This window comes from Sciscionella sediminilitoris (assembly GCF_000737195.2).
GTDB lineage: Bacteria > Actinomycetota > Actinomycetes > Mycobacteriales > Pseudonocardiaceae > Sciscionella > Sciscionella sediminilitoris.
Genome location: NZ_JALM01000015.1, coordinates 1 through 84074, shown reverse-complemented (window position 1 = coordinate 84074; position 84074 = coordinate 1). Strand labels below are relative to the sequence as shown.

Genomic DNA, 84074 nt, shown 5'->3' with positions numbered 1-84074 from the left:
AGGTCGTGCGGGCCCTTCTTGGACAGGATGCGGCCCGCGGTGCCGATGCCCGCGCAGTTGACCACGATCCGCAGCGGGGCACCCGAGCCGGCGGCCGTGGTCACCGCGGACTCGACCGAGGCCGGATCGGTGACATCGGCGGCCACGTAGGTCACGCCCTCGACCGCCTCGGCCTTGTCGATGCTCGCCTGCAGGTCGAGCGCGTACACCGTGGCACCGGCTTCGGCGAGCCGCGCCGCCGTGGCCGCGCCGAGCCCGGAAGCGCCGCCGGTGATCAGTGCCGCTGTCCCGTTGATCCGCACCTTCGTTCCTCCTCGTTCACACGAACAATCCGGGTGGAAGGTTACCGCCAGATCCCCTTGTGAGCGGTTGTGTTGGTTCTAACCAACACAACCACGCACGAGAGCTAGGCTGGGCTGGGTGAACGTGATGGAGAAGCTCACCGCGAATCTGCCCGGTATCGAACGCATCGAGCGCGGGGATGTGGTCTCCGTCGTCCGCTTGCACGGGGTGATCAGTTCCACCCCCTCCCCGCTGTCCCGGGGCGTGATCAACCTGAACGCCGCGGACTCGGCGATCAAGAAGGCCTTCGAGCACGACCGGCTCAAGGCGGTCGCGCTGGCGATCAACTCCCCCGGCGGGATGCCCACCCAGTCGGCGCTGGTCGCCGAACGCATCCGCGGGCTCGCGGACGAGAAGAACATCCCGGTGCTCGCCTTCTGTGAGGATCTCACCGCCTCGGGTGGGTACTGGATCGCCTGCGCGGCGGACGAGATCTACGCGCACCGCACCTCCATGGTCGGTTCGATCGGCGTGGTCAGCGCGAGCTTCGGGGTGCGCGCGCTCGCCGAGAAGCTCGGGGTCGAGCGGCGGGTGCACACCGCGGGCGCGAGCAAGCACCGGCTGGACCCGTTCGACGAGGAGAAGCCGGAAGACCTCGAGTGGCTGCGCGGGATCCAGTCGGCCCTGCACGAGCAGTTCGCCGACTGGGTCCGGGAGCGCAGGGGCGATCGGCTCAGCACCGACCGGGACCTGTTCGACGGGGATGTGTGGGACGGGAAGCGCGCGGCCGAACTGGGCATCACCGATGGAGTCGGCAGCCTGCGCGAGGTGATCGAGCGGCGCTATCCGGACGCGAAGCTGGTGGTCGCCGAGCCGAGGAAACCGCTGCTGGCCAGGCTCGGAGTCGGTGCTCCCGCGGCCTCCCTGCTGCAGGCGGCCGAGCATCGGCTGGCCTGGACCAGGTTCGGTTTGTGATCAAGTTGGGGGTCACCGGTAGACAGCCGCCGCAAGACTCGGCAAGATTCCCGCTGAAGTGAGTACACGTGATGACAACCAGGGCATGCTCGTGCTTGCCGTGGACGATGAGCAACATGGCCTCGACGAACTACGGTTCCTCCTGAGCCAGCACCCGCGCGTGCGCAGGGTGCTGCTCGCCGGGGAGGCCGCCGAGGCGCTGCGGCTCATCTCCGGCGGGGACGAGGAGGTCGCCGCGCGCCGGGACGCCAAGCAGACCGCGGTGGACGCGGTGTTCGTCGATATCGACATGCCCGGGCTCTCCGGAACGGAGCTGGCGCGAGTGCTCGCCGCGCTCAAACCCGGCCCGCCCGCGATCGTGTTCGTCACCGGGTTCGGCCAGGAGGCGGTGACCGCCTTCGAACTCGGCGCGGTCGACTACGTGCTCAAACCGCTCAAGGCGGAACGGCTGGCCAAGGCCGTGGACCGGGTGTGGGCCGACCGAATGCACGTCGCAGGGCCCCAGCCGGGGGTTCCGGGCGCGCCGCAGGTCGAGGCCGAGGACTCGAACGACGAGGTCATCCCGGTCGAGCTCGCCGGAACCACCAAGCTGATCTCACGTTCCTCGGTGCGCTGGGTGGAGGCGCAGGGCGACTATGCGCGGCTGCACACCACCGAGGGCTCGCACCTGGTGCGCATCCCGCTCGCCCAGCTCGAGGAACGCTGGGCCGAGGCGGGCTTCGTGCGTATCCACCGCTCCTATCTGGTCGCGCAGGGGCTGATCACCGAGCTGCGCATGGGCACATCGGGCTACACGGTCGTGCTCGGCGACGGTGAGCAGGAGCTCCCGGTCTCCCGCAGACACACCCGCGACCTCAAGGACCGGATCGTGCGCTCCCCGAAGAACGGCTGGGGTTCATGACCACTGTGCTGTCCCGATGCGGTCTTTCCTGCGCGCCTCGCTCGCTGGGGCTCGCCGCGATGCCCGGAAAGGCCGCCTCTCATGACTGAGCACGGCCAGGGCCCGGCCGCCCCGCAGCGCATCCGCCGCAAACGTGTGGTGCTCGCCGGCGGGAACAGCCCGGTGACCGTGCTCCGCGCCCGCGGTGAGGTCGAACAACAGACCAGCATGGGTGAGCTGCTCGTGCGCAATCTGATCCGCGCCCAGCTGCGGGTCGCGCTCGGCCTTGCCGCGATCGTGACCGTGCTGTTCGGCGCGATCCCGCTCCTTTCGGTTTTCCTGCCCGCCTTCAATGACGCCACCCTGCTCGGGGTCCCGCTCCCCTGGTTGCTGCTCGGGGTACTGGCCTTTCCCGTGCTTTTCGCCGCCGGTTACGTGTACAACCGGATGGCCGAGCGCAATGAGCGCGATTTCGTGGACATGGTGGAGAACTGATCGGACCCGGCGGTGGAACTGAATCCATGGGCGATCGCTGGGATGGCCGCGGTCGGATTGTTCACCTTCTGGCTCGGTCACGCCTCCTCGCGCTCCGCGGTGAGCACCCCCGACTTCCTCGTCGCGCGGCGCGCGGTGCGGGCACGGCGCAATGCGGCCGCGCTCGCCGGTGAGTACCTCTCCGCCGCCTCGTTCCTCGGTATCGCCGGGCTCGTGCTCTCCGATGGGGCCGGTGCGCTGTGGTACCCGGTCGGGTTCACCGCCGGTTTCCTCGCCGTGCTGCTGTTCGTCGCGGCCCCGCTGCGCCGTTCGGGTGCCTACACGCTGCCGGACTTCGCCGAGGCCCGGTTCGGTTCGCGGCGGCTGCGCGGGCTGTGCGCGGTGTTCGTGCTGCTGGTCTGCTACCTGTACCTGATCCCGCAGCTGCAGGGCGCCGGGATGGTGCTCTCCTATGTGCTCCCGGTTCCGACCTGGGTCGGCGCGATCGTGGTGATCGCGGTCGTCGTGGTGAACGTGCTCGGCGGCGGGATGCGCACCGCGACCCTGGTGCAGGCCGCGCAGTACTGGATCAAGCTGTTCGCGATCGCCGCGCCGACCTTCGTGCTGTGCCTGGTGTTCTTCATCGCCCGCCCGGATCACGCCGAACGCCTGGATGCCGCGCGCACTCCGGCGTTCACCGCGGACACCACCGTGCACGTGCAGACCACGGTGCGAATGACGGTCCAGGAGAGCACCCCGGTCGCCGCGGAGGGCCGGATCGACAATGTCGGCGCGCACAGCGGGATGGTGCTCACCAAGGGGCCGCACACCGTCGACAAGGGCACCACACTGCGCTTCCCCGAGGGAACCTCGGTGCCCGCGGTCGGCAGCGCCAAATCGGCGAACAGCGACTGGTTGCGGTTCGGCGGCGGGCAGGACGCGGTCGAGGCGTACTCGCTGATGTTCGCGCTGTTCCTCGGCGCTGTCGGGCTGCCGCACGTGCTCGCCCGGTTCTACACGAGCCCGGACGGGCGGGCCGCGCGGCGCACCGTGCTGCACGTGCTGGCCCTGCTCGGCGCGTTCTACGTGTTCCCCACCGTGCTCGGTGCCCTTTCCCGGCTCTACGTTCCCGAGCTGATGGTCACCGGCCGCGCGGATGTCGCGGTGCTCGATCTGCCCGGGGCGATGCTGTCCACGACGACCGGCCAGATCCTGACCGGGGTGCTCGCCGCCGGTGCCTTCGCCGCGTTCCTGGCCACCTCGAGCGGGCTGCTGGTCAGTCTTTCCGGGGTGATCTCCACCGAGGTGCTCACCGGGCGGGTGCGGGATTTCCGCTGGGCGGCCGTGCTCTGCGGGATCATCCCGCTCGCCGCGGCCATCGCGCTGCGCCCGAGCGAGATCACCGTGGGCGTGGGGATGGCCTTCGCGCTCGCCGCGTCCACCTTCGCCCCGCTGCTGCTGCTCGGTATCTGGTGGCGCAAGCTCACCGTGGCCGGCGCGGCGACCGGGATCGTGCTCGGCGGCATCCTCGTGCTCGGCGCGTTCACCCTGTCCATCGTGTCCGGCTACACCGGAGGCTGGGCACCCGCGCTCGTCCGCCAGCCCGCACTGCTCTCGGTGCCCGTGGTGTTCCTCGTGGTGCTGCTGGTCTCCCGGGCCACCAAGCAACAGCCGCAGGCCGAGGTGAACGCGATCTTCCTGCGATTGCACGCCCCCGATCCGCTGGGGCTCACCAAGGACCGGGACACCGAACGATTCGGCCCGCCGCGGGATCAGGGGCGCAAACCATTGCGTGGCGGCAGGCACCGGCGCCAGTAGCCGACTCTGACTGCGTCCTCACCGGGTGCCATGGCACGATCGGGGGGTGGTAGCCGAGGTAGCAGTCTCCGAGATTCCCGCCGAACTCCCCGAAGGCGAGGTGCTGCTCGACGTCCGCGAGGACGACGAGTTCGCCGCAGGGCATGCGCCGCAGGCCGTGCATCTGCCGATGTCCGCGCTCCCGGAGCGGGTCGCGGATGTGCCCGAGGCCGACCGCGTCTACGTGATCTGCCGTTCGGGCGGCCGGTCCGCGCAGGTCACCGCGTATCTCAACGCGCAGGGACACTCCTGCGTGAACGTGGCGGGCGGGATGCAGCACTGGGCGGCCGCCGGACGGGACATGACCAGCGACTCCGGCGAAGACCCCGCGGTGATCTGATGACCGCGGGAGCGAATCGGGTGCGCTGGGTCGCTAGCCCGCCGCCGGGTGCCGGTCCCCGGCGTCCCGCGGTGCGGCGGCGGCCCTACACCGGTCCGCCCTCCTATCCGGCGACCCCGCGCTGGGGTTTCCCGCAGCTGGCCTGGCGCTGGCCGACCAGTGTTCCGGGCACCGCGCACGAACCGGCGACCGCGGAATCGGTGCGCGTCGCCGGGCGGCTCGCCACCCTGATGCTGCTGATCACCACGGTCACCGCGGCCCTGGCCACGATCGCCGAGTTGGTGCGCTACATCCTGCTCGTGGTCAGCCTTTCCGCCCCGGTGCCCGAGGGATTGGCCGCGTTCTCGGACACCTTCGTCATCTCCGCGGGCATCGTCACCGTGGTGTTCGCCATCGCCTCCCTCTACCTCGTGCTCCGCTGGCTGCTGCCCGCACGCGAGTTCGGGGAACGCGGACGCGTCTCGGCGCGCGGCGACGGCTGGGCGCTGGCCTGCGTGCTCATCCCCGGATGGAACCTGATCGGCGCCTTCTACGTGCTCGCCGAACTGGAGCACGTCGCCTGCGAACGCCCGCCGGGGAGCCGCCCGCGGCCGAGCACCGCGGCCTGGATCTGGTGGGCCGCCTGGCTGGCCAGTGGCGTGTTGTTCGTGCTCACCCTCGTCTGGGGGTTGCGCGATTCCGTGCAGGCCATGGCCGACGGGGTGCTGCTGCACGCGGTGGCCGACGCCGTCGCCCTGGTGCTCGCCTACCTCACCGCGCGCACCGTCACCCGGCTGACCGGGTTGCTCGCCCCGCTCACCGACGGCTCCAGCCCGTACCGTCGAATACTCGCCGTGCACGGCGCACCCACCTCACTGGAGCGTGCGCCCCGCCCCGCGAACGCCCCACGCTGAACTGCGCAAACACGTGCTCGTGAGTGGTTGTGTTGGTTCTAACCAACACAACCACGCACGAGGTTCTGGGTAGGCTCGAAGCTGTGCAGCCCTTCCTCGTCGCGCACCGTGGTGCCTCCGCCGACCGCCCGGAGCACACTCTCGCGGCCTATGAGCTCGCCGTGGAACAGGGCGCCGACGGGGTGGAATGCGATGTGCGGCTCACCAGGGACGGTCACCTGGTGTGTGTGCACGACCGGACGGTGAGCCGCACCTCGGACGGGCGCGGTTCGGTCGGCGATCTCACTCTGGCCGAGCTGGCCGAGTTCGACTACGGCAGCTGGCATTCCCGGCCCGCCCCGCTGCTGACCCTGCGTGCGCTGCTCGAACTGGTCGCCGATACCGGGGTGCGGTTGTTCGCGGAGACCAAGCATCCCGCGCGGCACGGTTCCCGGGTCGAGGCGCGACTGCTGGCCGAGCTCGCGGAGTTCGGGCTCGCCGATGGTAAGGCCACGGTGCTCTCGTTCTCCGGTACCGCGCTGCGCCGGATCGCGGCGCAGTCGGCGCACGTGCCGACGGTGCTGCTCACCGATCAGGTCACGGCACGGCGGCCCCTGCCGAGGACCGCCACGATCGCCGGGCCCTCGATCAGCACCCTGCGTGCGGATCCCGACTACGTACGCCGCGCGGGCCGGGAGATCTACGCCTGGACCGTGGACGAACCCGCGGACATCGCCCTGTGTGCGCGGCTCGGGGTGCGCTACCTGGCCACGAACGTCCCCGGCAAGGCGCGCGCGGCCCTCGGTTAGCCGGACCGGCGCGCTCGGTGCCTGCGTACCGCGTCCCGGTTCGCGCAGCCCGGCGAGCAGTACCGCTGCCGCCCGCCCCTGGTGAAGTCGGCGAATACCGCGCGGCACTCCTCGAGGGCACAGCGGCCCAGCCGGTGCATGCCGCGGCCGGTCAGGTGCACCGCGGTGCCCACGCTGATCAGCGCCTTCACCACCCCCGCAGCGCTGAGCCGGTCGTCCCGGTAGTGGATGTGCCAGCCATCGCCGAGGTGATCGGTCAGCCGCGGATACGAGGAGGACTCGGCGAGCAGGGCGTTCAGCAGCCGGGCGCGCTCGGTGTCCTCCCCGGTGTCCACGACCTGCTGCCACCGCTCGAGAAACCGGCGCACCTCGGTCAGATCCGCCTGCCCGCAGGGACCGCTCAGGGCCACCCCGGCGTGCGCGCAGCGCTCGGTCAGCTCGGCCGGATCACGCGGCGGGTTCCCGAGCAGGTCGACGGCCAGCCGCACCGGATCCTCGCCGTAAGGGTTCAACCGCACAGGACTATTACAGCACGATGGCGTCATGACCGCTGTACACCGATGGATCACGATCTCGAGCCATATCACCAGCCAGGGATGGGTCCGCTATCAGCGATGTTGTTGCGGCCGCACCCGTGTGCTGCTCGGCGGTGAACCCGTCGCGCGGCGCTAACGATCCGCGACGGCGATGATCGTTTTCCCGGGGCCGCGGCGCCCGGACGTGAAGGCGGCCGGCGCTTCCTCCAGCGGATGGACGGAGCCGAGGCGCACGTGCAGGCGGCCCTCGCGGACCTGCCGCACCAGCTCGGCCAGCCGGGCCCGGTCCGGTTCGACGACGAAGAAGACCGTTCGGCCGTCGCCGGGCCGGATCTCCGTCGGCCCGGCGATGGTGACCAGGGTGCCCCCCGCGCGGACCAGCCGGGCCGAGCGTTCGAGGATCTCCCCGCCGAAGATGTCCAGGACCACGTCGACCTCCCCGGCCTCGTCCAGGCGATCGGCCTGCAGGTCGATGAAGGAGTCGGCGCCGAGGCCGAGCACGTCGTCCCGGTCGCGGGCCCGGCCGGTGCCGATGACGCTCGCCCCCGCCTGCTGCGCGAGCTGCACCGCCAGCGAACCCACGCCGCCTGCCGCACCGTGGACCAGCACGGTCTGCCCTGCCTGGAGCCGGCCGTGCTCGAACAGCGCCTGCCACGCGGTCAGTCCGGAGATCGGCAGGGCCGCCGCGACCGGGTGATCGATATCGGCCGGAAGCGGGGTGAGGTTGCGAGCCTCCACGGCCGTGAACTCGGCGAGCGAGCCGTCCCGCGCCCAATCGGTGAGCCCGGCGACGCGTTGCCCGAGGGTGAGGCCGGTGGTGCCGTACCCGAGCCCGGTCACGACCCCCGACAACTCGTGTCCGGGCACACTCGGCGTCCGATCACGACCGGCCCGATCGGTCCACGTGGCCGGCCAGTCGAGCTCGCCCGGGGTGAACCCGGCCGCGTGCACCCGCACGATGACGTCGTTCTCCGCGGCATGCGGATACGGGCGATCGGCCAGGGTCATACCGTCGAGACCGGCAGCCTGGTCGGTGACCGTTATGGCTTTCATATCGGGTCCTTGTCCGGGGATCAGAGGCGTGCGACGAACTTGATTTCCACGAGCTGCTCCGGGAAGACCAGCCGGGTGGTGCCGAGGATCGTGCTGGCGACCGGGGGAACATCCCGGCCGTACGCCTGTTTGCGCACCGGCCCGGCGACCTCGAAGGCCGCGGCCATGTCGAGCACGTAGATCACCTCTTCCACGACATTGTCCAGGGTGGCACCGAAACGGCCCAGCAACTCCGTCGCGTTGTGGTAACTCTGCCGCAGCTGCGCGCCCATGTTCGAGAAGTCCGTGATCACTCCGGAGGAATCCACCGGAGCCGGGGCGACGAGTTCCGCGCCGTCGTGCGAGAGCTGGCCGGACAGGTAGACCGTGTCGCCGATCCGGACGGCCTGGGCGTAGCCGTAAGCGCTTTCCCATGGCACCCCGAAGTTTTCCATCCTGCGCTCGATCGCGTCGGTCATATCGGCCGCCCTTTCCGTGCTGAATCATCCGCTATCGTGCAAGTTAGGTGGCCCCGACTGTGGTCACCAGCAGCGCCGATGCCAGAAATGGCAAGGATCGTGCCTGCCATGGGTGAAGGGAGCCGCAGTGCCCGAACTCCGCGTGGCGATCCTGGCGGTGCCCCGGACCATCCCGCTCGACTTCAGCATCCCCGCGCACATTCTGGGCGGCTGTCCCGGCTACGAGGTCATCGTGTGCGCCGACGGCGGGTCCGCTCCCGAACCGGGTGTCGTGCCCACACATCCGCTCTCCGAGGCCGCGCGGGCGGACATCGTCGTGGTGCCGGGATACGAGGATCCGGAGAAGCCCCTCCCCGAGGAGTACCTCGAGGTGCTCCGCACCGGTGCCCGCCGGGACGCGCGCGTGGTCGCGATCTGCACCGGCGCGTTCGCCCTGGCCGCCAGCGGTGTGCTCGACGGGAGGAAGGCGACGGCGCACTGGCGGTACCTGGACCGGCTCCGCGAGCTGTACCCGATGGTCGAAGTGCTGGAGAACCGTCTGTTCGTGGTGGACGGGAACGTCCTCACCTCCGCGGGCGCGGGTGCGGGCATCGACGTGTGCCTGCACCTGATCGCCTCGGATTTCGGTGCGGCGGCCGCGCACGAGGCCGGGCGGGAGGTCATCGCCTCGCCGGTGCGTGACGGCACCGGTCCGCAGTACGTGGATGTGCTCACCCCGCCCCGCTCGGACCTCTCCGCGACCAGGGCCTGGGCGATGGCGCACCTCGGCGAACCGATCAGCGTCGAGAGCCTGGCCCGGCAGGCCAATCTGCCGCGCCGGACGTTCATCCGGCACTTCGAGCGCGAGACCGGGTTCTCGCCCATGCGCTGGGTCGGTATGCAGCGGATCCTGAGCGCGCGGCGGCTGCTGGCGACATCCGACTGGACGGTCGAGCGGATCGCCTCGGCCACCGGATTCGGTACGGCGGCGAACTTCCGGACGACCTTCCGCCGCGAGGTCGGCAGTACACCCAGCGCGTACCGCAGAGCACACCTGACGCGCTGAAGCCGTCGTGAGTGGTTGTGTTGGTTAGAACCAACACAACCACTCACAAGCACGCCCGGGAACACCGCGAGCTGGTCGTTCGTTGGACCTAGCAGAAAGATTGAGCCGTCCAGACTCAAGGTTGCTTGACGAACGATTCGCAACAAGGCAGACTTGAGTTAGGTCCACTCACGTGGCGTAGGAGCCGCGCGTGCAGCAGCGGCCGACACCAGAGCAGAACAAGCTAGGAGGTAGTCCCATGGCGCGAGCGGTCGGTATCGACCTCGGCACGACCAACTCGGTCGTCTCCGTCCTCGAGGGCGGTGAGCCGACGGTCATCGCCAACTCCGAGGGTGCCCGTACCACCCCGTCGATCGTCGCCTTCGCCAAGAACGGCGAGGTGCTCACCGGGCAGTCCGCGAAGAACCAGGCGGTCACCAACGTGGACCGGACCATCCGTTCGGTCAAGCGGCACATGGGCACCGACTGGCACACCGACGAGTTCGACGGCAAGAAGTACACCTCGCAGGAGATCTCGGCGCGCGTGCTGATGAAGCTCAAGCGGGACGCGGAGTCCTACCTCGGCGAGGATGTCGCGGACGCGGTGATCACCGTCCCCGCCTACTTCGAGGACGCGCAGCGTCAGGCCACCAAGGAAGCCGGGCAGATCGCCGGGCTGAACGTGCTGCGGATCGTGAACGAGCCGACCGCCGCAGCGCTGGCCTACGGCCTGGAGAAGGGCGAGAAGGAACAGACCATCCTGGTCTTCGACCTCGGTGGCGGCACCTTCGACGTCTCCCTGCTCGAAGTGGGCGACGGCGTCGTCGAGGTCCGCGCGACCTCCGGGGACAACCACCTCGGCGGGGACGACTGGGACCAGCGCATCGTCGACTGGCTGGTGGACCGGTTCAAGAGCGCCAACGGCATGGACCTCACCAAGGACAAGATGGCGCTGCAGCGCATCCGGGAGGCCGCGGAGAAGGCGAAGATTGAACTCTCCAGCTCCTCCAGCGCCAGCATCAACCTGCCCTACATCACCGTGGACGGCGACAAGAACCCGCTGTTCCTGGACGAGACGCTGTCCCGCGCGGAGTTCCAGCGGATCACCTCGGACCTGCTGGACCGCACCAAGACCCCGTTCAACAACGTGGTCCGGGACGCGGGCATCAAGATCGGCGACATCGACCACATCGTGCTCGTCGGTGGTTCCACCCGGATGCCCGCGGTCGCGGACCTGGTCAAGGAGCTCGCCGGCAAGGAGCCGAACAAGGGCGTCAACCCGGACGAGGTCGTCGCGGTCGGTGCCGCGCTGCAGGCCGGTGTGCTCAAGGGTGAGGTCAAGGACGTCCTGCTGCTGGACGTGACCCCGCTTTCCCTCGGCATCGAGACCAAGGGTGGCGTGATGACCAAGCTCATCGAGCGCAACACCACGATCCCGACCAAGAAGTCCGAGATCTTCTCCACCGCGGACGACAACCAGACCACGGTCGGTATCCAGGTCTTCCAGGGTGAGCGCGAGATCGCCGCCTACAACAAGAAGCTGGGCACCTTCGACCTGACCGGGATCCCGCCCGCACCGCGTGGCGTGCCGCAGATCGAGGTCAGCTTCGACATCGACGCCAACGGCATCGTGCACGTGAACGCCAAGGACATGGCCACGGGCAAGGAACAGGGCATGCAGATCACCGGTGGCTCCGCCCTCGGGCAGGAGGACATCGACCGCATGGTCAAGGACGCCGAGGCGCACGCGGAGGAGGACAAGCAGCGCCGCGAGGAGGCCGAGGTCCGCAACCAGGCCGAGACGCTGGTCTACCAGACCGAGAAGTTCGTCAAGGACAACGACGAGAAGGTCCCGGACGAGGTCAAGACCAAGGTCAACGCCGCGATCGACGAAGCCAAGGAAGCCCTCAAGGGCGAGGACATCGAGCGCATCAAGGCCAGCGTGGAGAAGCTCGCCCAGGAGTCCCAGGCCATCGGCCAGTCGATGTACGCGGACTCGGGTGCCGAGGCCGCCGGTGGTGCCGAGGGCGCCGCATCCGGAGCCGAGGCCAAGGACGCCGGTGCCGAGGATGTCGTCGACGCCGAGATCGTCGATGAGGACGAGAAGAAGAAGTAACGATGGCGTCCGAGAACCAGCAGAACGAGGACGGCACGGGACCGGAGGAGCCGCGCGTGGTGGTCCGGGATCGGCGCAAGGTCGATCCCGAGACCGGCGAGGCGCGGGCCGCCGAGGAAGCGACCGAAGCGGCCGAGACGGACGAAGCAGCCATCGAGGTGGAGATGCCGGAAGCCGCTGAGGCCGGTGCCGCGCCGCAGTCGGACACCGCCAAGCAGCTCGAGGAGCGCACCGCGGACCTGCAGCGCCTGCAGGCCGAGTACGCCAACTACCGGCGAAGGGTGGAACGTGACCGCGAGGTCTCGGCGGTGAACGCCAAGGCCGGACTGGTCGCCGAACTGCTCACCGTGGTGGACGACATCGAGCGGGCCGCCCAGCACGGCGACCTCACCGGTGCCTTCAAGTCCGTCGCGGACAAGCTCACCGGAGTGCTGCAGCAGGCGGGCCTGGAATCGTTCGGTACCGAGAACGAGCCGTTCGACCCGAACGTGCACGAGGCCGTGCAGCACAACACCTCCGCCGAGGTGGAGGGGCCGACCGTGACCGCGGTGCTGCGCCGCGGGTACAGGATCGGCGAGAAGGTGGTGCGCAACGCCATGGTCGCGGTGACCGACTACGAGGCGCCCGCGGGCGAGGAACCCGCCGGTTCCGAGGAGTTCGCGGCACCCGAACAGCAGCAATGAACGCGGTAGCGGAAGGAGGGACACCACGATGACCGCACGGGACTGGATCGACAAGGATTTCTACGCCGAGCTCGGTGTTTCCTCCTCCGCCTCCGCGGACGAGATCAAGAAGTCGTACCGCAAACTCGCGCGGGAGAACCATCCCGACGCGAATCCCGGCAACGCCAAGGCCGAGCAGAAGTTCAAGGCCGTCTCCGAGGCGTACGGGGTGCTCTCCGATCCGGAGAAGCGCAAGCAGTACGACGAGGCGCGTTCGATGTTCGGTTCCGGCGGCCGGTTCTCCGGCGGCGGTTTCCCGAACATGGGCGGCCAGCAGGGGCCGGGCGGGTTCGACATCAGCGACCTGTTCGGCAACATGCAGACCGGGACCGGCCAGGCAGGCGGCGGACTCGGGGACATCCTCGGCGGGCTGTTCGGCCGCGGGCGCTCGGGCGCGAGCGCGAGTGCCGCCCGGCCGCGGCGCGGCGAGGATGTGGAGACCGAGATCCGTATCGACTTCACCGAGTCGATCAAGGGCGCGACCGTACCGCTGCGGCTCTCCGCCCCGGCCACCTGCGACACCTGTCACGGCAACGGCGCGAAACCGGGCACGAACGCGCACCAGTGCGCCACCTGCCACGGTTCCGGGCTGGTTTCCTCCAGTCAGGGCGCGTTCGCGTTCTCCGAACCCTGCCGCGACTGCCGGGGAACGGGGCGGATCATCGAGACCCCGTGCCCGGAATGCGGCGGCAGCGGGGTGTCCACGAAGACGCGCACCCTGACCGTGCGGATCCCGCCCGGTGTCGAGGACCTGCAGCGGATCCGGCTCGCCGGGCAGGGCGAGCCGGGCGCCAACAAGGGACCGAGCGGTGACCTGTTCGTCGTCGTGCACGTCTCCCCGCACAAGGTGTTCGGGCGCTCCGGCAACGATCTGACGATCACCGTCCCGGTCACCTATCCGGAGCTGGTGTTCGGCACCACGCTGACCGTGCCCACCCTGGACGGCAAGGTCAGCATGAAGGTGCCGTCGGGCACCGCCTCCGGGCGCACCCTGCGTGCCAGGGGCAAGGGCGTGGCCAAACGGGACGGTCAGACCGGTGACCTGCTCGTCACCCTGAAGGTGGCGGTCCCGGCTACCATCGATGCGAAGGCGCGCAAGGCTCTCGAGTCCTACGCCGAAGCCATCGGTGAGGACAACCCGCGCGCCGAACTGGACGCGATGCTGGACGGGGCTGACTGATGAACGCCGAGTTCGACCCGAGAATGGCACCCCCGGACGCCGATGCGCCGGTGTACGTCATCTCGGTCGCGGCGCAGCTTTCCGGACTGCATGCGCAGACCCTGCGCTCCTACGACCGGCTGGGCCTTGTTTCGCCCGGCCGGTCGAGCGGGGGCGGGCGGCGCTATTCCGTGCGGGACATCGCCCTGCTGCGCGAGGTGCAGCGGCTCTCCCAGGAACAGGGCGTCAATCTCGCGGGCATCAAGCGGATCATCGAGCTGGAGAACCAGGTCGATGCGCTGCGTGCCAAGATCACCGAGCTCACCGAGGAACTCGCCGCGACCCAGGCGGCGGCTTCCCAGGCGGCCGCGGCGATCCACCGTTCCTACCGCAACGAGATCGTGCCGGTGCGCGAGCAGAACACCTCGCTCGTGGTGTGGAATCCGCGCCGTCGTCCGCCGCGGCGCTGAGACCTGCCGCGGACGCTGGACCTCACCGGACCTGGTTGAGGAACGCCTTGGTGCGTTCCGCGCGCGGATTGTCCAGTACCTCGGCGGGCGGTCCCTGTTCGACGATCACCCCGCCGTCCATGAACACCACCCGGTCGGCGACCTCCCGCGCGAACCCGATCTCGTGCGTCACCACGACCATGGTCAGCCCGTCCTCGGCGAGTTTCTTCATGGTCTGCAACACTTCCCCGACCAGTTCCGGGTCGAGCGCGCTCGTCGGCTCGTCGAACAGCATCAGTTTCGGCCGCATGGCAAGGGCCCGCGCGATCGCGACCCGCTGCTGCTGACCGCCGGAGAGCTGCTTCGGGTAGGCGTCCGCCTTCTCCGCGAGCCCGACCCGGTCGAGCAGTTCCCTGGCGTGCCGCAGCGCATCGGACTTGGCCGCACCGGCGACCCCGACCGGTGCCTCGATGATGTTGCCGAGCACGGTCAGATGCGGGAACAGGTTGAACTGCTGGAAAACCATGCCGATGTGGCGGCGTTGCGCGGTGATCCGGGACGGGCGCAGATGATGCACCGTCCTGCCGTGCACCCGGTGGCCGATGAGCTCACCGGCCACGTGGATCGAGCCGCCGTCGATGCTCTCCAGATGGTTGACACAGCGCAGAAACGTGGACTTGCCCGAACCCGAGGGGCCGAGAACGACGACCACCTCACCGGGAGCCACGTCGAGATCGATACCGCGCAGCACCTCGAGCGGGCCGAAGGATTTGCGCACCTGGTTCGCGTGCACCATGGGCGTGGTCATGGTCATTCGCTCCTCACCGGCTTGCGGCGGCGCAGCAGGGCGAACGCCAGGAATCCCTGCGGTGCCGCACGTGTGCTGCCCTTGGCGTAGTGCCGTTCGATGAACGACTGCCCGACATACAGCACCGAGGTGATGACCAGGTACCAGATGCAGGCCACCAGCAGCAGCGGAATGGTCTGGAAGGTGCGGTTGTACACCGACTGCACGGTGTAGAGCAGATCCGCGAGCGCGATCACGCTCACCAGCGAGGTCGCCTTGGCCATGTTGATCACCTGGCTGCCGGTCGGTGGCACGATGAACCGCATCGCCTGGGGCAGCACGATCCGGCGCAGGGTGCGTCCCCGCCCCATGCCGAGCGCGGCGGCCGCTTCCTGCTGCCCGCCGTCCACCGCGATCAGCCCGCCGCGCACGATCTCGGCCATGTAGGCGATCTCGTTCAGCCCGAGCCCGAGGATCGCCGCGGTCATCGGGGTGATCACGGAGTTCGTCTCGAAGTTCGCGAAGGCGGGGCCGAACGGGATACCGATCGAGAGCCGCGGCATCAGGGCGGACATGTTGTACCAGAACACCAGCTGCACCAGCAGCGGTGTACCGCGGAAGAACCAGACATAGCCCGAGCACACCGCGCGCAGCAAGGGATTCTCGGAGAGCCGGCCGATCGCCACGAGCACCCCGCCGAGGATGCCGATGAGCATCGCGATCACGGTGAGCTCGAGGGTCATCAGCAGACCCTGCCCGATGATCTCCGCGTTCAGGTAGCTCGCGACCACACCCCATTCGAAATTCTCGTTGGTCACCAGCATGTGCACGAGCTGGGCGAGCAGCACGAGCAGCACGAGGCTGGCCACCCAGCGCCAGGGATGGCGGACCTTGCGCGCGCCCGCGACGTCGACTTCGGTGCTCTCGATCGGTGGCGAATCGTGCAGCATCGTCATGATTCCCTCGCCAGATTGATCCCGGCCCGTTCGAGGCCGTTGTGCGAAACCTTCCACGCGGAAAGGATTTTTCCGTAGGTACCGTTGCGGACGAGCTCGTTGATCGCCGCGGTCAGCACATCGCGCAGCGGGCCGTTTTTCGGTACCACCGCGCCCTGGTACAGGGTGTCGAAGCCGTTCGGTTTCCCGACTCCGGCCAGTTGCAGGTCTTTGCCCGCCATGTTCACGAAGTAGGTCAGCGGGGCCTGGGAGGAGAAGAACCCGTCCGCGCGATCGGCCTGCACGGCGAGCACCGCGCTCGGCTGATCCTTGTAGGACTGGATGTTCGGGGCCGGTTTCCCCGTGGCCGCGCACTTGTGCACCTGCTCGCGCAGCACATCCTCGGCCGAGCCGCCGGACATCACGGCGATGCGCAGCCCGCAGGTGTCCGCGATCGAGCCGATGTGCTTCGGATTTCCCTTGCGTACCGCGAAAACCACGTACTCCTTGACCCAGTCCACGAAGTCGTTCTGCTTCTGCCGCTTGGGGAAATCCCCGGTCGGGCCGAGTGTGAGGTCGTAGCGGCCCGCCTTGATCCCGGTCAGCTGGCTGGGCAGGCCGTCAACGGTGACGTTCTCGATCCGGATCCCCAGCAGCTGCCCGAGCGCGGTCGCCAGATCGGCCGAGACCCCGCGCAGGGCCCGGCCGTCCGAACCGGCGATCGTGTAGGGCGGGAAGGATCCGTTGTTCACCGCGATGAGCGAGCCGCGCGCCTTGATCTTCGCGGGCAACCGGTCGTGCAGCCGCTGATCGGTCTGCTGGCGCAGCACCGAGGCCGCGGTTCCGGTGGAACCGTGCAGGAAACCCTCCACCTCGGGCGGATTGGCCCCGCAGGCGCTGACCGCGGTCAGCGCGGCGACCAGGACGAGCAGCAGACCCCGTTTCATGGCGCCGCGAGTTCCCGCACCGTCGGGTCGACCCGGAACCGCCGGTTCGCCAGCACCGGCAGGTTTTCCCGTGCCGTGGCAAGCAGTTCCGGATCCAGTTCGGCGAGCAGCAGCCCCGGCCGGGAGCCGAGCCTGGCCACCGCGGTGCCGAGCGGATCCACCACGAGGCTCGACCCGATGTTGCGCCGCCCGCATTCCCCGGCGCCGACCAGATAACAGGTGTTGTCCAGTGCCCGCGCGGTCACCATGACCTCCCAGTGCCATTCCTTGAGCGGGCCGCGCACCCATGCGGTCGGGCAGGCGATCGCCTGGGCGCCCGCGTCCACGAGCAGCCGGGCCAGTTCCGGGAACCGCACGTCGTAACAGGTCATCAGGCCGATCTTCCAGCCCGCGCAGTCGATGACCACCGGTGCACCGGAACCCGGTGCCACCCGGTCGGATTCCCGCGCCCCGAACGCGTCGTAGAGGTGCAGCTTGCGATAGGTGGCCAGCACCTCGCCGCCGCGGATCGCGACCAGCGTGTTGTACACCTTGCCGTCGATGCCGGGCTCGTGCATGCCGAAGACCGTTGTCATATCCGGGGATTCCGCGGATTCCGCGCGCAGCGCGGTGACGTACGGTCCGTCCACCGGCTGGGCCGCGTCCCGGATCCTGCCCGGTTCCTCGATGAACAGCGCCATCGAATCCTCGGGCAGCACGAGCAGATCGGCCCCGGCCGCGCTCGCCTCGCGCAGATAACCCCGCGCCTTCCCGGCATTGGCTCGCCAGTCCTCCTCGACCGCGAACTGTCCGATCGCGACTCTCATGATGCTCCGTTCGTCAGCTGTACGAAATCGGTGAACAGGGCCTCGGCATCGACCGGATCGGGCGCGATGCCCTGCCCGTTCAGTTCGGCGCAGAAGGCCTCGATCATCGCCTTGTTCTCGGTGAGCCCATAGGGCATCCAGTCCTCGCCGAACAGCAGCGCATCGTGGCGCAGCTGGTCGAGCAACCAGGGTGTGGTGTCGGCGAGCAGTCGCCGCCTGCTCCACCAGTGATGCTTCGCCGCGTCGAAGGCCGCCGCAACCGCGTCGAGTACATCGGGAAACCCTTGCACCGCAGCACGTTTGACCGTCAGCAGGTGGATACCGGGAACGAAACCGTTGCGCAGGAAGTATTCCTCCTCGGCGCCCGGATAGCCGCGGTACAGGTGCCGGAACCGGGAGTCCGGGCCGAACATCTCCTCCGGCATGAACGGGGTGAAGATGGCGTCGAACCGGCCATCGGCCAGGCCCGCGGTCAGCGAGTCGCCCTCGCCGAGTACATCCACGTTGTGCGGCAAGGAAAACGGGCCGACCCGGTCCTTTCCGGTCTCGCCCGCGGACAGCGGCCCGATCGTCCAGCGGATCGAATCGAGCGGCACCCCGGCCTCGCGCAACAGGGCGCGGGTCCAGGTGTTGCCGGAATCGACCCAGCCGGTCAGCCCGATGCGGGTACCGGCGAGCTGCGCGGCCGAGGTGAGTCCGGAATCCGCGCGCACCAGCACGCAACGCTGCCGGAATCCGCGCATCACGAAGACCGGGAGCCCGATCAGCCGGTCGTCCCCGCCCGCATGGGCGAGCGCATAACGGCTGAACGAGGTCTCTCCGCCGTCGATGTCCGGCTCATCGAGCACATTCGGGGTGACCGCACGCAAATCGAGATCGAGCTCGATTCCCTTTGCCCGCACCGCACCGGTGACCAGTGGCATCACGTGATCCCAGTCCCGGAGCGCGAGACGCAGACGGGTTTTCGCCAAGACCGGACTCCTCAATTCCACAGCAGTGAATGGTCAGGGAGCTTATGTACGGGTCATAATCCGCGCAATAGATCTTTTGTTACCGTACAAAACAATTCCGTCCGGAGAGGGAAAAAGAATGCCCACGGTGACCGCGGCATGGCTCGCCGCACACATCAGCAATGCCAGCGCGCGCGGAATCGCGGCCGCGGTCGCCGATCTGGTGCGCCAGGGCGATATCGAGCCCGGCGCGAAACTGGCCCCGGTGCGCGCCGTCGCCACCGAGCTCGACGTCAGCCCGACCACGGTCGCCGAGGCCTGGGCGATCCTGCGCCGCCATCAGGTGCTGCGTACCCAGGGGCGCAACGGCACCGTGGTCACCGGTCCACCCTCGGTGCCGCATCCGGTCCGCTATGAACGCATCGGGCACTTCGCCGGGCAGTTGCGCACCGATCTCTCCCTGGCCGCTCCCGATCCCGCGCTGCTGCCCGAACTCGGTGCCGCGCTGGAGGGCGCGCTCGGTGATCCCCGGTTCAACGCCTATCAGCGCGAACTGGTCACCCCCGCGCTCGACCGGGCCGCCCGCGCGCACTGGCCGTTCGAACCGCAGGCGCTGATGGCGGTCGGCGGTGGCTATGAGGGAATCCTGCTCGCCTGCCAGACCCAGGTGATCGCGGGCGATCGCGTCGTAGTGGAGGAACCGACCGCGGCCCGGCTGCTGGATGTGCTCGATCTGGTCGGCGCCGAGGTACTGCCGGTCGGCTGCGATGAATCGGGCCCGCTCCCGGACGAGCTCGCCGAGGCCATGCGCCGCAAACCGGCGGCTTTCCTCTATCAGCCACGCTCGCTCTCGGCGTGCGGGCACGTGGTCACCGCGGCGCGGCGGGCCGAACTGGCCGAGATCCTCGAACCGGGCGGCACCGCGATCATCGAGGACGACGGCCTCGGCCCGCTCGCCGCCGCACCCCCGCACAGCCTCGGCGCGCTGCTGCCCGAGCGGACCGTGCTCATCAGTTCCTACTCCAAATCCCACGGCCCCGATCTGCGCATGGGCCTCGCCGGTGGGTCGAGCGAGCTCATCGACAAGATGCGGGTACTGCGCAGTTTCGGCACCGGCTGGACCAGCCGCATCCTGCAGGGTGCGCTCGCCGCGCTGCTCGAGGACCCCGCCGACGCGCGGCGGCTGACCGAAGCACGGGAGCGCTACGCCGAACGCAGCGCCGCGCTCCTGCGCGCCCTCGCCGAGCGGAACGTGCCCGCACAGGGCGCCGAGGGGTTCGTCGTCTGGATGCGGGTGCACGAGGAAACCGACGCACTCGTCACCCTTGCCGCGCATGGGATCGCCGCCAGTCCCGGTTCGCGCTACTACAGCGGATCCCCGCAGCAGCCCTGTATCCGGATCGGGTGCGCGCGCCTCGATCCGGAAAGCGCGGAGTTCACCGAACTGGCCGACCTGCTCGCCCTCGCCGCGCGCGGGGCGGGCTCCGGCTAGCGCAGGTGCGCGTAATTGTCCGGATTGCGCTCCAGATAGGTGGCCAGATCCTGGGGCGCGCGGCCGGTCAGTTTCGCCACCGCCTCGCTGACCACGTGCATCTCCCCGGTCGCGATCGCCTCATAGGAGCTCACCCAGCCGTCGAGTTCCCAGTCGGCCGCACCGTAGGAAGCGCGCGAGGCATAGGCCTCCTCGCGGGTTTCCGGCACGTACTCGATGGTGCGCCCGGTGAACCGGCTCAGGATCGCCGCGGCCTCGGGGAAATCGATCGCGGCCGGGCCGGTCAGGTCATAGGTGTGGCCATCGTGCACCTCCCCGTCGAGCAGCACCCGCGCCGCCGACTCGGCGATGTCCTCGTGCGCGATCGCGGCGACCTTCCCGTCCCCGCCGGGGCCCCGGATCACCCCGTCCTCCCCGGTCATCCCCGCAAACATGGCCAGGTAGAAACTGTCCCGCAGGAAGGTGAAGCGCAGCCCGCTCGCGCGGATGTACTGCTCGGTGTGCCAGTGATCGCGCGCGAAGGTGAACGTGGCATCCGGTGCCGCGGCGAGGAAGGACAGGTACACCAACCGTTCCACGCCCGCCTCGGCGGCGGCGTCCACCGCGGCCTTGTGCTCCTCGACGCGGTTCGCGCTCTCGTGCGCCGAGACCAGGAACGCCGTGCGCGCCCCCGTGAACGCCGCCCGCATCGCCGCCTTGTCCGCGAAGCTCGCCGGTTCCGTCCGCACCGCGCCCGCCAGCTCCGGTAACCGATCCGGCGACCGGCCGATCAGCCGCTGCCGCGCGCCCGCATCGGAGAGCCGCGCGGAAAGCAACCGCCCCACCGTTCCGCTCGCCCCGGTCACCGCGATGGTCTGCTCCGAACTGCTCATGCGCCCCACAGTAACCGGGAGCGGGCCGCCGCGCCCGGTACCCGGAAACGGTGCGTGCACAGCCCATTCACACGCGCTCAGGGACAAGGCGTTTCCGGGCCCTCGCGGCGAGAATCGGGACCAGTCCACCGAGGGAGCGAACAGATGTCGAGCTACGAAGGCTTGCTGGCCGCGGTCGTCGCGAAGCAGGGCGGCCGTCCGAGTACCGATCCGGCCACCGGGGAGATCGTGGGTCACGCACCCGAGCACACACCCGAGGACCTGGACCGGGCCGTGCGCAGCGCCCGTGCCGCCCAGCCGGGCTGGGCCGCGCTCGGGCACCGGGAACGCGCTCGGCTGCTCGAAGCGGCGGCCGATGCGGTGGACGCCTCCGCCGAGGCGCTCGCCGAACTCATCACCCTGGAGCAGGGCAAACCGCTCAGCGGACCGGGCAGCCGGTTCGAGGCGGGCGCGGTCTCCGGCTGGTTGCGCGCCACCGCGGCCATCCCGCTCGGCACCGAGCCGATCGAGGCGAGCGGGGCCACCATCGACTACCAGCCGGTCGGCCTCGTCGGGGCGATCGGGCCGTGGAACTGGCCGGCGATGATCGCGACCTGGCAGTTCGCGCCCGCGCTGCGGATGGGCAACGCGGTGGTCATGAAACCCTCGGAGCACACCCCGCTCTCGGTGCTCGCGGTGGCCGAGCTCGTGAACCGGGTGCTGCCCGAGGGGGTGTTCACCGTGCTGTCCGGGGGCCGTGAGCTCGGTGCCGCGCTGACCGGGAACCCGGCCTTCGGCAAGCTCATGTTCACCGGCTCCACCCGCACCGGAAAAGCCATCGTGGCGGCGAGCGCGGGCCATCTGCCCCGGCTCACCCTGGAACTGGGCGGCAATGATCCCGGCATCGTGTTGCCCGATGTGGATCCGGAGGCGATCGCGGAGGACCTGTTCTGGGGCGCGTTCCTCAACACCGGCCAGACCTGCGCCTGCCTGAAACGGCTGTACGTGCACGAGGATGTGTACGAGGCCGTTGTCGGCGCGCTGGCGAACGTCGCGGATAAGGCGTCGATGGGGCCGGGCATCGAGGAACACAACACCCTCGGCCCGCTGACCACCCGGGAACAGTTCCGCATCGTGGATCGGCTGGTCGAGCAGGCCAAGGCCTCCGGGGCCCGCGTGGTGACCGGTGCCGAGCCGGACCGGGACGCCCCCGGCAACTTCTACCCGGCCACGCTGATCGCCGATATCGACCCAGAGCAGCCGCTGGTGCTCGAGGAACAGTTCGGCCCGGCCCTGCCGATCGTGCGCTACACCGATCTGGACGAGGCGATCGGCATGGCGAACGCGCTGGACACCGGGCTCGGCGCCTCGGTGTGGTCCGCGGATCCCGGCCGGGCCAGGGAGATCGCCACCCGCATCCAGGCCGGAACGGTGTGGGTGAACCAGCACGGCACGGTCGACCCGATGATCCCGTTCGGCGGGGTGAAAGGCTCCGGCTACGGGCTGGAGTTCGGCGTCGAGGGGCTCAAGGCGGTCGCGGTGCCGAGGGTGATCAATGGCTGATTCCCCCGGCGGCCAAGGCTTTGAGGGTGAAACCGGGGCGGTGCACCTGCTCCGGGGACACCGGTGTCCCCGCGGCGAGCAGTTTGCGCGCCGCCAGGTGTTCCGCCGGGGAGCCGAGGCTCTCCACGCTGACCAGCCGGTCCCGCGCGAACCCGAGCAGGCTGCCCTTTCCGGTGCCCGGATCGCCGAGCGGCACGGTCCGCGCCCCGGGCACCGGCAGCCCGGCGATCTGGAGTTTCCAGCCGCACTGCACGGTCCAGAACCACGGCACCGCGGTGTACGGTTGCGCGTTCCCGGTGATCGTCCGCGCCACGCACCTTGCCTGATCGGTGGCGTTCTGCACCGCCTCCAAGCGGATCCGGCCGCCGGTGCGCGGGCACGGGAACGCCGCGCAGTCGCCGATCGCGTACACCCGTTCGTCCGCGGTGCGCAGCAGCTCGTCCACCACGACCCCGTCGGCAACCGGCAGCCCGGCGGCCTGCGCGAGCTCCACCGCGGGGTCGACCCCGATGCCGAGCACCACCAGATCGGCAGGGTGCCGCTGCCCGTTCGTGTCCAGCACGGCGGTGACCCGGCCACCGGTGCCCTCGAAGGCCGCCGGTTCGGTTCCGAAACACAACCGGGCACCGGCCGCCTCGTGCTCCCGGCGGAACCGCTCGGACATCGGCACGCTCAGCACCCGCTGCATCGGGCGCTCGGCACGATCGAGCACGGTGACCGGCAGCCCCCGTTCGGCGGCAGCCGAGGCGAACTCCATGCCGATGAACCCGGCGCCGAGCACGACCACCCGGGATGCGTGCTCCAGCGCGGCCCGCAACCGCCCCGCATCCGCGAGGGTGTGCAGGCGGTGCACCCCGGCCAGCCGCGCACCGGGGAGCCCGATCCGCCGCGCCCGCGCCCCCGTGGCCAGGATCAATGTCCGGTAACCGAGCACCGTCCCGTCCGCGAGGTGGACCGTGCGGTGCTCGGTTTCGATCGCCTCGACCGGCGAGCCGAACCGGGTCTCGATCCCCTGCTCGGCGTAGAAACCGTTCGCCCGCAAGGGAAGCGGTGCGGGATCGGTTCCCGGGCGCACCACATCCTTGGACAGCGGCGGTCGCTGGTACGGCGGGCACGCCGCGCCGTCCACCAGGGTCACCGATCCGGTATGGCCCGCCCGGCGCAGCGCGTCCGCTGCCTCGACCCCGGCATGTCCCGCGCCGATGATCAGCACCACGGCTCAGACCTGCGTTTCCGGTACGTGCACCGTCAGCTCGGTGAAGTGCTCCCCGCCGCGCAGCTGGCAGCCGAGTCGGGACTGCCCGGTCCGCTCGGCCGCGGTGCAGTCCAGCATCTCCTCCTCATCCTCGGAAACCGGTGGCAGACCGGCCTGATCCGGGACGTACACATGGCAGGTGGCGCACATGGCCTGCCCGCCGCATTCGCCGATGATCCCGGCGACCCCGCCCTCCAGCGCCGCCCGCATCACCGAGGTTCCCGCCGTGACTTCGATCTGCTGCCGCGAGCCGTCCGGGTTCCGGTACTCGATCCGTGCCATCACTGCTCACCACCGCACCGGGAGAGCGGTCATCCCGCGGAACACCCAGCCGGCGGCCCGCGCCGGCCGGTCCGGGTCCAGCCGCAGTCCGGGAAGCCGTTCGAACAGCCGGGGCAGCGCGATCTCGGCGACCTGGGTGCGGGCCAGCCACGCCCCGGCGCAGAAGTGCGCCCCGCCGCCGAAGGCCAGGTGCGGGGTTTTCGGCCGGAACACGTCGTACTCGTCCGGGCGCTCGAAGACCTCCTCGTCCCGGTTGGCGCTGAGCGCGAGCACACCGAGCTTCGCTCCCGAGGGCAACCGGGTGCCGCCGAGTTCGACCTCGCGGGTGGTCTGCCTCGGGTACATCCCGATCGGCGCGGCCCAGCGCACGCTCTCCTCGAAGGCCTCCCGCCACAGCCCCTGTTCGCGCACCGCGGCGAGCTGTCCGGGCCGCTCCAGCAGCGCCCATACGGTCGTGCTCAGCGCATCCCGCGGTTCGTTGATGCCGCCGCCGATGGTCATCTTCAGGTTGGCCCGGGTGTCCTCGATGCGCACCTCCGGCGATCCCGCGTTGACGAGGTGCGAGATCAGCGATTCATCGCCGGTACGCCGGAATTCGGTGATCAGCTCATCGAGCGCGGCATCCACCTCCTCGTAGGAACGCCTTGCCAGCGCCCAGATCCGCGCATCATCGGCGTAGTTCCCGGTGCCGTCGATCATGGTCTGGCTCCAGCGCAGCAGATCCGTGTGGTCGGCGTTCCGGAAACCGAGCACGGCCCGCAGATTCTCCGCCGCGTACGGCGCGGCGAAATCCCGTACCAGGCAGGCGCCCGGCCCCTTGGCGGTGAACTCGGCGAAGAACCGCTCGAAGTTCTCGGCGAACCGGTGGCTCCAGATCTGCTTGACCGCCTTGGGTTTCAGCACGTTCCCGTAGGAGCGGCGCTGCACGGCGTGCTCCGGATCGTCCATGCGGAGCATCGAGTGGCCCATCGCCCGTTTCATCAGCGATCCGGTCTCGTTCGCGGAGAACGTGTCCGGATCGTCGTCGACGGTGCGCACATCGCGGTAGCGGGTGACGAAATAGCGTCCCGCGGCGGGAACATAACTCACCGGGTGCTCCCTGCGCAGCCTGGCACAGACCGGAAACGGATCCCTGCTGAGCTCTTCGAGAGTGATCTCGGCCGACGTCGTCGTCATCGCAGCCTCCCTGGTGTCGATGCGAACCAGTCCAGCAGCGCGGAAACCACGTGTAAAACGGGTAATATCGTGCTGAATCCACGATGGAGCCGAGGAATGCCGGACTTCACCCTGCGCCAGCTGGAATGCTTCGTTGCCGTTGCCGAGCACGCCACCATCGCGCACGCCGCCGAGGCGCTGCACGCCTCCGCGTCCGCGGTGAGCGCCGCGCTCGAGGAACTGGAGAAGCACCTCGGGGAGCAGCTGCTGGTGCGGCGCAGGGCACACGGGATCACGCTGACCACCGCGGGCCGGGCGCTGCTGCCCCGGGCCCGCGCCGTACTCTCCGCGGCCCGCGATCTCACCCCGTCCGCGGACGGCAGGCTCACCGGGCGGCTCACCCTCGGCTGCTACCGAACGCTGGCCGCCTCGCTGCTTCCCCGGCTGATCGAGGGGTTCACCAGGGAACACCCGCTGGTCGGGCTGGACTTCATCGAGGGCTCCGGGGAGGAGCTGCTGCGCGCCATCGAGGAGGGCCGCGCCGACGCCGGGATCCTCTACGACCGGGATATCCACGAGGAACTGGAAACCCTGCCATTGCAGAACTTGCGCGCGCACGTGCTGCTCGCCGCGGACCATCGCCTCGCCGGGGCCGAACGGATCTCGCTGCGCGAACTCGCCGGGGAACCGTTCATCCAGTTCGACGTGCAGCCCGCGTGGCAGAACACGCTCGCCCTGATGGCTGAGGCCGGGGTCCGCCCTGCGGTGCGGTACGTGACCGCCAACTACGAACTGGCCCGGTCCCTGGTCAGCCGGGGGCTCGGGTACAGCGTGCTGGTGAACCGCCCGGCGACCGACATCAGCCACGAGGGCCGCAGGGTGGTGGTCAAGGAGATCGATCCGGTACCGGAACCGACGACGGTCGTACTGGCCACCCGCAGGGATCGCGCGCCGACCGCAGTCCTGCGCGCGTTCCTGGACTGGGCCCCGGAGGAACTGCGCGGGGCTTAGCATGCGTAGGAGCCACTGGAAAGCGATACTCGACGGGGAGATCGAAGGAGGACCGATGGCCGCTCCGAATTCCGCGACCGCACTGCCCCCGGTCGCGTTCGCCACCGAATCGGTGCTCGCCTGGCAGCGGGTGGTGTCCTCCTCGTTCGTGCCGCTGGTGGCCGACGATCTCAGCGACGGGCATTTCGCGGGCACCATCCGAGGCAGGGTGATCGACGGGGTGTTCTTCTCCCGGTTGCGTGTGACCCCGCACGAGGTGCACCGCACTCCGGCACTGATCGAGGCGTCCGAGCGGCTGTTCTACAAGATCACGCTGATGGTCGAGGGAACAGGCGAGCTCGTCCAGGATCATCGGAGCGCGCTGATGTTGCCGGGCAGCATCAGCGTGTACGACACCGCGCGGCCCTATGCTCTGCGGTTCGCCGATCCGATGGACGCGGTGGTGATCATGTTCCCGAGGGACCTGATCGACCCGAGCCCGGACCACGTCCGCGCGATCACGGCGATTTCGCTCGGTCCCGAAGAAAGCCTGACCCGCCTTGTCACCCCGCTGCTGACCGAGATCTCCACCGACTTCGCCTCGCTGGAGGGCCCCACGGCCACGCGCGTCGTGCGCACCACCGTGGAGCTGATCTCCGCGCTGCTGAGTACCGCGGCGCTGGCCAGGACAGCGGAAAGTGACCGCGAGCACCTGTCGCTGATGCTGCGGATCCGGGAGTTCATCCTGGCCAATCTCGGGGACAGCGAACTCAACCCGGACGCCGTCGCCGGTGCGGTGTACATCTCGACGAGGCACCTGCACGATCTGTTCCACCAGCAGGGAACCACGGTTTCCGCGTGGATAAGGGAACAGCGGATCGAGGCGATCCGCGGCGAGCTCGGCAATCCGATGTACACCCACCGGGCGATCGCCGAGATCGCCGCTTCCTGGGGCTATCCGGATGCCTCGCACTTCTCTCGCACGTTCCGCCAGCAGGTCGGGATGTCCCCGAGCGCGTTCCGCCGGGCGGCCACGCGGGATCAGCGTTCGGCGACCGGATAGTCCAGCACCACCGCCCCGCCGGATGCGTAGCGCGGGACATCCGCGCGCACGGCCCGGCCCTGCGGGGAATCCATTGCCGCGGCGAAGGTCTCGGCGTCCGGGAAGTCCGCCTCGAAGACGGCGAAGTACGGGCTTTCCGGGGCGCCGCGCACCCGCGTGCTGTAGCGCCAGTCGAGCATCCCGGGCAGCTGCGCGGCCAGCGGCAGATGGGTCCGCTCGTAGTAGGCGGTGAACGCCTCCGGGTCGACCGGATGCGGATAGAGCACGACCAGTTTGTGCATCAGCCCGCCGTTCCGGTGGGATCGCCGCCGATGGCGCGGTGCCTGGCGATCGCCGCATCCACCCGCTCCGGCGTGGCGACCATATCGCCGTTGCGGTGCGGATGGCTGAAGTTCTCGGTGAACTCATCACAGAGCGTGCGCAACCCGGCCATTTCGCCGAGCAACCGCTGAACCTGTGGCGGGGTGGGGGTGGCGATCATCGTGTTCACCCAGGTGCTCAGCCCGTCGACGCGTTCCCTGCGGCGCAGCGCCACCTTCATGGCGAACCGCTCGTCCACCACGCCGTCCTCGATGATGGCGTCCGCGGCGACCTGTGCCTCGAAGGAGGCGGAATTGGCGCCCTGCCCGGTGACCGGATCCACGGTGGCGTGCGCATCGCCGAGCGCGAGCACCACGGTGCCGTCCTCGAGCAGCCGGTAATCCTCGCGTACCACCGGGCGCACCGCTCCCTGCAGCATGTCACCGGGGCGCATCAGGGCGAACCTGGACTGGTCGATCCGCTCGAACACGGTCGGATGGTGCGCCTTGAGTTTGTCCAGCAACAGCCTGCGGTAGGCCTCCGGATCATCGGATTCCTTCTGTGTCATCAGGATTTCCAGATCGCCGCCGGGAACGTTCTCGCACAGCAGCGCGCTGGCCCAGCCGTCGAGGGTGGTGATCGGCAGGTCCAGCAGTTCACCGTGGCCCGGCGAGATGCTCAGCGTCACCGAACGCGGATCGGTCTGCTCGACCCCGTCCCAGAAACCGACGGCCAGATGCCGCTGCGGTTTCGGGTACGGGGACATGTCCGGGCGTTCGCCGAAGTACTCGCCGAAGGAACGCTTCCCCGCGGCCACCACGATCAGATCGTGCCGCTTGGCCAGCCGCTCGAAGTCGGCGGGTTCCACGGCCCGTTGTTCGATGGCACCGCCCCGGTTCTCGTACTCGGCCATCAGCCGCGGCAGGTAGATCCGGTAGTCGAGCACCCGCGAGGGGCGCAGGAAATCCCCGCGATACAGCGGCGGGCCGTCCGGGATGTTGAGGTAGTGGAAGTGCGTCTGGTAGCCGTATTCCGTCGCGGGCCAGAAATCCACCCCCATCGCCTGCTCCCGGGCGATGGTCGGGGCGTGGTGCGAAACGCTGTTCTGCGGCCGCCCCGAAGCCAGCTGCTCCGCGGTCTGGTTGGTGTAGATCCGGGTCGGTATCCCGGCCTGCTGGAGCAGCAGCGCGAGGTGCAGCCCCGCGGTTCCCGCCCCGATGATCCCGATGTCTGGCATCTGCGTCTCCTCGTTGAGCCTGCGATACCGACATCCTGACCCGGACGGCGCGCCACCGGTAGCGGTAACGGCCGCCATGCTCTCTGACGCAGAACCGGTGCGCTGACTGTCAACTCCGGCGGGGGCCGTGCGGTGCGATTGTTCCGCCACCGCATTGCTCTGTGCAGCGGCTGCACGGCGCCGCGGCGCCGTTGTGAGCGGCGGGACCGCGCCCTAACGTCGATTCCGACGCAGCCACGACGACCTGCCGCAGGAGCCGATCCGATGACCGCATCGTCTGCACGACTCTCCCCCACAACCCCGCCGGCGCGGTTTCGCGACAGCCTCGGCCGGTTCGCCACCGGGGTCGCCGTGGTCACCTTCGCGCACGGTGAGGACGGCGCGCGGCACGGGCTCACGGTGAACTCGTTCACCTCGGTCTCGATGGAACCACCGCTGATCCTGGTCTCCATCCAGCGCACGGTCCGGGCACACGCACTGCTTGCCGGGCGCGCGTTCACGGTCAACGTGCTCGGCGCCGAGCAGCGCGACCTCGCCATGCATTTCGCCGGAAAACCGAACCTCGAACCGGAATGGGCGGACGGCGGCCACGCGCCCCGGCTCGCCGAGGCCGCCTCCTGGTTCGAGTGCACGCCGTGGACGCACTACGACGGCGGCGACCACACCCTTTTCCTCGGCAGGGTCGAGCGGTTCGACCACCGGCCCGGTGCCTGCCTCGGTTTCGTGGACGGCCGTTTCGTCACCATCCCCGAACCGGCCGCCCGTTCCGGGCTCGGCTCATGAGCCGGGCGGCATGAGGATGGACTTGGATTCGCAGAACGCGGCGAGCCCTTCCGGCCCGCCCTCCCTGCCGATCCCGGACTGTTTGTAGCCGCCGAACGGTGCGCAGGAATCGAAGGCGTACCAGTTGATGCCGTAGGTTCCGGTGCGTACGGCGCGGGCGATGTCCACCCCGTGCTCGACATCGCTTGTCCACACGGATCCGGCGAGGCCGTAATCGGAATCGTTGGCGATGGCGACCGCCTCGGCTTCGGTTTCGTAGTCGAGCACGGTGAGCACCGGGCCGAAGATCTCCTCCCTGGCGATCCGCATGGCGTTGTCCGCCTCGTCGAACACGGCGGGTTCGAGGTACCAGCCGGGACGTTCGGGCCGGTTCCCGCCGGTGACCAGCCGTGCCCCATCGGCGCGACCGGCGGCGAGGTAGGACTCGACGCGTTCGCGCTGTCGTTCGGAGATCAGCGGGCCGAGCTGGGTCGCCGGATCCTCCGGGTCCCCGATCGCCATGGCGTTCGCGGCCGCGGCGAGTGCCTCGACGAGTTCGGCGCGGCGGGACCGGGGTGCGAGGATCCGGCTCTGCGCGACGCAGGCCTGCCCGGAGTTCATCAGCCCGGAGAACGCGATCATCGGGGCGATCGACGGGATGTCGGCGTCCTCGAGCACGATCGCGGCCGATTTCCCGCCGAGTTCGAGGCTGACCCTGGCCATCCGGTCCGCGCAGCCACGCGCGATTTCCTTGCCGACAGCCGTGGATCCGGTGAAGCTGACCTTGTCCACCCCGGGATGCGCGGCGAGGTACGCGCTGGCCTCGGTGGCGGCGGGCAGTACGGAGAGCACGCCTTCGGGCAGCCCCGCCTCGGTGCACAGTGCGCCGAGGGCGAGCGCGTCGAGCGGGGTTTCCGGGGCGGGCTTCAGGATCACCGGGCAGCCGGCGAGCAGTGCCGGGGCGAGTTTGTTGATCGCGAGGAACAGCGGCACGTTCCATGCGGTGATCGCCGCGACCACGCCGACCGGTTCGCGGCGCACCAGGGTGCGGCCGAACCGTCCGGTGCGTTCGGTCTCCCAGTCGAATTCCCCGGCCACACCGCTGTAGTACTCGAGCACCGAATCCGAGGGCAGGTGCTGCATCGTGTTCACCACACCGTGCGGTGCACCGGTTTCCGCGGAGATCAGCGCGGTGAATTCGGCGGCCCGTTCGGTGAGCAACCTGCGCAGCTCGGCGAGCACCGCGGCGCGCTTTTCGGGCGCGGTTTTCGGCCAGGGCCCGGTTTCCAGGGCTTCCCTGGCGACCGTGACCGCCCGGTCCACATCGGCCTTGCTCGCCGCCGGGCACGAGCCGGACGGTTCCAGGGTCGCCGGTGAGGTGACGTGCAGCCGTTCGCCGTTCGCCGGGGTTTCCCAGCGGCCACCGATGATCAGTTTCTCGTATTCAGTCATTGCGCCGCCATATCGTCGAATCCGTTGAATCCATAGCGTTCGTTTGGGCCGATGATGCCGAGTTCGAACATCCCGGTTCCGGTTTCCTCGGTTCCCGGTCCGCGCAGCTGGAACCGGGCGAGCATGTCGGCAGGGCACAGCGCCCTGGTCACCACGTCGATCTCGCGGACGCTGCGCCGCAAGCCCTGCACCGCGAGCTCGCCCTGCCACATTCCGTGCCGCCAGTCGGGTTCCAGTCCGTAGCCGGTACCGACGCCGATGTAATTGGCGAGCAAGGGAGTGCAGACCACGGTGAGCTCGGGACCCGATGGGCGGTGGAACACCAGCTTCGCCTCGGTGATGTCCCGGCTGCCCGGGGCGAAGGTCAGCTGGTGCTCGGGACGGCCGAGCCAGACCGGTTCGCTGCCGTCGGCGGGAATGCGCGTCGCGTCCTCGACGGTGCGCCGTCCCTCGCTGTCTTCCTGGATGATGGTCACGATCGCGAACTCGGCGAACCGCATCACCGTGTAGATCCAGAAGAACCCGCCGTGCGGGGTGTCCGCGCGCCGCCCGGGCGGTTCGGCCTCGCCGACCGGGCGCACTCCCCAGGAACGGTCCCGGTTTCCGGACCACTGTCCGGGTTCGACGCGGTATTCGGTGCCCTGGACCTGGAGGTCCCCGCGCCAGTTCCCGGTCTGCGCGAACCGCTGGGTGTCGATGACCACGCGCTCGAGTTGCCGCTGGAACTGCCGGGATTCCAGGTGTGCCGGGAGATCCGCCTCGAAGGTGAGGTCGAATGCGAGATCGTGCTCGCCGGGTTCGAGCACGACGCGCAGCGTGCGCAGGCCTTCCCGGACCTCGATCCGGAACGGTCCGACCGAGGTGTCCATGCGGTCGGCGCCGAGCGCTTTCGAGGCCCGGACCACGATGTGCTCGTCCCCGTGCCGCACCACCGCGAAGGCGTCGGTGACCCCGAGGTTCGGGTACTGCCCGTGCCCGAGGATCAGAAAGGGATCCTCGGCGCCGCGATGGCAGTTGAAGTAGTAACGGTCATAGAAATTGCGATCGGATGTACCGACACGTCTTGCCACTTCGGCGATCTGGTGCAGTGGATAATCGTCGAGCGGGGAGAGCATCACACCAGCCTTTCCTCGTTATCCGAGCCAATAACTTCCCTCGAGCATCCTTTCGAGCGCGGGCCGGTTCATCAGCAGATCATCGGGATCGCGTGGAACCTCGGCCTGGCCGAAGTGGATGGCCCGGTGCTGGATCCGCAGCATGATGAGTGCGTTCCGCAGCGCCGCGTAGCACAGGTAGAACTCGAGATCCCGCGGTTCGCGCCCGGTCGTTTCCCGGTACCGTGCGCAGACCCGGTCGATGGTGAACAGGTCGGGAAGGCCGGGCAGCCCCGCTGCCGTGGCGATGTCCTCGAACCAGCGGTGGAAGAAAATCAGCCAGCCCAGATCCAGTTCCGGTGGCGCGAGTGCGGTCATTTCCCAGTCGAGTACCGCCACCGGACGGAAATCGCGGTACATGACGTTCCCGATGCGGGCGTCACCCCAGCACAGCACCGGATCACTCGGCTGTCCGGGCCAGGTCCGGTCGAGGTGGTCGAACAGGCGGCCGATGATCGGCGCGTCCGGGCCGCGTTCGGCGATCCAGCGGTGATAGGCGCGCTGCCCGTCGATGTGCGCGGCGAGCAGTGAATTTCCCGGCGCGTCAAGGGTTTCGCCGCTCTGCCCCGGTCCGCTCAGGCTCGATTCATTCAGGAATCCGAACCGGCCGAGCGGATCCCGGATACCGTGCAGTGCGGCGAGAATGTCCACGGTGTTGGCAGCCAGGTTCGCCTGTTGTTCCGCGCTCGCCGCGGTCACCCAGGACTCGAAGTTGTACGGCATCACATCGGGTGGCACCGCACCGTACGCGCGGCGCATCACGAAGAACGGCGCGCCGAGTACTCCCGGATCCTCCTCGAGCCACAGCACTTCGGGAACCGGCACCTCGGAATGGGCGCGCACCAGCCGCATCGTGTGGAACTGCTCGCCCATCGCGTACCGGGGGAAGACGGGCACGGCATCCTCGACCGGGGCCACCCGCGCGACCAGTTCGGCGGGTTCCCGGTCCACTCCCCAGCGCGCGGTGAACAGCACCGTTTCGCTCGACATACCAGCTGATGTCGGAATGTCGACATCTTCGATGACCGGGTGCGCGTCCGGCGGAAGCTGCGCCGCGAGCCAGGTGGTCAGGGAACCGGTGAGTTCGCCGACGTCCGGCCGGGAAGAGGAAGGTCGGGCGAGCTCCGTATGTTCGGACATCAGGACACCACCACCCGGTCACCGAAGTTTATGAAACAGGTTCGCACCGTGGCCAATGAACCTGCCTGCCGATGTGACTTGTTTTGTAGAACAAGTTCTATCACCAAGGTGGCTGGCGTGGAACCCCTGAACGGTGGTCAGGCCGGTGGGCCGGCCGCGAGCTGGGCGGTGAGCAGCCGGCAGGCGGACTGGACGTGTTCCTCGGCGAAGCGGTTCAGATCCTTGGTGTTCCTGGCGCGCAGCAGGCCGACGAGTTCGCGGTGTTCGCCCGCGATGATGCCCCGGTAGTGCTCATAACCGAGCCGCGCGCGGGTGAGCTGGAAGAGCTGGACCTGCGCGCGGATGCCGTGCCACGCCGTGCTGAGCCTGCTGTTGCCCGCGATGCGGTAGAGGGTGTCGTGGAATTCGATGTCCAGGGCGGAGAGCGTGGCGGCGTCCGCTTCCTCGGCGACCGCGTTCGCCATCCGGTCAACGACGTCGTCGAGCTCGTCGAGATCCTTCGGGCTCGCCTCGGTGGCGACGGTGAGTGCGGCGAGCCGTTCGAGCGCGCCGCGGACCGCGTAGACCTCCTCGACATCGGTGACGGTCACCTCGATGACCGTGGTGCCCCGATGCCAGCCGCTGCGCACCAGGCCCTCGCGGATGAGCAGGCCCAGCCCTTCGCGTACGGCTCCCCTGCTCACCTCGAGCGCCGCGGCCAGCTCCACCTCGCGAAGCGCGGAACCGGGCTCGAATCGTCCTTCGAGGATGGCGCCGCGCACCTGCTCGGCCACCTCATCGGCGAGACCACGGCGTCGCGCCTTGGCTATCTGGCTCATGTCCTAATGTTGACATTCGAACATGCGGACATGCAAGCTGGCCGGGTATCCGATCGCGAAGGAGTCCGCCCATGACCCGCCCTGGTTTCCACCTCGCCATTCCGGTCGACGATCTGGACCGAGCCCGCGAGTTCTACGGTTCGGTGCTCGGGCTCGAGCAGGGGCGATCCGCGGACGCCTGGGTGGACTGGAACTTCTACGAGCACCAGCTGGTGACCCATCGGGTGGCTGGGACCGGTGCCGCCCCCGCGGGACACAACCCGGTCGACGGCCACGAAGTGCCCGTTCCGCATTTCGGGCTGCTGCTCAGCATTCCGGACTTCCACACCCTCGCCGACCGGTTGCGCGCCGCGGGCACCGAGTTCGTGATCGAGCCGTACCTGCGCTTCGCGGGTGAACCGGGCGAACAGTGGACGATGTTCCTGCGCGATCCGGCGGGGAACGCGCTGGAGTTCAAGGCGTTCAAGGACGAATCGCAGGTCTTCGCGGTATGAGTGACACGAACGGCATGAGCGAGGCGAGCGGCACGGACCGCGGGGTGCTCGTCACCGGCGCCTCGCGGGGCATCGGCCGGGCCGTCGCCGAGGCGTTCGCCCGCAACGGTGACCGGGTCGCCGTGCACTACGGCAGCAGGCGAGCGGACGCCGAACAGACCAGGGACGCGCTCGCAGGCAGCGGGCACACCCTTGTCGGCGGGGAACTCGGTGACCCGGAATCGGCCGAGCGGATCGCGCGTGAGGCGGAAAGCGCGCTCGGCGGCATCGATGTGCTGGTGAACAACGCGGGCATCATGCGCGCGCACCCGGTCGCGGACAGCACCTATGCGCAGTGGCGCACGGCATGGGAATCGACGCTCGGGGTGAACCTGTTCGCGGCGGCCAATCTCAGCTACCTGGTCGCGCGCGGACTCATCGAACGGGATGCGCCCGGCTGGATCGTCAACATCGGCTCGCGGGGCGCGTTCCGCGGTGAACCGGACAGCCCCGCGTACGGCGCGAGCAAGGCCGCGCTGCACGCGCTCGGTCAGTCGCTCGCGGTTTCCCTTGCGCCGCACCGGATCTCGGTCACCTCGGTGGCGCCGGGATTCGTGGCGACCGAAATGCTCGCCGACCGCTACGGCGGCGCGGACAGCGCGGGCACCGAACGGATCAAGGCGCAGAGCCCGTTCGGCAGGATCGCCGAACCCGCGGAGATCGCGGCTGCGGTCACCTACCTCGCCTCCCCGGAGGCGCGGTGGTCCTCCGGCGCGGTGCTCGACGTGAACGGCGCCTCGTATCTGCGTACCTAGCGTGCCCGCGCCGACCCCACCGGCACCGTGTCTGGGCAGCGGCGACTACCCTCGAGAGCCAATCCTCGTCGAGCCTGTGAGATGGAGCCTGCCGTGGCCAAACGAACCGCCGCGCCGACCAAGACCACCGACGGCCCAGCCAAGCGCCAGCCCTGCCCGTGTGGTTCGGGCAAGCGCTACAAGGCCTGCCACGGCGCCCAGGGCGGCGCGCCGGTCGATGTGCACGTGCCGCGCCCGTTCGAAGGGCTCACCGGTGAGCCGGAACTGGTGGCACTGCGCGAATTCGTGCCCTCGGCGACCCTGGAACTCCCCGAGATCGGCGGGCGCAAGGTGGTGCTCGGCACGGTGCTCCCCGCCGCGGCGGCCGCGTTCGTGCGCAACGACGATGTCGCGCTCGTCGGCATGCAGACCCAGACCCGTTCCGGAGACCTCTCGCGCGATCTGGCCAAGGCGATCGACTGGGTGAGCAAGGCCAAGCCGGGTGACTCGCTGGCCACGGTCGGGCAGGCGACCGAGGCGGACACCACGCGGCTGCAGGACCTGATCCCGGCCGATTTCCCGGTGCGCCCGCAGGTGCACGAGGACTTCGCGTGGTGGCTGCCCGAGGACACGGACCCGCAGGGCGAGCTCGCGGCCTCCATCGAGCGCGCGAACGAGGCGATCATGCCGACCGAACGGATCGGCGAGCTCACCGGCGCGTACTGGGTCGCCGCCGGCGAGAAGGCGCACCTGCGCTGGGTGCGCAACGAGGGCGAGGACGAACTGCTCGCCGCGATGGCCCGGCTGCACGCGCGCGGAGAACTCACCCTTGGCGAGGATTCCCGGTTCGCGGGATCGTTCCGTGCGCACGGCCTGCTGGTGCCGGTCTGGGACCTGGATCCCGAGCCGCACTCCCGGGAATGGGAGCAACCGGCCACGGAACTGGGCGCCCGGCTGACCGAGGCGCTCGCGGACATCGAGTCCAACCCGCTCACCCCCGCCGAGCGGCGGGCGCTGCAGGGCTTGCGCGGCAGGCAGATCACCTTACGGTGAACCAATGATCGTGCATATCTGCGGCGCCGGGGAATGGGCGGAGGCCAAGCGTGCCGGGGCGGTGCGCGCGGCCTCGCTCGAGGAGGTCGGGTTCACGCACTGTTCCGATCCGGGGACCGTGCATCTGCCGGCCAACCTGCTCTACCGGGGACGCACCGACCTGGTGTTGCTGGAGATCGATCCGGCCGCGCTCGGCGCACCGGTGCGCTGGGAACCCGCCGATCCGCCGATTCCCGGCGGGCCGTGGTTTCCGCACGTCTACGGGCCGATCGAGGCCGCGGCCGTGGTGGCGGTGCACGAGTTCCCGCCCGGCTCCGATGGGGAGTTCAGCCCGCCGCCGACCTTGGCCCGCCGGTAAGGGCAACCTCGTGTGGCCGGAGTGCGTGTCTGTGTCATACGGTGGTCGACCGGCCACTGAGGCAGGAGTCGGACGGTGGTCGCAGCAATCCCCGTCGTGCGCGTCGCGGACGCGAGGCTGGGGTGGTGCACGGTGAGCGACCGGCTCGCGCTCGGCGAACACACCGAGGACTTCGGCGAGTTCGTCCGGGTCAACCTGCCCGGGCTGTTGCGCTATGGGCACGCCCTCGCGGGGAACCCGCACGATGCGGCCGACCTGGTACAGACCGTGCTGGAGAAGGTCGGCTCGCGGTGGGCGCACGTGATGCACAAGACCGGGGATCCGCTGGCCTATGTGCGCCGTTCCATGGCGAATGCGCACATCAGCCACTGGCGGCGGACCCGCAAAGAGAACCTGGTCGCCGAGATCCCGGACCAGACCCGGGTGGAACCGGTCGATTCCTTCGACAACGAACCGTTGTGGCAGGCATTACGCGCCCTGCCGCCGAGGCAACGCGCGGTCATCGTTTTGCGTTATTACGAGGAATTGTCCGAAGCGGAGATCGCGGAATCACTCGGTGTGAGCCGGGGAACCGTGAAGAGCCAGGCGAGCAAGGCGATGGACACCCTGCGCACCCGGCTTGACCAGGCGGCGGGAGGTGACCGGTAGTGGAGATCGACGACGAGCTGCGCAGGCTCTTCACCGACGAGCGGCTCACCCTTCCGGTCAGCGAGGGCGCCGAGCAGGCGATCGTCGCCGGTGCCGCGCGCAGGCGGAAACGGCGCGGGGTCGCCGGGGCGGCCGCGGGCGGAGCCGCGCTGGTCGGCGTCGTGTTCGCGGGGATCGCGCTCGCCGGCTCCGGCGCACCGCACCAGATTCCGCCCGCCGCTCCGATGAGCGTCACGCCCAGCAGCAGCTCGAGTTCCCCGGCGCCGAGCACCACCCACCGGCCCGCCGCGCCGCACCGGCTGCCCAAGAACACCCGGCCCGAGCTGACCAGGACGGTGCAGCCGCCGCCGCGCACCACGCAGCCCTCCACTCCGCCGACCTCGCCCGAGGAGACGACGTGGACCGCCAATCCGATTCCCACGCCGTTGCCCCTCGGCACGCTTCCGGAAGGCGGTTAGGCGACCGGCAGACCGGACGACAGTCCTCCGCGGCTTCGAACACGGTGCGGTCGAATACGGACTACGCCGGGCCGGCTGGTCAGGGGCACCATGAGGCGCGTCCCGGACATGCATCGGCGGCGGGCCCCTCGCGGGGACCCGCCGCCGATCGGTGTTCGCGAGCAGTCGTTCGGGACTCGCTCGTCGGAACCAGCTTATTCGGGGCTGGTTGCTTCGGGACCTAGACGGCCCCACCCGCGGCGCGGGGAGCCGAGGGGTCGGAGCCTTCGTCGCCGACGGCTTCGCGGGCGAGGAAGTTCTCCACGTCGAACAGGTTTCCGTTCGCGCGCTTGATCACGTTCAGCAGGGTGTCCATCGAGGCGACTTCCTCGACCTGCTCGGCGAGGAACCACTGCAGGAACTGCTCGCCCTGGTAGTCGTCCTCCGCGCGGGCTGCGCGCACGAGGGCGTTGATTTCCGCGGTGACTTCCTTTTCCTGCTCGAGTGCGAGGGCGACGAGTTCGTCCGCGGTGGAGAATTCGTTGCGCACCTCGTCGATGCCCTGGATGGTCGGCTTGTCGCCCTTGTCGAGCAGGTACTGGACGATCATCATCGCGTGGTTGCGCTCTTCGAGAGCCTGCCGGTAGAAGTGCTTCGCCAGCTGCGGGAGGTCCTTGTCGTCGAACCACACCGCGACGGCGATGTACTGCTGCGAGGCGGTCATCTCATTGCGCACCTGAGCGTCGAGCAGCTGGTGGAACTTCGAAACATGCGTCACTGATTGGGCCGGTGCTGTCATAGTTCAAACGGTACGCCAGGGCATTGAATTTGTCGTGCCGAAATCGCCCATTAATCACTCGATTGTGTCACGAAAGGAAAGGCTTGAATTAATTCGTTTTGGCTGACCTTATTTTGCCAAGGCTTACCGAATTAAGGATAGCCTAACTTTATTGGCCCGCCCTTGGTTAGCTTATCCTGACCGTATCTCCGAACCGGTTATTCGCGCAATACTATGGATCCCGTGCAGACACGGTTGATGGATCAGAACCCGCTTCCCGAGGCGATCAGCGGACGGCTTCGCGATCAGCTCACCTTCATCATCGAGATCGACAAACTCAAGACGGTGCTGCGGCAGTCCCCGCTCGCGGCGGCGCGGCGGCGGGAGAACGACGCCGAGCATTCCTGGCATCTCGGCCTGATGGTGGTGCTGCTCGCCGAGTACGCGAACGAGCCGATCGATATCGGGCACACCGTGCAATTGGTGATCGTGCACGACCTCATCGAGATCTACGCCGGGGACACCCCGTTGCACATGGCCGACGATGGGCAGGAGGAGCGGGAGCGCGCCGCCGCGGACGAGCTGTTCGCGATCCTGCCCGCGGATCAGGGCGCCGCGATCCGCGCGCTGTGGGACGAGTTCGAGGCGCGGGAGACCCCGGAAGCGCGATTCGCCAAGGCGATGGACCGGTTCCAGCCGATCCTGCTCAACTGGATGGCCAAGGGCGGCACCTGGGAAGCGCACGGGGCGAGTGTGGACAAGGTGCTGCGGCGCACCGCCGCGATCGAGGACGGTGCCGCCGTGCTCGGGCAGGCGCGGGAACAGATCTGCGCGGAGAGCGTGCGTCACGGCTGGCTGGCTCCCGAGCCCGCGGACTCGTGAGCCGGGAGGACTCCGGACCGGGCGGAGCGCGGCACGGGCTCGCCGTGGCGGGCCTCGTACTCGGCGTGCTCGGGGCCGGGTGCGCGTGCCTGCCGTTCCTCGGTGTCGGCGTGCTGCCGCTGATGCTTGCCGCTCCGGTGCTTTCCGCGCTCGGACTCGCCCTCTCGTTCGCGGGGCGGGCGCGCGGGTTGTGGATCGCCGGTCTCGGGTTCTCCGCGCTGGGGCTGGTGGTCAGCCTCGCTTAGGGTGCGGGTTCCGCGACGGACCGGCCGGTGCGCATTACCCTGCACCACACGACCTCCGGCGAAGTACAGCCCGATCCTGCCGGTGGGCGGCTCGGCTTCTGGTCATTCGTGGAGCTGGCGAATCGGCGGCTCGGTGCGGAGTTCGGTCCCGAGCACCGGCAGCTCGTGACCGGGGTGCTGTTGCCCCTGAACCGGGCGTCCAACATCGTGACCTATGACCTGGAGGCCAAGCAGGCCGCGGCGGCCGTCTCGAACCTGGCCAAGCCACGGGTTGCCGAGGGGCTGCTGGACCGTGCCCAGGGGGAGCACGGTGCTGTTCTCGATCACCGAGGTGGAGCAGCGCATCCTGGTGATGTTGCTGAACAAGCTGATCACCAACCGGGGCCAGTTCGACGTGCGCGGCCGCAATTGATCATCGGGTCTACTGTGGAGGTATGCGCAACGAATCCTCGAGTGCCGCCGAGCTGATCGTCCGCTGCCTCGAACGGGAGGGGGTCGAGGTCGTCTTCGGTATTCCCGGTGAGGAGAACATCCGGTTGACGAACGCGCTCGATCGCTCGGCCATCCGTTATGTGCTCACCAGGCACGAGCAGGCGGCCTCGTTCATGGCGGAGATGTACGGCAGGGTCACCGGGCGTGCAGGTGTGGTCTCGGCCACTTTGGGGCCGGGCGCGATCAATCTGCAGCTCGGGGTCGCCGACGCGATGACGAACAGCACTCCGCTCGTGGCGATTTCCGCGCAGGTCGGCAAGGACCGCAACTACAAGGAATCGCACCAGTTCGTGGATCTGGTCAGCATGTTTGCGCCGATCACCAAGTGGTCGGGAAGCGTGCCGGGCGCGGACGCGATCCCGGAGGTGTTCCGCCGCGCGTTCAAGACCGCGGAGACCGAACGCCCCGGTGCGGTATACGTTGCGGTTCCCGAGGATGTGGATGCAGGGCCCGCAGGGGAAGAGCTGAAACCCTTGCCGCGCAACGTGGTGCACGCCGAGGCGCCCGCACCGAACCAGATCGAGCGGGCCGTCGCGGTGCTGCGCGAGGCCAAGAACCCGATCGTGCTCGCCGGGCACGGTGCCGCCCGTAACGGGGCGAGCGCCGAGCTGACGAAGTTCGCCGAAACGCTCGGCCTTCCCGTCGCGACGACCTTTCACGGCAAAGGGGTCATCGCCGACGACCATCCGAACGCCATCGGCACCATCGGGTTCATGCGCCGGGACTACGCCAACTTCGGTTTCGAATCCGCGGACGTGATCATCGCGGTCGGGTACGAACTGCAGGAGTTCGACCCCAAGCGCATCAACCCGGACGGGGACAAGTCCATCATTCACGTGCACCGGTTCCCGGCCGAGGTGGACGCGCACTACTCCGTCGACGTGGGGATCATCGCGGACATCGGTGCCTCTCTCGATGCCCTGGGCTCCGCGCTCGCCGATGGGGCACGCCCGCCCGCGCCGAGCACCACGGCGACCATGCTGCGTGAGGAGCTGGCGCGCGGCGAGCAGGACGACCGGTTTCCCCTTGCACCGCAACGGGTTGTGGCGGACACCCGTGCCGCGCTCGGGCGCGAGGATGTCGTGCTCGTGGACACCGGGGCGCTGAAGATGTGGATGGCGCGGCTCTATCCGACCTACGCGCCGAACACCTGCCTGATCTCCAATGGGCTCTCCACCATGGGATTCGCGCTGCCCGGTGCGCTCGCCGTGCACCTGGCCCAGCCGGAGCGCAAGGTCCTCGCCGCGGTCGGCGACGGATCGTTTCTCATGCATTCCCAGGAGATCGAGACCGCGGTCCGGGAGGACATTCCGCTCACCGTGCTCGTCTGGGAGGACAACGGGTACGGGCTCATCGAGTGGAAGATGGACATGGAGACCGGTGAGCACAGCAATGTCGCGTTCACCAATCCGGATATCGTCACCTATGCGGCGAGTTTCGGCGCCACCGGACATCGCATCGGTAGCGCCGAAGAACTCCTGCCGACCCTGCGGTCCGCGCTCGACGAGCCGGGGGTCTCGATCATCGCCTGCCCGGTGGACTACCGGGAGAACCTGCGGCTCATCGAGCGGCTCGGGCACCTCGACGCGACCTTGTGAGCTTGCGCTGGTCGCGTTCCAGCCACAGTTCCGCGGAGATGATCGAGAACAGTACGGTCAGCACCATCGTGGCCGCCGGGATCGCCTGACCGAGCGCGAACTCGTCACCGTGGAAGGTGGTGTTCAGCTGCGGGGTGAGCACCATCCCGACCACGATGCCGATGACCCGGTTGACGATGATCGACATCGTCATCGCGAAGCTGCGGATCATCCACCGCCGGTGCTGCACGAAGTTCCGGCGCCGGGCGTAGACGAACCCGGCCGTCGTCGTGCCGAGCCACAGCACCGCCTGGGTCACATCGCCGATCGCGGTGATCGGGCCGAACGGGGTCATCGCGCCGACGATCAGGGCCAGCACCCCGGCCGGGAGCGCCGCGGCCACATAGGTGCGGCCCGACCAGCGGTGCACCTTCGGGTAGGCGACGCGCAGCCGCGGCCACACCTGCAGACAGCAGGTCACCATCGCGACCGTGCCGAACAGCACGTGACCGACCAGGAACGGGTAATGCAGCGGGAAAGTCGAGGGCACCCGGGACTGCGCCGGGTCGAAGCTCAGATAGCGCGGCACGAACAGCAGCACGAACGCCGTGACGGCCAGCCCGAGCGGGCCCACCCAGGGCCTGCGCCACCAGCGCTGCTGCCCGGCCGGACTCGGTTGGGTCGGGGTCGTACGCTCCGCGGTAACAGTCATGTCGTCGACCGTATTTTTCCGGTGCGCCGTCAACCATGCGGTGCGCTGGTGAAAGCCCGGTATGGCCAGCCCTACCCCCGGGCCGGTTCGACGGGGCCGGTTGTGGCGGGCTGGTTGTATGCGCGGTTGTCCACAGCCCTCGTGGTTGTCCACAGATTTTCGTGAACGGTCCAGCGAGCCCTGGATGCCGATATACTGGATGCGGGGTCGCCCCCCGGTGAGGGTGGGGGATGCGCGGGGGTGGTTCGAGCTTCGGGTAGTGGGGTAGAGCTCATCGCGGCCGGTAGAGGTGGCCGCCGGAAACCGGTACCTTCATTGTGGTGCGCACGCTGCTGATCGACAATTATGATTCCTTCACCTATAACCTATTTCACTATCTCGCCTCGGTCAGCGAGCAGGAGCCGGTCGTCGTCAAGAATGATGAACCGGGATGGCGTGCGTCGTTGCTCGCGGAATTCGACAATGTGGTGCTCTCCCCCGGCCCCGGCACGCCGGAGCGCGAGGCGGACTTCGGCATCTGCGCGCCGGTCATTCGGCAGTTCACCGGGCCGCTGCTGGGTATCTGCCTCGGGCATCAGGGCATCGCGGCACTGCACGGCGGCCGCGTCGCTCCCGCAGCCGAACCACGGCACGGCCGCTGCTCGACCGTGTTCCACGACGGAAGCGAGCTGTTCACGGACATCCCCTCGGCGTTCACCGTGGTCCGTTATCACTCGCTGGTCGTGGACCGGCTTCCCGCGGAACTCGAACCCACCGCGTGGACGGCGGACGGCACCCTGATGGCGCTACGGCATCGCGAACGCCCGCAATGGGGAGTGCAATTCCACCCGGAATCGTTGTGCACGGAATACGGCGAACGGCTTCTCGGGAATTTCCTGCGACAGTCGGAATCACGAAAAACCGGAACGCGAACCGTGCTCGACATGCGGCAGGAAAAACCGGAACGTGAATTCGAACTGCTCGTGGAAACAATGCGCGAAACCTGCGCTGAGGAATCCGCGTTCGAGCGGTTGTTCGCCGACAGTACGCACGCATTCTGGCTGGACAGCAGCAAAGCCGATACCGAACTCGGCCGGTTCTCGATCATGGGCGACGCGAGCGGTCCACTCGCGCGCGTCGCGAGCGCGGACGTGGCCAGCGCGACCGTGACCGTCCACTCCGCACACGGCACGGAGGTGACCTCCGGGCATTTCCTGGACTGGCTGGACCGCGACCTGCGCGGGATCCGGGTAAACCGCCCGGAACTTCCCTTCGACTTCGCGCTCGGCTGGATCGGCTACCTCGGCTACGAACTGAAAGCGCAGTGCGGCGGCCAGGCCCGGCACCGCGCACCGGACCCGGACGCACACCTGGTGTTCGCCGACCGGGCGGTGGTGTTCGACAACGAGACCGGGACGACCTACCTGCTCGCGCTCGCCGAGCCCGGAAAACCCGGCGGCGCACGGCACTGGCTCGCCGAGACCCGGGCGGAACTGGCGAACACCGGGCCCGGAAAGGCCGCCCGGGCCGCGCGCGTCGGAGAACTACGGCTGCGCCACGACCGGACCGAATACCTCGGGAAGATCGCCGAATGCCAGCGGCTGATCGGAAAGGGCGAAACCTACGAGGTCTGCCTGACCAACATGCTCGAAGCGGACGGCGAGATCGATCCGCTCACCGCCTACCGGGAACTGCGCACCGCCAATCCGGCCCCGTTCGCGGCGCTGCTCGCTTTCGGCGGGCTGACGGTACTGAGCACTTCCCCGGAACGGTTCCTCAAGGTGGGCGCGGACGGTGCGCTCGAAGCCCGGCCGATCAAGGGGACCCGCCCGCGCGGGAGCTCACCGGAACAGGACGCCCAGCTGCGCGCGGACCTCGCGGACAACGAGAAAGATCGCGCGGAGAACCTGATGATCGTCGACCTGGTGCGCAATGATCTCGGCCGCTGCACGGAAATCGGCTCAGTGGACGCGAGCGAGAGTTTCCGGGTGGAAAGCTATGCGACGGTGCACCAGCTGGTGAGTACCGTCCGCGCCCGACTGCGCCCCGGCTGTTCGGCGGTCGACTGCGTGCGCGCCGCGTTCCCCGGCGGCTCGATGACCGGGGCGCCCAAGGTGCGCACCATGCGGATCATCGACGAACTCGAAGACGGACCGCGCGGGGTCTATTCCGGGGCGATCGGCTATTTCTCGCTTTCCGGGGCGGCGGATTTCAGCATCGCGATCCGCACCCTCGTGCACGCACGGGGCCGGATCCGCTACGGGGTCGGCGGGGCGATCGTCGCGCTCTCCGAACCGGAAGCGGAGTTCGAGGAGACCGCGGTCAAGGCCGCACCGCTGCTCGGGCTGCTCGGTGCGGCCTTTCCCGGGCGGGAGAATCAACCCGCCAAGTGATCGGTGAGACCGGTGATCCCGGTCGCGTAGATGGCGCGGGTGAACGTCTTGTCCAGCTGCGCCTCGTCCGCGGCCTCGGCGTCGTAATGGCACCACCACTCGACGAACGCCTCACCCGTCGCGGTGACCGGGGCTACCCGCACCGTGGACCGGTAACTGCGCACCGCGAACGGGCTGTCCAGGATGTCGTAGATCATCCGCCGATCAGCGTCGTCGAGGCTGACCAGCCGTTCGCGCACGGTTCCGCCGTCCGGGAGGGTGAGCAGGCGGACCGCACCCACGGTCGCCGCGCTCGCCCCCGATTCGAGTTCACTGCTCGCGATTCCCGGGTGCCAGGCGGGCATTCCGTTGAAGTCCCGCACGATCTCCCACACGGTGTCCGCGTTCGCCGGGACGATTCCGCTCGCATACGGCCGAGGCATCAGTTGTCCTTCCCTCGCGCGCTCTTCTTGAACGCCCGTGTCTGTTCGGTGAGCGCCCGTTCGACAGGCAGCCGCTCCATGCTGCTCGCTCCGTAGAAGCCGTGGCAATACTCCGTCCGCGCCAACACGTACTCGGCATCGGCCGGTTCGGCGATCGGCCCGCCGTGGCACAGCACCAGCACGTCCTCGCGAATCGAACGGGCGGCCGCGGCCCACTCGTCGATCAGGGCGACGCAGTCATCGAGGGTCTTCGCGGTCTCGGCGCCGATCGAACCACCCGTGGTCAGGCCCATGTGGCAGACGAGGATGTCGGCCCCGGCCTCGGTCATCGCGCGGGCATCCTCGGCGGAGAACACGTACGGCGTGGTGAGCAGATCCTGCCGGTTGGCCTCGGCGATCATCGCGACCTCGTGCGCGTAGCCCATACCAGTCTCCTCCAGGTTCGCCCGGAAGGTGCCGTCGATGAGCCCGACCGTCGGGAAGTTCTGTACCCCGGAGAATCCGAGCCTGCCGAGTTCGGTGAGGAAATTCGCGGTGTTCAGGAACGGATCGGTGCCGTTGACGCCCGCGAGCACCGGGGTCTGCCGCACGACGGGGAGCACCTCGGCTGCCATCTCGACGACGATCTCGTTGGCGTTGCCGTACGCGAGCAGGCCGGCGAGCGATCCGCGCCCGGCCATGCGGTAGCGGCCGGAGTTGTAGATGACGATCAGGTCGATCCCGCCCGCCTCCTCGCATTTCGCGGAGAGCCCGGTTCCCGCTCCGCCGCCGAGGATCGGTTCCCCGGCCGCGGCCATGGCGCGGAATTTCGCGAGCAGTTCGGCGCGATCGGTGCGCGGCATGATCAGATCACCTCATCGAATAGTGCGAGCAGTTCCGTGGCGAATTCGGGGTCGTTGATGTGGTGCGGGGAGCGGACCACCCGGCGATCGGCGGTCTGCCGTACGGCGCGCTCGAGGGTGTCGAACAGTGCCGCATCGGCCTCGGGATCGTGGAAGGGCTGGCCTGGCGCGTCCAGCGCGGAGACCCCGCCGGTCGGGAGCAGGAAACGGACCGGGCCGGAGCAGGCGTTGAGCTTGCCCGCGATGAACTCGGCGATCCGGGTGCACTCCTCGACATCGGTGCGCATCAGGGTGATCTGCGGATTGTGTGGATACAGTGTGCGCTCTGTATACATTGTGGGCACGGTATCCATAGCGCCGAAGTTGACCATGTCGAGCGCGCCGCAGGAGCCGACATAGGGCACCCCGGTCCGCGCGATCGCGTCCATCCGGGTGCCGCCCGCGCTGAGCACGCCGCCCGCGATGTGGTCGCACACCTCGGTGGTGCTGATGTCCAGCACCCCGCCGATGAGCCGGTCGTCGACGAGTTTCTCCATGGCCATGCCGCCGGTCCCGGTCGCGTGGAACACCAGCGGATCGAAGCGGTCGGCCAGCGCCGCGCTCACCGCCTGGACACAGGGAGTGGTCACGCCGAACATGGTCAGCCCGATCGCGGTGCGGTCATCGTGCACCGGGACCGGGTGCAGGCAGGCCCCGGCGAGGGCGTGTGCCGCGTTGCCGAGCACCTGGCGGGAGATCCGGTTCAGCCCGGCCACATCGGTGACCGAGTGCAGCATCGCGATATCGCTTCCCGCCACATAGGCGGAGACATCCCCGGAGGCGACCGTGGAGACCATGATCTTGGGGACGCCGACGGCGAGCGCGCGCATGGCAGGGGTGATCAGCGCGGTGCCGCCCGATCCGCCGAGCCCGAGCACCCCGCCGACCGGCTGGGCGGGCAGCCAGGCGGCGAGCGCCACCGCCATCTCGGCGACCGCGCTGCCGCGATCCCCGGTGAACACGGCATCCGGGCCGCCGGGGTGCGCCGCGGCCACCGTGCCGGGCTCGATGTGTGCACTGGATTCCGTGGATGCGTTGTATACCGTGGATGCCGTGGTGGTGGAGATGTCCACGGTGCAGACCGGTACCCCGGCCGCACGGACCAGGCCGGCGACGTAGTCGAGCTCGGTTCCCTTCGTGTCGAACGTCCCGATGATGTACGCCGTTGTCATATCGCCTCCCTGGGAACGTTTCGGCCGCGGCCGAATCTACTCGTTGTCATACTGCGCCGGTGGATGGGAAAGCGGAGCGGTTCGCCAGGATGCACGAGGAGCGCGCGGCGTTCGTGCTCGCCAACGCGTGGGACGCGGGTAGCGCGATCATGTTGCACGCGGCGGGGTTCACCGCGCTCGGCACCACGAGCGGTGGGCTCGCGCTGCATCGCGGGCACCGGGATGCAGCGAACCTCATCGGGCGCGCGGCCACCCTGGACAACCTGCGCGAGATCGTGGCCGCGGTGCCCATCCCGGTCTCCGCGGATCTGGAGAACGGTTTCGGTGACCGGCCCGAAGAGGTGGCCGAGACCGTGGCGCTCGCCGCGCGGGCCGGGGCGGCCGGTGGCTCGATCGAGGACGCCACCGGGCGCGCCGAGGATCCGCTGTATCCCTTCGGTCTCGCCGTCGAGCGGGTCGCGGCAGCCGCGGAAACCGCCCGGGCGCACGGATTCGTGCTCACCGCGCGTGCAGAGAATTTTCTGCAGAGAAAATTCGGCATCGAGGAGACCATCGAACGCCTGCTCGCCTACCAGGAAGCGGGTGCGCACGTCGTCTATGCGCCCGGCCTGCCGGACACCGAGTCGATCGCGCGGGTGTGCGCGGCGGTCCGGGTCCCGGTGAACGTGCTCGCCGCGGGAGCCGCGGCGCGCTGCACGGTCGCCGAGCTCGGCGCGCTCGGGGCGAGCCGGATCAGTCTCGGCTCGGCCCTTTCCCGCGCGGCCATGACGAGCGCACTTCGTCTGGCCCGCGGAATCCTGGATGCGGGCGAACTGGCATCCGAGGCGCTCCCGATCGAAGACCTGCTCGGCGGTGGAACCGCGGAAACCGGCGGAACCCCGGAAATCGGTCAACCGCCCGCGTAATCCCGTTCGAGGCCGTCGAGCAGCCACTCCAGGGTGCGCGCGAAGTCCTGTGGCGGAGGCGCGAGCCTGCCCGGGTCGTTCGCCCACGCGATGAAATGCGGATGCGCGCCTTCTTCGGTGATCCGGTCGAGGTAGGGGCGGGCGAGATCGGCGAGCTGTTCCTCGCTCTGCACCCCGATCCGGGCACGCATCGCCCGCTCTTCGAGCGCGGCGAGCCCGGTGCTGTACACCTGCCCGAACACGATGCTGATGCAGCCCATCCTGGTCGCCGCGTCGAGCCCGAGCTCGTCCAGCTCGGCGAGGCAGCCGTCGTAGACCGCGAGCGCGTTGGGGCCAAGCGGCGGGCGGCTGAACGCGAGCCGGGCCCACCACGGATGCCGCTCCAGCGCCGCGCTCGCGGAATGCCCGAGCCCGCGCAGGCAGGCCCGCCAGCCCTGGCCGCGCGGTATCTCGAGCTGCCCGAACACCTCGTCGTTCATCAGGTCGGCGAGCCCGTCCTTGCTACGCACATAGCGGTAGAGGGCCATCGGGCTGCGGGTGCCGATCCGGGTGGCGATGGCACGCATGGTGACCTCGCCACGCGGATCCTCGTCGGCGATCGCCATCGCGGCCGCCACGATCCGCTCGCGGGAGAGCTGCTCGCCCGCACGGTCGGCGGGCTCGGTGAGCCAGATCAGCTCGCCGTCCCCTCGTGGTGTCGTCATTGACGGCATCGTAGCTGGCGTGTACAACGTACATTGTGAATGTACAACGTACACAACCCGATGTGCTGGTGGTCGGCGGCGGACTGGTCGGACTCACCGCGGCGCTGGTACTGCGCCATCACGGGCTCGCCGTCACCCTGCTCGAACGGCGCACCGGTTCCTCCCCGCAGCCGAAGGCGCGCCGGGTGAACATGCGCACCATGGAGATCTTCCGCGAACTCGGGCTCGCGGAACTGGTGCGCGCGGCGGCGCGGGAGCTGGCGGGGCACGACCGGATGGCCGCGGGCCGCACCCTTGCCGAGGCCGGGCTGCTTCCGTTGTGGCGCCCGGTGGACGAATCGGGAACCGTGATCGAGCCGAGTCCCGAGCTGCCCTGCCTGATCGCGCAGGACCTGCTCGAACCGGTGCTGCGCGAGGCGGCGGTCCGGGGCGGGGCGCGGGTGCGGTTCGGCACCGAGGTCACCGAGGTCGCGCAGGATGCCGAAACGGTGACAGCCACGACTCATTCCGGCGAACAGGTGCGGGCGCGCTATCTGATCGCCGCCGATGGTGCGCGCAGTCCGATACGCGAGGCGCTCGGCATCACACGCTCCGGGCGGGGCGCGCTCGGCGAGCCGAACGTGAACGTGTACTTCACCGCGGATCTGCGGGAACTGGTGCGGGACAAGCCATTCAACCTGTGCCAGATCGAGCACCCGCAAGCCCGGGGCGGGCTCTGCTCGGTTGACGGGCGGCATCGCTGGGTGTTCATGGCCGAGGGCGGGGACACCGGACGCGACTGGCCGAGGGTGCTGGAAACCGCCGTCGGCGCACCGCTTCCCGATCTCGAGGTGCACAGTGTCCTTACCTGGCAGGCGGAAATGCGCGTGGCCGACCGGTACCGCGCGGGGCGGATCCTGCTCGCCGGGGACGCGGCACACGTGATGCCACCGTTCGCGGCGAGCGGGGCGAACACCGGGATCGCCGATGTGCACGATCTCGGCTGGAAACTCGCCGCTGCCCTGCGCGGCGACACCGGCCCGCTCGACGGTTACCACGCCGAACGGCACGCGGCGGGCTGGTTCACCGCCGAGCAGTCCAGTATCCGCACCGTGAACCTGCGCGACGGGGTGCCGGGCGGCGACGGGCTCGCGCATCCCTATGTACTCGCCTGCGGCGGATTCCAGTACCCGCTCCCCGGGATCACCGAAACCGAACCGATCACCGAATTCGCGCCTGCCGGGCGGGTCGGGACCCGGATTCCGCATCGCTGGCTCGCCGAGGGGCGCTCCACCCTGGACCTCGCCGGGCCGGACTGGGCACTCGTGGTCGCGGGGTCACCGATTCCCTGGCAGGACTGCGGTTTTCCGGTGCATCAGGTGGACGTCGATTTCCTCGAACCCGGTACGGCGGTGCTGCTGCGCCCGGACCAGGTCATCGCCTGGCGAGGTACCGATCCGCGGCAGCTCACCGAACTTGCGGTCGCCGACGGTGTTTGTTTCACTACTGCGCAATGATGCCCCCGCGATGAGGAGGCCACTATGCGCCGGTGGCGGGCAGTCGCGCTCGGAATCTCGTTCGCCTTACTCGGTTCCACGGCGGCCGCCGCGCCGAGAGTGCCGAGCACCCCTGGAGTGGACACCAGCTACACCCACATCACCGGGGCGGACGGGGTGCGGCTCGGCGCGTTCGTGGTCACCCCGGAAAGCCCCGGCCCGCATCCGCTGATCGTCATGCCGGGCAGCTGGAGCGCGCCGAGTGCGGAGTATCTGCTCGGTGCGCAGCGGCTCGCACGGTCCGGCGGATACACGGTGATCAGTTATGCGGCACGCGGATTCGGTGACTCCGGAGGGCGGATCGAGGTCGCCGGGCCCGAGGACGTGGTGGATGCGAGCTCGGTCATCGACTGGGCGCAGGAGCATCGCCGGATCGGCAGCATCGGGATGGCCGGGATCTCCTATGGTGCGGGAATCAGCCTGCTCACCGCGGCCGCGGACAGGCGGGTGCGCGCGGTCGGTGCGCTGAGTGGCTGGGCGGATCTCGGGAAATCCTTGTATGCCAACAAAACCGTGCACGTGCATGCCGCGGAGTCGCTGCTGGCGCTCGGCCGGCTGACCGGGCGGCCCGGAACCGCGCTGAAGTTCATCGAGGACAACTACCGCAAGGGCGATCTGAACACGGCGCTCGAACTCGCTCCGGAACGTTCGGCCTCGACCAAGGTGGACCAGCTGGACAAGGCCGGACCGGCTATCCTGCTCGCGAACTCCTTCCAGGACGGGATTTTCCCGCCCGGGCAGTACGTGGACTTCTTCGACCGGCTGCACACCCCGAAGCGGCTGATGTTGCAACCGGGCGAGCACGGAACCGGTGAAGCCACCGGCGCGCTCGGCCTGCCGAACGAGGTCTGGTCGAACCTGACCCGCTGGTTCGGCCACTACCTGCGCGGGGCAGGCAACGGGATCGACACCGAGAGTCCCGTGCAACTCAAACCGGCCAAGCAGGACACCTACCGCGGTTATGCCTCCTGGGCGGCGGCGCAGGGTGCCCAGCACCGGCAATATCTGAGCGCCCAAGGGATCGGCGCGCGGCCGCGATCCTGGAGCGAGCGCATCGAGGCGGGGGTGCCGACCCCGGCGGACAGCGGCCCCCCGTCCGGCTACCTCGGGACACCGGTCACCACGCCGATCCCCGCGGTGTCCCGGAAAAACGCGGGAGTGTGGTCGGCTGCACCGGTCGCCACCGACACCCCGGTCACCGGAACACCGCGCCTCGCGGTCACCGCGACCCCGAGTGCCAGGGACACGACGCTGTTCGCCTACCTCTACGACACCGACGCGCACGGCAACGGGCAGCTGATCACGCACGAACCCGTCACCATTCGCGGTGCCGAACCCGGTGTGCCGCAACGGATCGAGCTCGCACTCGAGCCGACTTCCTGGACCGTTCCCGCCGGGCATCACCTCAGCCTGGTCGTGGACACCATGGACGGCCGGTACGCGAGCGCGGCCACCAAGGGCAGTACGGTCACGTTCGGTTCGAGCCCGCAGCACCCGGCCACGCTCACCTACTGAGCAGATAGCGGCCGGTCAGCGAGTCCGGGCAGTCGGCGACCGCGCGCGGGGTGCCCGTCGCCACGACCGTTCCGCCCCGCGAACCCGCGCCCGGACCGAGATCGATGATCCAGTCGGCGCGCGCGATCACATCCAGGTTGTGCTCGATGACGATGACACTGGAACCCGCATCGAGCAGCCGGGTGAACAGCGCGAGCAGGCGCGCGATATCGGCGCGGTGCAAACCGGTCGTCGGCTCGTCGAACACGTACCGCCGCGGTTCCCCGTCGAGTTCGTCGGCGATCGCCAGCCGCTGCCCTTCGCCCCCGGAAAAGGTGCTCAACGGCTGGCCGATCGGCAGATAGTCCAGCCCGACGTCGAGCAGCCGCCCGGCGATCGCGCACACCTTGGGATCCGGGAACTGTTCGATGATCTCGGCGGCCGTCAGCTCGTGCAACTCGCCGATGTTCTTGCCGTGCACCCGATAGCCGAGCACCTCCGCGGCGAATCGGCGGCCACCGCACTGTTCGCAGGTGTTCGTGACCGGGTCGAGGAAAGCCAGATCGGTGTAGACCACACCGAGACCGGAACAGTTCGCGCAGGCGCCCTTGGAGTTCGCCGAGAACAGGGCGGCGGGAACCCCGTGTTCGGCGGCGAAGATCGTGCGGATCCGATCCAGCATTCCCGTGTAGCTGGCCATGTTCGAGCGCCGGGAACGGTGCACGCCCAACTGGCCGGCGAAGTTCGCCCCGGGCAGGTACTCGCGCAGCAGCGTCGATTTCCCGGAACCGGCCACCCCGGTGACCGCGGTGAGCACGCCGAGCGGGATGTCCACATCGATCCCGCGCAGATTGTGTTTGTCCGCCCCGCGAATGGCCACCCAGCCGTCCGGTTTCCGTGGTGAATCGTTGATCTCCGGGACGCGCTCCAGATGTTTCCCGGTCGGTCCTGGGGAAGCGGCGAGCCCGGAAACCGGTCCCTGGTACACCACCTGGCCGCCCGCGGATCCGTGCCCCGGCCCGATGTCCACCACATGATCGGCGATCCGGATGATGGCCGGGTCGTGCTCCACGACGATCACGGTGTTCCCCTTGTCCCGCAGTGAACACAGCAGCTCGCCGGCCGCTTGGATATCGTGCGGATGCAGCCCGATGCTGGGTTCGTCGAAGATACAAGTCATATCGGTGAGGCTGCTGCCGAGCTGGCGCACCATCTTCACCCGCTGCGATTCGCCGCCGGACAGTGTCCCGGTCGCCCGGTCCATGCTCAGATAGCCCAGCCCGATGCCGACGAGCCGGTCCACCTGCTCGATGGCCTCCGCGAGGATCGGGGCGGCGACCGGGGATTCGATCCCGCGCAGGAACCGGGCGAGTTCGACCGCCTCGAGCCGGTAGCACTCGGCGAGGTTCATCCCGGCGATCGTGCTGGACAACGCGGCCGGGGAAAGCCGGGCGCCCCGGCACTGTTCGCACACCCCGAGGCGCACGACGGATTCGAAGGCGGCCCTGGTCTTCCCGGAAAGCGATTCGGGATCCTTGGGCAACCAGATGCGTTCGAAGCGCTGCAGCAGGCCCTCGTACTTGGTCGGCACCGGACCGCCCTGGCTGGGCAAGCGCACGGTGGCGTCCGCGCCGTACACGAAAGCCGCCCACTCCTGCTCGGTGTAGCGCTCCAGCGGCTTGTCGTTGTCGAACAGCCCGGAATCGGCGAAGGTGCGCCACATCCACCCGCCAACCCCGAAGGTCGGGAACACGATCGCGCCCTCGTTCAGTGAACGTGTCCGGTCCACGAGCCGGTCCAGGTCCACGGTGCGCACCTCGCCGAGCCCGGAACAGCGCGGGCACATGCCTTCCGGATCGTTGAAGGAGAACAGGTTCGAGGCGCCGAGGTACGGCTCCCCCGCACGGGACCACAACAGCCGCAGCAGCGCGGCGATATCGGTGATCGTGCCGACCGTGGAGCGCGCGTTCCCGGTGATCCGCTTCTGGTCGACCACGATCGCCGTGGACAGATTCGTCAGCCGGTCCACGTCCGGGCGGCCGTATTTCGGCAGCCGGTTGCGCACGAAGGTGCTGAAGGTCTCGCCCAGCTGGCGCTGCGATTCGGCGGCGATCGTGTCGAAGACGAGCGAGGACTTGCCCGAACCGGAAACCCCGGTGACCACGGTGAGTTGCCGTTTCGGGATGTCGACCGAGATATCGCGCAGGTTGTGCACCCGGGCCCCGCGCACCCGCAGGTACTCTGTCGTTGCGACCGCTGTCATGCCGGGCACGCTATGCGGTCAACCGGTCAGTTTCCGGCCGCAATGGCGCGGAAAATCGTACGCCACACCGTGATCCCCTTCGGTTAATCTGCTCGGTGCTCGTTCACCGTCGAACGGAGTTGGGGATGACGACCAGGATCGCGCAGGACGCGGGCGTGACACGGCAACAGTGGAAGTGGTCGGTACTCGCCGGGATGGCCTCCTATCTGGACGCGGGTTCCATCGTGGCACTCAGCGCGGGACTGACGCTGTATCAGGCGGAGCTGGGGCTTTCCTCGACCGCGGTCGGCGCGCTGGCCGCGATCGGGCCGAACGCGATCGGCGCGGCCATCGGCTCCGTGATCGGCGGCCGGCTCGGGGATCGCCTGGGGCGCAAGCGGATCTACAAATACGACCTGCTCGTCTACGCGGCGGGGATCGCCTGCATCGCGCTCGCGGTGAACCCGGCGATGCTGTTCGCGGGCACCTTCGTGGTGGGGCTCGCGGTCGGGGCCGATGTGCCGACCTCGCTGGCCCTTGTCGGAGAGTTCTCCCCAGCGCGGGCGCGGGCACGGCTCATCGGGCTGACCCAGATCGCCTGGTACAGCGGGCCGATCGTGGTGCTCGCGCTGTCCTATGCGCTCTCCGGGCTCGGGCTGCTCGGGGTGCGGATCGTGTTCGGCCAGCTGTTCGTGGCCGCGCTGATCACCTGGGCGCTGCGGCGCGGTATGTCGGAATCCGCGCGCTGGCAGGAAGCCTCGCGCGGCGGGATCGCCCGGATGTGGGCACTGTTTCACGGCAAGACCCTGCGCGCGCTGTCCTGGACGAGCGTGATCTACCTGTTCTGGGGGCTGGCCGCGGGCACCTATGGGATCTTCACCCCGTACATGGTGTCCTCGCTCGGCGCGGGCAGTCAGGCGACCGGGGTGGCCCTGTCCGGGGCCGGATTCCTGATCGGGCTGATCGCGATCGGCGCGCTGTTCATGCCGTTCGCCGACCGGGGCCACGCGATCCGCCGCCGGTTGTGGCTGATCGGCAGCGTGCTGCAGGTGGCCGCGTTCGTGCTGGTGCTCGTGCTGCCGTTCACGATCCCGGTGATCATCGCGAATATCCTGCTGTTCTATGTGGGCAGCGCGCTCGCCGGGGAAGCCTTCTACAAGGTGTTCAGCCAGGAACTGTTCCGCACCGAACTCCGCGGCACCGCGCAGGGGTTCACCTTCGGCATCGCCCGGCTGCTGCTCGGGGTGTGGAGCCTGTTCGTCCCGGTACTCGGCTCCGGCGGATTCACCCCGGTGGCCGCCCTGTTGCTGGTTTTCCTGGTGATCTCCGGGGTGGCGGGGTTCGCGTTCATGCCGGACACAGCGGGGAAATCACTCGAGCGGATCGCCGAGGAACGGGCGGGTTAACCCAGTGTGCATTGACGAATGCGCTCCAGCACTCTAACCTACTCGCCGGTAACCAGCTCAGTGATGAGGTGATCGGCTTGCGGAAGAAGCTGCTCGCGGCCTGTACGGCCGCGATCGCCGCGCTCGGTGTGTGTGCACTGCCCGCCGCGGCACAACAAGGCGATTTCTACACCCCGCCGGATCCGGTGCCCGCGGGCCACAATGGTGATCTCCTCCGCAGCGAGCCGATGAACACCCTGCCACCGAGCGGGGCGAAGACCACGCGGCTGATGTATCACAGCACCGATGCCGCGGGGAAGCCGATCGCGGTCACCGGAACGTATTTCGCACCCAAGGCGCCGTGGAAGGGCAAGGGCGAACGGCCGCTCGTGGACCTCGCCGTCGGCACCATCGGCCAGGGCGATCAGTGCGCCCCCTCGAAGCTGTTCGAAAAGGGCATCAGCCTGGACGGGCCGGGCGGGCCGATCGTGGAGTACGAGTGGCTGATGGTCGGCGCGATGCTCGCCAAGGGCTATGCCGTGGTGGTCACCGACTACGAAGGGCTCGGTACCCCGGGCACGCACACCTACGTGAACCGGGCCGATGAGGCGCACGCCGTGCTCGACGCGGCCCGTGCGGTGCAGCGGCTGCCGGAAAGCGGGATCGGCAAGGACAACCCGATCGGCATGTGGGGCTACTCGCAGGGCGGTGGCGCGGTGGCCGCCGCCGCGGAATCGGCGCGGGAGTACGCGCCGGAGCTGGCCATCAAGGGAACCTATGCCGGTGCCCCGCCCGCGGATCTGCGCGCGACGCTGAAGACCATCGACGGCACCATCCTCAGCGGTGCCATCGGCTATGCGCTGAACGGGTTCGAGGCGCAGTACCCGGAGATCAAGCCTTTGGTGGATAAGGAAACCAACGCCAAGGGCAAGGACATGCTCAAGCGAGTCTCCCAGGAATGCGTGGTGGCCACCGGGCTGAGCACCGGTTTCCAGAAGACCAAGGACTTCACGCGAACCGGGGAACCGCTGAGCGCGGTGCTGGACCGGTACCCGATCGCCACCAAGATCCTGGACGAGCAGAAGATCGGCAACCGCAAACCGAGCGCCCCGGTCATGCTGGCCTCCAATGTCAACGACGATCTGGTGCCCTACCCGCAGGTCGCGCAGCTCGCCAAGGACTGGAAGGCCAAGGGCGCCTCGGTGAAACTGGAGTCCGAACCACTGCCGCCGCTGTTCCCGGGCACCGCGCTCGGGCACATCGCCCCGTGGGTGATCGGGTCCCCGGTCGCGCTCGACTGGCTCGGCAAGCAGCTCACCGGATCAGGCTCGGCGCAGTAGATCAGGCAGGGCGGAGTAGCTCGCCGCGCAGGCTCCCGCGCATCGTGCGGACCGCGACAACGGCCCAGGCGAACACCAGGAACACGTACAGCACAAGGGAAGCGTCGGCGAACAGCCCGGCTCCGGTGCGGGCGGCCAGCGCACTCGATCCGGTCACGCAGGTGCCGACCGGGAACGTGAAGGCCCACCAGGTCAGCGCGAACGGCATACCGGAACGGAGGGTGCGGATCGTGACCGCGGCGGCGATCACCAGCCACAGCATGGCGAAGCCCCAGACCGGGATGCCGTAGAACCAGCCGAACACCTCGGCGGCCTTGCCATAGGGCGCGGGCAAGGCCGCCGGGGCCGCCTTACCGAGCAGGTTCGCCGCGGTGACCGACTGGCCGAGCGGGCCGAGCACGATCCACATGGTCGGCACCGCCGCTGCCGCGGTCGTCTTGTGGTGCACCAGTTTCTGCCAGATCTGCGGGATCAGGCACAGGGTGGCGAACAGGCTGATGCCGAACATCGCGTAGCAGCCGAGCGTCATCGTGGTGCGCAGCCCCGGATCCGCGATGTGCGGGATGAGCGCCGCCCCGTTCGCCGCGGAGACCATCGGCGGGACCACCGGCATCAGCCAGCCGCCGAACGCGGAATCCGGCGCGATCCGGTGCGAGGTCATCATCTTGTACGGGATCCAGGCCGCGGTGAACAGGCCGAACACGGTGCCCGCTGTCCACAGCACGTAGTCGATGGTCAGTCCCGCGGACGTGCCGAGGATGCCGCTGCCGATCGAGAGCGCGCCCGCGCCCACGGTCATCAGCGCCATCGGCGGGGCGCCCCAGAACTGCGCGGCGACCGGATTCGCCGCGTGCCCGCGCGCCCGCTCGGTGTGCCGAACCCAGTGCACGACGGTCGCGAACAGCAGCGCGAGCAGCATGACCGTGGCGAATACCCACACCACGGTCGCCGGAACGCGCAGCGCCGCGCTCCAGTGCGGAAGCGTGGCCGCCGCGTTCGCCACGATCCCGGTGCCCATGATCGAGGCGTACCAATTGGGCCCGATATTGGCGAACAGTTCGCGCGGGCGGCCGAGTTCGCGGAACAGGACCGGTTCCGGCTGCGCGTGTTCGGCGAGAGAGGTCATGATTCAAGGGTCGCCGCGCGGCGGGCACTCCGGTAGACGGTTCCGCACACGGTGTCCATAATCTCTGCTTATGACTGAGCCACTTCCGCCACGGGTGGCGGACCTGACCGGATACGACATCCTGTTGTCCCTGGCCAGGCTCGGCAGCATCGGAGCGGCGGCGCGCGCCCACGGGATCTCTCAGCCCGCGGCGAGTGCGCGGATCCGTCAGCTGGAGGCGCAGCTCGGGGTGCCGCTGGTGGAACGCACCGCGCGGGGTTCGAACCTGACCGAGCGCGGCGGGCTGGTCGTGGACTGGGCCCGGCCGGTGATCGCCGCGGCCGCCGATCTGGAGGCGGGAATCGCCGCGCTGCGCGATGAACACGACACCCATCTGCGGGTCGCGGCGAGCCTGACGGTTGCCGAGTACCTGTTGCCCGGCTGGCTGCTCCGGTTGCGCGCACGGCATCCGGACACCGCGGTCGCACTGGTCTCGGCGAACTCCTCCGGGGTGATCGAGGCGGTGCAGTCCGGTTCGGTCGAGCTCGGTTTCGTGGAAGGGCGCTCGGTGCCCTCCGGGCTGCGTTCGCGCACCGTGGCCCGCGATGAACTGGTGCTGGTCGTGGCGCCCGGTCACCCGTGGGCGCGGCGGCGCGGGGTGGAGGGTGCCCGGCTCGCCGCGACCCCGCTGGTCACCAGGGAGCGCGGATCGGGAACCCGGGAGGTGCTTGCCGGGGCACTGCGCGCGGGCGGGGCGGGCGCGCTCGCCGAACCGCTGCTCGAACTGTCCTCGACGACCGCGATCAAATCCTCGGTGGCCGCGGGGGCGGGTCCCGCGGTGCTCTCCGCGCGCACCGTCGCCGGTGAACTGCAGGCGGGCACCCTGGTGCGGGTCCCCGTCCCCGGGGTGGACCTGACCCGCCCGCTGCGCGCGATCTGGCCCGCCGGGCAGACTCCGCGCGGCCCGGCGCGCGATCTGCTCGCGATCGCCGAACGGGAGCGCTGATCCCCCTGCCGTGAGCTGATCCCCCTGCCGTGAGCTGATTCCATTGCGTGGGAAGGGGAATATCCCAAGCTGTGCCGGAACTTGTGGCCGGTATGCGGATCGGAGTGACGCTCACCAATGCCGGGGACACGGCCGCGAACGCCGTGGACGCCACCATCGAGACGGCAAGGGAGGCCGCGGACGCCGGGCTGCGCACCGCCTGGCTCGGTCAGCGATTCGACTGGGATTCGCCCGCGCTCGCCGGACTGGTCGGGCGCGCGGTCCCGGAACTGGAACTGGGGACCTCGGCGATCCCGATTTTCGGCAGGCATCCGCTGACCGTGGCCGCTTCGGCGCAGACCGCGCAGGCCGCCACGCACGGCCGCTATCACCTCGCCCTCGCGCTCGGGGCCAAGGAAATCGTCGAGGGCGCCTACGGAATCGAGTACGCCCGCCCGGTCGCCGTGCTCCGGGAATACCTCACCGCACTGCGCGCGGCCTTCGCCGGACAGGAGCACCACGGCGAACTGGTGACCGCGGCCGCGCCGTGGGCCAGCACGATGCCCGGCGGCGAATCCGTGCCGGTGCTGGTCGCCGCGATGGGTCCGCAGGCGCTCGAGGTCACCGGGGAACTCGCGGACGGAACCGTTCCGCTGCTCGCCGGTCCGCGCGCGCTCGGGGACCACATCGTCCCGCAGCTCGCGCGCGCCGCGCAGCGGGCCGGTCGCCCGGATCCGCGGGTGGTTGCCGTGGTTCCCGGCGCGCTCACCTCCGATGTGGACAGTGCGCGGGAGGTGTTCGCCGAGCACCTTTCCTGGTACGAACGGATTCCCTCGTATCGCAGGGCGATCGGGCTCTCCGGCGCCGAACGGGCCGGCGAGCTCGCGGTGCTCGGGGACGAGGCGGTGCTGCGCGAGCAGGTGCGCCGGTACTTCGATGCCGGGGCCACCGAGGTGGTGTTCTCCTCGACCGAACTGCTCGGCGAGCAGACGCGTTCCCGGACGCTGGCCGCGCTCGGCGCACTGCGCGGTTAGCGCGCCGGCCAGGCGCGGCGCATGGCGCGGAACACCGGATCGAGCACCTCGGCGGGGCGCAGGAAGACGTCGACCCGTTCGATCGCGGTCGCACCGAAGGTGAGGATTTCGCTTGCCTCGACCGTGGTTCCGCCGAGCCGCGCGTGCCAGAGCAGAGCGGACCGTGGCGCCTCGCCGAGCACCGCGTCCACGGTGAGCCGGTCGAACACCGCCGCCCGCGCGCGGTAGACGTGGGTGATCGCCTCGGCTCCCCAGGTGCTGAACGGGCTGCGGAACACGATGTCCATGCCGAGCATGGGAAGTATCCGCTCGGTGTCGTGGGCCGCCAGAGCCATGGCGTATTCGCGCGCGCTCATCGCGGTGCCCCGGCGAGGGTTTCGCGTGCCTGCCGGACGAGTGCGCTGAGGATCCGGGCCGCGGGTTCCTCGGTGTGCACGAGTCCGGCGGACTGGCCCGCGTACATGGCGAGCGCCTCGAGTTCGCCCTGTGCGCCCGCGGTCGGGATCATGTCCGCGTAGCGCAGATGTTCGCGGCCCGCGCGATCCACCGCGACCACGGTCCCCGCGCCCGGCCGCTGCTCCCCTGCGGGGCATCCGGCGCGCCGCCATTCGGTGACGGTGGAATTGCGCAGGGTCCGATGCGCCGCCGCGGGCCAGCCGCCGTCGAAACAGTGGGTGTGCACGGTGTCGGTCACCGCGGCGGTGCGGATCCGGTCCCGGTACAGCGCATGGGTGTCCGCCTCGTGCGCGGTGAGGAACCGGGTGCCGAGCCAGCCGCCCTGGGCGCCGAGCATGAGCGCCGCCGCGAGCCCGCGACCGTCCCCGATCCCGCCCGCGGCGAGCACCGGAACCGCACCGGCCACGTCCACCACCGCGGGGACCAGGGCCATGGTGCTCACCTCGCCGCGCACATGCCCGCCCGCTTCCCAGCCCTGCGCCACGAGCACGTCGACACCCGCGTCCACGGCCTGCCGCGCCTCGGTCACATCGCCGACCGTGTGCAGGTGCAGCGCCCCCGCGGCGTGCACGCGTTCGGTCAGCGGCGCCGGATCGCCCCAGAACGTGGAGATGACCGGAACCCCTTCGCCGAGGCAGACCTCCAGCACCTCCTCGACCGGGAAATCCAGCACCAGGTTCACCCCGAAGACCCCCGTGGTCAGCTGCCGCACCCGCCGGATCCGTTCCCCGGCCTCGCTGCCGTTCACCCAGGTCAGGGCCAGCATGCCGAGCCCGCCAGCCGCGCTGACCGCCGCGGCCAGTTCCGGGGAGGCCGCCGAACCGATCGGGGCCTGTACGACCGGTTCCCGGATCCCGAGCAGTGCGCAGACCGGTGTCTCCAGCTCACTCATGCGTATCACCGTGTTTCGGAAATCGAAGCAGTAGGACGCGATGCTAGCGTGTCTGAATCCGAAGCAGCAACCGAGCGGGGTGTGATCCCTTCGATGGCGACGCCGCAGCCAGGCAAGCCGGTACGCGGATCGACGACCGGCCGCCCGCTCATGGCCGCACTGGATCTGTTCGGCCGCCGCTGGGCGCTGCGCATCATCTGGGAACTGCGCGAGGGTGAGCTCGGCTTCCGGCCCTTGCAGGCGCGCTGTGACGGGATGTCCTCGAGCGTGCTGCGTCAGCGGCTCACCGAACTGCTCGAGGCCGGGCTGATCCATCAGCTGCCGGACAGCCGCTACCGGCTCACCGAGCTCGGCGATGGGGCCTATCAGGCGCTGTCCCCGCTCGTGGACTGGGCGGACCGCTGGGCGCGGTCCCTGGATTAGAGTTCGTTGCATAATGACCTCCGTCGCGAGCGGGGATCAGATCGGATGCATCGCAAGGCGGAGGATTGAGCCATAGCGGCAGCTATGGTGATTGACGACAACGCAGCGAGGCGCCGATCTGGCCCCGCGCAGCAGGTGGCGTCATTGTGCAATGAGCTCTTAGTTCTCCAGCAGCCGGCGCGGACCCGGTCCGTGTTCGGCGAGGGTGTCGTAGGGATTGGCGAGCTTGCAGCTGCCGATGGAAAGGCAGCCGCAGCCGATACATTCGGTGAACTCGTCGCGCAGCTGCTGCAGCCGGTGAATGCGCTCGTCGATCTCGTTCTGGTACAGGCGGGTGACGCGTTTCCAGTCGGCGCGCGAGGGAGCGTGGTCGTTGGGCAGCTGGGAAAGGTACTCGGCGATGCTGGCCAGCGGCACCCCGACGCGCTGGGCGATGCGGATGAACGCGATGCGGCGCAGGGTTTCCCGGGGATAGCGGCGCTGGTTTCCGGAGGTCCGCCTGCTGTGGATCAGATTCTGCCGCTCGTAGAAATGCAGCGCGGAGATCGCCACCCCACTGCGTTCGGAGACCTGGCCGACACTGAGTTCCTTGGCGTCCCACGGAACCTGGTTCATCCGGCTCCCTCCTTCCTGAATAATACTTGAGGTTAGCCGATCGAACCCGATGACGCCAAAACATTGACCTGAACCTTTATTAAGGTTTTATCGTTCGCTGCGACAAGGTCGAGATCAAGGAGTGCAGTCATGGAAACGTATCGGCTCGCCGTACTGATCGGCAGTGTGCGCGAGGGCAGGTTCGGCCCGGTCGTGGCGCGGTGGTTCGCGCAGCGGGCGGACGCGCGCCCGGAGGTGGAGCTGGACCTGATCGATCTGGCCTCGGGGCCCGTGCTCGCGGAGCGCATCGATGCCGCCGATGCTGTCGTGGTGGTCACCCCGGAGTACAACCACGCCTATCCGGGTCCGCTCAAGGACGCGATCGACGCGGTTTTCGCGCCCTGGCATGCGAAACCGGTCGGCTTCGTCAGCTATGGCGGTATCTCGGGCGGGCTGCGCGCGGTCGAGGGGCTGCGGCTGGTGTTCGCCGAGTTGCACGCGATGACCGTCCGCGATTCGGTGAGCATCGCGGACGTCTACGCGCAGTTCGACGCGGACGGTTCACCGGTGGAGCCGAAACCGCTCGAGGAAGCCGCCGAGGTGATGCTCGACCGGCTCGCCTGGTGGGCGTTCACGCTGCGTGATGGCCGCGAATTGAGGGAGTTCAGCTAGGTTACTGTCTGGTAGGGTCGGCCTATGCGCGATGCAGGGCTGAACGAGCGGATATTCAGCGCCGTTTACCCCATCGTGCTCGGCGCCGCGGAACGCGCCGGTCAGGGCCGGATCCGCGAGCAGCTCATCGGCCAGGCGAGCGGGCGGACGCTGGAGATCGGCGCCGGGAACGGGTTCAACCTGCCCTACTATCCGGCCGCGGTCAGCGAACTGACCGTCTCGGAGCCGAGCGCGCCGATGCGCAAGCGATTGCAGCGCAGGCTCGCGGCCGACCCGCCGGCGGCGGCCGCATGGCGGATCCTGGACTCCAGCGCCGAGGAGCTGCCCTTCGCGGACGGTGCGTTCGACACGATCGTCGCCAGCTATGTGCTCTGCACGGTCCCGGATCCGCGTGCGGCGCTCGCCGAGTTCGCCAGGGTGCTCGCGCCGGGTGGCAGGTACCTGTTCCTGGAACACGTGCACGCGGGACCGGGCACGCTGCTCGGTCACCTGCAGGACGCCGTCGAGCGCCCGCACCGGTTCTTCGGCGCGGGCTGTCATCCGAACCGGCGCACCGAGCGGTTGCTCTTCGATTCCCCGCTGACGGTGGAACTTCTCGAACACGGCAGGATGCCGCTCGGTATGCCGACCGTGCGCCCCATCATTCTCGGCACGGCGTGCCGGGACTGACTTCGCCCAGGAGGTAACCATGCCCGCGACACACGAGGTGACCAACCAGGCCCCGCCGCTGCAGGGCCACGACGTGGCCGCGTACCGGCCGCTGCTCGACGGGCTGCGGGCGAACGGGGCCGGATGGGCGCAGGACGCGCTGCACGAACTGGGCACCCTCGCCGGGAGCGCGCGGGCCCAGGAATGGGGCCGGGTCGCGGAAAAGGTACCGCCGGTGCTGCACACGCACGACCGCTACGGGCACCGTATCGACGAGGTCGAGTACCACCCGTACTACCACGAGTTGATGGACGTCTCGGTGCGCCATGGCCTGCACGCCGCGCCATGGCGAGAGGAGAAACCCGGCGCGCACGTGGCCCGCTCGGCGAAGATGTTCGTGTGGTGCCAGGCCGATGCCGGGCACCTGTGCCCGATCTCCATGACCTACGCCGCCATTCCCGCGCTGCGCACCGAACCGGAGCTGGCGGCGCTGTACGAGCCGCTGCTCGGCAATCCGGTCTACGAACCGGAACTGCGGGCGCCGCTGGAGAAATCCGCGCTGATCGCCGGGATGTCGATGACCGAGAAACAGGGCGGCTCGGATGTACGGGCGAACACCACGAAGGCGGTGCCCAATGCGGACGGGAGTTTCGCGCTCACCGGGCACAAGTGGTTCACCTCCGCGCCGAACTCGGATGTGTTCCTCACCCTCGCCGTGGCACCGGGCGGGCTGAGCTGTTTCCTGGTACCGAAAATCCTGCCGGACGGCAGCCGTAACACCGTGCATCTGCAGCGGCTCAAGGACAAGCTGGGCAACAAGTCCAACGCCTCCTCGGAGATCGAGTACGACAACGCGCTCGGCTGGCCGATCGGGGAACAGGGCCGCGGGGTGGCCACCATCATCAAGATGGTGAACATGACCCGGCTGGACTGCCTGACCTGTTCGGCCTCGGCGATGCGGCTCGGGCTCTCCCAGGCGCTGCATCACGCGCAGCACCGCAGCGCCTTCGGCGGCCTGCTCATCGACGCTCCGCTGATGCGCAATGTGCTCGCGGACCTGGCGGTCGAGGCGGAGGCCGCGACCCTGGTGACGATGCGGCTCGCGGGAGCGGTGGACCGGGCCGGTGCCGATGAACACGAGGCCGAGCTGCGCCGGATCGGGATCGCGATCAGCAAGTACTGGGTGTGCAAGCGCGCTCCGGTGCACGCGGGCGAGGCCCTGGAATGCCTGGGCGGCAACGGTTATGTCGAGGAATCCGGAATGCCGCGGCTGTACCGGGAGGCCCCGCTGACCTCGATCTGGGAAGGCTCCGGGAACGTGGCCGCGCTCGATGCCCTGCGTGCCATGGCCCGCCAGCCCGCGACCGTGGAGGCGTATTTCGCCGAGGTGGAAAAGGCCTCCGGAGTGGATGCGCGGCTGGACGACGCGATCGCCCTGCTGCGCAAGGAACTCTCCGATTTCGAGGACGTGGAGTACCGGGCGCGCCGGGTCGTGGAACTGATGGCGCTCGTGCTGCAGGGCGCCGAACTGCACCGCACCGGAGATGCCGCGGTCGCGGACGCGTTCTGCGCGACCCGGCTCGGCGGCGACTGGGGCGGCGCCTTCGGCACGCTGCCGACCGCGGCGGACACCGAAGCGATTCTCGCCCGCGCGGCCATCTGAGTTGTGCTAGCCTCGCTTTTCGTGATTACCGGGTCGGCCATGAGCCACACACGGATTGGATTCCCGGTCACTACGTGACCGCGGCGCGGGCGAGAGGCCCGCCGCACCTCCTTTTCGCGCATTCGATGCACGACATGCGAAAGGAGGTGAATACATGTCCCACTCGAATGATGCCGAGCAAGCGTGGCGGGAATTCCTGGCCGCGAACGAGGTCGGTTCGGTGCTGGACGCGACCGTGGCCTCGGTCGTCCCGTTCGGCGCTTTCCTCGAGATCGCACCGGGAGTGCACGGTTTGCTGCACGCGGTCGAGTCCGATACCGAATCGGTCCCCGGCCAGCGGCGCCGGGTACGGATTCTGGCGATCGATGCCGAGCAGCAGCGCTGTAGCCTCGCCCCGGCGTGAGTGACGGGCCGGGTGGGGGCAGAAAGCGGCTGCCCCCACCCGGCCCGTCCAGCGTACTGCGGTCCGGATCACTGTGTTTACCGCCCGGATGCGCCTAGAGTGCGTCCGAGGACCCTCGTCCGTCGCGAGCGGGAGTCAGATCGGATGCATCGCAAGGCGGAGGATTGAGCCATAGCGGCAGCTATGGTGATTGACGACAACGCCGCGAGGCGCCGATATGGCCCCGCGCAGCAGGACATGGGGTTCTCGGACGTGCTCTAGTTACAGGGAACAGCATCCGTGGAGGTGGCAGTGGCTTTGTTCGCTTCGGTCGACGAGGTCTCGGCGCGGCTCGCCGAGACCGGATACCTGGCCTCCGCCGAGGTGGCCACGGCGGTGTTCCTCGCCGACCGGCTCGGGAAACCACTGCTGATCGAGGGGCCCGCCGGGGTGGGCAAGACCGAGCTGGCGAAGGCGGTCAGCGCGGCGAGCGCGGCCGAGCTCATCCGGCTGCAGTGTTATGAGGGCATCGACGAGGCGCGGGCGCTGTACGAGTGGAACCACGCGAAACAGCTGCTGCGGATCACCGCGGGGCGCGGGGAGAGCTGGGAACAGGCCCGCGCCGATGTGTTCGGCGAGGAATTCCTGCTTCCCCGCCCGCTGCTGTCCGCGATCCGCAGCGAACACCAGACGGTGCTGCTGATCGACGAGACGGACAAGGCCGATCTCGAGGTGGAGGGGCTGCTGCTCGAGGTACTCAGCGATTTCCAGGTCACCGTGCCGGAGCTGGGCACGATCAGCGCCCGGCACGTGCCCTTCGTGGTGCTCACCTCGAACGGCACGCGGGAACTGTCCGAGGCGTTGCGCCGCCGTTGTCTCTTCCTGCACCTGGATTTCCCGGACGAGGAACTGGAACGGCGGATCCTGCGCTCCCGGGTGCCCGCACTGGAGGAAAGCCTCGCCGCCGCGGTTGTCGAGGTGATCAATGCCTTGCGCGGTATGGGATTGCGCAAACCGCCTTCGGTTTCGGAGACCGTGGACTGGGCGCGCACCCTGCTCGAACTCGGCGCGCGCACCCTCGACGAGTCCGTGGTCGCGGACAGCATGGGGGTATTGCTCAAGCACCGCACCGATATCGAGATCGCGCACGAGAAACTGCAGCTGCCCGGATGAGTACCGATACCCGGCTCGTGGAGTTCGTCCGGGCCCTGCGCGAACACGGCATCACCGCGGGGCCGAGTGAGACGATCGATGCGGGCCGGGTACTCGAAGTGCTCGGGCTGGCCGACCGGGAACGGATGCGGGCCGGTCTCGCGGCCGCGCTGCTGCGCCGTGGTGGCCAGCGCACGGTGTTCGATCAGGTCTTCGATCTGTACTTCCCGCTGGGGATCGGGGCCCCGGACGCGCAGGCGGAATCCCTTGCGGAGTACCGGGAACAGCTCGCCGAAGCATTGGCCTCCGGCGATGCGGGCGAGCTCACCGAGGCCGCCCGCTCCGGGGTGGAACTGTTCGGCGCGGTGGACTCGGACGGCGGGTTCTCCGCGCACCGGACACTCGAGGCGATCCAGCCGCAGACCCTGGTCGCGCAGGTCGCCGAGGCCGTGGCCTCCGGGGGATTCGCCGAACGGCTTGCCAGGGACACCGCGCGCAGGCGGGTGGCCGAATTCCGCGAACGGGTGCGTACCGAGGCACGCAGGCGCATCGCGGAATCCCGTGGGCGGGAACGCATTCACCGGCACGCGGTGACGCCCTCGGCCGAATCGGCCGAACTGCTCGCGCTCAACGCGGAACGGCTCGCCGCGCTGCGCCGCACCATCGGGCCGCTCGGGCGCAAGCTCGCCACCCGGCTCGCGGCCCGGCGCACCCACGCCCGGCGCGGGGAGATCGATCTGCGCCGCACCCTGCGCCGCTCGCTGTCCACCGGCGGGGTCCCGATGCGGCCCGCCTACCGGAAACCGCGCCCGAGCAGGCCGGAAATCGTGCTGCTCTGCGATATGTCCGGCTCGGTCGCCAATTTCGCCACGTTCACCCTGCTGCTCGTGCAGGCGATGCGCGACCAGTTCTCCCGGGTGCGGATCTTCGCGTTCGTGGACAAGACCTGGGAGGTCACCGAACTGTTCGAGGCAACGGATCCGGATCCGGCGCGGATCGCCGAGCGGGTGCGGGCCAGGGTCGCCCCGGTCGCCTCGCTCGCGCACAGCGATTACGGGCGGGCGCTCGGTACCTTCCTGGACTGGTACGGGGACGCGATCTCGCCGAAGACCTCGGTGCTCGTGCTCGGTGATGCCCGCACCAACTACGGTTCGCCGAACGTGGCCGACTACGGCGCGATCGTGGCGACCGCGCGCGCGGTGCACTGGCTCAATCCGGAAGCCGAATCCCGTTGGGACACCGGCGATTCGGCCGCCGGCGCCTATCGCGCGCTCGCCCCGATGCACGAGTGCAGCACGATCGCCGCGCTGACCGAGCTCGTCGGCCGGATACTTCCGGTCTGAAATTCCCTTGCCGACTGCGGTATATTCGTACTGTTCGTGTCGAAACGTATCGGAGGTGGGGTTGATGACCGCGCGCACTGCCGTCGCGGGGCGAGGCTTCGGCTCCACGGCCCGGCCGGCGGCCTGACTCACAGGTCCATCTGCGCCGTGTAGGCGGCGCTCACACGAACACGTAAGGAATTCTTTCCCTCATGGCAATTCGTCATACCTGGACCACGCGCGCCGAGACGAGCGCCGACATCCCGGTGATCCGGGAGATCGATCTGGCGGCCTTCGACACCGCGGAGGAGGCCGAGCTGGTCGATGCGCTGCGGGCGGACCCGGCGTGGATCGACGGGCTGTCGCTGATCGCGGACGATCAGGACGGCAATCCGGCCGGGCACGCCCTGCTGACCCGCTGTCACATCGGGGATGTCCCGGCGTTGTGTCTCGGACCGGTGGCCGTGTGGCCCGCGCAGCAGAACACCGGTGCCGGAAGCGCGGCGATCCGGGCCGCGCTGTCCGCGGCCGCCGAGTCCGGTGAACGCTTCGTCACCGTGCTCGGGCACCCGAACTACTACCCGCGGTTCGGATTCACCCGCGCGGCGACACACGGGATCGGTATCCCGATCGAGGTTCCGGAAGAGTCGCTGATGGCGCTCTCCCTGGACGAGCGGTTCCCGCTGCCGAGCGGGACCATCCGGTACGCGGCACCGTTCGGTATCTGAGCCGGATCACCGTGCAGGGCCCGCGCCCTGCACGGTGCTCACCGGGCCTGTTCGTCCAGGTAGCGGATCAGCTTGCCGTGGAAGGTGCCGATCAGCTGGCGGAACGCCGCGCGGATGAGCGGACCCGAGGCGGGAATCAGTTCCTCGAACTGGATCTGCCAGCGCACATCCGTGCCGCCATCGGATTCGGTGAAGGTGAGCTCGCCCGCGTAATTGCGCATCGGCGCAGGAGTCGCGAGCGTGTACCCGATCCGCCGGTGCGGTTCGAAGGCGGTGATCCGCTCCTTGATCGGGAGCGGACCGCCGGGGAAGGCACCCATGGCGCGCACGGCGCCGACCCCGCGCTCGTCCGGGCTGCCCGTGCGGGTGAGTTTGGTGGCTCGCACGACCGGTTTGCCCCACTTGGTCCAATCCTCCGCGTTCGCCACCGCGTCGAAGGCCGCCTGCTGCGAGGCCTTGGTGTGCGCGGTGAATTCGAAGGAGAACAGGTCGGCCATTGGTCACCTCGCGGGGTCGGTTCCGTACCTCTCCCATCTCATACCGTCGGTATGCGAGCCGTCAACTCCTCGCTCACCCGCCGAGCGTACGCATCAGTCCGGCAGCCCCTTCGGCGCCGACCCGGACGAACATCGGGGTGACTCCGGACGGGACCGGGTAGTCGTGCAGTGTCCGTCCACCGGGCACGAAGCGGTGCCGGTTCGGGTCGTACCAGAGTCCGCGCGGCAGCACGACGTCCCGGTGGTCGCCCTTGGTGATCATCGGCGCGGCGAGCAGCGCGGGACCGAGCATCCACTCATCGTCGATCGTGTCGAAGCGGTGATCCTTGGCGAAGTCGAAGAACACCGGCCGCATGATCGGGCTCCCGTCCCGTACCGCGCGATCGACCTGCGCCTGGATGTAGGGGGCGATCTTCTCGTGCAGGCGCACCGCTTTCGCGTACTCCTTCGCGGTCTCCGGCGGGTATTGCACCGGCTTCCCGGTCGTAGTGTCCACAGTGGACACCGGCGAGGTCGAGGAGTACATGAGCGGCATCAGCGCGGCCGCCTGGGCCCAGCGCACGAGCAGATCCCCGGATGGCGGCGGCAGGCTGTTCGAACCGCCGATCATGTCGGTCTCCACGAAGGGGTAACCGTTGGTGGAGATCGCCATCGAACGGCGCAGCGTGGTGCGCAGCCCGTCCCAGCTCGCATCCGCATCCACCGCACGGGTGACGAAACCGTAGCGCTGGTTTCCCCAGTGGGTGCGGATTCCCGCGCCCTGCTGGTCGAACTCATCGGTCATGTCCGCGCCGATGCGCTGATAGTCGCGCGGGGTCAGATTGTTCGAGGTGGCGCAGGAGTCATCGAAGAACCGCGTATCGAACTTGAAACCGTCCACGCCGTAGTCGTGCATGAGTTTGCGCAGATTGCCGGTGTACCAGTCGCGCGCCTTCTTGTTGGCGAGGTCGATGATCCCGGCCTTGCCGTTCCACCATTTCACCGTGCACGCCTTGCCCGGATCATCCTTGGCGCGCACCAGATAACCGTGATCGCGGGCGTAGGCGTAGTTCTTCGAATCCAGGTTGACCCAGAAGGTGGTCCACAGCCCGAACTTGTACCCCATGCCGTGGATCTGGTCGACCATCTTTTTCGGATCCGGGAAGGTACGCGAATCGAAGGTCATGTTGCCGTAGTTGGACTCCCATTTGTCGTCCAGCTGAATGGTGTGCCCGTCGACCTTGGCCGCGCGCAGCTGCTTGGTCCAGTCGAGCACCTTGCGCTGATCGATGTCCCGGTAGTACTGCGCCCAGGAATTCCACAGCGGTTTCGCGTACTCGAACGGTTTCGCATCGGATTTCTCCGGCTTGCCGACCTCGCGCAGATAGGCGTCGTAGACCGCGCGCCGATTCTTCTCCAGGAAAACCGTGCTGGTGAAATCCTTGGTGTTGGTGACCGTGAGATCACCGCGGCCGTTCGCGAACTTCACCCGCATCGGCTGCGGGGTGCGCACGTAGACCCCGACCGATTTCGAGGTGTACCAGTACGGTTCCTGCATGACATAGCTCGACGGGGAGAAGTCCTGCTCGTCGACCTTCCCCGCGGAGTACGGATACGGCTGCGCGGTCCCCTCGCTGGTCTCCCCGCCCCCGTACCAGTGCCCGGAGGGGGCGAGCTCGAAGTGGGTTCCCCGCTCGCCGACTCCCGCGCCGGGCACCGACCAGGTGAGCTCCACCCGGTCGGACTTCGGCGTGATGTCCAGCCGGACCGTCTTGCCCGCGGTGGAGTCCGCCTCGGCGAGGATGTGCCCGTTCTCCCGGTGCGCCGAACGCACCCGGGTGGCCACCGCGCCGTTGTCGAAGGTGAACGCGTCCCGCGCGGTGCGCAGTACCGGTTCGCCGTGCCGGGAGACGGTGAGCCCGAGTCGTTCCGGGGTGATCCGCAGCTGGTAACCGGCGAATCCGTAGACGAATCCGCCCGGGCTCGCCGAGGCGGGCAGTGCGGTGGCGGCCAGTAGCGCGGCGAGCGCGCAACAGACCAGGGACCAGCGTCGCATCACGACCTCCGGTTCTGCATAAAGATGATCGGTTCGGCAGTGAATCGGTCAGAAACAAACAAACCCTGCCGGGTGTGGCGCTGTCAAGGGTTCGGCGCAGACTCGAGCCGTGACCGAACCATCGACCGAACCCGGAAGCGACCGGCTCCGCGCCGCGCTGCGCCAGGTGCTCCCCGCGGACCGCATCCTCACCGACCCCGACACGATCCGGCGCTATTGCCACGATGAGGCCGAGTGGGCCCCGCACGGGCAACCGCTCGCGGTGGTGCGCCCGCGCACGGCCGAACAGGCCCAGACCGTGGTGCGGTTCGCCATCGAGCACCGGGTGCCCGTGGTGCCGCGCGGCGCCGGGACCGGTCTCTCCGGTGGCGCGAACGCGATCGAGGGCGGGCTGGTGCTCGCCTTCGACGCGATGACCGCGATCCGGGAGATCGACCCGGCCGAACGGCTCGCGGTCGTGGAACCCGGCGTGGTCAACGAGGACCTGCGCACCGCCTGCGCGGAACACGGGCTGTGGTACCCGCCGGATCCGGCCAGCGCGCCCTGGTCGACCATCGGCGGCAACGTGGCCACCAACGCGGGCGGGGTGTGCTGCGTGAAGTACGGAGTCACCCGGGACTATGTGCTCGGCATGCAGATCGTGGACGGGCGCGGCGAACTGGTCCGGCTCGGCAGGCGCACCGCGAAAGGCGTCGCCGGATACGACCTGTGCGGGCTGCTGGTCGGTTCGGAGGGCACCCTCGGCGTGCTGACCGAGCTCACCGTGAAGCTGCTGCCCGCGCGGGCACCCGAACGCACCATCGCGGGCTCCTTCGACTCGGTCGTGACCGCGGGCGCGGCCGTGGCCAGGGTCGCCGAGGCCGGGATCGTGCCCTCGGCGCTGGAGCTCGTGGACCGGCACTGCCTGCGCGCGGTGGACGAGTGGAAGAACATGGGCCTCTCGGTGGACGCGGATGTGCTGCTGCTCGGCCGTTCCGATGAGGAGAGCCCGCGGCAGGCCGAGGCGATCCGGGACTGCTTCGAGGCGGCTGGCGCGAACTGGGCCGCGGTGTCCACCGACGAGTACGAGGCCGAGGCGCTGTTCCAGGCGCGGCGACTGGCCTATCCCGCGCTCGAACGGCTCGGACCGGTGCTCACCGAGGACGTGTGCGTGCCCAAGGGGAAGGTGCCCGAGATGCTCGCGCGCATCGAACGGGCGGGCGTCGAGCACGAAACGCACATCGCGAACATCGCGCATGCCGGGGACGGGAACCTGCACCCGCTGTTGATCACCCGGCCTGGGGACGAGGCGGCCAGGGTCCGGGCGCAGGCCGCGTTCGCCGACATCCTCGAGGCCGCGCTCGAACTCGGCGGCACGGTCACCGGGGAGCACGGGGTCGGTCTGCTCAAGGCGCCCGGCCTGCGCGCCGAGCTGAGCGAGCCCGCGCTGGAGATGCATCACCAGGTCAGGACGGCCCTCGATCCGTTCGGCATCCTCAATCCCGGCAAGGTATTCGGTCAGTGATCTATTCACTTCCTCCCGTGCATGGCTATAGGGGCGCCGACATGGGATGATGCCCGCGGAGTTGGGAACCTTGGAGGAATGAGGGATACCGGACGAGGCTCGGGGAGAGGCCGCGTCGGGAGAGGGCGATGGTTCAGCAGCGCGAGTTTTCCGAGCGGGCGGGATGGAGAACTCATGCCGAGCGCGTATACGGACAGGGTTACCGTCGTTACTCGCTGTTCGTGCTCGCTCTCGGAGTTCTCGGCGCGCTGGCCCTGTGGCTCACCACCGAGGTGCACTGGAACACCGGCCAGATCCTGCCCGCGCTGCTGATCACCGCCGGTTTCGTGCTCGCCGAGGCGTGCACGACCGACATCAACGTGGGGCGGATCGACTACACGATCTCGCTGACCGCGGTCCCGATCGCGATCGGCCTGTTCACGCTGCCGTTCCCGATCGTGCTCGCCGCGCACCTGGTCTCCGGGCTGGCCATTCAGCTGGGCCGCAGGGCGTTCACCCACGTCCTCTACAACGCCGGGGTGCTGTGCGTGGAGATCGCGCTGCCGTTCCTGGTGTACCGGCTGCTGTCCCCGGTGCAGTTCCTTCCCAGCTGGGTGGTCGTGGTGCTCGCGGTGCTCGCGTCCTCCCTGGCCAGCACCGGGCTCGGGCTCGGTGCGCTGCAGGCGGTCGGCGCGGGCCTCCGGATGCGCCAGGTGGCCAGTCTCGGCGCGCGCACGGTGGTCGTGGAGATCGTCGCCACCATGCTGACCGTCGCCTTCTACGGAGTGGTCCGCGAGGTGGCCTGGGGCTGGCTGTTCGTGGCGCTGCTCGCGGGGGCCATGCTCGCCATGTTCTTCGCCTACGGGCAGCTGTTCCGCGAGCAACGCGATCTCGGCGCGCTGGCCAACATCAGCCTCGAGGTGGCGCGCAGACGCGGGGCAGGACCCGGGCCGTTCGAGGAGGACGGCCGCCAGGAGATCGACGCGCAGTGGGCCCGGGTCGGCGAGCAGATCCGCGACCAGATCGGCGCCGACCGCATCGTGCTGCACCTGGTCGAGGACGACAACGAGGCGGTGCGCACCGTGATCGCCGGGCGCGCCCTTCCCGAAGGCTGCCAACCGGAGGAGTTCTGGCGGGAGGACCCACTGCTGCAGCTGCCCGGTACCGAGGTGCGCTACCACCGCCGCCGCGACGCCGCCGAGGAAGTCGCGGCCGCGCTGCGCGGCAGGGGCGCACACGAGGCGCTGGTGGTGCCGCTGCGCAACTCGGCCCGGCTGCTCGGCGCGGTCGAGGCGCACGACAAGGCCAGCAGGTGGCGCGGGTTCGGCAGGGCCGACATCCGGTTGCTGCGCACCATCGCCAACCACCTGTCCACGGCGACCGACAACCAGCGGCTGGTCGCGCGGCTGCGGCACGACGCGTACCACGATCCGCAGACCGGGCTGCTCAACCGGCCCGGATTCCTCGCGGCCGCCGGGGAACAGGTCGGCGAGGGCGCGATCGTGCTGCGTGCCGATCTGGACGTGCTCTCCGGGGTCTCGGACGCGCTCGGCCAGGTGTGGGGGGACCGGATGGTGGTCACCGCCGGCCAGCGGCTGCGCGATCAGCTCGGCCAGGAGGTACCGCTTGCCCGGATCGAGGGCGGCCAGTTCGCGGTGCTGCTGGACGGTTCGCGGCCACCCGAGGAGATCGCCGAACGGCTGCGTTCCGCGCTCACCGCGACCTACACCTTCGGCAAGCTCTCCGTGGAAGCCGAGGCCTACCTCGGATTCGCCAGGGTCCTCGAATCCTCCGGCGAGGAGACCGATGTCACCACGCTGCTGCAGCGCGCGGATGTCGCCCTGCGTACCGCGCGCAGCAGCGCCGAATCGGTCCGGGAACACTCGCCGAGCATGGGCAGCGTCTTCCTGCGCCGCTTCCAGCTGGTCACCCAGTTCCGCCAGGCCGTGGACCGCGGTGAAGTGCTCGCCTACTACCAGCCGAAGGTGGCGCTCGGCAGTAAGCAGCTGCTCGGCTTCGAGGCGCTGGTGCGCTGGCGGCACCCGGAGTTCGGCCAGCTCTCCCCGGACGAGTTCGTGCCCGCGGTGGAGGCAACCGGGCTCATCGACGTGCTCACCGCCTTCGTCAGCGAGGAAGCGATCAAGCGCATCCGCACCTGGCTGGACAACGGGCTGCGGATGGGTGTCTCGGTCAACCTCGCGGTGCGCAGCCTCGGTGACGACACCCTCCCCGACCAGGTGGCCGAGGCACTGGAACGGCACGGGGTGCCCGCCGAACTGCTCACCTTCGAGATCACCGAGTCCGGCGTGATGGCCAACCCGGAGCGCGCGCTTCCGGTGCTGCGGCGGCTGCACGCGCTCGGTGTGGTGCTCGCGCTCGACGACTTCGGCACCGGGTACTCCTCGCTCGCCTATCTGCGCCAGCTCCCGGTGGACGAGGTGAAGATCGACAAGAGCTTCGTGCAGGGCATGGGGACCGACCTCGGGGACCTCGCCGTGGTGCGCTCCATCGTGGAACTCGGGCACTCCCTCGGCCTGCACGTGGTCGCCGAGGGCGTGGAGGACGACCTGTCCAGGGAAGCCCTGCTCGGCATGGACTGCGACGTGGCCCAGGGCTACCTGATCTCCCGCCCGCTTCCGGAGGACAAGCTCGAGCCGTGGATCCGCGCACGCACCCTGCGCGAGCCCGGCGAATGCGGCGCTGCCCGGCTCACCCTGCTTTCCTGACCCCCGCTGCACGAGCCCCGGAACGCCCATGTAGTCTTTTGGAGGCTCGCGGGCAAGCGGCGAGCACGCCCCTTTAGCTCAGTCGGCAGAGCGTCTCCATGGTAAGGAGAAGGTCTACGGTTCGATTCCGTAAAGGGGCTCGATAGTGGGCGATGTATGCCCACGGATTGCGTGGGCCTTGCCGTCTCGCTGACAACTGTGGGGGCGCAGCCCCCACGCCCCGGCCCGAGGGGACTTCGTCCCCCGGACCCCCTGGGTGGGTGGTCGAGTCGGGTTCAGCGGGTAAGCTGGGCAGGGTTCAGGCTCGCTTGGCGGTGTAGCTCAGTTGGCAGAGCAAACGGCTCATAATCGTTGTGTCGCCGGTTCAAGTCCGGCCACCGCTACTGAACCGACCCGATAGGCACAGAAGACGAAAGGCTTGACCCGTGGCTGCCTCTACCGACGTGCGACCGAAGATCACGATGGCGTGCGAGGAGTGCAAGCACCGCAACTACATCACCAAGAAGAACCGGCGCAACGACCCGGACCGTCTTGAGATGAAGAAGTTCTGCCCGAACTGCGGCGCGCACCGTACGCACAAAGAGACTCGCTGAGACTCACTGACGAGGAAGACGCGCGGTGGCGCTCGACCCGAACTTCATCGGCAGGCATTACCCGGCGACCGAGACCTACGAGGTCGGCCGGGAGAAGATCGCCGAGTTCGCTGCGGCGATCGGGGACACCAACCCGATCTACCTGGACCCCGCCGCGGCGGTGGCTGCCGGGCACCCGGATGTGATCGCCCCGCCGACCTTCCTCACGATCGTAAACCTGCGCGCGATCAACGTGATCGTCGGCGACCCGGAACTCGGGCTCGACTACGGGCGCATGGTGCACGGCGATCAGAGCTTCGATCACCGGCGCCCGGTACACGCAGGCGACCGGATCGCGGTCAGCGTGACGATCGAGGACATCATGGCCCGCGCGGGCAACGACTTCATCACCATGCGCGCCGAGGTGCACGCCGAGGACTCCGAACTCGTGTGCGTGTGCCGCGCGCAACTCGTGGTGCGGGGTGACGAGGCATGACTACCGTGACGAAGGGCGATGAGCTCGGCCCGCTCGAGGTCACCGTCACCCGCGAGAACCTGGTGCGCTACGCGGGTGCCTCGCTCGACTTCAACCCCATCCACTGGAACGAGCGGTTCGCGAAAGAGGTCGGGCTCCCCGACGTGATCGCGCACGGCATGCTCACCATGGCCCTCGCCGGCCGCCTGGTCACCGACTGGGCAGGAGATCCGGGCAAGGTCCTCGAGTACGGGGTTCGGTTCACCAGGCCGGTCCCGGTTCCCGACGACGGCAGCGGCGCCACCGTGACCTTCACCGGCAAGGTCAGCGAGGTGAGCGAAGGCGTGGCCAAGGTGCTGATCACCGCCAAATGCCAGGGCCAGACCGTGCTCGGCAAGGCCGTGGCCAAGGTCGCCGTTGACTGAACCGGTCGCCGTCGTCACCGGTGCCTCCCGGGGAATCGGCGCGGCCACCGCACGCATCCTCGCCGGGACCGGCTACCACGTGGTGGTCAACTACACGGCCGACGAAGCGGGCGCGCGCTCGGTCGCCGGGGAGATCGGCGGCACGGCGCTGCGCGCCGACGTCGCGGACCCCGGACAAGTCGACGCCCTGTTCGCCGAGGCCGCCGACCTCGGCCCGCTGACCGCACTGGTCAACAACGCGGGCATCACCGGAAATCACATCGGCCCGCTGCACACCCACGAACCCGAGGTCGTGCGCCGGATGCTCGAGGTCAACGTGACCGGGGTGTTCCTGTGCTGCCGCGCCGCACTGCCCAGGATGAACGGCGGGGCCATCGTGAACGTCTCCTCGACCGCGGCGTTCCGCGGATCCCCCGGCGAATGGGTGCCCTACGCGGCGAGCAAGGCCGCGGTCAACACCATGACCACCGGACTGGCCGCCGAGGTCGCCGACCGCGGCATCCGGGTGAACGCCGTCGCGGCCGGGCTCGTGGAAACCGGGCTGCACGCCGCGGCCGGGGAACCGGGCCGGATCGAGCGGGTCGCCCCCAGGATTCCCATGGGCCGCGCGGGAACCCCCGAGGAGATCGCCGAATCCATCGCCTGGCTGCTCTCCCCGGCCGCCTCCTTCGTCACCGGCGCCGTCCTCCCGGTGAGCGGCGGCTTCTAGGCCGTTCTCGATAGGATGCGGCCCGTGAACTCCTACTGGCGCGTCGTCCTTCCACCACCGGCTGCCTGATCCGGCAGCCGTTTTTCGCCGACCCGGTGAGTCCGGGTACGGCCATCGTGTGCTGCCGACTCCCGGGTCATTGCAGCGGCGATTCAAGGGATGGACATGTCAGTACAGGAGTATCGATCCGGGCCGGCCACGACCAGGGGCGCGGTGTTCGTGCTCGGCGCGGCCGGTCTCTGGGGGACAACGGGAACGGCGGCCAGTTTCGCGCCACGGGCCGCATCGGGGGTGTCGATCGGCGCGGCGACCATGGGGATCGGTGGCCTCGTGCTGCTCGCCCTCGCCGGGCGCACGGCGTTGCGACCGCTGCGGGCCGGGCGGACCTCGGTGGTCACCGCGCTGCTCGGGGCGGCGAACGCGGCGATCTATCCGCTCGCCTTCTACAGCTCGATGAGCCTCGCCGGGGTCGCGGTGGGCACCGTGGTGACCATCGGATCCTCCCCGGTGTTCGCGGCCCTGCTCGAACGGTTCCTGGACGGCGCCCGCCTGGACCGGACCTGGCTGCTGGCCACCGCGATCAGCGCGATCGGGGTGGCCGCGCTCGTGCTCGGCGGGGAAGGGCCCGGCGCGGGCACCCAACCGGTGCTCGGGGTGCTGCTCGGGCTGGTGAGCGGGGCGAGCTACGCGGGGTACACATTCGCGGCCGGGCGATTGATCGGCGCCGGGCACTCCTCGCGGGCCGTGGTCGGGCTGTTGTTCGGGCTCGGCACGGTCGTGCTCATCCCGGTGTTCGTGGCGACCGGCGCGCCCCTGCTGCGTGGCAGTGGGCTCGTGGTGACCGCCTATCTGGCCCTGGTGCCGATGTCGGTGGCCTACGTGCTCTACGGGGCCGGTTTGCGGCAGCTGCGGGTGACCGCGGTCGCCACGCTCACTCTGTTCGAGCCCGTGGTGGCCGCCGTGCTCAGCGTGTTCGTGGTGGGTGAGCGGCTCGGCGCGCTCGCCTGGGTCGGCGCCGCGCTGATCGGGATCGGGCTCGCGCTCACCACCCTGCGCGGCCGCTGAAACCCGGGATCAGGCCCCGGCGTGCTCGGCGAGCCGACCGGCCAGTGCCCGCACCAGTTCGCGGAGGGCATCGGGGCCTTCGATCACGAACGGCCGGTCGAGCGCGGCGAGCAGGGGCGGTAGCCACTCCAGCCGTTGTGCCCGGATCCGGGCCCGCACCCAGGACGGGCCCGGATCCAGTTCTTCCAGGGTGGCGATGGACGGCGGGAAAACGGCACGGATCTGTTCCGGTGTCGCCTGGATCCGCACGGATACCTCGTACCGGTGCGGTGCCTCGGCGATCGACGTGAGCACCCGCTGGGCCGGATCGAATCCCTCAGGCACCGCGAACGTTCCCGCGCGCAGCCCGACGCTGCTGATCCGGTCGACGCGGAAGGTGCGCACCTGCTCGCTCGCGGAGTCGAAACCGGTCAGATACCACCGGCCGGAGTGGGTCACGATCCCGTAGGGATGGACGACGCGTTCGCTGGCGCCGCCGTGCCCGGCGAGATAGCCGAGGTCGACCGGGCGGCGATCCCGGGCTGCCTCCGCCACGGTGAGCAGGACCTCGGCCTCCGCGGTGCGCGCCGCGCTGGCGGGTGCGGTGAAGTCGGCGATCTCCAGCAGCGCGTCGAGCCTGCGGCCGAGCGCTTCGGGCAGCACCCGGCGGACCTTCGCGACCGCGCTCTCGGCCGCCGCGGCCGAGGTGCTGAGCAGCCCGGCGCGCCGCCCCGCGACCAGGCCGAGCAGCACGGCGAGCGCCTCCTCGTCGGTGAGCATCAGCGGAGGCATCCGGTAACCGGGGGAAAGGCGATACCCGCCGTACCGCCCGCGTACCGAGCGGACCGGGATGTCCAGATCGAGGAGGTGCGCGATGTAGCGGCGCACGGTGCGCTCGTCCACGTCCAGCCGCCGGGCGAGCTCGGCGATGGTCCAGGTGCCCCCGCGCTGCAGGATCTCCAGCACGGCCAGTACGCGGGCGATCGGCCGAGTCACGGGCGGAAGTTTCTCAATACCGGGCGGATCCTGTCCAGTATTGCTTCTAGCGTGGCGGATGTCCACGGAGGGACGGATGCAGAACCGCCCTCCAGTACCGAAGGGATCCACCGTGCAGCTTGCTTCTGTCCGCGTCATCACCAACGACGTCGACCGGCTCGTGCAGTTCTACGAGCAGGTGACCGGTATCCAGGCGCGGCGGCCCGCCGAGCAGTTCGCCGAGTTCGTCGGCCAGTCGTGCACCTTGGCCATCGGCAGCGCCGAGACAATGACGCTGTTCAGCGCCGGGGCGGCCGTGCCCGAATCGAACCGGACCGCGATCCTCGAATTCCTCGTCGAGGACGTCGACCGCGAATTCGAGCGGCTGACCAGCCTGGACCTCGCCCCCGAGATCGTGCAGCAGCCGACCACGATGCCGTGGGGGAACCGCTCCCTGCTGTTCCGCGACCCCGACGGCAACCTGGTCAACTACTTCACCCCGGTCAGTGACGAGGCCCGCGCACGGCTCGCCCACTGACCGCGCGAAGCTACTCGGCTTCCCGGAGGAATTCACCCATGCGCCGCACGCCGGTGACCATGTCCTCGGCGTCGAGCGCGTAGGAGAGCCGGAAGTAGCCGGGCGTACCGAAGGCCTCGCCCGGCACCACGGCGACCTCGGCGTGCTCGAGCACCAGGGCGGCGAGCTCGACCGAGTTCTGCGGGCGCTGGCCGCGCAGCTCCTTGCCGATCAGGCCCTTGACGCTCGGGTACGCGTAGAAGGCGCCCTGCGGGGTAGGGCACTCCACGCCGGGGATGTCATTGAGCAGCGGCACGATCTCGCGGCGGCGCGCGTCGAAGGCGGCGTGCATCTCGTGCACCGCGTCGAGCGGGCCGGCCACCGCGGCCAGGGCGGCGCGCTGGGCCACGTTGGACACGTTCCCGCACAGGTGCGACTGGAAGTTGGACAGCGCCTTGATGATGTCGTCCGGGCCGATCACCCAGCCGACTCGCCAGCCGGTCATGGCGTAGGTCTTGGCCACCCCGTTGAGCACCAGGGTCCGGTCGGCGATCTCCGGAACGACCACGGGCAGCGAGGGTGCCTCGGCACCGTCGTAGAGCAGGTGCTCGTAGATCTCGTCGGTGACCACCCAGATGTCGTGCTCGGCGGCCCAGCGCCCGATGGCCTCGACCTGCTCGCGCGGGTACACGGCACCGGAGGGGTTCGACGGGGAGTTGAACAGCAGCACCTTGGTACGCGGGGTGCGGGCGGCCTCCAGCTGCTCGACGCTGACCAGGTACCCGGTCGACTCGTCCGCGGTGACCTGCACCGGAACCCCGCCCGCGAGGGTGATCGCCTCCGGGTAGGTGGTCCAGTACGGCGCCGGGAGCAGCACCTCGTCGCCCGGGTCGCAGAGCGCGGCGAAGGCGTTGTACACGGCCTGCTTCCCGCCGTTGGTGACCAGGACCTGGGAGGCCTCGACGGCGTACCCGGAGTCGCGCCGGGTCTTCTCCGCGATCGCCTCGCGCAGTTCGGGAAGCCCCGCCGCGCCGGTGTAGCCGTGGTTGGCGCGCTGCCCGCAGGCCTCGCGCGCGGCCTCGACGATGTAGTCGGGTGTCGGGAAGTCCGGCTGGCCCGCGCCGAATCCGATGACCGGGCGCCCCTGCGCCTTGAGTGCCTTCGCCTTCGCGTCGACGGCGAGGGTCGCGGACTCGGCGATCCCGCCGATGCGCGCGGAGAGACGGGCTGATGCGGGGGCTGATGCGCTTGCGGTCATATCCCGATTCTCGCAGAACCGGGTGGCCGGATTCACACCAGGTCGCGGGGGTGGGGCCGGGATGGCAAACCCGGTCGAGTACCCGGCCGTGGTCGTGCCGTACACTGCAATTCTCGGGTGACCTGATACCCGCGTATCAGGGCGCACGAAGGGGCGTAGCTCAATTGGCAGAGCAGCGGTCTCCAAAACCGCAGGTTGCAGGTTCAAGTCCTGTCGCCCCTGCGCACAACGTTGCCGGACGAACCGAGAAACCCCACTGTCGAGCGGAGGGACGCCGTGACCGAGGACGAAGGCGACGCGGGTCGCGAGCGCGAGAAGCGCGACGACTCCGAAGCGTCCCAGCCGTCCCGTCCGACGACCGCGGCGGATCGCAGGGAACGCCGCCGCGCCGCCGCTCGGGCAGCTGGTGAGACCGGGAAACCGGCGAGGCCGGGTGCGAAGCGCTCCGAACGGGACACCACGCGCCCGGCGGCCAGTGGTGCCACAACCGAAAAGAAGGGGCGCCCTACCCCGACCAGGGACGGCGAGGTCAAGGCGGACAAGCCGTCGGTGTTCAAGCGGCTCGGCCGGTTCCTCCGGGAGGTCGTCGCCGAACTGCGCAAGGTCATCTGGCCGACGCGTAAGCAGATGATCACCTACTTCACGGTCGTGCTGGTGTTCGTCGTCGTGATGACCGCGTTCATCTTCGGCCTCGACTACGGCCTGACGAAGGGCATCTTCTACATCTTCGGTTGAGGCGCTTGGACATATCGATGAAGGGAAGCGAGACCGACCGTGACCGCTGAGAACAGCACAGCCGACGCTGAGGACGTCGTGGACGCCGAAGTGCAGGCGGCGCAGGACGACAGCGCGCCGGTCGAAGCCGATGCGGCGCAGCAGGACGGTGAGCAGGACGCTCCCGAGCAGGACGCTGCCCAAGCCGACCAGGACGAACCGGCCGAAGCCGAGACCGCGGAAGCAGCTCAGGACGAGGCCGCCTCGGACGAGGAGAGCGATCCCGTCGAGGAACTGCGCGCAGCCCTGCGTACCGCGCCCGGCGAGTGGTACGTCGTGCACTCCTACGCGGGCTACGAGAACAAGGTGAAGACCAACCTCGAGACCCGTACCCAGACCCTGGACATGGAGGACTACATCTTCCAGGTCGAGGTGCCGACCGAGGAAGTAACCGAGATCAAGAACGGCCAGCGCAAGCAGGTGCAGCGCAAGGTCCTGCCCGGCTACATCCTGGTGCGCATGGACCTCACCGACGAGTCCTGGTCCGCGGTGCGCAACACCCCCGGTGTCACCGGCTTCATCGGCGCGACCTCGCGCCCCTCCCCGCTGTCGATCAACGAGGTGCTGAAGTTCCTCGCGCCCGCGGTGGAGAAGGAGAAGCCGAAGCAGACCGGCGAGCAGGCGGCCAAGAGCACGGGCACCGAGGCGGCCGCGGCATCGGCCGTCGAGGTCGACTTCGAGGTCGGCGAGTCGGTCACCGTCATGGACGGGCCGTTCGCGACGCTGCCTGCGACGATCAGTGAGATCAACGCGGAGAGCCAGAAGCTCAAGGTGCTCGTGTCGATCTTCGGCCGGGAAACCCCGGTCGAACTGACCTTCAACCAGGTGTCGAAGGTCTAGCGGAACATCCCGCTAAAGAGGAAACCGGAAATTCGTGGGAGGGCCACGCGCTGGCCCGGACCACAGCTGCTTCCTGAAGGAGGAACAGTCATGGCAAAGCGCAGCAAGGCGTACCGCGCCGCGGATGAGCTCATCGACCGCGATCGGCTCTACACCCCGCTCGAGGCGGTGGGTCTCGCCAAGGAAACCTCGAAGATCAAGCAGGACGCCACCGTCGAGGTCGCCATGCGGCTCGGCGTGGACCCGCGCAAGGCGGACCAGATGGTGCGCGGCACGGTCAACCTGCCGAACGGCACGGGTAAGACCGCCCGGGTGATCGTCTTCGCGACCGGCGACAAGGCCGCCGAGGCCGAGGCCGCCGGCGCCGACGTGGTCGGCTCGGACGAGCTGATCGAGCGGATCCAGGGCGGCTGGCTCGAGTTCGACGCCGCGATCGCCACCCCGGACCAGATGGCCAAGGTCGGCCGGATCGCGCGGGTGCTCGGTCCGCGTGGCCTGATGCCGAACCCGAAGACCGGCACCGTGACCCCTGCGGTCACCAAGGCGGTGCAGGACATCAAGGGCGGCAAGATCAACTTCCGGGTGGACAAGCAGGCGAACCTGCACCTGATCATCGGGAAGGCCTCCTTCGAGCCGGAGAAGCTCGTGGAGAACTACGCGGCCGCGCTCGACGAGGTGCTGCGGAACAAGCCCTCGGCGGCGAAGGGCCGTTACCTGAAGAAGGTCACCTTCACCACCACGATGGGCCCGGGTATCCCGGTCGACCCGAACCGCACCCGCAACCTGCTCACCGACGAGGCCTCGGCCTGATCGGTCCGACGTAAGAAAGTCCGGTACCTTCT

Annotated in this window: 87 protein-coding genes, 3 tRNA genes and 1 pseudogene; 57 read left to right on the top strand and 34 right to left on the bottom strand. The window is 69.1% G+C overall.

Going from position 1 to position 84074, the window contains the following annotated elements:
- On the bottom strand, positions 1 to 302 hold a 302-nt coding region (locus tag AD72_RS07430; protein ID WP_031465668.1), incomplete at its 3' end, for an SDR family NAD(P)-dependent oxidoreductase.
- A gap of 118 nt (positions 303 to 420) precedes the next feature.
- On the opposite strand from AD72_RS07430, the gene AD72_RS07425 reads away from it, so the two are divergent.
- The 7 genes from AD72_RS07425 to AD72_RS07395 all read left to right on the top strand — a co-directional run bounded on the left by AD72_RS07425 (position 421) and on the right by AD72_RS07395 (position 6489).
- Complete coding sequence (locus AD72_RS07425; RefSeq protein ID WP_031465667.1) at positions 421 to 1257, top strand: S49 family peptidase; 837 nt, start codon at positions 421 to 423, stop codon at positions 1255 to 1257.
- An 85-nt stretch (positions 1258 to 1342) separates the two neighbouring features.
- On the top strand, positions 1343 to 2158 hold the full coding sequence (locus AD72_RS07420; RefSeq protein ID WP_031465666.1) for a LytR/AlgR family response regulator transcription factor: 816 nt from the start codon (positions 1343 to 1345) through the stop codon (positions 2156 to 2158).
- Between the two features lie 81 nt (positions 2159 to 2239).
- Positions 2240 to 2632: a DUF485 domain-containing protein gene (locus AD72_RS07415; protein WP_037345095.1), complete on the top strand. Its 393-nt coding sequence runs from the start codon at positions 2240 to 2242 to the stop codon at positions 2630 to 2632.
- Positions 2633 to 2644: 12 nt separating this feature from the next.
- Complete coding sequence (locus tag AD72_RS07410; RefSeq protein ID WP_031465664.1) at positions 2645 to 4429, top strand: sodium/solute symporter; 1785 nt, start codon at positions 2645 to 2647, stop codon at positions 4427 to 4429.
- A 46-nt stretch (positions 4430 to 4475) separates the two neighbouring features.
- On the top strand, positions 4476 to 4808 hold the full coding sequence (locus AD72_RS07405) for a rhodanese-like domain-containing protein (RefSeq protein ID WP_031465663.1): 333 nt from the start codon (positions 4476 to 4478) through the stop codon (positions 4806 to 4808).
- Positions 4808 to 5701: a DUF4328 domain-containing protein gene (locus AD72_RS07400; protein WP_031465662.1), complete on the top strand. Its 894-nt coding sequence runs from the start codon at positions 4808 to 4810 to the stop codon at positions 5699 to 5701. Before AD72_RS07405 ends, AD72_RS07400 begins: the two co-directional genes overlap by 1 nt.
- Positions 5702 to 5784: 83 nt before the next feature.
- Positions 5785 to 6489, top strand: a complete 705-nt coding sequence (locus AD72_RS07395) for a glycerophosphodiester phosphodiesterase family protein (protein ID WP_051898154.1) — start codon at positions 5785 to 5787, stop codon at positions 6487 to 6489.
- On the opposite strand, the gene AD72_RS07390 is transcribed toward AD72_RS07395, so the two are convergent.
- The 3 genes from AD72_RS07390 to AD72_RS07380 all read right to left on the bottom strand — a co-directional run bounded on the left by AD72_RS07390 (position 6486) and on the right by AD72_RS07380 (position 8536).
- A complete protein-coding gene (locus tag AD72_RS07390) occupies positions 6486 to 7007 on the bottom strand; it encodes a CGNR zinc finger domain-containing protein (RefSeq protein WP_031465660.1) in 522 nt (173 codons plus the stop codon). The genes AD72_RS07395 and AD72_RS07390 overlap by 4 nt on opposite strands.
- 150 nt (positions 7008 to 7157) lie before the next feature.
- Positions 7158 to 8078: an NADP-dependent oxidoreductase gene (locus tag AD72_RS07385; RefSeq protein WP_031465659.1), complete on the bottom strand. Its 921-nt coding sequence runs from the start codon at positions 8076 to 8078 to the stop codon at positions 7158 to 7160.
- Between the two features lie 20 nt (positions 8079 to 8098).
- A complete protein-coding gene (locus AD72_RS07380) occupies positions 8099 to 8536 on the bottom strand; it encodes a RidA family protein (protein WP_031465658.1) in 438 nt (145 codons plus the stop codon).
- Positions 8537 to 8663: 127 nt separating this feature from the next.
- Between AD72_RS07380 and AD72_RS07375 the strand changes: the two genes are divergently transcribed.
- The 5 genes from AD72_RS07375 (at position 8664) to AD72_RS07355 (ending at position 14027) form a co-directional block, all read left to right on the top strand.
- Positions 8664 to 9581, top strand: coding sequence for a GlxA family transcriptional regulator (locus tag AD72_RS07375; RefSeq protein WP_197284897.1), 918 nt, complete (start codon positions 8664 to 8666; stop codon positions 9579 to 9581).
- A gap of 238 nt (positions 9582 to 9819) precedes the next feature.
- Positions 9820 to 11676 (top strand): molecular chaperone DnaK, encoded by a 1857-nt coding sequence (gene dnaK, locus AD72_RS07370; RefSeq protein ID WP_031465656.1) that lies wholly within the window; start codon positions 9820 to 9822, stop codon positions 11674 to 11676.
- 2 nt (positions 11677 to 11678) lie between these two features.
- Entirely contained in the window at positions 11679 to 12359 is a 681-nt protein-coding gene (gene grpE / locus AD72_RS07365; protein ID WP_031465655.1) for a nucleotide exchange factor GrpE, read from the top strand.
- A 28-nt stretch (positions 12360 to 12387) separates the two neighbouring features.
- Entirely contained in the window at positions 12388 to 13578 is a 1191-nt protein-coding gene (gene dnaJ / locus AD72_RS07360; protein ID WP_031465654.1) for a molecular chaperone DnaJ, read from the top strand.
- A complete protein-coding gene (locus AD72_RS07355) occupies positions 13578 to 14027 on the top strand; it encodes a heat shock protein transcriptional repressor HspR (protein WP_051898149.1) in 450 nt (149 codons plus the stop codon). The genes dnaJ and AD72_RS07355 overlap by 1 nt, the downstream gene beginning before the upstream one ends.
- A gap of 22 nt (positions 14028 to 14049) precedes the next feature.
- Here AD72_RS07355 and AD72_RS07350 read toward each other — a convergent pair whose 3' ends face one another.
- Genes AD72_RS07350 through AD72_RS07330 form a run of 5 tightly spaced genes read right to left on the bottom strand, consistent with a single transcriptional unit; the run spans position 14050 to position 18452 of the window.
- A complete protein-coding gene (locus tag AD72_RS07350) occupies positions 14050 to 14820 on the bottom strand; it encodes an amino acid ABC transporter ATP-binding protein (protein WP_031465652.1) in 771 nt (256 codons plus the stop codon).
- A complete protein-coding gene (locus tag AD72_RS07345; RefSeq protein ID WP_031465651.1) occupies positions 14817 to 15749 on the bottom strand; it encodes an amino acid ABC transporter permease in 933 nt (310 codons plus the stop codon). Before AD72_RS07345 ends, AD72_RS07350 begins: the two co-directional genes overlap by 4 nt.
- Complete coding sequence (locus tag AD72_RS07340; RefSeq protein ID WP_031465650.1) at positions 15746 to 16675, bottom strand: ABC transporter substrate-binding protein; 930 nt, start codon at positions 16673 to 16675, stop codon at positions 15746 to 15748. The genes AD72_RS07345 and AD72_RS07340 overlap by 4 nt, the downstream gene beginning before the upstream one ends.
- Complete coding sequence (locus AD72_RS07335; protein ID WP_031465649.1) at positions 16672 to 17481, bottom strand: nitrilase-related carbon-nitrogen hydrolase; 810 nt, start codon at positions 17479 to 17481, stop codon at positions 16672 to 16674. The genes AD72_RS07340 and AD72_RS07335 overlap by 4 nt, the downstream gene beginning before the upstream one ends.
- Positions 17478 to 18452: a substrate-binding domain-containing protein gene (locus AD72_RS07330; RefSeq protein WP_037345090.1), complete on the bottom strand. Its 975-nt coding sequence runs from the start codon at positions 18450 to 18452 to the stop codon at positions 17478 to 17480. Before AD72_RS07330 ends, AD72_RS07335 begins: the two co-directional genes overlap by 4 nt.
- 118 nt (positions 18453 to 18570) lie before the next feature.
- Between AD72_RS07330 and AD72_RS07325 the strand changes: the two genes are divergently transcribed.
- A complete protein-coding gene (locus AD72_RS07325; RefSeq protein ID WP_031465647.1) occupies positions 18571 to 19923 on the top strand; it encodes an aminotransferase-like domain-containing protein in 1353 nt (450 codons plus the stop codon).
- On the opposite strand, the gene AD72_RS07320 is transcribed toward AD72_RS07325, so the two are convergent.
- The gene (locus tag AD72_RS07320; RefSeq protein ID WP_031465646.1) at positions 19920 to 20795 is read right to left on the bottom strand and encodes an SDR family oxidoreductase; all 876 of its coding nucleotides are present in this window, start codon (positions 20793 to 20795) and stop codon (positions 19920 to 19922) included. The genes AD72_RS07325 and AD72_RS07320 overlap by 4 nt on opposite strands.
- Before the next feature lie 144 nt (positions 20796 to 20939).
- Here AD72_RS07320 and AD72_RS07315 point away from each other — a divergent pair, with 144 nt between their 5' ends.
- Positions 20940 to 22337 carry an aldehyde dehydrogenase family protein gene (locus AD72_RS07315; RefSeq protein ID WP_031465645.1) on the top strand — a complete coding sequence of 466 codons (1398 nt, stop codon included), beginning with the start codon at positions 20940 to 20942 and terminating at the stop codon, positions 22335 to 22337.
- On the opposite strand, the gene AD72_RS07310 is transcribed toward AD72_RS07315, so the two are convergent.
- Genes AD72_RS07310 through AD72_RS07300 form a run of 3 tightly spaced genes read right to left on the bottom strand, consistent with a single transcriptional unit; the run spans position 22327 to position 25050 of the window.
- Positions 22327 to 23553: an NAD(P)/FAD-dependent oxidoreductase gene (locus AD72_RS07310; RefSeq protein ID WP_037345089.1), complete on the bottom strand. Its 1227-nt coding sequence runs from the start codon at positions 23551 to 23553 to the stop codon at positions 22327 to 22329. The two genes, AD72_RS07315 and AD72_RS07310, sit on opposite strands and share 11 nt — an antisense overlap.
- A 3-nt stretch (positions 23554 to 23556) precedes the next feature.
- Complete coding sequence (locus AD72_RS07305) at positions 23557 to 23874, bottom strand: 2Fe-2S iron-sulfur cluster-binding protein (RefSeq protein ID WP_031465643.1); 318 nt, start codon at positions 23872 to 23874, stop codon at positions 23557 to 23559.
- Between the two features lie 6 nt (positions 23875 to 23880).
- On the bottom strand, positions 23881 to 25050 hold the full coding sequence (locus tag AD72_RS07300; protein ID WP_031465642.1) for a cytochrome P450: 1170 nt from the start codon (positions 25048 to 25050) through the stop codon (positions 23881 to 23883).
- A gap of 96 nt (positions 25051 to 25146) precedes the next feature.
- On the opposite strand from AD72_RS07300, the gene AD72_RS07295 reads away from it, so the two are divergent.
- Complete coding sequence (locus AD72_RS07295; RefSeq protein WP_031465641.1) at positions 25147 to 26040, top strand: LysR substrate-binding domain-containing protein; 894 nt, start codon at positions 25147 to 25149, stop codon at positions 26038 to 26040.
- 55 nt (positions 26041 to 26095) lie between these two features.
- A complete protein-coding gene (locus AD72_RS07290; RefSeq protein WP_031465640.1) occupies positions 26096 to 27082 on the top strand; it encodes an AraC-like ligand-binding domain-containing protein in 987 nt (328 codons plus the stop codon).
- On the opposite strand, the gene AD72_RS07285 is transcribed toward AD72_RS07290, so the two are convergent.
- Positions 27061 to 27363: an EthD family reductase gene (locus tag AD72_RS07285; RefSeq protein WP_031465639.1), complete on the bottom strand. Its 303-nt coding sequence runs from the start codon at positions 27361 to 27363 to the stop codon at positions 27061 to 27063. The two genes, AD72_RS07290 and AD72_RS07285, sit on opposite strands and share 22 nt — an antisense overlap.
- Complete coding sequence (locus AD72_RS07280) at positions 27363 to 28619, bottom strand: styrene monooxygenase/indole monooxygenase family protein (protein ID WP_031465638.1); 1257 nt, start codon at positions 28617 to 28619, stop codon at positions 27363 to 27365. The genes AD72_RS07285 and AD72_RS07280 overlap by 1 nt, the downstream gene beginning before the upstream one ends.
- A gap of 264 nt (positions 28620 to 28883) precedes the next feature.
- On the opposite strand from AD72_RS07280, the gene AD72_RS07275 reads away from it, so the two are divergent.
- Positions 28884 to 29402 carry a flavin reductase family protein gene (locus AD72_RS07275; protein ID WP_031465637.1) on the top strand — a complete coding sequence of 173 codons (519 nt, stop codon included), beginning with the start codon at positions 28884 to 28886 and terminating at the stop codon, positions 29400 to 29402.
- On the opposite strand, the gene AD72_RS07270 is transcribed toward AD72_RS07275, so the two are convergent.
- From AD72_RS07270 to AD72_RS07255, 4 genes are all read right to left on the bottom strand, one after another.
- On the bottom strand, positions 29397 to 30833 hold the full coding sequence (locus AD72_RS07270; RefSeq protein WP_031465636.1) for an aldehyde dehydrogenase: 1437 nt from the start codon (positions 30831 to 30833) through the stop codon (positions 29397 to 29399). The two genes, AD72_RS07275 and AD72_RS07270, sit on opposite strands and share 6 nt — an antisense overlap.
- Positions 30830 to 31948 (bottom strand): Rv3169 family protein, encoded by a 1119-nt coding sequence (locus AD72_RS07265; RefSeq protein ID WP_031465635.1) that lies wholly within the window; start codon positions 31946 to 31948, stop codon positions 30830 to 30832. The genes AD72_RS07270 and AD72_RS07265 overlap by 4 nt, the downstream gene beginning before the upstream one ends.
- Before the next feature lie 18 nt (positions 31949 to 31966).
- Positions 31967 to 33127, bottom strand: coding sequence for a phosphotransferase family protein (locus tag AD72_RS07260; RefSeq protein WP_031465634.1), 1161 nt, complete (start codon positions 33125 to 33127; stop codon positions 31967 to 31969).
- 137 nt (positions 33128 to 33264) lie between these two features.
- Entirely contained in the window at positions 33265 to 33945 is a 681-nt protein-coding gene (locus AD72_RS07255) for a GntR family transcriptional regulator (RefSeq protein WP_031465633.1), read from the bottom strand.
- Positions 33946 to 34016: 71 nt separating this feature from the next.
- On the opposite strand from AD72_RS07255, the gene AD72_RS07250 reads away from it, so the two are divergent.
- The 6 genes from AD72_RS07250 (at position 34017) to AD72_RS07225 (ending at position 37729) form a co-directional block, all read left to right on the top strand.
- Positions 34017 to 34439, top strand: a complete 423-nt coding sequence (locus tag AD72_RS07250) for a VOC family protein (protein ID WP_031465632.1) — start codon at positions 34017 to 34019, stop codon at positions 34437 to 34439.
- Positions 34436 to 35233, top strand: a complete 798-nt coding sequence (locus tag AD72_RS07245; protein WP_051898147.1) for an SDR family NAD(P)-dependent oxidoreductase — start codon at positions 34436 to 34438, stop codon at positions 35231 to 35233. Before AD72_RS07250 ends, AD72_RS07245 begins: the two co-directional genes overlap by 4 nt.
- A gap of 93 nt (positions 35234 to 35326) precedes the next feature.
- Complete coding sequence (locus AD72_RS07240) at positions 35327 to 36265, top strand: DUF5926 family protein (protein ID WP_031465630.1); 939 nt, start codon at positions 35327 to 35329, stop codon at positions 36263 to 36265.
- A gap of 4 nt (positions 36266 to 36269) precedes the next feature.
- Positions 36270 to 36623 (top strand): DUF952 domain-containing protein, encoded by a 354-nt coding sequence (locus tag AD72_RS07235; protein WP_031465629.1) that lies wholly within the window; start codon positions 36270 to 36272, stop codon positions 36621 to 36623.
- Positions 36624 to 36755: 132 nt separating this feature from the next.
- Entirely contained in the window at positions 36756 to 37271 is a 516-nt protein-coding gene (locus tag AD72_RS07230; RefSeq protein WP_031465628.1) for a SigE family RNA polymerase sigma factor, read from the top strand.
- Positions 37271 to 37729, top strand: a complete 459-nt coding sequence (locus AD72_RS07225; protein WP_051898144.1) for a hypothetical protein — start codon at positions 37271 to 37273, stop codon at positions 37727 to 37729. The genes AD72_RS07230 and AD72_RS07225 overlap by 1 nt, the downstream gene beginning before the upstream one ends.
- Positions 37730 to 37949: 220 nt before the next feature.
- On the opposite strand, the gene AD72_RS07220 is transcribed toward AD72_RS07225, so the two are convergent.
- Positions 37950 to 38507 (bottom strand): ferritin, encoded by a 558-nt coding sequence (locus AD72_RS07220; protein ID WP_031465626.1) that lies wholly within the window; start codon positions 38505 to 38507, stop codon positions 37950 to 37952.
- Between the two features lie 222 nt (positions 38508 to 38729).
- Between AD72_RS07220 and AD72_RS07215 the strand changes: the two genes are divergently transcribed.
- The 4 genes and pseudogenes from AD72_RS07215 to AD72_RS07200 all read left to right on the top strand — a co-directional run bounded on the left by AD72_RS07215 (position 38730) and on the right by AD72_RS07200 (position 41703).
- Entirely contained in the window at positions 38730 to 39368 is a 639-nt protein-coding gene (locus tag AD72_RS07215; RefSeq protein WP_231644751.1) for an HD domain-containing protein, read from the top strand.
- A complete protein-coding gene (locus AD72_RS07210) occupies positions 39365 to 39613 on the top strand; it encodes a hypothetical protein (RefSeq protein WP_031465624.1) in 249 nt (82 codons plus the stop codon). The genes AD72_RS07215 and AD72_RS07210 overlap by 4 nt, the downstream gene beginning before the upstream one ends.
- 39 nt (positions 39614 to 39652) lie before the next feature.
- Positions 39653 to 40025, top strand: a pseudogene (locus AD72_RS35235) (hypothetical protein).
- Between the two features lie 22 nt (positions 40026 to 40047).
- Entirely contained in the window at positions 40048 to 41703 is a 1656-nt protein-coding gene (locus AD72_RS07200; protein ID WP_037345086.1) for an acetolactate synthase large subunit, read from the top strand.
- Here the strand turns inward: AD72_RS07200 and AD72_RS07195 are convergent.
- Entirely contained in the window at positions 41666 to 42394 is a 729-nt protein-coding gene (locus AD72_RS07195; protein WP_031465622.1) for a DUF2306 domain-containing protein, read from the bottom strand. The two genes, AD72_RS07200 and AD72_RS07195, sit on opposite strands and share 38 nt — an antisense overlap.
- A 320-nt stretch (positions 42395 to 42714) precedes the next feature.
- Between AD72_RS07195 and pabB the strand changes: the two genes are divergently transcribed.
- Positions 42715 to 44766 (top strand): aminodeoxychorismate synthase component I, encoded by a 2052-nt coding sequence (gene pabB, locus AD72_RS07190; RefSeq protein ID WP_031465621.1) that lies wholly within the window; start codon positions 42715 to 42717, stop codon positions 44764 to 44766.
- Here pabB and AD72_RS07185 read toward each other — a convergent pair.
- Genes AD72_RS07185 through AD72_RS07175 form a run of 3 tightly spaced genes read right to left on the bottom strand, consistent with a single transcriptional unit; the run spans position 44751 to position 47241 of the window.
- Positions 44751 to 45188 carry an SRPBCC family protein gene (locus AD72_RS07185; protein ID WP_031465620.1) on the bottom strand — a complete coding sequence of 146 codons (438 nt, stop codon included), beginning with the start codon at positions 45186 to 45188 and terminating at the stop codon, positions 44751 to 44753. The two genes, pabB and AD72_RS07185, sit on opposite strands and share 16 nt — an antisense overlap.
- Positions 45188 to 46030 (bottom strand): phosphoenolpyruvate hydrolase family protein, encoded by an 843-nt coding sequence (locus AD72_RS07180; RefSeq protein ID WP_031465619.1) that lies wholly within the window; start codon positions 46028 to 46030, stop codon positions 45188 to 45190. The genes AD72_RS07185 and AD72_RS07180 overlap by 1 nt, the downstream gene beginning before the upstream one ends.
- 2 nt (positions 46031 to 46032) lie before the next feature.
- Positions 46033 to 47241, bottom strand: coding sequence for a Tm-1-like ATP-binding domain-containing protein (locus AD72_RS07175; RefSeq protein WP_031465618.1), 1209 nt, complete (start codon positions 47239 to 47241; stop codon positions 46033 to 46035).
- A 59-nt stretch (positions 47242 to 47300) separates the two neighbouring features.
- Between AD72_RS07175 and AD72_RS07170 the strand changes: the two genes are divergently transcribed.
- The gene (locus AD72_RS07170) at positions 47301 to 48146 is read left to right on the top strand and encodes an isocitrate lyase/PEP mutase family protein (RefSeq protein ID WP_156365076.1); all 846 of its coding nucleotides are present in this window, start codon (positions 47301 to 47303) and stop codon (positions 48144 to 48146) included.
- Here the strand turns inward: AD72_RS07170 and AD72_RS07165 are convergent.
- A complete protein-coding gene (locus AD72_RS07165; RefSeq protein WP_031465616.1) occupies positions 48131 to 48850 on the bottom strand; it encodes a TetR/AcrR family transcriptional regulator C-terminal domain-containing protein in 720 nt (239 codons plus the stop codon). The genes AD72_RS07170 and AD72_RS07165 overlap by 16 nt on opposite strands.
- A 35-nt stretch (positions 48851 to 48885) precedes the next feature.
- Between AD72_RS07165 and AD72_RS07160 the strand changes: the two genes are divergently transcribed.
- Together AD72_RS07160 and AD72_RS07155 are read left to right on the top strand one after the other, a co-directional pair.
- Complete coding sequence (locus AD72_RS07160) at positions 48886 to 50346, top strand: FAD-dependent oxidoreductase (protein WP_031465615.1); 1461 nt, start codon at positions 48886 to 48888, stop codon at positions 50344 to 50346.
- 24 nt (positions 50347 to 50370) lie between these two features.
- Positions 50371 to 51900, top strand: a complete 1530-nt coding sequence (locus tag AD72_RS07155) for a CocE/NonD family hydrolase (protein ID WP_031465614.1) — start codon at positions 50371 to 50373, stop codon at positions 51898 to 51900.
- On the opposite strand, the gene AD72_RS07150 is transcribed toward AD72_RS07155, so the two are convergent.
- The gene (locus AD72_RS07150) at positions 51890 to 54142 is read right to left on the bottom strand and encodes an ATP-binding cassette domain-containing protein (protein ID WP_031465613.1); all 2253 of its coding nucleotides are present in this window, start codon (positions 54140 to 54142) and stop codon (positions 51890 to 51892) included. The two genes, AD72_RS07155 and AD72_RS07150, sit on opposite strands and share 11 nt — an antisense overlap.
- A gap of 125 nt (positions 54143 to 54267) precedes the next feature.
- Here AD72_RS07150 and AD72_RS07145 point away from each other — a divergent pair, with 125 nt between their 5' ends.
- A complete protein-coding gene (locus tag AD72_RS07145) occupies positions 54268 to 55527 on the top strand; it encodes an MFS transporter (protein ID WP_031465612.1) in 1260 nt (419 codons plus the stop codon).
- Between the two features lie 68 nt (positions 55528 to 55595).
- Positions 55596 to 56846 carry a lipase family protein gene (locus AD72_RS07140; RefSeq protein ID WP_156365075.1) on the top strand — a complete coding sequence of 417 codons (1251 nt, stop codon included), beginning with the start codon at positions 55596 to 55598 and terminating at the stop codon, positions 56844 to 56846.
- Between the two features lies 1 nt (position 56847).
- On the opposite strand, the gene AD72_RS07135 is transcribed toward AD72_RS07140, so the two are convergent.
- On the bottom strand, positions 56848 to 57972 hold the full coding sequence (locus AD72_RS07135; protein ID WP_037345084.1) for a TDT family transporter: 1125 nt from the start codon (positions 57970 to 57972) through the stop codon (positions 56848 to 56850).
- A gap of 70 nt (positions 57973 to 58042) precedes the next feature.
- Here AD72_RS07135 and AD72_RS07130 point away from each other — a divergent pair, with 70 nt between their 5' ends.
- On the top strand, positions 58043 to 58957 hold the full coding sequence (locus tag AD72_RS07130; RefSeq protein WP_031465609.1) for a LysR family transcriptional regulator: 915 nt from the start codon (positions 58043 to 58045) through the stop codon (positions 58955 to 58957).
- A 71-nt stretch (positions 58958 to 59028) separates the two neighbouring features.
- Entirely contained in the window at positions 59029 to 59970 is a 942-nt protein-coding gene (locus tag AD72_RS07125) for a TIGR03564 family F420-dependent LLM class oxidoreductase (RefSeq protein WP_231644750.1), read from the top strand.
- On the opposite strand, the gene AD72_RS07120 is transcribed toward AD72_RS07125, so the two are convergent.
- Together AD72_RS07120 and AD72_RS07115 are read right to left on the bottom strand one after the other, a co-directional pair.
- Positions 59967 to 60326, bottom strand: coding sequence for a hypothetical protein (locus tag AD72_RS07120; protein ID WP_031465607.1), 360 nt, complete (start codon positions 60324 to 60326; stop codon positions 59967 to 59969). The two genes, AD72_RS07125 and AD72_RS07120, sit on opposite strands and share 4 nt — an antisense overlap.
- Complete coding sequence (locus tag AD72_RS07115) at positions 60323 to 61318, bottom strand: NAD(P)H-dependent flavin oxidoreductase (RefSeq protein WP_031465606.1); 996 nt, start codon at positions 61316 to 61318, stop codon at positions 60323 to 60325. Before AD72_RS07115 ends, AD72_RS07120 begins: the two co-directional genes overlap by 4 nt.
- 93 nt (positions 61319 to 61411) lie before the next feature.
- Between AD72_RS07115 and AD72_RS07110 the strand changes: the two genes are divergently transcribed.
- A complete protein-coding gene (locus AD72_RS07110; protein ID WP_031465605.1) occupies positions 61412 to 61741 on the top strand; it encodes a winged helix-turn-helix transcriptional regulator in 330 nt (109 codons plus the stop codon).
- A 159-nt stretch (positions 61742 to 61900) separates the two neighbouring features.
- Here the strand turns inward: AD72_RS07110 and soxR are convergent, their stop codons facing one another.
- Positions 61901 to 62356: a redox-sensitive transcriptional activator SoxR gene (gene soxR / locus AD72_RS07105; RefSeq protein ID WP_031465604.1), complete on the bottom strand. Its 456-nt coding sequence runs from the start codon at positions 62354 to 62356 to the stop codon at positions 61901 to 61903.
- Between the two features lie 129 nt (positions 62357 to 62485).
- Between soxR and AD72_RS07100 the strand changes: the two genes are divergently transcribed.
- The 7 genes from AD72_RS07100 to AD72_RS07070 all read left to right on the top strand — a co-directional run bounded on the left by AD72_RS07100 (position 62486) and on the right by AD72_RS07070 (position 68902).
- Positions 62486 to 63007, top strand: a complete 522-nt coding sequence (locus AD72_RS07100; protein ID WP_031465603.1) for an NADPH-dependent FMN reductase — start codon at positions 62486 to 62488, stop codon at positions 63005 to 63007.
- A 24-nt stretch (positions 63008 to 63031) separates the two neighbouring features.
- The gene (locus AD72_RS07095) at positions 63032 to 63676 is read left to right on the top strand and encodes a class I SAM-dependent methyltransferase (protein WP_031465602.1); all 645 of its coding nucleotides are present in this window, start codon (positions 63032 to 63034) and stop codon (positions 63674 to 63676) included.
- A 19-nt stretch (positions 63677 to 63695) separates the two neighbouring features.
- The gene (locus tag AD72_RS07090; RefSeq protein ID WP_031465601.1) at positions 63696 to 65318 is read left to right on the top strand and encodes an acyl-CoA dehydrogenase family protein; all 1623 of its coding nucleotides are present in this window, start codon (positions 63696 to 63698) and stop codon (positions 65316 to 65318) included.
- A 154-nt stretch (positions 65319 to 65472) separates the two neighbouring features.
- Positions 65473 to 65721, top strand: a complete 249-nt coding sequence (locus tag AD72_RS07085) for a S1 RNA-binding domain-containing protein (RefSeq protein WP_031465600.1) — start codon at positions 65473 to 65475, stop codon at positions 65719 to 65721.
- A gap of 285 nt (positions 65722 to 66006) precedes the next feature.
- The gene (locus tag AD72_RS07080; RefSeq protein ID WP_197284895.1) at positions 66007 to 66873 is read left to right on the top strand and encodes an AAA family ATPase; all 867 of its coding nucleotides are present in this window, start codon (positions 66007 to 66009) and stop codon (positions 66871 to 66873) included.
- Positions 66870 to 68195, top strand: a complete 1326-nt coding sequence (locus tag AD72_RS07075) for a vWA domain-containing protein (protein WP_031465598.1) — start codon at positions 66870 to 66872, stop codon at positions 68193 to 68195. Before AD72_RS07080 ends, AD72_RS07075 begins: the two co-directional genes overlap by 4 nt.
- A 191-nt stretch (positions 68196 to 68386) precedes the next feature.
- Positions 68387 to 68902, top strand: coding sequence for a GNAT family N-acetyltransferase (locus tag AD72_RS07070; protein ID WP_031465597.1), 516 nt, complete (start codon positions 68387 to 68389; stop codon positions 68900 to 68902).
- Between the two features lie 38 nt (positions 68903 to 68940).
- Here the strand turns inward: AD72_RS07070 and AD72_RS07065 are convergent, their stop codons facing one another.
- Positions 68941 to 69399, bottom strand: coding sequence for an SRPBCC family protein (locus AD72_RS07065; protein ID WP_051898138.1), 459 nt, complete (start codon positions 69397 to 69399; stop codon positions 68941 to 68943).
- A gap of 73 nt (positions 69400 to 69472) precedes the next feature.
- Positions 69473 to 71434 (bottom strand): glycoside hydrolase family 31 protein, encoded by a 1962-nt coding sequence (locus tag AD72_RS07060; RefSeq protein WP_031465595.1) that lies wholly within the window; start codon positions 71432 to 71434, stop codon positions 69473 to 69475.
- Between the two features lie 109 nt (positions 71435 to 71543).
- Between AD72_RS07060 and AD72_RS07055 the strand changes: the two genes are divergently transcribed.
- The 9 genes from AD72_RS07055 (at position 71544) to AD72_RS07015 (ending at position 78889) form a co-directional block, all read left to right on the top strand.
- The gene (locus tag AD72_RS07055; RefSeq protein ID WP_051898135.1) at positions 71544 to 72938 is read left to right on the top strand and encodes an FAD-binding oxidoreductase; all 1395 of its coding nucleotides are present in this window, start codon (positions 71544 to 71546) and stop codon (positions 72936 to 72938) included.
- Positions 72939 to 73066: 128 nt separating this feature from the next.
- A complete protein-coding gene (locus AD72_RS07050) occupies positions 73067 to 75643 on the top strand; it encodes a putative bifunctional diguanylate cyclase/phosphodiesterase (RefSeq protein ID WP_037345081.1) in 2577 nt (858 codons plus the stop codon).
- Between the two features lie 67 nt (positions 75644 to 75710).
- Positions 75711 to 75783 (top strand) — tRNA-Thr (locus AD72_RS07045).
- 170 nt (positions 75784 to 75953) lie between these two features.
- Positions 75954 to 76026 (top strand) — tRNA-Met (locus AD72_RS07040).
- A 42-nt stretch (positions 76027 to 76068) separates the two neighbouring features.
- Positions 76069 to 76236, top strand: a complete 168-nt coding sequence (rpmG, locus tag AD72_RS07035; protein ID WP_031465592.1) for a 50S ribosomal protein L33 — start codon at positions 76069 to 76071, stop codon at positions 76234 to 76236.
- Between the two features lie 25 nt (positions 76237 to 76261).
- Entirely contained in the window at positions 76262 to 76711 is a 450-nt protein-coding gene (locus tag AD72_RS07030) for an FAS1-like dehydratase domain-containing protein (RefSeq protein WP_031465591.1), read from the top strand.
- Complete coding sequence (locus AD72_RS07025; RefSeq protein WP_031465590.1) at positions 76708 to 77115, top strand: MaoC family dehydratase; 408 nt, start codon at positions 76708 to 76710, stop codon at positions 77113 to 77115. Before AD72_RS07030 ends, AD72_RS07025 begins: the two co-directional genes overlap by 4 nt.
- Entirely contained in the window at positions 77108 to 77824 is a 717-nt protein-coding gene (locus AD72_RS07020) for an SDR family oxidoreductase (protein ID WP_031465589.1), read from the top strand. The genes AD72_RS07025 and AD72_RS07020 overlap by 8 nt, the downstream gene beginning before the upstream one ends.
- Positions 77825 to 77989: 165 nt before the next feature.
- Positions 77990 to 78889 carry a DMT family transporter gene (locus AD72_RS07015; RefSeq protein WP_037345102.1) on the top strand — a complete coding sequence of 300 codons (900 nt, stop codon included), beginning with the start codon at positions 77990 to 77992 and terminating at the stop codon, positions 78887 to 78889.
- 9 nt (positions 78890 to 78898) lie between these two features.
- On the opposite strand, the gene AD72_RS07010 is transcribed toward AD72_RS07015, so the two are convergent.
- The gene (locus AD72_RS07010; RefSeq protein ID WP_031465587.1) at positions 78899 to 79864 is read right to left on the bottom strand and encodes a helix-turn-helix transcriptional regulator; all 966 of its coding nucleotides are present in this window, start codon (positions 79862 to 79864) and stop codon (positions 78899 to 78901) included.
- Between the two features lie 112 nt (positions 79865 to 79976).
- Here AD72_RS07010 and AD72_RS07005 point away from each other — a divergent pair, with 112 nt between their 5' ends.
- The gene (locus tag AD72_RS07005; RefSeq protein WP_031465586.1) at positions 79977 to 80381 is read left to right on the top strand and encodes a VOC family protein; all 405 of its coding nucleotides are present in this window, start codon (positions 79977 to 79979) and stop codon (positions 80379 to 80381) included.
- Between the two features lie 10 nt (positions 80382 to 80391).
- Here AD72_RS07005 and AD72_RS07000 read toward each other — a convergent pair whose 3' ends face one another.
- Positions 80392 to 81618, bottom strand: coding sequence for a pyridoxal phosphate-dependent aminotransferase (locus tag AD72_RS07000; RefSeq protein WP_031465585.1), 1227 nt, complete (start codon positions 81616 to 81618; stop codon positions 80392 to 80394).
- A 149-nt stretch (positions 81619 to 81767) separates the two neighbouring features.
- On the opposite strand from AD72_RS07000, the gene AD72_RS06995 reads away from it, so the two are divergent.
- The 4 genes from AD72_RS06995 to rplA all read left to right on the top strand — a co-directional run bounded on the left by AD72_RS06995 (position 81768) and on the right by rplA (position 84042).
- Positions 81768 to 81840, top strand: a tRNA-Trp gene (locus AD72_RS06995).
- Positions 81841 to 81894: 54 nt separating this feature from the next.
- Positions 81895 to 82353 (top strand): preprotein translocase subunit SecE, encoded by a 459-nt coding sequence (gene secE / locus AD72_RS06990; RefSeq protein ID WP_031465584.1) that lies wholly within the window; start codon positions 81895 to 81897, stop codon positions 82351 to 82353.
- Between the two features lie 39 nt (positions 82354 to 82392).
- The gene (nusG, locus tag AD72_RS06985) at positions 82393 to 83232 is read left to right on the top strand and encodes a transcription termination/antitermination protein NusG (RefSeq protein WP_031465583.1); all 840 of its coding nucleotides are present in this window, start codon (positions 82393 to 82395) and stop codon (positions 83230 to 83232) included.
- 90 nt (positions 83233 to 83322) lie between these two features.
- Complete coding sequence (rplA, locus tag AD72_RS06980) at positions 83323 to 84042, top strand: 50S ribosomal protein L1 (RefSeq protein WP_031465582.1); 720 nt, start codon at positions 83323 to 83325, stop codon at positions 84040 to 84042.
- The last annotated feature ends 32 nt before the right edge of the window (positions 84043 to 84074 follow it).

What these genes read in the sequence shown, in the direction of transcription:
- AD72_RS07155 (WP_031465614.1), top strand. Translation starts at nt 50,371, where the DNA reads ATGCGCCGGTGGCGGGCAGTCGCGCTCGGAATCTCGTTCGCCTTACTC.
- AD72_RS07115 (WP_031465606.1), bottom strand. Translation starts at nt 61,318, where the DNA reads ATGAGTGAGCTGGAGACACCGGTCTGCGCACTGCTCGGGATCCGGGAA.
- AD72_RS07120 (WP_031465607.1), bottom strand. Translation starts at nt 60,326, where the DNA reads ATGAGCGCGCGCGAATACGCCATGGCTCTGGCGGCCCACGACACCGAG.
- AD72_RS07280 (WP_031465638.1), bottom strand. Translation starts at nt 28,619, where the DNA reads ATGCCAGACATCGGGATCATCGGGGCGGGAACCGCGGGGCTGCACCTC.
- AD72_RS07165 (WP_031465616.1), bottom strand. Translation starts at nt 48,850, where the DNA reads ATGACGACACCACGAGGGGACGGCGAGCTGATCTGGCTCACCGAGCCC.
- AD72_RS07305 (WP_031465643.1), bottom strand. Translation starts at nt 23,874, where the DNA reads ATGGCACGGATCGAGTACCGGAACCCGGACGGCTCGCGGCAGCAGATC.
- AD72_RS07415 (WP_037345095.1), top strand. Translation starts at nt 2,240, where the DNA reads ATGACTGAGCACGGCCAGGGCCCGGCCGCCCCGCAGCGCATCCGCCGC.
- AD72_RS07090 (WP_031465601.1), top strand. Translation starts at nt 63,696, where the DNA reads ATGCCCGCGACACACGAGGTGACCAACCAGGCCCCGCCGCTGCAGGGC.
- AD72_RS07130 (WP_031465609.1), top strand. Translation starts at nt 58,043, where the DNA reads ATGACTGAGCCACTTCCGCCACGGGTGGCGGACCTGACCGGATACGAC.
- AD72_RS07100 (WP_031465603.1), top strand. Translation starts at nt 62,486, where the DNA reads ATGGAAACGTATCGGCTCGCCGTACTGATCGGCAGTGTGCGCGAGGGC.
- AD72_RS07000 (WP_031465585.1), bottom strand. Translation starts at nt 81,618, where the DNA reads ATGACCGCAAGCGCATCAGCCCCCGCATCAGCCCGTCTCTCCGCGCGC.
- dnaJ (WP_031465654.1), top strand. Translation starts at nt 12,388, where the DNA reads ATGACCGCACGGGACTGGATCGACAAGGATTTCTACGCCGAGCTCGGT.
- AD72_RS07320 (WP_031465646.1), bottom strand. Translation starts at nt 20,795, where the DNA reads ATGAGCAGTTCGGAGCAGACCATCGCGGTGACCGGGGCGAGCGGAACG.
- AD72_RS07400 (WP_031465662.1), top strand. Translation starts at nt 4,808, where the DNA reads ATGACCGCGGGAGCGAATCGGGTGCGCTGGGTCGCTAGCCCGCCGCCG.
- AD72_RS07290 (WP_031465640.1), top strand. Translation starts at nt 26,096, where the DNA reads ATGGCCGCTCCGAATTCCGCGACCGCACTGCCCCCGGTCGCGTTCGCC.
- AD72_RS07340 (WP_031465650.1), bottom strand. Translation starts at nt 16,675, where the DNA reads ATGAAACGGGGTCTGCTGCTCGTCCTGGTCGCCGCGCTGACCGCGGTC.
- AD72_RS07325 (WP_031465647.1), top strand. Translation starts at nt 18,571, where the DNA reads ATGCCCACGGTGACCGCGGCATGGCTCGCCGCACACATCAGCAATGCC.
- AD72_RS07015 (WP_037345102.1), top strand. Translation starts at nt 77,990, where the DNA reads ATGTCAGTACAGGAGTATCGATCCGGGCCGGCCACGACCAGGGGCGCG.
- AD72_RS07235 (WP_031465629.1), top strand. Translation starts at nt 36,270, where the DNA reads ATGATCGTGCATATCTGCGGCGCCGGGGAATGGGCGGAGGCCAAGCGT.
- AD72_RS07275 (WP_031465637.1), top strand. Translation starts at nt 28,884, where the DNA reads ATGACCGCATCGTCTGCACGACTCTCCCCCACAACCCCGCCGGCGCGG.
- AD72_RS07315 (WP_031465645.1), top strand. Translation starts at nt 20,940, where the DNA reads ATGTCGAGCTACGAAGGCTTGCTGGCCGCGGTCGTCGCGAAGCAGGGC.
- AD72_RS07350 (WP_031465652.1), bottom strand. Translation starts at nt 14,820, where the DNA reads ATGACCATGACCACGCCCATGGTGCACGCGAACCAGGTGCGCAAATCC.
- AD72_RS07335 (WP_031465649.1), bottom strand. Translation starts at nt 17,481, where the DNA reads ATGAGAGTCGCGATCGGACAGTTCGCGGTCGAGGAGGACTGGCGAGCC.
- AD72_RS07095 (WP_031465602.1), top strand. Translation starts at nt 63,032, where the DNA reads ATGCGCGATGCAGGGCTGAACGAGCGGATATTCAGCGCCGTTTACCCC.
- grpE (WP_031465655.1), top strand. Translation starts at nt 11,679, where the DNA reads ATGGCGTCCGAGAACCAGCAGAACGAGGACGGCACGGGACCGGAGGAG.
- AD72_RS07345 (WP_031465651.1), bottom strand. Translation starts at nt 15,749, where the DNA reads ATGACGATGCTGCACGATTCGCCACCGATCGAGAGCACCGAAGTCGAC.
- AD72_RS07355 (WP_051898149.1), top strand. Translation starts at nt 13,578, where the DNA reads ATGAACGCCGAGTTCGACCCGAGAATGGCACCCCCGGACGCCGATGCG.
- AD72_RS07220 (WP_031465626.1), bottom strand. Translation starts at nt 38,507, where the DNA reads ATGACAGCACCGGCCCAATCAGTGACGCATGTTTCGAAGTTCCACCAG.
- AD72_RS07050 (WP_037345081.1), top strand. Translation starts at nt 73,067, where the DNA reads ATGGTTCAGCAGCGCGAGTTTTCCGAGCGGGCGGGATGGAGAACTCAT.
- AD72_RS07070 (WP_031465597.1), top strand. Translation starts at nt 68,387, where the DNA reads ATGGCAATTCGTCATACCTGGACCACGCGCGCCGAGACGAGCGCCGAC.
- AD72_RS07385 (WP_031465659.1), bottom strand. Translation starts at nt 8,078, where the DNA reads ATGAAAGCCATAACGGTCACCGACCAGGCTGCCGGTCTCGACGGTATG.
- AD72_RS07245 (WP_051898147.1), top strand. Translation starts at nt 34,436, where the DNA reads ATGAGTGACACGAACGGCATGAGCGAGGCGAGCGGCACGGACCGCGGG.
- AD72_RS07075 (WP_031465598.1), top strand. Translation starts at nt 66,870, where the DNA reads ATGAGTACCGATACCCGGCTCGTGGAGTTCGTCCGGGCCCTGCGCGAA.
- AD72_RS07420 (WP_031465666.1), top strand. Translation starts at nt 1,343, where the DNA reads ATGCTCGTGCTTGCCGTGGACGATGAGCAACATGGCCTCGACGAACTA.
- AD72_RS07185 (WP_031465620.1), bottom strand. Translation starts at nt 45,188, where the DNA reads ATGCCTCGGCCGTATGCGAGCGGAATCGTCCCGGCGAACGCGGACACC.
- AD72_RS07195 (WP_031465622.1), bottom strand. Translation starts at nt 42,394, where the DNA reads ATGACTGTTACCGCGGAGCGTACGACCCCGACCCAACCGAGTCCGGCC.
- AD72_RS07295 (WP_031465641.1), top strand. Translation starts at nt 25,147, where the DNA reads ATGCCGGACTTCACCCTGCGCCAGCTGGAATGCTTCGTTGCCGTTGCC.
- AD72_RS07265 (WP_031465635.1), bottom strand. Translation starts at nt 31,948, where the DNA reads ATGCTCTCCCCGCTCGACGATTATCCACTGCACCAGATCGCCGAAGTG.
- AD72_RS07200 (WP_037345086.1), top strand. Translation starts at nt 40,048, where the DNA reads ATGCGCAACGAATCCTCGAGTGCCGCCGAGCTGATCGTCCGCTGCCTC.
- AD72_RS07255 (WP_031465633.1), bottom strand. Translation starts at nt 33,945, where the DNA reads ATGAGCCAGATAGCCAAGGCGCGACGCCGTGGTCTCGCCGATGAGGTG.
- AD72_RS07175 (WP_031465618.1), bottom strand. Translation starts at nt 47,241, where the DNA reads ATGACAACGGCGTACATCATCGGGACGTTCGACACGAAGGGAACCGAG.
- AD72_RS07060 (WP_031465595.1), bottom strand. Translation starts at nt 71,434, where the DNA reads ATGCGACGCTGGTCCCTGGTCTGTTGCGCGCTCGCCGCGCTACTGGCC.
- AD72_RS07285 (WP_031465639.1), bottom strand. Translation starts at nt 27,363, where the DNA reads ATGCACAAACTGGTCGTGCTCTATCCGCATCCGGTCGACCCGGAGGCG.
- AD72_RS07065 (WP_051898138.1), bottom strand. Translation starts at nt 69,399, where the DNA reads ATGGCCGACCTGTTCTCCTTCGAATTCACCGCGCACACCAAGGCCTCG.
- AD72_RS07025 (WP_031465590.1), top strand. Translation starts at nt 76,708, where the DNA reads ATGACTACCGTGACGAAGGGCGATGAGCTCGGCCCGCTCGAGGTCACC.
- AD72_RS07260 (WP_031465634.1), bottom strand. Translation starts at nt 33,127, where the DNA reads ATGTCCGAACATACGGAGCTCGCCCGACCTTCCTCTTCCCGGCCGGAC.
- AD72_RS07250 (WP_031465632.1), top strand. Translation starts at nt 34,017, where the DNA reads ATGACCCGCCCTGGTTTCCACCTCGCCATTCCGGTCGACGATCTGGAC.
- AD72_RS07135 (WP_037345084.1), bottom strand. Translation starts at nt 57,972, where the DNA reads ATGACCTCTCTCGCCGAACACGCGCAGCCGGAACCGGTCCTGTTCCGC.
- AD72_RS07270 (WP_031465636.1), bottom strand. Translation starts at nt 30,833, where the DNA reads ATGACTGAATACGAGAAACTGATCATCGGTGGCCGCTGGGAAACCCCG.
- AD72_RS07085 (WP_031465600.1), top strand. Translation starts at nt 65,473, where the DNA reads ATGTCCCACTCGAATGATGCCGAGCAAGCGTGGCGGGAATTCCTGGCC.
- AD72_RS07180 (WP_031465619.1), bottom strand. Translation starts at nt 46,030, where the DNA reads ATGCCGCGCACCGATCGCGCCGAACTGCTCGCGAAATTCCGCGCCATG.
- AD72_RS07110 (WP_031465605.1), top strand. Translation starts at nt 61,412, where the DNA reads ATGGCGACGCCGCAGCCAGGCAAGCCGGTACGCGGATCGACGACCGGC.
- dnaK (WP_031465656.1), top strand. Translation starts at nt 9,820, where the DNA reads ATGGCGCGAGCGGTCGGTATCGACCTCGGCACGACCAACTCGGTCGTC.
- AD72_RS07300 (WP_031465642.1), bottom strand. Translation starts at nt 25,050, where the DNA reads ATGACGACGACGTCGGCCGAGATCACTCTCGAAGAGCTCAGCAGGGAT.
- rplA (WP_031465582.1), top strand. Translation starts at nt 83,323, where the DNA reads ATGGCAAAGCGCAGCAAGGCGTACCGCGCCGCGGATGAGCTCATCGAC.
- AD72_RS07145 (WP_031465612.1), top strand. Translation starts at nt 54,268, where the DNA reads ATGACGACCAGGATCGCGCAGGACGCGGGCGTGACACGGCAACAGTGG.
- soxR (WP_031465604.1), bottom strand. Translation starts at nt 62,356, where the DNA reads ATGAACCAGGTTCCGTGGGACGCCAAGGAACTCAGTGTCGGCCAGGTC.
- AD72_RS07380 (WP_031465658.1), bottom strand. Translation starts at nt 8,536, where the DNA reads ATGACCGACGCGATCGAGCGCAGGATGGAAAACTTCGGGGTGCCATGG.
- AD72_RS07150 (WP_031465613.1), bottom strand. Translation starts at nt 54,142, where the DNA reads ATGACAGCGGTCGCAACGACAGAGTACCTGCGGGTGCGCGGGGCCCGG.